Origin of the sequence: Promicromonospora sp. NPDC050249, assembly GCF_040656015.1 — a bacterium.
Taxonomy (GTDB): domain Bacteria; phylum Actinomycetota; class Actinomycetes; order Actinomycetales; family Cellulomonadaceae; genus Promicromonospora.
The window spans coordinates 1-115014 of the sequence record NZ_JBFAKY010000002.1 but is presented as its reverse complement, the minus strand read 5'-3'; the positions used below and the strand labels follow the sequence as shown (position 1 = coordinate 115014).

Here is a 115014-nt window from a genome sequence, read left to right as displayed (position 1 = left end):
CGACCGCCCGCAGCGGGCCGTGTGTCCCTGGTTGGGCGAAGTGCCGCACCACGGTGAGCGCGGTGCACTCCTTGTCGCCCTTTGCCTGCGCGTACAGGTCGTCGATCAGCCCGGGAACCCGCTCCGCGGCCCGCGTGCCCGGGTGCTCCTCAGCCGTCCGCAGATACGTCGTGTACGCGGTGTCGTAGGTCTTCCTGAACGCGCCGAAGGCTGAGCCAACGGATTCCAGGCTCTCCTCCGCCTGGTCCAGGTCGTACGCCAGGTACTGCTCCAGCACCTCCTGCTGCGTCACCACGTACGCGGTGCCCAGGAGGGGAACGATCGCGAGCGTGGCCCACGCGATACGGCCGGCGGCGCGCGGCGTCCACACGGCGTCTCGCGGCGTCTCGCGGCGCGCCCGGCGCCGGGCGAGGAGGGCGGCGTCCAGCGCGAACAGGCCGAGCGCGCCGAGGTAGCCGAGCGCCCACCAGACGGCGATCGGCTCGCGCCCGATCGGCAGCGCGACCCAGGCCAGGCCTGCTGTCGCGGCCAGCGCCACGACCAGGCGCAACCAGGCGCGCAGGTGCAGGTAGCCGAGACCGAGCCCGCTCAGGTTGAGCAGGGCCGCGGTCAGCGGGCGGGCCGGCGGGCGAGGGGCGCCGTCGGTGTCCTGGGGCGTCACGGGCGGCTCCGCTGCCTCGCTCGTGGCGTCGGTGGGCGCTGCGGCGGGCTCCTCGGGGAGGGTCGCCGTCGGCGCGGGTTCAGTGCTCATGAGCCGCGATGCTAGGCGCCCGTTCTGCCCCGAATTGGCAAAAGGGGGTGGTCGAGCCGGGTGAATTGCCCTGATGAGTCCGAACCGTAATGGGCGGCTGTCTTGTCCGCCGGGATGGGCGATGATCGGCGGGTGGACCTCGCCGTCGATCTGAGCCAGCGCACCGGTCGCACCGATGCCATCTACCGCGCGCTGCACACGGCGCTGACGACCGGCCGGATCCCCGCGGAGCAGCGGCTGCCCTCGACGCGGGACCTGGCCCGGGACCTCGGCGTCTCGCGCGCGAGCGTCGCGGAGGCCTACGAGCGGCTCGTCGCCGAGGGGTTCCTGGAGACGCGGCCCGGATCCGGCACGTTCGCGACCGCCGCGGCGGGCGACAGCCCCCGTGTGCGGCACCGCGCGGCGGGCGCCCTGCGCCCCCGGGCCGGCTGGCGCTGGACCCCGCACGCCACGAGCGGCGACGCGGCGGTCCCCGCGCACGACTTCCGGGTGGGCATCCCCGACGCGAGCCTCTTCCCGTTCGACACCTGGCGCCGCCTGCTCGCGGCCGAGTCGCGGTCCGGCGGACCGGCCGCGGGTGCGTACTCCGGCCCCGCCGGCCTGCCCCGGTTCCGGGAGGCGGTCGCCCGGTACGTGGCCGGTTCGCGCGGGGTGCACGCCGAGCCCGACGACGTCATCGCGACGACCGGGGCGCAGCAGGCCCTCGACCTGGTGGCGCGCGTGCTGCTCGAACCGGGGGACGTCGTCGCCATGGAGGACCCCGGCTACCCCGAGGCGCGTGAGCTCTTCGCGCTGCACGGCGTCCGGGTGGTGCCGGTGCCGGTCGACGCCGAGGGGCTCGTCGTGGACGACATCCCGCCCCGGGCCCGCCTGGTCTACACCACGCCCTCGCACCAGTTCCCCTTGGGTATGCCGCTGTCGCTGGCCCGGCGGCGGGCCCTGCTGGCGCACGCGGCGCGCCACGGGACGGCAGTGATCGAGGACGACTACGACAGCGAGTTCCGCCGTGTCCGCCGTCCGCTGGAGTCGTTGCAGGCCCTCGACCGCGACGGGCGCGTGGTGTACGTCGGCACCTTCTCGAAGTCGCTGCTGCCGGGTCTGCGCGTCGGCTATCTCGTGGCGCCCCCGTCGCTGCGGGATGCGCTGCTCGCGGCCCGTCAGCTCACCGACGGCCACGGCGCCGTGCACGTACAGGCGGCGCTCGCGCGCTTCATCGACGACGGCCTGCTCGCCCGGCACGTCCGGAAGGCCTCCGCGCACTACACCGAGCGGCACGAGATCCTGTTGGACGCGCTGGCCGGGCTGCCGGTCGAGCCGGTGCCCTCGGCGGCGGGCCTGCACGTCGCCGCCTACCTGTCCGCCGACGCCCCGCTGGGTTCGCAGGAGCTCGTGGCCCGTGCCCGACGCCGGTCGGTCGCCCTGGACTCGCTCGCCGCCTACGCCGTGGGTCCCCACCGCGACGGGGTGGTGCTCGGGATAGGCGGCGCGGTCACGGGCACTATCCGGCCAGGTATTCGGGTTCTGGAGCAGCTGCTGGCGTGACGGCGGCCGTGGCGCGCGTCCGCCGTCGGCGCCACGTCGCCCAGGCGAGCCCGCCGAGCGCGGCGAGCACCGGGCCGGTCATGTGCGGTCCGGTCATCACGAGGAGCCCGAGCGCGGCCACCAGCGACACCGCAGCGCACCACCAGGCCGCGCCCCGGCGCGGCAGGAGCCGCAGCGCCGCGGCGGTGCCCACCACGTAGAGCAGGGAGAACGTGGCGGTCGCCATGAGAAGGATCGCGTCGGTGGACTGGTGCAGGGCGGCGAGCAGCGCGGTCGTGCCGAGGGCGACAGCGGTGATGAGAGCCAGTGAGCGGCGGGGCGTGCGGCCCGGCGCGGACGCGAGCCACGCCGGGAGTGCGCCGTCGCGGGCCAGGGCGGCGCCCATCCGGCTGCCGCCGGCGAAGTAGACGTTGATGGCCCCGACGGTCAGCAGCACGGCCAGCACCGTGGTGACGGGCCGGGCGCTCTCGCCGAACCCGAGCACCAGCAGGTCCGAGAGCGGTGCCGGACCGGGTGTCGGCCCGAGCACCGCCACCGTCGCGAACGCGACACCCAGGTACAGCACACCCACTGCCGCGACGGCGATCGCGGTGGCCCGCGGGATGTCCCTGGCCGGGTTGCGGTACTCGGCGGACAGCGAGCCCAGGATCTCCCAGCCCGCGAACGCCCAGACCAGCAGGGCCGCGGCGGAGCCGACGGCGCCCCAGCCGTGCGGGGCGAACGGCGTGAGGTGCGCCAGCTGCGCGTGCGGCAGGGCCACGACCACGGCGACGGCCAGCAGGAGCGCGACCACCCCGGCGATGACGAGTTGCGCGGTGCCGGACACCCGCAGGTCGAACCAGTTCATCACCGCGCACACCGCGATGATGGCGACGGTGGTGACCAGCGCGGTCCCCGTGCCGCCGCCGGTGGCGTCGGCGACATAGGCCCCGGCGAAGCCCGCTGCGGCGGGTGCGCCAACGGGGATCGTCGCGTAGAACGCCCACCCGACCATGGTGGACGCCCGCTCGCCGAACGCGAGCCGGGCGTAGGTGGCCACACCGCCGCCGTCGGGGTGACGCGCGCCGAGCGCGGCGAAGGTCGTGGCGAGCGGGATGGACAGGAGCACGAGGGCCGCCCATGCGACCAGGGACGCCGGCCCCGCCACGCCGGCGGCCAGGGCGGGCAGGGAGATGACGCCGGTGCCGAGCATGGCGCCGAGGGTGAGTGCGGCGCCCTGGGGGACGCTGAGTCCGTTGTGCATGGCCCGAGGCTATGCGGCAGGTGGACCGCCGAACGGGCCGATTTCCGGCCGATCGTTCAGGCCAGTCACGGAGTGCGGGCGCGGAGCCGTGGTGCGGTCGCCAGATCACGCAGACGACGCAGGCCCGCGGTGGTCGCGATGACGACCAGCGTGTCGTCGGCGTGCAGGTACCAGCCCTCCGAGGGCTCGATCATGCGGCCGCCACCGCCGCTCGCCTGCGGTTTCGTGCGGATCGCGAGCAGTCGGCTCCGCACAACGCCCTCGGCGTCCTCCTCGTCGCCGTCGAGATCGACGTCGTCGGGATGCATGCGGGCGAGCCGGCTGCCCTCCATGATCACTATCTCGGCGAGCACCAGCACCCGGTCCCGGTACGGGATGGTCGCCTTGACCTCCTGGCCGATCATCGACGCGGCGAACCACGGCGCGGCGAGGAACGAGGAGCTGACCCCCACGGAGTCGGGGATCTCGCGGCGGATGCGCCGTGACAGGTCCTTGTCGTACACGCGCAGGACCGTGCGCAGCGGCGTCGGTGCGTCCTCGGGCCGCGGGATGGAGCGCGCCGCGAAGCCGACGCCGATGGTCGTCGCGCCGCCGCTCGTGACCACCACTATCGCCTGGGCGGTGTCGACGTAGGCCGCGCGCAGGGTCGTCGCCCGGCGGGCGTCGCCGATCACGACGGGGACGTCCCTGGCGCGGGCCACCGCGATACCGCGCGCCGACTCGTCGATGTCGACGGCGACCACGGGCACGCCTCGCCGGTCCAGGGACCTGACGATGCGTGTGCCGAGGTCACCGAGCCCGACGACGACCACGTGGTCCGACATGGCGTGCAGCGGGGAACCGGCGTCGAGCAGGCGCTGGGTCCGCACGACGCCGTCGACCACCACACCGGTGACCCAGGGGATGACGGCGACGCTCACGATCGTCAGGACCACCTGGGTGGCCTTGACGACGGGGTTGGCGTCGTGGTCGGGGTCGCTGCCCGCCAGCGCGGGCAGCACCGCCTCGTACAGCGCGCCGAAGAAGGACGAGCCGGTCGCGAGCTGCATGGTCATCGCACCGAGGAGCACGACCACGAGCAGGACCCCGGCGGCGAGCAGCAGGTTCCAGCCCGACGTGATCGCCAGGGTGCGCAGGTACTCGCCGAACCGGCGTCGCCGGTGCGGGTCCACCTCGTCCTCGTCCGGTTCGAGATCCGCCTTCAGCTCGGGCAGGACGTCGTGCTCCGCGGCGTCTGCCAGGAGCACCTTGGGGGCGAGCCCTGCCAGCTCCTCGTCGTTCGGGAGCGCCGTGACGGTGCCGTCCTCGTCCGTCGCGAACAGGACCATGCGGGTGGGCAGGGACGTCTCCGCGTCCGTCACGGCGACGAGGCGGCGGTGCTGCACCGGGAGCCGGACGAGGCGGCGCAGCGCCGCGGCGACGATCTCCGGCGCCGCGAACGACGACGCCGAGAGCACCGTGCAGCGGTCGCGCTGCAGGTGCCGCCCGAGCGACTCGTCGAAGATCCGGACCACCACGTGCAGCGCGGGCCAGGCCTCGCGGAGCAGGAGCGCCAGGGCGACGTTGCCGCCGTCGTCCTGGTCCACGAGCGCGGCGGCGTGAGCTCGGCCCGCGCCGGCCGCCGTCAGGGCCTTCTCGTCGACCCGGTCGGTCTCGACGAGGTCCACCCGGTCGAGGTCCGCCATCTCCTGGGCGTACCGGGAAGAACGGTCGGGCACGACCACCGTCACGGTGCCCCTGTAGCGCGTGCTGAGCGCTCTGGTCAGGCGAAACGCGAGCGGACCGTCGCCGACCACGACGTAGTGCGCGTGCGTTCCCGGTCCGGCTTCTGTCATGGTCGCAGAGCGTAGCGGGGCCCTCCGACAACGACGCACGAAAGTGTGCGCCGTCGTCGGAGGGCCCGGTTGTGGCTTTCAGGTGTTACATCCTCAGGAGGGGACGTTCGCCACGCCGTCGGGCAGGAACCGCTTGCCCAGGACCTTCTCGCTGTAGCCGGTGCGGTCCAGGTACGGCGTGATACCGCCCGTGTGGAAGCCCCAGCCGGCGCCGAGGATCATCGCGAGGTCGATCTGCTGCGGGCCGGGCACGACACCCTCGTCCAGCATCAGGCCGATCTCGGTGGTCAGGGCGCTGAGCACCGAGTCGAGCACGCCGTCGGCGTCGAGCACGCCGGGCTCACCCGGACGGGCGGGACCGAAGTACTCCTGGATGGCCGGGTCGACCGGCTTGGGGAGGCCCTTGGCCGGGGCATCCAGCACCACGCGGGTGCCCTCCTCGACGATCTTCGCGAGGCCCGGCGACGCCGGGATGCGGTCGCCGAGGTCCTCGCGCAGCGAGGTCAGCACGTGCTGTGCGACGGCCGGGCCCACCAGATCGGTGAGCGCGAAGGTCGGCATCGGGAAGCCGAGGGGTGCGAGCGCCCGGTCCGCCACCTCGACGGGGGTGCCGTTCTCGATCGCGGCCAGGACCTGGCCCATCACGAGCAGCAGCAGCCGGTTCACGATGAAGCCCGGCCGGTCGGCCGACATGATCGCCGTCTTGCGCAGCTTCTTCGTGATGGCGAACGCCGTGGCGAGGGCCTCGTCGGACGTCTTCTCGGCGTTGATCACCTCGACCAGCGGCATCTGGGCCACCGGGTTGAAGAAGTGGATGCCGACCACGCGCTCCGGGTGCTGCAGGTCCGCCGCCATCTCGGTGACGGACAGCGCGGAGGTGTTGGTCGCCAGCACCGTCTCCGGGGAGATGACGCCCTCCAGCTCTGCGAACACCTTCTTCTTGAGGCCCATCACCTCGGTGACGGCCTCGATCACGAAGTCGCACGAGGCGAACTCGCCGATGTCGGTGGTGCCGGACACCGACGCGACGATGCGCTGCGCGGCGTCGGGGGACAGGCGCCCGCGGCCGGCGAGCTTCTCCGCCGTCTCGCGGACGAAGGACAGGCCCTTGTCCACGCGCTCCTGGTCCAGGTCGCGCATGACCACGGGCACGCCGAGGCGCTGCGCGAAGAGGAACGCCATCTGGGCGGCCATCAGGCCGGCGCCCACGACGCCGACCTTGGTGACCGGCCTGGCGAGCTTGGGGTCCGGGGCACCCTGGGGCTTCTTGCCGCCGCCCACGAGGTTGAACGCGTAGATGCTGGCGCGCATCTCGTCGGACATGATCAGGTCCGCCAGCGCCTGGTCCTCGGCCGCGAAGGCCTCGGCCTTGGTGGCGTTCCGGGCTCCGGCGATCAGCTCCAGCGCGCGGTGCGGCGCGGGGCGTGAGGTGCCGACGACCGCGTCGAGCTGGGCCTTGGCAGCAGCGACGACGCCGTCCCACACCGGCTGCGGGTCGAGCTCGCGGCGGGGCACCTCGATCTCACCGGTGACGACCTTGGCCGCCCAGATGATGGACTGCTCCAGGAAGTCGGCCGCCTCGAACAGCTCGTCGACCAGGCCGATCTGCAGGGCCTCGGCCGGCTTGTACGGCTTGTTCGCCGCCGGCCGCGTGAGGATGACCTCGATGGCCTTCTCGACACCGACCAGGCGGGGTACGAGGTAGGCGCCGCCCCAGCCGGGGATGAGGCCGATCCCGGTCTCGGGCAGGCCGAGCGCGGCGGCGTCGGAGGCCACCGTGCGGTAGTCGCAGTTCAGCGCGACCTCGAGGCCGCCGCCCAGCGCGAGTCCGTTGACGAACGCGAAGGTCGGCACGCCGGTGGCCTCGCGCAGGTCGCCGAGGATCGTGTATGCGGCGTGGCCCATGCGGCCCAGCTCGACGGCCTCGGCGTGGTCGTGCACCGAGGTGATGCCCTTGAGGTCGGCGCCGGCGGCGACGAAGTAGGGCTTGCCGGTCACGCCGACGGCGACGATCTCGCCGGCCTCGGCACGGGTGCGGACGACCTCGAGCGCGGCCCTGAGCTCGGCCATGCCGGCCGGCCCGAACGTGTTCGGCTTGGTGTGGTCCAGGCCGTTGTCGAGGGTGACCAGCGCGAGGACGCCGGCGCCGCCGGGCAGCCGCACGTCCCGGACCAGCGAGTGGGTGACGCGCTCCGCGGGAGCGGTGGGGGTCTCAGGCACGGGTCAGTTCTCCTCGTCCGTGTGGCCGGAGTAGTCGGCGTGGTGGGGGTTCTCCCAGATGACGCTGCCGCCCTGGCCCAGACCCACGCACATGGCGGTGAGGCCGTACCGGACCTCGGGGTGCTGCTCGAACTGGCGGGCGAGCTGCGTCATCAGGCGGACGCCGGAGCTGGCCAGGGGGTGGCCCATGGCGAGCGCGCCGCCGTACTGGTTGACGCGGGCGTCGTCGTCGGCGATGCCGTAGTGGTCAAGGAAGGAGAGCACCTGCACCGCGAACGCCTCGTTGAGCTCGAACAGGCCGATGTCGTCGATCGTCAGGCCGGCCGACCTGAGGGCCTTGTCGGTCGAGGGCACGGGGCCGTAGCCCATGATCTCCGGCGGCACGCCGGCGTAGCCGTACGACACCAGGCGCATCTTCGCGGGCAGGCCCAGCTCGGCGGCGACGTCGCCCGAGGCGAGGATGGCGGCGGTCGCGCCGTCCGTCAGCGGGGACGACGTCGCGGGGGTGACCCGGCCGCCCGCGCGGAACGGCGTCTTGAGGCCCTGGATGGACTCGAACGTCGTCTCGGGGCGCGGCAGCTCGTCGGTGGTGGCCAGGCCCCAGCCCTGCTCGGTGGACCGGGTCGCGACCGGCACCAGGTCCGGGTCGATGTTGCCGTTGGCCACTGCCTTGGCGTACTTGGCCTGTGACTCGACGGCGAACCGGTCGGCACGCTCCTTGGTCAGCTGCGGGAACTTGTCGTGCAGGTTCTCCGCGGTGACGCCCATGTTCAGGGACTGGGGGTCCACGAGCTTCTCGGCCACGAAACGGGGGTTGACGTCGGCGTCGAAGCCCATCGGGTGGCGGCCCATGTGCTCGACGCCGCCCGCGATGACGACGTCGGCCGCGCCCATGGCGATGCCGGCCGCCGTGGTGGTCGCGGCCGTCATGGCACCGGCGCACATGCGGTCGATGGCGTAGCCCGGCACGGACTGGGGGAGACCGGCGAGCATGCCTACCGTGCGGCCGAGCGTGAGCCCCTGGTCGCCCTGCTGGGTGGTGGCGGCGATGGCCACCTCGTCGATCCGCTCCGGGGGGAGCTCGGGGTGGCGGCGCAGCAGCTCGCGCACCACCTTCACGATCAGGTCGTCGGCACGCGTCTCTGCGTAGATGCCGTCGGGCTTGGCCTTGCCGAAGGGCGTGCGGGCGCCGTCGACAAAGACGACGTCGCGTACCGCACGGCGGGCACGCGGTGTTTCCGGGGCTGCGGTCATCAGCAGAACTCCTGGGGGTTTTCGGGACGGCGACGTCCTATGAGCGACGCCGCTGGATCGAGATACACGCTACCGCGAGTACCGGTAAAAAGCACGTAAGACGTGAGACCGGGTCCGGGTGAGCGTGAAACCGAGTCTCGCACACCAAAAACCCCGCTGAGTGCTGGATATTTGCGGGCTCAGACGTGCATGAGCCACAAATACCCAGCACTCAGCGGGGGTGGGGTCGGGTGGGGCTGGGTCAGCCGTTGCCGCGGAGCTTGCGGACTACCTTCTTCGCCGTCGGCAGGGCGCTGTTCCAGGTGGTGTACCAGCGCGAGAACGCGACGTCGATCGAGCCGACCAGCTCGTCGGTGTGCTTGGCGAAGCTCTTCTTGAAGTCGCTGATGCCGTCGTTGAGCAGACCGTTCATGTCGTACCGCACGAGGCCCTGCTCGCGGGCGATCTCGATGGTGCGCCAGTAGGTCGGCGCGGTCGCCGTGGCCTTGCGGCCCGCGTCGGTGCCGCCGCCGTACAGCAGGAACGAGGTGCTCGCGGAGTTGACGCACCACGCGAAGCACGCCGGTACGTCGTCGACATAGGTGGCCACCAGCACCGACTTGTCGCCGAGCGACCGGTTGATGTCGAGGTAGTACTCGTCGGAGTGGATCGCGAAGCCCGCACGCTCGGCGGTCTCCTTGTAGACGTCGAGCACGCGCAGGACCTCCGCGTCCTCCGTCACCCGGCGGATGTCGAGGCCGAGGCGGGCACCCTTGCGGATCTCGTACCGCGTGGACTTGCGCATGTCGCCGAGCAGCTCGTCGGCAGGCCTGGTGAGGTCGAGGATCAGCGTGCTCGGGATCAGGATGTGGTTCGACGCGTGCCGCCGTCCGGCCAGGTCCAGCTGCGTACCCGCAGGCCAGTCCGGCTCGATGGTGATGCCCACGCCGCCCACGTTCTCGCGCGCCCACTCGACCACCGTGTTGGTCACGGCGTTGCGGGTGGCGGTGTCGCCGACCCCGAAGACTGCCTGCGCCGTCTCGCCGTCGTGGTGCGCCACGACGGGCCCGCGCGGCACGTAGGAGAGCGCCTTGAACTGGGCAGGCAAGGGCCGCACCAGCAGCTGCGCCAGGCCGACGGTGGTGCCGTCCTCGGTCACCCGGAGCCGGTGCGCGCGCCAGTTGCCGGCGGCCTTCACCTCGCCCCATCCCCACAGCTGGAGCGGGTGTCCGCCGAGGGCGAGCACCTCGCGGTCCCAGGTCGAAGGTTCGGTGACTACGTCGACGGCGAGCGTGATGGGCTCCGACAGGGCTGGCATGGGGACGACTCTACTGGGGAGAGGGTGACGCTTTCACACCCGGATCGCGTGCTGCCTCGGCGAATGCCCGCTCCAGGGCGCCGGCCAGCAGCCGGAGCTGCCACTCGCGGGCCCCTCGGCCGCGCAGGAACTCGGCGATGCCCGCTGCGTCGGCGGGTACCGGTGGCGTCCAGCACAGGCGGCGCAGCGCGTCGGGCTGCAGCAGGTTCTCGACCGGGACGTTCAGCTCCTCGGACAACGCGGTCATGAGCTCGCGCGCGGCCGTGAGGCGCCGGGCGGCGGTGGTGTCCCGGTCACCCCACGTGCGTGGCGGCGGAGGGCCGTCGGAACGCGGCCCGCGCACCGAGGGCAGCTCCGCGTCGGGCAGGGCGCGCGCCTCGTCGATCGCCTTCTGCCAGTACGCGGCCCGGCGCTTGGTGCCCTTGCCCGCGAACTCCGGCAGGGCGACGAGCTGGCCGGCGGTCTTCGGCATGGCCTTCGCCGCCGCGACGATCGCCCGGTCGGGCAGGACCCGGCCCGGCGAGATGTCGCGCGCCTGGGCGCTCGCGTCCCGCGCGATCCACATCGCCCGGACGGCGGCGACCTGGCGCGGGTTGCGCAGCACGTGCATGCCGGAGGTGCGGCGCCAGGGATCGACCCGCGGCGGCGGCGGGGGAGCCGTGCGCACCGCCTCGAACTCCTGTGCCGCCCACTCGGTCTTGCCCGCGGCCTCGAGCCGTTCGGCGAGGCGGTCGCGCAGCTCGACGAGCACCTCGACGTCGAGGGCTGCGTACCGCAGCCAGTCCTCCGGCAGCGGTCGGGTGGACCAGTCGACCGCCGAGTGCTCCTTGGCCAGCCCGAGGCCCAGCACCTCCGCGACGACGGCGGCGAGCCCCACGCGCTCCATCCCGAGCAGGCGCGCGGCGAGCTCGGTGTCGAAGACCCGCGCGGGACGCAGCCCGTGCTCGGCGAACCCCGGCAGGTCCTGCGAGGCGGCGTGCAGCACGAACTCGGCGTCGCCGACGGCCTCGCCGAGCGGCGAGAGGTCGGGGACGCCCACCGGGTCGATCAGCGCGGTGCCCGCACCCTCCCGCCGTACCTGGACGAGATAGGTGGCCTGGCCGTACCGGTACCCGGAGGCGCGCTCGGCGTCGGCCGCTACCGGCCCGGAGCCCGCGGCGAACGCCTCGACGACCCGTGCGAAAGCCCCCTGTGTCGCCACGACGTCCGGCAGCCCGTCGGCGGGCTCGGTCAGTGGGGTGACAGGTGCCGGAACGGGCGTCGATGTCTCCGCAGGGAGTCCTCGCTCCGTGGTGGTCATGGACCTACCGTATGGCGTTGCTTCGATCGGTCGGTAAAACGCCTGGTGAGCGCTGCGACACCCTCGGGGAGCGGAGGCACACCCGCTGCCATGGTGAGCAGCGTCGCCCACGCGCTCAGATGGGTGCCGAGCCGCGTGTCGAGCGGCGTCCACGACGCGCGGATCTCGAGGTCCACCGCGTCGGGAGTGCCCTCCAGCGCGCCGTAGCTGTGCGAGAGCACGCGGGTGACCGTGCCGCCGTCGGCCACCGTGTCCGTGCCGCGCACGAGCCCGGCGGACTCGAGGGCCTCGCCCACCCAGGACCAGGCGACGTCGGCCAGCATGGGGTCCGCCGCCATCTCCGGCTCGAGCGAGGCGCGCACCAGGGTCACCACCCGGAACGTGCCGTGCCAAGCCTCCTGGCCCGCCGGGTCGTGCAGCACGACGAAGCGGCCGGTGGCCAGTGGCTCCTCCGCGTGGTCGTGCTCGCCGGAACGGTCCCGGCCTGCGGGGACCGGCGGGGCGCCGGGCAGCAGGTCGCCCGAGAGCGCGACGCTGAACGGGGCGACCCGGCGCGGGGCCGGGATCTCCGTGAGGCGCACCTCTGAGCGCAAGGCCTGACGCCGCAGGTCGGCGAGAGCCGCTGCGAAGTCGACGGGGACGCCGGTGGGCGGGCCGCTGGTCACCACTTCACGGTACGTCCGTACCGCATTCTCCACGCGGAGGCGCGCGGCGGTCGCCGGAACGTGATCTGCCCGCCCGGCGGACGGCGCGGCGCTACCGGGACCCCGGCCCACTAGGCTGGACGCGGGTCGCGGCACGCCTCGCGCGTACGCCGGCCCGTACCCACTTCTTAAGGAGCAAGAACGTGTCAGGCACAGCACAGATCGGCGTCACCGGGCTGGCGGTGATGGGTCGCAACCTCGCGCGGAACTTCGCACGTCACGGCTACACGGTGGCGGTCCACAACCGCTCGTACGCCAAGACCGAGTCCCTGGTGGCGGAGCACGGCAGCGACGGCGAGTTCGTGCCGAGCGAGACGCTCGCCGACTTCGTCGCGTCGCTCGAGCGCCCGCGCAAGGTAGTCATCATGGTCAAGGCCGGCGGTCCCACGGACGCCGTCATCGACGAGCTGGTGCCCCTCCTGGAGGAGGGCGACATCGTGGTCGACGCCGGCAACGCGCACTTCCCGGACACGATCCGGCGTGAGGCGGCCCTCAAGGAGCACGGCCTGCACTTCGTGGGTACCGGTGTGTCCGGCGGCGAGGAGGGCGCGCTGAACGGCCCGTCCATCATGCCGGGCGGCACGCCCGAGTCGTACAAGTCGCTCGGCCCCATCCTGGAGGACATCTCCGCGAAGGTGGACGGCGTTCCCTGCTGCACCTACGTGGGCTCCGACGGCGCCGGCCACTTCGTCAAGATGGTGCACAACGGCATCGAGTACGCCGACATGCAGCTCATCGCCGAGGCATACGACCTGCTGCGCCAGGGGCTGGGTGCTTCAGCAGCCGAGATCGGCCAGATCTTCGCGCAGTGGAACACGGGCGACCTGGAGTCGTTCCTCATCGAGATCACCGCCGACGTCCTGCAGCACGTGGACGCCGAGACCGGCCAGGCGTTCGTCGACATCGTCCTGGACCAGGCCGAGCAGAAGGGCACCGGCCGCTGGACCGTGCAGAACGGCCTGGACCTGGGCGTGCCCATCACCGGCATCGCCGAGGCCACCTTCGCCCGCGCGCTGTCCGGGTCGGTGCCGCAGCGTGCCGCGGGTCGCGCGGCGCTGCCCGCCCACACCCAGGAGTGGGAGGTCAAGGACCGGGACGCGTTCATCGAGGACGTCCGCCAGGCCCTGTTCGCCTCCAAGGTCGTCGCCTACTCGCAGGGCTTCGACCAGATCGCGGCGGCCGCCGCCGAGTACGGCTGGGCGATCGACCGTGGCGCCATGGCCCGCATCTGGCGTGGCGGCTGCATCATCCGCGCCCGGTTCCTCAACCGGATCACCGAGGCCTACGAGCGCGAGGCGGACCTGCCGCTGCTGCTCGCCGACCCGTACTTCACCGACGCCGTCGCGAGCGGTCTGCCCGCCTGGCGCCGCGTGGTGGCCGGTGCGGCGCAGAACGGCGTGCCCACGCCGGCGTTCTCGTCCTCGCTCGCGTACTACGACGGCGTCCGCGCCGAGCGGCTGCCCGCAGCGCTCGTGCAGGCGCAGCGCGACTTCTTCGGCGCGCACACCTACAAGCGGGTCGACCGCGAGGGCACGTTCCACACCGAGTGGTCCGGCGACCGCACGGAGGCCGAGGCGTGAGGGGTTTCCCCGCGGACAAGGGGCTCGTGGGCGGCGGCGGGGAGGTTCCCGTCCCTGACCTGATGGTGGTGGGGATCGGCGGCGACGTCGGCATGTACGCCCTCGCTCGCGCGTTCCACGAGCAGTACGGCACCCATTCCGTGGTGCTGTCGAAGGTCGCCACCCGTGCCATGCAGGACTCGGCGATCGTCGACAACGTGGTGGTGCCGCACATCGACGACGTGGACGTGCTCCTGCCGACCCTCGAGGGCTTGGCGCAGCAGCACCGGGACAAGGTGCTGGTCCTGCTGACCAACGCGGACTGGCACGTGCGCACGCTCATCGTGCACCGGGAGCGCCTGGAGGCCGCCGGCTACGTGCTGGCGTACCCGTCGCTGCCGGTCCTGGAGCAGGTGAGCAGCAAGGAGGGCTTCGCGCAGGTCTGCGACCAGCTCGGCATCCCCACGCCGCGCACCGTCGCGGTCGACATCGCCAAGGTCGTGGCCGACGGCGGGCGGGCCGCCGTGGCCGCCCTCGAGGTGGACCTGCAGTACCCGGTGGTGGGCAAGCCGTCCAACAGCGCCGAGTGGTACTACGTGGACTTCCCCGGCAAGAAGAAGATCCACCACATCGACTCCCGCGCGGAGCTCGACGTGATCCTGGGTCACCTCGCCGACGCGAAGTTCCCCGGCACGTTCCTGGTGCAGGAGTTCATCCCGGGCGACGAGACGCAGATGCGGTCGCTGACCGCCTACCGCGACACGTCGGGCGAGGTGACGCTGCTGGCGACCGGCCGGGTGCTCCTGGAGGAGCACACGCCCGGCACGCTGGGTATCCCGGCCGCCATCCTGGTGGAGGCGTACGACGACGCGATGGAAGCGGCCACCCGGTTCCTGGACGCGACGAACTACGTGGGGTTCGCGAACTTCGACTACAAGCTGGACCCGCGCACGGGCCGGCACGTGTACTTCGAGGTGAACCCCCGCATCGGTCGGAACAACTACTACGTCACCGCGGGGGGCGCCAACGTGGCCCGCGTGCTCGTGGAGGACTGGGTGCTGCGCCGGCCGATCCGCCCCGTGCGGGCCGTGCGCGACGTGCTGTACACGGTCGTGCCGTTCGGCCTGCTGTCCAAGTACGTCCTCGACCCGGAGCTCAAGACCCGGATCAAGGCGCTCAAGGCCAGCGGCGACGTGATCAACCCCCTGAAGTACGACCGTGACTCCGGCCTCAAGCGCCGGCTCATCGTCGAGGCGATCACGCAGAACTACCGCCGCAAGTACGCGCAGTACTACCCGGAGCCGACGTCGACGGGGTACTGACCCCTCCGCTGTCGCGTCACCGTCTCGGACGCCCAGGCCACCCCGGTGGCCTGGGCGTCCGGCGTTTCCGGAGGCGCCGCCACCGATGGGTAGTTCTGCCCGGTTTCAACCTTGTGCGTTGCGCCAGACATCGGGACACTGTGTGCGCACTTGCCGGATATTTCTGGCATAAATCGTGAGAGAGGTTTCACCCCGATGTCGTTCATCGAGTCCATCAAGACCGTGCTGTCCAACTACGCGGTCTTCAACGGGCGCGCGCGTCGTTCCGAGTACTGGTGGTACACCCTGGCCGTGACGATCGTCTCGACGATCCTCTACGTCATCTTCATCGTGCCGGGCCTCAGCGAGTACACGGCCGCCACCATGGATGCCGCCATGGCCGGAAGCACCACCGTCCCGGCGATGCCCGGATCCCTGACCGCCGGCTACGCCGTGCTCTCCCTCTTCAACCTCGCCCTGCTGCTGCCGGGCCTCGGCGTCACCGTCCGGCGTCTGCACGACACGGACCGCTCCGGCTTCTGGATCTTCCTCGCCCTGGTCCCCATCGTCGGCGGGATCATCCTGATCGTGTGGGAGGCGACCGCCGGTACCCCGGGCCCGAACCGCTTCGGCCCGGACCCCAAGGCCGTGGCGCAGCCCGCCGCCGCCTGACACCGCCTCCTGAACTAGTCTGAACCGGTGAACAGCACCCGTCCCGTCCTCGTCGTCGGGGCGAGCGGATTCGTCGGCAGCCGGGTCGCACGCGGCCTGGCTGCCGACGGCCGCGCGGTGCTCGCCGTGGCGCGTCACGCGCTGCCCGAGCGGGTCACCGTCCAGCCCAGCGTGATCCCCGTGCTCGGCGCGGACCCGACCGCCCAGGCGGACGCCGTCCGCGAGGCCTGCGCCCGGGCCGGCGTCCCCCTGCCCGGCGCGGTGGTCGCCTCCATCGGCGGCTGGCAGAAGGGCCCCGACCTGCTCGACCTGGACCCGGCCGAGTGGTCCGCCACGCTGGCGTCCCACCTCACCGCGCACCTCGACGCCGCACGCGCGCTCGCGCCGCTGCTCGGACCGGGCGACCCGTACGTGGTGCTCAACGGCGCGGCCTCCCGCGAGGCCATGGCCGGGTCCGGTGCCGTCAGCGTCACCGGAGCCGGCCTCGCGATGCTGGTCCAGGTGCTGCGACTGGAGGCCCAGCGGGCCGACGCCGTCCCGCCCGTCCGCTTCCACGAGCTCGTCATCGACCACGCCGTCGCCGGCGACGACCGCAACGAGGACCCGGCCCAGACCAGGGCCCCCGCCCAGGTGGTGCGGGCCCTCGGTGAGCTGCTGGACGACCCCGGCGCACCCGCCGTCCTGCACGTGTGACGTTGCTCTCGCGGCACGCCCCACGTGCCGCCCCGCCGGTAATCTCTTGCTTCGTGACAACCACCGCCACCGTCAGCAGCCAGACCGCGACGACCGCCCTGTGCGCCGTCCGACCGCAGGTCCCTGTCGACAGGCTCGTCACAGATCTCGTGCCGCCGCGACACTTCGCGAACGCCCGCTTCGCGACCTACCGCGCCAACCCGGCGCACCCCAGCCAGGGCCGCGCGCTCGCCCGGCTCCAGGAGATCGCCGCGGAGATCACCGCTCCCCGGCGCGGCCTGTTCACCCGCCGCAAGGCGGCGGCGCCGGCGGTCTACCTCGACGGCGGCTTCGGCGTCGGCAAGACCCACCTGCTCACCTCGCTCGCCCACGCCGTCAGCGAGGCGCTCGGCGCCGACAAGGCCGCCTACGGCACCTTCGTCGAGTACACCAACCTCGTCGGCGCGCTCGGGTTCCTCCCGACCGTCGAGGCGCTCGCCGCCAAGAAGCTGGTCTGCATCGACGAGTTCGAGCTCGACGACGCCGGCGACACGACCATCATGTCCCGCCTCATGCGGGAGCTCGCGGACCGGGGCGTTGCGCTCGCCGCGACGTCGAACACGCTGCCCGACGCGCTCGGCGAGGGCCGGTTCGCCGCCCAGGACTTCCAGCGCGAGATCAAGGCGCTGTCCGACCGCTTCGAGACCCTGCGGGTCGACGGCCCGGACTACCGCCACCGCGAGGTCGTCACCGACTCGGAGCCGCTGACCGAGGCAGAGGTCGTCGGCGCGGCGGACCGGCCGGGCGGCACGCTCGACGCGTTCGACGACCTGCTGGCGCACCTCGCGACCGTGCACCCCAGCCGGTACGGCGCGCTGCTCGACGGCGTCTCCGTCGTCGCGCTGACCGGTGTGCACCCCGTGACGGCCCAGGAGGTGGCGCTGCGCCTCGTGGTGCTCGTGGACCGCCTCTACGACCGGGACGTGCCGGTGCTGCTCGGTGGGTCCGCGGACACCCGCGGCCTGTTCACCGAGGAGATGCTCGCCGGCGGGTACCGCAAGAAGTACTACCGGGCGCTGTCCCGCCTGGGCGCGCTGGCCGAAGAGGGACGCAAGCTCCTCTGACGCCTCGGGCTATTCGTCCGAGCGCAGCCGGCGGCCCGCGCGAAGCACCGTCGCCCGGGCCAGCTCGTCGAGGGAGTCCACGAGCACGACGCCGGGCAGGAGGTGCGGCGGGGTCGCCTCCGCCGCGACCGACAGCTCGGTGCACCCCAGCACCACCGCGGCGGCCCCGCGGCGGCGCAGGTCGGCGATGACGCCGTCCAGGGCCGTCAGGTCACCCCCGCGGCCCGCCTTGACACCGTCGTAGACCAGCGACGTCACGGCCGCCTGGCCCGCGACGTCCGGGACCAGGGTCTTGATACCGCGCGCGCCGAAGGCGTCGGCGTAGACACCCGACGCGACGGTCCCCTCCGTCGCGAGGAGGCCGACCGCCTCCGGTCGCGGCCCGCTGAACCGGCCGGTCCAGGTGTCGCGCGCGAGCACCGCGGACACCGTCACGTCCACCGCTGACAGCAGCGGGACCCGCGTCGCCGCGGCGATCGCGCCGGCGAACGCGTGCGCCGTGTTGCACGGCAGCACGAGGAAGCCTGCCCCCGCCCCGGCGAGCCGCCGCGCGTCGGCGGCGAGCACCGGCCCGGGATCGTCGGGCGACCGTCCCAGCACGAACGCCGTCCGGTCCGGGACGGTGGCGTGCTGCAGCACCATCATGTCCACGTGGTCCTGGTCGCGTGCGGCGTCGGTCAGCCGGACCACGCGCTCCATGTACAGGATCGTCGCGAGCGGGCCGACCCCGCCCAGCACGCCGACGAAGCCGGCGAAACCGCCGTCCCGCTCCGCTCCTGTGTCCATGTCTGTGTCTGTGTCTGTGTCCATGCCTGTGTCCATGCCTGTATCTGTGTCGAGGTAGCCGGCACCCGACATGCCGACGTCAGGCAACGTCCTGCTCCGCCGACGGGAACGTGTCCCCGAACCCGGGCTGCGCGGGCGCCCCGCCCGGCTCCTGCAGCGGGTGGTGCTGCGCGAACTTGCGCACCTGGTTCAGCTCGGCGAGGCGTACCCAGGTGTCGCGGCGCGGCGACAGGTCCCGCCGGTACTTGAGCGGGTGCACCACGCGGGCGCCGCGCACGGCGGCGCGCAGCGCGTCGTCCTGCACGTACCTGTCCAGCAGGAAGCCCGGGACTATCCGGTACAGCACCTCGAGAGGCTCCGCGACGTCCGGCCACTGCCCTCCGAGATGGTCCGCCACCCAGTAGGCGGCAGGGTTCAGCCCGCTCGCCGTCAGGTAGAAGTTGGACCGCCCCGTGCGCGGGTTCAGCTCCAGGAAGTGCCCGACGCCGGTACGCGGGTCCACCTTCACGTCGAAGTTCGCGAACCCCGTCCAGCCCAGGTGCTCCACGAGCCGGCGGGCGTCGGCCTCGACCTGCGGGAGCCGCCCGGTGAGGATCGCGGCAGGGTTCCCGAGCGTCCCCGGCGTGTGCTCCTCGAGCAGCACGTGACCACCCCAGGCCATGCGCACCGCGCCCGCACGGTCGGAGTAGGTGGTCATGATCCGCATCTGCGCGTCGTCGCCCGGCACGTACTCCTGGATGATCATCGGGCGGCGGTAGTCCGCGTCCCCTGCCGCCTGCAGGAGCGCACCCAGCTCGGCGCGGTCCTGCACCAGGTGCACCTTCGCCTTGCCGGGAAACGACACGTGGTGCCACGCGGCGTTGTCGCCGGGCTTGGCGATCACCGGGAAGCGCAGGTCGAGGTCGCCGACCGGCTCGCCGCCGGCCCGCACCTCGGTGCGCGGGTGGGGGATCCCGAGCTCGTGGCAGAGCGCGGAGAACCGCTGCTTGTCCATCACGTGGTCGAGCAGCTCGACCGACGGGTAGGGGACCAGCGCCACGTCCTCCAGGAGCGCGCGCTGCTGTGCGAGCGCCTGCACGTACCAGTCCACGCAGGTGAGCGCGATGACCGGCCCCTCGACCGTCGCGGCGACCCGGCGGATCACCTCGACCATGACGGCGGGGTCGTCGAGGCGCGGCTCCACGACGTTGTCGATGATTCCGGAGTGCGCGACGTTGGGCGTCGGGCGGATGGACACGACTGTCGACCTGACGCCGTAGCGCTCGTGAAAGGCGCGGGCGAGGCTGTAGGCGCCGGCGTCTCCACCGAGGATGACAGGGTGCACCGCTGCGTGGTTCCTCATGTCACGTAAAACGGGCGGCGAGCGGAGAAGGTTGTGGCCCGGAGCGGGTGAAGCGCAGGTCAGCTCGCCGCGAGGCGGGCCTTCTCGGCCTCGATGGAGAAGTCGGCCGGCGGCCAGCCCAGGTCCAGCGACCGCAGGGCGCCCGTCAGCAGCTCGGTGGCCGCGAGGCGTGCGTACCACTTCCGGTCCGCCGGCACGACGTACCACGGCGCCACCTCGGTGGAGGTGCGGTCGAGCATCTCCTGGTACGCCGCCAGATACTCCGGGAGCTTGGCGCGGACGTCGATGTCCCCCGGGTTGTACTTCCAGTGCTTGTCGGGCCGTTCGAGCCGCTCGGCCAGGCGCTCCTTCTGCTCGTCCGCCGACACCATGAGGGCCACCTTCACGATCAGGGTGCCCGACGCCGCCACCTCCGCCTCGAACTCGTTGAGCTCCTGGAAGTGCTTGCGCCAGGTCTCCGGTGGTTCGAGGTGGTTGACCCGGACCACGAGCACCTGCTCGTGGTGCGACCGGTCGAAGACCCCGAGATAGCCGGGGCGGGGGAGCGCCTTGCGGACCCGCCAGAGGTAGTCGTGCTGCTGCTCCTCCTCGGTCGGGACGCCGAACCCCCTGTGCTGCACGCCCTGCGGGTCCACCATGCCGACGACGTGGCGCACGATCCCGCCCTTGCCCGCGGTGTCGAGGCCCTGCAGGACCAGCAGCACCGACCGGTCGCCGTCGGTGCGGCCGTGCGCGAAGAGGCGTTCCTGCAGCTCGGCGAGCTCCGGCCCGCGCGCAGCCATCAGCTTCTCGCCGTCCGCCTTCTTGCCGGCCCAGCCGGGCGTGGCCGACGGGTCCAGGGCGGTCAGATCGGTCCCGCGCACCCAGCGCAGGGCGTCGTCCGCCGGGGTCTTCCACAGCTTCTCGGGCTTCTTCGCCATCGGTGCTGCCTCCTTCGCGGGACCGGCAGGCGCCGGTGCCAGGGGATCAGGCTCGCAGGTCAGCTCTCCGCACGCAGCACGGCGGTCATCCGGGGCGGCACCGTGAGGGTGTCGCCGACCAGACGCGTTGCACCCGGCTCCCAGGCCGCCGCGAGCTTGAACGCCCCGGGCAGCGGCGCCTTGCCCGCCCCCTCGGCGGGCCGCAGCAGGCTCCCCAGGCGCAGCGCGGCGAGGCCGTGGCCGGTGTTGAGCACGAACGCCAGGCTGCCGCGCAGCACCGCGATGACCGACCGGTCCGCGGTGGAGCGGATCTCCAGCGGCAGGTCCAGCTCCTCGCTGATGTCGTGCCGGATGGAGATCAGGTCGCGCGCCCAGCGCACCAGGCGCCGCTCGTTCTCGTTGCGGGGGACCACGGGCGCGTGCACGGTGTCGAGCACCAGCGGGTTGCCCGCGAGGATCACGGTGGCGAGCACGCTGGAGCGGATGTCGACGTCGTCCACCCCGAGGAGGGCCGTGGCGGGGCTCTCCTCGCCCGCCCACGGAACCGTGAGCTGCGCGGCGGGGAGCCGGGTGATGTCCTCGACCACGCTCGCGCCGGCCCGGACCCGGGTGCGGCGCCCGCTGCTCTGGCTGTTCTGGCGGGTGGCGCGGCGCACCGACGGGTGCACGAGGTCGGCGAGCATCTGCAGCGCCTGGATGTCCTCGGTCTTGCCCGGCCCGGACAGGATGCGCAGCAGGATGGTGGTCAGCCGGTCGCTCCGGCCGGGCCCGTCCACGAGCAGGCTGAAGCGCCGGTCGAGCTGTTCGCCCATCCCGACGACGTAGTCCGCGAGCTCCCCGAGGAACGGGGTGGGGGAGCGGTCGACCAGGGCGTCGACGTCGAGCACCAGGCCGTCCACGTGGTACTCGCGCAGCCAGTGCCGCGCGTCGTCGACGAGGAAGTCGCGCGGACCCCGGCTGCCGCTGCCGTCGAGGTTGATGCGGTCGCCCACGAAGTCGGTGCGGACCGTCGGCGCGGACGGGACCTTGCCCGCCCGCGTGCCGATGCTCGGCACCTGTCCCGTGCGGAGCTGGATGGGCCCCGTGCGCGGGCGGTCCAGGGGCACCTGGCCGGTCCGGGGGCGCATCGCCTGCAGGGCGTGCTCGCCCGCGTCGCCGACGTCGGAGCGCGGTGGTCGCGGCCGGCCGCCGCCGCTCAGGTACGGGCCGTAGGCCTCCAGCCCGAGCTCTTCCGCGACCGCCCAGCGGTAGGGGATGTCCAGCACGACGGCGAGGCCGACGGCGTGCGCGGCGTCGATGAAGCGCTGCAGCGCACGCGGGCCGCCGTAGGGCTCGTGCACCGAGTACAGGCGCACACCGCGCGTCGGCCCGACGGCGGGGTCGAACGCGGCGACCGGCGCGAGCTCCACGCCGTGCGCCCCGAGCTCGGCGACGGTGGGCAGCAGCGCAGCGGCGGCGTCGAGCGTGCCCTCCGGGGTGAACGTCTCGACGTCCACGTGCATGAGGATGCTCGTGGAGAGGTCGGGCGGCGACCACGAGCCGTCGGTCCACTCGAACGCCGGGTCGAAGACCCTGGTGGGCCCGTGGATGCCCTGCGGCAGCCACACGCTCCGCGGGTCGGGCAGCAGCGGGCCGCCGTCGACCGAGTAGCCGTAGTCGGTGCCGTGCCCGAGCACGCTGTCGGCACCCCAGTACCCGGGCTCGCCGGCGCCGACGAGGCGCAGCGGCATGTGCTCCGGCTCGTCCTGCGGGTCGTAGGGCACGAGCACTTCGATGACACGCGCACGCGGGGCCCACACCACCGGCCTCGGCCCGGGAACGGGCATGTCAGGCCCTGGTCGGGGCGGTGGTGTGGTTCCCCCGGTTCCACTCCTCGGTCCGGTCACGGCCGACAGCCTAGCCCGGTGTTCGGCTCGGGCGGGTCAGCACCACGACGCTGCGTCCCGTCACGGTCAGTCCGGTACCGGCGTCCAGCACGGTTCCGGGCTCCGCGCTGCCGTCGGTGTCCAGCACGACCGTCCAGGCCTTTCCGTAGGCACCGGGCGGCAGAGTGAAGTCCAGGGCCCCGGAATGGGCGTTGAGCAGCAGCAGGAACGAGTCGTCGACCACCCGCTCGCCGCGCCCGCCGGTCTCGGAGATCGCGTCGCCGTTCAGGAACACCGCGACCGTCCTGGCGTACGACTGGTGCCAGTCCGTGTCGTCCATCCGCGCGCCCGTGAGGTCGAGCCACTCGACGTCCCCGAGCGCGTCCGTGCCGCTGCCGTCGAAGAACCGGCGGCGGTGCAGGATCGGGTGGTCGCGGCGCAGCCGGACGGCCTTCCGGGCGAACTCCAGCAGCGCCGCACTCTCGTCGTCGAGCCCCTCGGGTCCGCCCCAGTCCATCCAGGAGAGCTCGTTGTCCTGGCAGTAGACGTTGTTGTTGCCCTGCTGGGTGCGACCGAGCTCGTCACCGTGCGCGATCATCGGCACGCCCTGGCTCAGCATGAGCGTGACCAGCAGGTTGCGGCGCTGCCGGGCGCGCAGCTCCCGGATCTCCGGGTCGTCGGTGGGTCCCTCGACGCCGCAGTTCCACGACCGGTTGTGGCTCTCGCCGTCCTGGTTGTCCTCCCCGTTGGCGTCGTTGTGCTTCTCGTTGTACGACGTGAGGTCGGCGAGCGTGAAGCCGTCATGGGCCGTGACGAAGTTGATGGACGCGCTGGGCATGCGGCCGCTGTGCTCGTACAGGTCGCTCGACCCCGTCAGGCGGGAGGCGAACTCCGGCAGCGTCGACGGCTCCCCGCGCCAGAAGTCGCGCACGGTGTCGCGGTAGCGGCCGTTCCACTCGGTCCACAGGGACGGGAACCCGCCCACCTGGTACCCGCCGTCGCCCAGGTCCCAGGGCTCGGCGATCAGCTTGACCTGGGAGATCACCGGGTCCTGGTGCACGATGTCGAAGAAGGCGCTCAGCCGGTCGACCTCGTGGAACTGGCGGGCCAGCGTGGCCGCCAGGTCGAAGCGGAACCCGTCGACGTGCATCTCCTCGACCCAGTAGCGCAGCGAGTCCATGATGAGCTGCAGCACGGCGGGGGAGCGCATGAGCAGCGAGTTGCCGGTGCCCGTGGTGTCGAAGTAGTGCGCCTCGTCGCCGTCGACCAGCCGGTAGTAGGCGGCGTTGTCGATGCCGCGGAAGCTCAGGGTCGGCCCCAGCTGGTTGCCCTCGGCGGTGTGGTTGTAGACGACGTCGAGCAGCACCTCGATGCCCGCCTGGTGCATCGCCTTGACCATGGCCTTGAACTCCATGACCTGCTCGCCACGCGAGCCGTAGGCCGCGAACCCGTTGTGCGGGGCGAAGAACCCGATGGTGTTGTAGCCCCAGTAGTTCGTCAGGCCCTTGGCCGCGAGCGACGGGTCGGTGACGAACTGGTGCACCGGCATCAGCTCGATCGCCGTGACGCCCAGCTTGGTCAGGTGCTCGATGACCGCGGGGTGGGCCAGCCCCGCGTACGTGCCGCGCAGCTCGTCGGGGACGTCGGGGTGGCGCATCGTGAGGCCCTTGACGTGCGCCTCGTAGATCACCGTCTCGTGGTACGGCGTGGCCGGCGGGCGGTCGTGGCCCCAGTCGAAGAACGGGTTGACCACCACCGAGACCATCGTGTGGCCCAGCGAGTCGGAAGCCTCCGGCGTGGTGCCCGTCGTGGTCTGCTCCACGTCGTCGAACGAGTACGAGAACAGGGACGGGTCGTCGTCGAGGTCGCCGTCCACCGCCTTGGCGTACGGGTCGAGCAGGAGCTTCGCCGGATTGCAGCGGTGGCCCGACGCAGGGTCGTACGGCCCGTGCACGCGGTACCCGTACCGCGTGCCGGGGCCGACGCCGGGCAGGTAGACGTGCCACACGTGCGCATCGGTCTCGGTGACGGCGACGCGGGTCTCGGTGTCGTCGTCGGCCAGGAGGCACAGCTCCACCTTCTCGGCGACCGACGAGTAGAGCGCGAAGTTGGTACCCGTACCGTCGAACGTCGCGCCGAGGGGGTAGGGGCGCCCAGGCCAGGTTTGCATCCGATGATCATCACACCCCGGCGGCGCAGGTGGGGGGAGATCTGCGTGCCGGGCGTGCCGTCGCGGTGGAGGCTTGGCAAGGATTGGAAATACTGTGCCAAGCGGATGTGCGACCGGACCGATTTCTGCGAGAATGTGTTCATGATCACGGGGGAACCCCAGCCCGCCACCGAGCCCGCCGACTCAGGTCCGACCGATCTGGTCGACGAGTCGAACGCCTTCTACGCACGTATCGCGCCGCCGGCCGTCCGCCGCGCCGCAACCCGCCGGGGCCTGCTCGGCGGAGGAGACGCCTCCAAGGCGCCGCGCAACCTGGCCGACTGCGCCCTCGACCCGATCTCCGGATCCTCGAGCGGCGTGTCCTGGGACGACCCGGAGGAGCTCTGACGGGCCCCGCCCACCGGTAGCCCCGTCAGCGGGGCAGCCGTCCAGGGCCCACGGGGATGAGGCGGGGCATGCCCGCCGGCGCTACCTGGCTCAGGGCCAGGTAGCGCGCCTCTGCCCTGTGCAGGCGGATGTGCTCGTCGAGCGACCACTGCGGCCCGTTGGTCAGCGTCATGCCGCAGGAGCAGTCGATCTCCTCGCGGTCGCCGGGCAGGTGCCGCACGAGACCCACGGTGACGTGGGAGGCGCGGGCATCTGCCTTGGCCCGGTGCATGGCAGCGCTGACGGGCGCGTGTTCGCTCACGCCCCCAGGCTAAGCGTTGAGTGCGTGGTATCTGCCCTCTCGAGCGCTCCGAGAGGGCAGGTACCCAGCACTCAACGGACGCGGTCGAGGGCCTGCAGGACGTCGTCCAGGAGGTCCGTCACGTCCTCCAGGCCGACCGACAGGCGCACGATCGACGGCGACACCTCGGCCTCGGTGCCGCGCACCGAGGCGTGCGTCATCTCGCTCGGGTAGTTGACCAGCGACTCGACGCCGCCGAGCGACTCGGCGAGCAGGAAGACCCGGGTCGATTCGGCGAACGTGCGTGCGGCGTGCTCCCCGCCCGCCAGCTCCAGCGAGATCATGCCGCCGAAGCGCGACATCTGGTGCGCGGCGGTCTTGTGGCCCGGGTGGTCGGGCAGGCCGGGGTAGAGCACGCGCGCCACCGCGGGGTGCTCGACCAGGCGCTCCGCGAGGGTCTGGGCGGTCTCGGAGTGGCGCTGCATCCGCACGGAGAGGGTCTTGATGCCCCGCGTGGTCAGGAACGCGTCGAACGGGCTGGACACCGCGCCCGCGGCGAACTGCACGTAGCGCACCTGCTCGGCGAGCTCCTCGCCCCCGTTCGCCACGACCACCGCCCCGCCGACGACGTCGGAGTGCCCGCCGAGGTACTTGGTCGTGGAGTGCACCACGACGTCGGCACCGAGGTCGAGCGGGCGCTGGAGGGCGGGCGACGCGAACGTGTTGTCGACGACCAGGAGCAGGCCCGCCTCCCGGGCGAGGCCGGCGAGCGCGGGGATGTCGCTGATCTTCATCAGCGGGTTCGACGGCGTCTCGACCCACAGCATCTTGGACTCGGGCCGGATCGCGGCACGTACGGCGTCGAGGTCGGCGGTGTCCACCGTCGTGTGCTGGATGCCTGCCTTGCCGTGGATGGTGCGGACGAGCCGGTGCGTGCCGCCGTAGACGTCGTTCGGCACGAGCACGTGGTCCCCGGGCGCGAGCACGGCCCGCAGCAGCGCGTCCTCGGCGGCGAGGCCGGACGCGAACGAGATGCCCTGGGCGCCGCCCTCGATGGCCGCGAGCTGCTCCTCCAGCGAGGTCCGGGTCGGGTTGCCCCCGCGGGAGTACTCGTACCCGCCGCGCAGCCCGCCGATGCCGTCCTGCACGTAGGTGGAGGTGACGTGGATCGCCGGGATCGCGTCGCCGGTCGTCGGGTCGGGGTGCTGTCCCGCGTGGATCGCGAGGGTGTCAAAGCGGTTGGGTCGGACGTCGGTCATGGTGCTCTCTCTTCGAAGGTTCACTGCTGCGAGCTGATGCAGGGGGAGGGGCGGGCCCTGGCGGGCGGCGCGGTGGGTCAGACGGCGAGGTAGTCGAGCAGGTCCGAGCGCGACACCACGCCGAGCGCCTTGCCGCCGTCGGTCACGAGCAGGGCGCCGTCGGTCGCGAGCGCCGTGCGCAGCGCCCCGACGGGCTCGTTGACGCCGACGAGCGGCAGCGGCCTGCCGATGAGCCCGCCCACCTCGTCGGAGAGGTTGACCTTGCCGGCGAACACGCCGTCGAGCAGGTCGTCCTCGTGCACGGCGCCGGCCACCTCGCCGAGCACGACCGGCGGTTCGGCGGCGAGCACGAGGAGCTGCGAGACGCCGGTGCGCGTCATCCGGTCGATGGCGTCCCGGACGGTGTCGGTCCGGTACACGTAGACCAGCGGCGGGGTGCGGTCCGCCTTCGCGGCCAGGACGTCGGCGACCGTGTGGTCCTCGATCGCGGGCGAGAACCCGTAGGACCGCATCCAGGTGTCGTCGAAGATCTTGGCGAGGTAGCCGCGGCCGCCGTCGGGCAGGAGAACCACCACGACGTCGTCCGGCCCGAGGTCGCGGGCGGCGCGCAGGGCCGCGACAACCGCCATACCGCTGGAACCGCCCACCAGGATGCCCTCCTCGCGCGCCAGGCGCCGGGTCATCGCGAACGACTCGGCGTCGTCCACGGCGATGATCTCGTGGGGCACGGTGGGGTCGTAGGCGGTCGGCCAGAAGTCCTCACCGACGCCCTCGACCAGGTACGGGCGGCCGGTGCCGCCCGAGTACACGGAGCCCTCGGGGTCGGCGCCGATGATGCGCACCGCGCCGTCGGACACCTCGCGCAGGTACCGGCCCGTGCCGGTGATCGTGCCGCCGGTGCCGACGCCCGCGACGAAGTGGGTCACCTTGCCCTCGGTGTCCCGCCAGATCTCGGGCCCGGTCGTCTCGTAGTGGGAGCGCGGGCCGTTCGGGTTGGAGTACTGGTCGGGCTTGAACGCGCCGGGGATCTCACGCACCAGCCGGTCGCTCACCGAGTAGTACGACTCGGGGCTGTCGGGTGCGACCGCCGTCGGCGTGACGACCACCTCGGCGCCGTACGCCGTGAGCACGTCGCGCTTGTCCTTGCCCACCTTGTCGGGCAGCACGAAGACGCACCGGTAACCGCGCTGCTGGGCGACCAGCGCGAGGCCCACCCCGGTGTTGCCGGAGGTCGGCTCGACGATGGTGCCGCCGGGCCGGAGCTTGCCCTCCCGCTCGGCCGCCTCGATGATGCGGCCGGCGATGCGGTCCTTGGACGACCCGCCGGGGTTGAGGTACTCGAGCTTGACCAGCACGGTCGCGCTGGTGACGCCCTCGGTCACCCGGTGGAGCCGGACGAGGGGCGTGTTGCCGACGAGGTCTACTACAGAATTGGCGTACTGCACCTGTTTTTCTTCCTGTTGCTGGGCGCGCGACGATACGCGCGGACGACGGATGGGTCCGGGGTCAGCGACAGCAACAGGTGAGCGGTGCAAGCACACGACAACTGTAGGGGTACGAGCCGCTCAGTGCGAGTGCGCGATGCCCAGCTCGTGCATGCGTTCGTGCTCCTCGCGCTCCTTGATGCGCTGCGCGATGCGCTCCTGGACCTCCGCGCGGCGCAGCGGAGGCACCGTCTTGGGCGGCTGACGGCGTTCCGGCAGCGCGTCGAGCAGGCGCGTCACGATCTCCGCGATCTCCTGCGTGGCCTGCTCGACCGGCTCTCGTGTGGCGTCACTCACCTTGGTCACGCCCGTGACCTTGCGCACGAACTGCAGCGCGGCGGCGGTGATCTCCTCGTCGGTGGCGGCCGGTTCGAGGCCGCGTAGCGTCGTGATGTTTCGGCACATGCTCCGACCGTACGCCGGGCGGCGTCCGCGGGGGAGGGGGCGGGATGGGTAAGCCTTGGCGGGACCGGCCGACCGTGCGGCAGGGTAGGGGCATGCAACCTTCTGCCGACACCGCGCCCGGTGCCACGCTCGGGGTCCGGCCCGCGACCACCGTGCGCGAGGCCGCCGCCGAGGACTGGCCGGACCTCTGGCCGATCGTGCGCGAGGTCGTGCGCGCCGCCGACACGTTCTCCTACGACCCCACCATGACCGAGGCGCAGGCCCGGGCGGCCTGGCTGGATGCCCCGGTGCGGGTGGTCGTCGCGGTGCGCGACGGCGTCGTGGTCGGCACCGCGAACATGTATCCCAACCGGCCGGGCCCGGGCAGCCACATCGCCTCGGGCAGCATCATGGTCGACCGGGCCGTGCGCGGCACCGGCGCAGGCCGGGCGCTCGTCGAGGACATGATCGCCTGGGCTCGCCGCGACGGGTATGCCGCCATCCAGTTCAACGCCGTGGTCGACACCAACGCGGGCGCCGTCCACCTGTACGAGAGCCTCGGCTTCGTGACCCTCGGCATCGCGCCCGGCGCGTTCCGGCACCCCGAGCTGGGCGATGTCGGGCTGCGGATCATGTGGCTCGAGCTGCGTGGACCGGCCGGCCGGGCCGCGACCGGGGAGGTCGGTGCGTGATGCGGTACTCCGTGAACATCCCGAACTTCGGCGACTTCGCCGATCCCCGCACCGTCGCGACCGTGGCACGTGCCGCCGAGGACGCCGGCTGGGACGGCCTGTTCGTCTGGGACCACGTGGTGCACAGCAAGGAGATGCGCCGCGGCCTGCCGTTCGGCGACCCGTGGATGCTCCTGACCGCCGCGGCGCTCGCGACGTCGCGACTCCGGCTGGGCACCCTCGTGACCCCGGTGGCCCGTCGACGCCCCGAACAGCTCGCCCGGCAGGTGGCGACGCTCGACGCCGTCAGCGGCGGCCGCGTCATCTTCGGCGCGGGCCTCGGCGGGCCGGTCGAGGACGAGTTCGGCAGCTTCGGCGACGAGACCGACCCGGTGGTGCTCGCCGAGAAGCTGGACGAGGGGCTCGACCTGCTCGCGCGCTACTGGGCGGGGGAGCGCGTCGACCACGCCGGTACGCACTACGTCGTGCGGGACGTGGAGCTGCTCCCCGCGACCGTCCAGCAGCCCCGGCCGCCGGTCTGGGTGGGCGGGTTCTGGCCCAACCGCCGCCCGTTCCGCCGGGCCGCGCAGTGGGACGGCGTGGTCCCGCTGTTCGCGTCCGGGCACGGTGTCCCGCCGACGCCGGACGAGGTCCGCGCGGTCGCGGCGTACGTCGCGGGGCACCGCACGTCGGAGGGCCCGTACGACGTCGTCACGGGTGGGCGTACGACGCCGGAGGCGGCGGCCGACGTCGTCGGGCCGCTGGCCGAGGCCGGGGCGACCTGGTGGGACGAGCGCGGGCTGTACGCGTCGCCCGACCTGTACTCGAGCGCCGCCGTGCTGCGGCGCGTGGAGGCCGGGCCGCCGCGGCCCTGAGCCTGGGCCCGGTCTCGGCCCCGGTCCCGGCCGGTCGTCAGCCGTTCGGCTGCGCGCCGCTGCTCCAGCGGGCGATGTCCTCGTCGGTCACCTCCACCGGACCGGTGCCCGGCTGGGTGACCCGGATGTGGTTGCCGAACGGGTCGCGCAGGGCGCAGTCGATCCCGTACGGCTGCTCGACCGGCTCCTCGGTGAACTCGACGCCCTTGGCACTGAGCTCGGCGTACGTGCGGTGGCAGTCGTCGGTGGTGAGGATGCACGCGACGCCGAGCGCGCCCTTGGTGACCAGGTCCCGGACCTGGGCCGTGACCTCCTCGCTCAGCGAGGGCGGCCCGGGCACCTCGAGGAGCAGGTGGCGGTCGGGGTCGGCCGGCAGGGCGATCGTCAGCCAGCGCATGAAGCCCATGTCGACGTCATTGGTGACCTCGAACCCGAGCTTGCCGACGTAGAAGTCGAGGGCTTCGTCCTGGTCGAGGACGTACACGGAGGTGATGGAGATGTTCTTGAACATGCCGGTCACGCTACGGCGCTCCCCGGGCGGCGCGCTTCTCCGAAACTGCTCGGCCTGAGACGGCCTGGTCAGAGGGGCGCAGCCAGCTCTTCGTGAAGCAGACGGGAGCCGCGACCGGTCGCGTCCGCCGCCGGTACTCCGTCGGCGAGACACCGACGATGTCGCTGAAGGTGCGGCTGAAGGTTCCGAGGCTGTTGAACCCGACCATGAGCGCGACGTCGGTCACGGGGTGCGCGGAATCGCGCAGCAGCGCCATCGCCCGCTCGATGCGCCGCCGCTGCAGGTAGCGGTGCGGCGTCTCGCCGAACGCGGCCCGGAAGCTGCGGCTGAAGTGCGACGGCGAGACGTGGGCGATGCGGGCCAGCGTCGGCACGTCGAGCGGCCGGCCGTAGTCGCGGTCGATGGCGTCCCGGGCACGCAGCAGCCGGCGGTTCTCCTGCTCGCGCGGGGACATCGCCTGGCCCGCGCGCGGGCGGCTCACCGTGCTGGACGTCACGCGGTCAGCCTACGGCGCGGACGGTGCGTCGCCCAGGAACACGGCGTACCCGTCCAGCAGGCGGGCCAGGCCGAACTCGAAGAGCGAGTCGAGGGTCAGGTCGATGTCGGTCGACGTCGCCGCCGAGATCTGGGGGAAGCGGCGCGGGTCCGCGACGGCACGGAGGTCCGGGAGGGCCCTGTCCGTCCATTCCTCGTCGGTCAGGCCTGAGTCCTGCTGGGCCAGCAAGGCCGGCTCGATGCTGACGCCGACCCCCCGCGCGAGCTGGACCACGGAGACCGCGAGGTGCATCCGGGTGTCGAGGTCGAGGGGCCGCCCGGGTATCGCGTCGAACGCCGCGAGCAGGGCCTCGGTGTGGGCCATGCCGTGCGGCAGCACCTGCGGGCGCGTCATGGACATCACGTGCGCGGCCCACGGGTGGCGCTGGAACGCGCTCCACATCGTGCGGGCGCACGTCTCGGCGCGGGCACGCCAGTGGCGGGGCAGCGGCTCAGGAAGGGGCGACTCGGCGTAGACGGCGTCGAGCATGCGGGTGAGCAGCTCGTCGCGGCTTCGGACATGGCGGTAGAGCGACATCGTCGGGATGCCGAGATCGGTCGCGATGCGCCGCATCGAGAGCCCGCCCAGCCCTTCGGTGTCGGCCACGGCCATGGCGGCGCGGACGACGTCGCCGCCCGTGGGTAGCCGTCGGGCGGGTGACCCGGCAGGTCTGCTCGTCCCCGCGTTCGCGCCCGCGGCGACCACCGTGCCGACGCCCCGTCGCACCTCCACCAGCCCGTCGCGGCGCAGGGCGCCGAGCACCCGGCTGGCGGTGGCCATGGCGACGCCGTGCTCGGCGACGATGCGCCGCGTGGACGGGACCAGGTCGCCCGCGGCGAGCGCGCCGGACCGGATCCGGGCCCGGATCTCGTCGGCGATCCGTTCGGAGGTGGTGGTCATCCCGGCTCCCTGTACTAGTGCACCTCGCGGGCGTCGGCGGTGCTCTGCCGGGCGCGGCACCGATGCCGCGACCGGTGCACTATCTGCTGCACTACCGGACGATTCACCAAGCATAGGGCGGCTCGTACGGTGTACGAGTCAGCAGCACGAACGACCCCTCAGGAGCAGCCATGACCCACGTACTCGTCTCCGGCGCCGGCGTCGCCGGACCTGCCCTCGCCTTCTGGCTCCGCCGGTACGGCTTCGACGTCACCGTCGTCGAGCGCGCCCCCGCACCCCGGCCGGGCGGCCAGGGTGTCGACGTGCGCGGCGCGGGCCGCACCGTCCTGGACCGGATGGGCCTCACCGGCCAGGTGCGGGGCGCGCACACAGGCGTGCGCGGGATCGCCTACCTCGATGCCCGGGGCCGGCGCACGGTGGAGATGTCCGCCGAGCAGTTCGGCCACTCGGGCGGCGTGATCGCCGACCTCGAGATCCTGCGCGGTGACCTCATGCGGATCCTCCTGGACGCCACCGAGGGCGTCGAGTACCTGTTCGACGACAGCATCACGGCGCTCGACCAGCTTCCCGACGCCGTGGCGGTCACCTTCGAGCGGTCCGCGCCGCGGCGCTTCGACGTCGTGGTCGGCGCGGACGGCGTCCACTCCGTGACGCGGCGCCTCGCCTTCGGCGGAAGGTGGCGGTCCGTCGACGGCGGGTACCACGGCGCGGTGTTCACCGTCGACGGCGGGCAGCAGCCCGGCCCGTGGGGGCTCGACGGCTGGGAGCTCCTGTACCCGATGCCGGCAGGCAACGGCGTCCAGGGCCGGAACATCCTGCTGTACCCGGCGCACGGCGGGGTGCGCGGCATGGTCAACTTCGCCGGCCCTCCGATCGGCTACGACCGGCGCGACATCGCCGCGCAGAAGCGGATCGTCGCCGACGTCCTGGCCGGTGCGGGCTGGGAGGTGCCGCGCCTCATGGACGCGATGTGGCGCGCGGAGGACTTCTACCTCGACCGGCACGTCCGGATCGAGATGCCGTCGTGGCACCAGGGCCGGGTGGCACTCCTGGGTGACGCCTGCACGGCGGGGTCGGTCGGGATGGGCACCTCGCTGGCGCTGGTCGGGGCCTACGTGCTGGCGGGCGAGCTCGCCCGGGCCGACGGCGACCCTGGGCCGGCCTTCGCCGCCTACGAGGCGCTGATGCGGCCGTACGCGCAGGCCAACATGAAGCAGCTCCCGGGCGGGACCAGGGCCTTCCTGCCGTCGACGGCGCTCGCGATCCGGACGCGCGCGGCGGTGATGGGGGCGCTGCTGAGGACCCCGCTCGCCGGCCTGATGATGGGGGGCATCGACAAGTCGGTGGACGCGATCGACCTCCCGGACTACGCGACGCTTGACCGCGGAGTCATCAAGTGATTTAGTCACTTCCATGACTCAAGGTAGAGCCTCGTTCTCGGAGCAGCTGGCGGACGACATCGTCGAGCTGATCCGCTCCGAGAGCCTCGGACCCGGCGACGTGCTGGAGCCCTCCCGCGACCTGGCCAAGCGGTTCTCCGTCACCACGCCCACCGTCCGGGAGGCCCTGCGGCGGCTCGAGGCCACCGGCGTGGTCGAGCTGCGGCACGGCTCCGGCACGTACATCGGGCCGGGCCTCGAACGGTCGGTCCTGGCCAACCCGCACCGCCCGCACATCACCAGGGCCTCGGTGATCGAGCTCGTCCAGGCCCGCCTGGTCATCGAGCCCGGCATCGCGGCGCTCGCCGCGAGCGCCCGCGACGCCGCGGGGCTGCAGCGCCTGGAGGCCGCCACGGCGACGGCGCTGCAGCCCCCGGTGCACGGGTTCCGCCCGGCGCTCAACTTCCACGTGGAGCTGGCGGCGGCGTCGGGCAACGGGCTGCTGCGCGAGACGGTGGAGGCGCTGCTGCACGTGCGGGCCCCCGAGCAGACGGAGATCCGGTTCCGGTACGACGACCGTCAGCGGGACCACACGGAGCACCTGGCGATCCTGGGGGCGGTGCGCGACGGCGACGGCGCGGCCGCCGAACGGCTCACCCGGGAGCACCTGACGACCATCCGGGAGTCGCTGGAGGCGGCGGACTTCGGCGGGGACGCGTCGTGAGGGCGCCGGTCCGCCTGGCGGAGATGACGACGCGGGAGGCCGCCGACGCCGCGGCGCTCGGCACGATCGTGCTGATCCCCGCCGGTGCGCTGGAGCAGCACGGGCCGGGCATGGCGCTCGGGACCGACCTGTTCCGCGCGGAGGCAGTGGTGGATCGGGTCGCCGCGAACCTGGCCGGCCGGGTGGTGGTGGGCCCGTCGCTCCCGCTGGGGGTGTCGCCGCACCACATGGCGTTCGCCGGCACGGTGACGCTGACGACGGGGACGTTCGCCGCCGTCGTGCGGGAGTACGTGACGAGCCTGCACACCCACGGCTGGACGCGGTTCCTGGTGGTGACCGGGCACGGCGGCAACAACGCGACGCTGACGACCGTGGCGCAGGACCTGCTGGTCTCGCACCCCGGGGTCCAGCTCGCCTGGTCGCCCCTGACCTCGCTGGCCGGCGACGCGGTGGCCGCGATGGACCCGAGCGCCGTCCACGGGCACTCCGGCGAGGCCGAGACGGCGCAGATGCTGCACATCGCACCGCACCTGGTGCACACCGACCGGCTGGTGCCGGGCACCACCACCCCGGACCAGCTCGATGCCGTCTCCCGGACTGCGCGCCACCACGCGCAGCCGGCGCTCACCCTCCCGTACGACCGGCTCAGCCCCAACGGCGTGCTCGGCGACCCGCGCCGCGCCACCGCCGAGGACGGCGCGGCGATCGTGAAGGCCATGGTCGGCCGCATCACGACGTTCCTCGAGGAGTGGCTGGCCGCATAGCCGGCCCCTCGCACCCGCTGAACCGAACCCCACGACGCACCTGGCCCGCCAGGTGTCCATCCCGTCATGCCCGGACACGGGCATCAAGAAAGGACTCGCATGTCAACGACGACAGCATCATCCGCCCCCGCAGGCGCCGGGGGAGCCCGACGGCGGTCAGGCCGGCGCGCCGCGCTCCTGGTCGCGCTGGGGCTCGCGGTCTCCGGCCTCGCCGGTTCGCTCGGGGCCACCACGGCCTCCGCCGTACCCGCGCTGCCCGACGCCGCGACGCCGCCGTCCGCCGTCGCGCACGTGGGCAGGGCGACCTCCGCCGGATGCGGGACCGACCCGGGCCAGGCGCCTGGCACCAGCGTGCTGCGCACGCTCACGAGCGACGGCCGCGAGCGGACCGTGCAGCTGCACCTGCCCGACGGGTACCGCAGCGACCGCGCCTGGCCGGTCGTGCTCGTGTTCCACGGTCGCGGCAACACCGGCGCGGGGACCGAGGCGTTCTCGGGGCTCGACGCCCTGCCGGCGATCGTGGCCTACGGCAACGGCGTGGTCGGCACGGGCGACGGCGACCGGCAGGCCTGGGAGGGCGCGCCCTACTCGGCGCCCGGGGTCGACGACATCGCCTACACGAACGACCTGCTGGACACCCTGGAGTCGGACCTGTGCGTCGACACGCGGCGCGTGTACGCGACCGGCAAGTCCAACGGCGCCGGCTTCACCGGGATCCTCGCCTGCGAGCTGTCGGACCGGATCGCGGCGATCGCGCCCGTGGCCGCCGCCTTCTACGGGACCGGCCACCCGACCTGCGTCCCGGAGCGTCCGGTCCCGGTGATCGAGTTCCACGGCACCGCTGACGCCACCATCCCGTACGACGGCGACGCCGACCGCGGCCTCCCGGCGATCCAGGACTGGGCAGGCGGCTGGGCCGAGCGGAACGGGTGCGCCACCAGGCCGCGCGTCGAGGAGACCGCCGCCGACGTGACGACCTACCGCTGGACCCGGTGCGACCGCGGCGCCGACGTCACGCACGTCGCGGTGCTCGGTGGCGGCCACACCTGGCCGGGGGAGGACAGCTACTCCGGCGGCGGCTACGCGACGCACAGCATCGAGGCCCACGAGGTCATGTGGGAGTTCCTGCACGACGAGCGCCTGCCGGTCCGGTTCCTGGCCGAGCGCGCCGGACAGGGGGCGGCATCGTGACCACCACGTCCACGCCCGGCACCGCCGGGACACCCGGAACCTCGGGTCCCGAGCCGGACCGCCTGCCCCGTGTGCTGCGCGCGCTCGCCGTCGTCGAGCGCCTCGGCAACGCCCTGCCGCACCCGTTCTGGCTGTTCTGGATCCTCGCGGCGATCCTCGGCGTGACCAGCGCCGCGCTCGCGGCAGCGGGCGTCTCCGTGGTCTCCCCGGCAGACGGCGAGGAGGTGGTGGTCCAGAACCTGCTCAGCGGCGAGGGCCTGGCCATGGCCGTCTCCACGGCCGTCGACAACTTCGCCACGTTCGGCCCGATGGGCACCATCGTCGCCGTGATCATGGGCGTCGCCATCGCGGAGCGCACCGGCTTCCTGTCGGCGGCCATGAAGGTCTCCGTCTCCCGCGTGCCCGTCGGGTGGGTCGTGTTCGCCGTCGCGTTCGCCGGCACCGTCTCGCACGTCGCGAGCGCCGCCGCCTACATCATCCTGGTGCCGCTCGGCGGGCTCGCGTTCCGGGCGGTCGGCAAGTCGCCGATCCTCGGCGTCGTCGTCGCCTACACGTCCATCGCCTCCGGGTACGACGCGAGCCCCGTACCGACGCCGAACGACGCCATCTTCGCGGGCATCACCACGGAGGCCGCGCGGATCATCGACCCGAACGCCTACGTCTCGCCGGTCAGCAACTGGTACTTCAACATCGCGTCGTCGCTGCTGCTCGCGATCGTGATTACGCTGGTCACCAACCTGGTGCTGGCCAAGCGGCCCGACCTGGACGCCGACCCCGACGCCGACCTGGACGACGTCGAGGGCCTGGAGCTGTCGCCGCGCGACCGGTCCGCGCTGCGCGCCGCGATGCTCAGCGGCCTCGTCGCCATGCTGGCGGTCGTCGCGGTGGTGCTGCCGCCGTCGTCCCCGCTGCGTGGCGAGGGCGGGAGCCTCACCGAGTCACCGCTCCTGGACGGGATCGCCGCGATCGTGGCCGTGCTGTTCGCGCTGGTCGGCATCGTGTACGGCTGGCGGTCCGGCGCGATCACCCAGGCAGCCGACGTGCCGCGGCTCATGGCCGAGGGCGTGCGCCAGATGGCACCAGTGCTGGTGCTGTTCTTCGCCATCGCGCAGTTCCTCGCGTACTTCGACTGGACGCACATCGGCGACGTCATCGCCGTCAACTCCGCGGAGGCCCTGGAGTCCACGGGCGTACCGATCTGGGCGGTGTTCCTCGCGATCCTCGCACTGCTGTCCCTGGTCAACGTGCTCGTGACCAGCGGCTCGGCGATGTGGGCGCTCGCGGCACCGATCGTGGTGCCGATGCTCATGCTGCTGGACGTGCCAGCGGAGACCACCCAGGCGCTGTTCCGCATCGCCGACTCCGGGTCGACGGCGATCACGCCCATGAGCCCGTACTTCATCATGGCGCTCGGCTTCCTCCAGCGATATCGCAAGAGCGCCGGGATCGGCACCCTCGCGTCCTACACGCTGCCGCTGGCCGTGTGCATGACGCTGGCATGGACTTGCCTGTTCTTCGCCTGGTGGGCGCTCGGCATCCCGCTGGGCCCGGGGGCGCCGGTGCGGTGACGCGGGCCGCGGCTCGCTCCTGTGGCCCCGTCGTCGAGCGCGACGGCGGGGCCACAGCCAGGATGAGTGGTGATGAACGCGATCCTGCTGCTGCCGCTCGGCATAGTCCTGCTCAACGTCTTCGCGCTCGCCCTGGTGCTCCTGCGCGCGCCCCTGTTCCGGCTGCCGGTGTACTGGCCGATGGTGCTCAACGTCGGGCTGTCCGTCGCGCCGGCGGTGGTGCTCGGGATCGGGCTGCTGCTGGTGCTGGCGGTCATCACGTTCGCCCCGAACCAGGCACTCATGCTCACCGTGATCGCGGTGGTGCTCGTGGTGTGGGTGCTGCTGCTGCCGAACGCGGCCTACCTGGTGACCGAGCTGAACTTCTCCCACCGGAGGCCCACCAACGATCCGGCACCGCTCTGGTACGACATCGTGATGGTGCTGTCCCTGGCGCTGTCCGGCGTGCTGAACATGCTGATGAACGTGCTGCTGGTGCAGTTCGCGTACGTGCTGATCATGCGGCCCAACGACGACGACCCGTACCGCCAGCCCGACTCCTGGGTGCTGGTGGCGGTCGCACTCGTGCTCGTGAGCGTCGGTATCTACCTGGGCCGCTACATCCGGTTCAACTCCTGGGACCTGCTGCACCCGGGGTCGTTCGTACGCAAGCTCGCTGAACACCTCCGGGTGCCGGCGCACCTGCGGACGCTGGCCGGCTTCGTCGTCGTGCACACGCTGTTCTTCGGGCTGACGTACCTGCTCGTGGTCGCACCCGTGGTGCTGATGGTGGCCGCCGTCAGCCGGTGAGCCGACGGCGGCCACGACCGGCCGCGTCAGCCGCAGTTGCGCCAGCCGGTCACGAAGCTGTCGTACAGGCTCCCGCTCGAGATCTCGCCCTTGACCTTGACGCAGTGCCCGTTCGTGTCGTTCCGGTACGACGCGCCGGCGTACGAGGCGTAGGTGCCGAAGTCGTAGGAGTTCCGGTCACCGCTGTCCAGCACCCTGTTGTTGTTGTCGTCCACCCACAGGGAGACCCCCGTGGGCACGCTGCCCGCCAGGTAGTTGTAGGTGACGACGCAGTTCTGACCGCCGCTCACCGACGAGTACCAGAGCTCGGTGCGCCCGAGGGACGTGCCGCCGTCGCTGAGGTACCAGGTCTCCAGCTTGGTGCCGGAGCACGACGACTTGATGGGACCGTAGGACTCGGCGCTCGCGGGCGTCGCCAGGAGCGTGACTGCGGCAAGGGCACTGATCACTACGGCTACGGGTCGTCTGAACCTCATGGTTGTCTCCTTTGAGCGGACCTGGTTCGGGCTTGCCACGGCGTGACGTGCCCCCTTGGGACAAGAAGAGCGAGCGCCACGCGGACCAGTACACGGAGCGCCGCCTACGATGCGAGACGTGACAGCGTCGCGCCGGAAGAACCACCAGATCGCCGTGCTGGTGCTGGAGGGCGCCAAGCCGCTCGACGTCGGCATCCCCGCGCAGGTGTTCTCGAACCGGCCGAGCATGCCCTACGAGGTGCGGGTCTGCGGTGCCGCGCCTGGGCTCGTCACCGGCGGCGACGGCCTCTCGTACCACGTGGCCGAGGGGCTCGACGCGCTCGAACGTGCCGACACCGTGTTCGTCCCGGGCTACCGGACGCCGGCTGCCGCCGACCCGCCGGCCGTCGTCGTCGACGCGCTCAAGGCCGCACACGCCCGCGGGGCCCGGCTCGCGGCGATCTCGACCGGGGCGTTCGCCCTGGCCGCGACCGGGCTGCTCGACGGCAAGCGGGCGACCACCCACTGGCACTACACGAGGGCGCTGCGCGAACGCCACCCCCGGGTGCAGGTCGACGAGAACGTGCTGTTCGTCGACGAGGGCGGCGTGCTCACCTCGGCGGGTGCGGCGTCCGGCATCGACCTGTGCCTGCACCTGGTGCGGCGCGACCACGGCGTCGGGCTGTCCAACCACGTCGCCCGCAGGCTGGTGGCCGCGCCGTACCGCAGCGGGGGACAGGCGCAGTACGTGCCGCGCAGCGTCCCCGAACCGCTCGGCGACCTGTTCGCGAGCACCCGCGAGTGGGTCCTGGAGCACCTGGCCGAACCGCTGACCCTGGAGGCGCTCGCACGCAACGCGCGGGTCTCGGCGCGCACGTTCTCGCGGCGGTTCGTGGAGGACACCGGGTATACGCCCATGCAGTGGGTGCTCCGGGCGCGGGTGGACCTGGCGCGCGAGCTGCTGGAGCGCAGCGACCTGAGCGTGGAGCAGATCGCGCACCGCGTGGGGCTGGGCACCGCGGCCAACCTGCGCCTGCACTTCCACCGCATCCTCGGCACGTCCCCGACGGAGTACCGGCACACGTTCTCGGCGTGAGCGAGCAGGTGGGTCGAGGAGTGGCGAGATCCTTGCGGGTGGTGGCGTTATGTCTGGCGTGATGCTTGCGCACCATGGCGTTCCAGCCGCTTTCGACGTCGTGCCGGCAGGCAGAGCATGGAGGCATGACACGCATCGCCATCAACGGCTTCGGCCGCATCGGACGTAACTCCCTCCGCGCCCTGCTCGAGCGCGACAGCGACCTCGAGGTGGTCGCGATCAACGACCTCACCGCCCCGGACGCGCTCGCCCACCTGCTCAAGTACGACAGCGCGCTCGGCCGTCTCGGCCGTTCCGTGGAGGTCGACGGCGACGAGCTCGTCGTCGACGGACGCCGCATCAAGGTGCTCGGCGAGCGCGAGCCCGCCAAGCTGCCGTGGGCGGAGCTCGGCGTCGACATCGTGCTGGAGGCCACGGGCCGGTTCACCTCCGCCGACGCCGCCCGCGCGCACCTCGACGCCGGTGCCCGGCGGGTGCTGGTCAGCGCCCCCTCGGCCGGTGCCGACGTCACGCTCGCCTACGGCGTGAACACCGATGTCTACGACCCGGCCAAGCATGTGATCGTCTCGAACGCCTCGTGCACCACGAACGCGCTGGCCCCGCTGGCCGCCGTCCTGGACGACCTGGCAGGCATCGAGCACGGCTTCATGACCACCGTGCACGCCTACACCCAGGAGCAGAACCTGCAGGACGGGCCGCACCGCGACCTGCGCAGGGCCCGCGCCGCCGCCGTCAACATCGCGCCCACGACGACGGGCGCGGCCAAGGCGATCGGCCTCGTGCTGCCGAACCTGAACGGCAAGCTGTCCGGCGACTCGATCCGCGTGCCCGTGCCGGTCGGCTCCCTGGTGGAGCTCAACACGACGGTCGAGCGCGAGGTCACCCGCGACGACGTCCTCGCGGCGTACCGCACCGCGGCCGACGGCAGGCTCAAGGGCATCCTCGACTACTCCGACGAGCCGCTGGTCTCCAGCGACATCACGGGGGAGGCGGCGTCCGCCATCTTCGACGCCGCGCTGGTCCGCGTCGACGGCAAGCACGTCAAGGTGGTGGCCTGGTACGACAACGAGTGGGGCTTCTCCAACCGCGTGATCGACACGCTGGAGCTGCTCGCACGCGCCTGACCGGCGTGATGAGGACGGTCGGTAGAACGTCAGGTGATCGGTAGCTCGGACAACCGATCACCTACGTTCTGCCGACCACCGTGCGCGCGTCACCGGGACGCGACCTCACCGATCCAGCGCTTCTGCCGCCGGGTCTCCACGGCGCGCGGGTGGTAGTGCGCGCGCACCCAGGCCACGGCGTCGTCGGCCGGGACACCGCTCATGACCGCGAGGACCGCGAGCGCGGTGCCCGTACGCCCGATCCCGCCGCCGCAGGCGATCTCCACGCGTTCGGACGCCGCCCGCGTGTGCGCCTCGCGCAGCGCGGTCACCGCCTGCTCGGTCGAGTCGGGCAGGCGGAAGTCGCGCCACCGGACCCACCGGTACTCCCAGCCGGGCACCTGCGGGTCGCGGCCGAGCACGTAGACGGCGAAGTCCGGGGCGGGCGAGTCCCGCCGCGGACGGCGCAGCCCCGTGCCCCGGACGCGGCGGCCGTCGGGCAGCTCGACGACGCCGTCGGTCAGGTCCCACTGGTTCATCGCCCCAGGTTAGTGAGCCGCCTACCGACGAGTGTCCGGCGCCGGTCCGGTTTCTGCTTGTAGCGTTGTCCGGCCGACGCCGCGGCGAAAGGAGCACCGGATGCTGAGCGGTCTGCCGTATCTCTCTGCTGGTAGCGGGCCGCCGTTGGTGGTCCTGCTCTTTACCCCGCAGGCGGCCAACCCGAGGGGTGTCGCGCGCTGGTCGACGATGCGGATGCTCCGGCGGTTCACGGAGCACTTCACCGTCTACGTCGTCAACCGTCCGCCGGGGCTGCCGTCGACGACGACGATGGCCGACCTCGCAGCCGTCTACGCGGCAGCGATCAGTGCCACCTTCGAGGACCGGGTGCACGTGCTGGCCATCTCGACGGGCGGATCGATCGCCCTCCAGCTGGCCGCCGACCATCCCGACCTGGTCGACCGCCTCGTCCTGGGCGGCACCGCCTGCACCCTCGGACCCGTCGGCAGACGAGCCCAGCGTGGCTACATCGAGCGCGCGCGCCAGGGCAGGCGGCCGAGCCCGGCGCTGGCCGAGGTCGTCACGGAGTCGGACGTCGGCCGGAGGCTGCTCGCGGGCCTGCTCTGGCTGTCGGACGGGGGCCGCGAGGACCACACCGACGCCGTCACCGTGCTCAACGCCGAGGACGGCTTCGACCTACGTGGACGACTGCACGACGTCAAGGCGCCCACGCTGCTGATCCAGGGCGAGAAGGACCTCGTCTACCCGGTGGAGCTCGCCCGGCAGACCGTCGACGGCCTCCCTGACGCCCGGCTCGTCGTCTACGCGGGCCGGAGTCACAGCGGCACGTTCAACGACAAGCGCTTCGCCCGCGACGCGCTCGTCTTCCTGATCTGATCGCGCCTCGCCGATGAGTCCGGGGCCGGCCCGGCGTCGGTCAGGTAACGGAATCAGGCAGTCGAATCCTTTGAGGGAGACAACGATGGGCAAGGTCCTCACGCACATGACGATGTCCCTGGACGGCTTCATCGCGGAGCCGGACGACCAGATCGGGGAGCTTTTCGAGTGGTACGACGGCGGTGACGTCAGCGTGCCGAGCGCGAACAAGGACGTCACGTTCAACGTCGACGAGGCCAGCGCTGCCATGCTGCGCGACCTGGTCACGGAGGCGGGTGCACTGATCTCGGGGCGGCGGCTGTTCGACATCACCGACGGCTGGGGTGACAACCACCCGGCCGGTGCTCCCGTCGTCGTGGTCACGCACCGCGCTCCGGAGGACGCGCACCGGTGGCCACGGACCACGTTCGTCGACGACGTCGGCGCGGCCGTCACGCGGGCGCGGGAGATCGCCGGCGACAAGAACGTGACCATAGCGAGCGCGAACGTGGCCCAGCAGGCACTCACGCTGGGCCTGGTGGACGAGGTGTGCGTCAGCCTCGTGCCCGTGCTGTTCGGCGAGGGCATCCCGTACTTCGCGAACCTGGGCGGGCACCACCTCCTGGAGGACCCGGTGGTGGTCCAGGGACGCCGTGCCCTGCACCTGCGGTACCCCGTGCGGCGCTGACGAGCCCGACCGTGCGTGCCAGGATGAGTGGCATGGCGACGAGCTCCCGCATCCAGGCAGTCGAGCGCGCGACCGGCAGAAGCTGGGACGATTGGCTCGAGTACATGGCGCGGATCGGCGCCCCTGAGCTGACCCACCACCAGATCGCCACCGCGGTCATCGGGGAGCTCGACGGCAAGGTCGACAACCTCGGGTGGTGGGCGCAGTCGACCGCGGTCGCGTACGAGCAGTACATCGGCCGGCGCATTCCCGGTCAGCGGCCCGACGGCACCTTCCAGACGAGCGTCAGCAAGTCGACGTCGCTCGGCATGGAGGCTCTCATGGAGGCCTGGACGCGGTTCGCCGCCGGCAACCCGGACGTGGACGCGCTCGTCGAGGGCGAGGTCCGGGTCAGCGGTACGGAGAACCGCATCACCTGGCGTGCCAAGGCCCGCGAGGGCGAGTCCGTCATCGTCATCAGCGAGCCCAAGAAGAACGGGACCGCCTCGCTCGTCGTGCAGCACCTCGGGTCGCTGACGCCCGAGCGCAACGAAGAGGCCAAGGAGCTCTGGCGGACCATCATCTCCGGGTTCGTGGCCGGTCTCTGAGCCACTGGCCGGTCGAGCTCATCTCGCCGGTCGAGCCGGGTCGTTGGTCGAGCTTGTCGGGACCCTGCCCCGACAAGCTCGACCAACGAATCCGCTCGACCAACGAGGTACCTAGAAGGTCCAGCGCTGCGTCTCCGCACCGGAGCAGGTGCGGATCTCGAGCCGCTGGCCGTCCCGCAGGGGAGCGCCACCGGCCGCCGTCAGGCACTTGCCCGACTGGGGGTTCACGACCGCCCGGGAGGCGGACTGATAGGTCCAGTTCTGCGCACCGGTCCCGTTGCAGGTCCACAGCTGCACGACGGCGCCGTCGGCCGTGCTGCCGCCCGAGATGTCCATGCACTTGCCGAGCGCGCTCAGCGTGGAGCCCGACCGGGCCCAGGTCTGGGCGGCGTTGCCGCTGCAGTTGACGATCTGGAGCGGGTTGCCGTCGGCAGGGTCGGCCCAGGGGACGTCGATGCACATGCCGTTGGCGGCCCGCACCGGCCCCGTGCCTGCAGGGAGGGCCGAGGAGCCGCCGTCGCCCCCGCCGCCGTCGGACCCGGCGATGGGCGTGGCCGCACCCTGGAACGGGTCGAGCTGGATGTAGGCGGCGGACGGGTTGCCGTCGTGCACCAGGGACTCCTGCGCCAGGACGTCGTCGAACGCGAAGCCGTAGGCCTTGCCGTTGGCCATCTGCTGGTGGATGTACTTGGAGTAGTAGTCGGTGACGGACTCCTGGTAGAAGCCCGAGGTGCTGGTGCCGGGCTGCGTGGTCGTCGTCAGCAGCGTCGAGCGGTGGAAGCCGGCGCACAGCGTGCGGGCGATGGCTCCGATGTCGTTGTTCGGGGCGGCCAGATCCTTGTAGCAGCCGAAGACGGAGTCGCTCGACGGCTTGCGGAACTCCGTGACGTACGCGCCCGAGGCGTTGGTGAACCGCATGACGCCGTTCACCACCCGGCCCGTGAACCGGGCAGCCGGGTCGTAGGAGTAGGGCGCGACGATCAGGTTCTCGCCTGAGTACTTGGCCCAGACCCGGTCGATGTAGCTGCCCAGGATGTTCGCGTCGATCTGCCCGGTCCCGATGGCGTGCCCGGGAGCGAGGACCCGGAGCAGGGAGCCGTCGGGGGCACGCTGCGCGAGGTTGTTCCAGCCGGGTGTGCCGGCCAGGGCGTTGACGACGTTCTGGTAGCCGTCGGGCTTGAGCATCCCGGTGCTGATCACCGTGCCGTCCGCCTTGCGCAGGCCCGTCTGGTACGGGGCCGACAGGAAGTCGACCTGGGTGCTGTTGATCCAGAGGCCGGAGTCGTTGAGCGTGAACTCGGTCCAGCTGAACAGCTTGTTGCGGTTCGGGTCGCTCGGGTTCTGAACTGCGGGCTGGACCAGGCGGCCGTCGTTCACGACCTTGAACGAGAGCTTGCTGCCGTAGGAGAAGTACACCCGGCCGGACATCTTGGGCAGCTGGATGGTCTTCGACTGCCCGTCTGCCGGGCCGGCGATGGAGGCGTCGGGTGCGTCGACCGGCGTCCCGCCCACGGTGGGCCAGGGGTGGAACGCGCCTCCGGCGTCGGACCAGCCGAGCCGGCCCGTGTGCGGGTCACCCAGGACGTAGATGAAGACCTGGTCGCCGCGGCCGGAGTCGTTGGTGATGGTCAGGGGGATCGTCGCGGGGACCGCAGTGGCGGCTACGGGCTGGGTGACCACGAGTGCGGTTGCGGTGATGGCGAGCACGCCGAACGCAGCTATCGCGTTCACCAGCCTGCGGAGGCTGGGCCTTCGAGTGCGTGACCGTGTTCGTGACATGGGTAGGTCTCCTTGTTCCGGTGGTACTTCGTTGTACTTACGGGACTGTCAGCAACAGAGCGGATATTAGTGAGGATTCCTGACTATGTCACTAGTCGGGCGCGATCTCGTGAGTCGACGGCGGTCCGGTTAGCCTCGATCGAAGTGGACTCCGGCCGATCGAGACCGGCTGGAGATGCATGTCTACGACGCCGGACACATGCTGCTGGAGACCCACTGGCCGGAGTGCGCGGCGGTGATGGCGGCGTTCGTCGACGGCGTGACGGCCGGAGCGTCTCGCGGCTGACGGCGGCGGGATGCGGACGCGACACCGACGAGCGGGGCGGGCGCCTGCCCGCCCCGCTCGAACTCGTTCAGTGGCCGGCGCCGAGCTCGACCAGGAGGACCCCGGCCGCGATCATGACGATTCCCGCGGCCATGACCTTCGTGAAGGGCTCCTCGAACAGGTACTTGCTCGCGACCGCGGTGAGCGCGACGCCGGAGGCGGCCCAGATGCCGTAGGCCACACCGATGCCCATCCCGAGGTTGAGGACCAGGGTGAGGGCGGTGAACGCCATCAGGTACCCGGCCACGACAACGACGTACCAGCGTTTGCGGCCTTCCATCGCGGCCTTCAGCGACAGCGCGGCCGACACCTCCGTGACGATGGCGACCGCCAGGAACACCCAGGCCATCACGCGCTCACCGCCTGCTGCTCGCGGGCGGCGGCTCGCTGGGACCCGAGCTCGATCGTGACGACGCCGCCCATGATCAGCGCGATGCCGACGCCCATGAGCGGCGTCAGCGGTTCACCGAAGAGGGCGGCTCCGAGGATTGCCGTGAGTGCCACCCCGAGGGCGCCCCAGATGCCGTAGGCGACGCCCAGCGCCATCCCTTCCCGCAGCGCCAGGGCCAGGAAGACGAAGGCGGCCAGGAAGCCGACCGCGACCAGGGCATACCAGGCGGGCTGGTCGATCGCGGCCTTGAGCGAGAGCGAGCCGGTGACTTCGCTGCCGATCGCTCCGGCGAGCAGCAGCCATGGTTTCAGGTTCATGCGATGCCTTCCAGGAGGTTCAGGGCGAGCTCGCGCATGTGGTCTCGCGATTCGCCTTCGGGTGGGAACGCGCAGAGCGCTTCGGCGAACCAGGTCCCCTCGGCGATGAGACGGACGGCGACGAGTCGTGCCCGCACATCCGGCGGAAGGTCGTCCGGCACCTCGAGCCAAGGGCGCATCCGCTCGACCCAGCGGGTGGTGAGCTGGTCGCGCAGCCGCGGGTCGGCGAACATGACGAGGTCGCTCTGGTCGACCTCGCAGGCCAGCGCCCAGTCGAGGTAGGCGCGGACGCGGGCACCGGGCGCGACCGTATCGACCGGCCCGGGCAGGCGCGTGGCCAGGTCGCGTTCCCACTCGTCGACCACCCGGTCGAGCAGGGCGACCATCAGGGCCTCCTTGGTGGGGAAGTGGTACATCACGCCCGGTTTGGTCAGCCCTGCCTTCCGTGCGGCCGACTCCAGGGAGACGGTGGAGCCGTCCTGGAGCATGGCCAGGGCGCCGTCGAGGATCTGCGTCTTCGAGCTCATGTCGCCACTTTACCAACCGGAAGGTTGGTGAGCGCAAGCGGGTTGGGGGAACCGGCTTGCGGTTCGAGCGCGGGTGGCAGGTGAGGGGTGCGGCAGGCAACGCGAAAGGCCCCCCGGTCAGCGTTTCCGCTGATCGGAGGGCCTTCTGTCACGGTGGGCGATACTGGGATCGAACCAGTGACCTCTTCGGTGTGAACGAAGCGCGCTACCCCTGCGCCAATCGCCCGTGCTGCTCACCCGCTAGGGCGTGCGTGGACGATATTAGCCTGGTTCGAGCGCGGATGCGAAATCCAATCGCCAGCTCGGGTCAGGGATCGAGCCGCTCCCGCATGTTCCGCTCGAACAGGTCGCGCGCGGCACTCGACAGCTCGCCGATCTGCAGGTCGACGCCGTCCAGCCACACCGTCGGCTGCACGTTCCGCACCGAACCGGTCAGCAGCATCTGCGCCTCGCCGGCCGCCACCCGGTCGAGCACCGCGAACGGCAGCTCGCCGTCCTTGGCCTCGCGCACGGGCAGCCCCGCCTCGGCACCCCACTCGAGCAGCAGCTCGCGCGTGATCCCGGCCAGGCAGCCCACGCTGAGCGGGGGCGTGACGAGCTCGCCGTCGATCTCCAGGAACACGTTCGAGCCGGTGCCCTCGCACAGCAGACCCTGCGTGTTCGCGAACACCGACTCGTCGGCGCCCTTCTTGATCGCGTCGGCGAGCGCTACGACGTTCTCCGCGTAGGACGTCGTCTTCAGGCCCGCGACCGCGCTGTTCTCGTTGCGGGTCCAGGGGGAGCGCGCGGCTCGCCCGGTCGGCACGACGACGGCGGGGGTCGCCGCGACGACCACCGTCTGCGGCCCGTCGGACCGCCCGGAGCCGAGCGGGCCGACGCCGTCGGTCACGGTGATGCGCAGGCGCCCGGCGTCGGGTGCGTCGGCGAGGACTGCGTCGACGCCGCTGCGCACCCAACGCAGGTCGAGGGGCGCCATGCCCATGCCCGCCGCCGAGCGTTCCAGCCGTGCGAGATGTCGCGTCAGTGCGAACGCGTGGCCGTCGAGTACCGCGCAGGTCTCGAAGACGCCGTCGCCGACAGTGATGCCGTGGTCCACCGCGCTGAGCGCGGCCTCGTCGGGCGCGACCATGCGCCCCTCTGCCCAGATGACCGTCATGACGCCCAGTCTGTCACCGGCGCAGGGTCACGTGCGTGACCTCGGGCGTGTGCCGCACGGAGGTGGAGCTGAACTCGATGGGCGGCACGCCGTCGAACACGCGGGTGCCCGAGCCGAGCGTGAACGGCACGACGTGCAGCCGCAGCTCGTCGACGTGGCCGGCGGCGAGGTACTCGTTGAGTGTCGTCGCGCCGCCGGTGATGGAGATGTCGCGGTCGCCGGCGGCGGCCCGGGCCTGCTCCAGGGCGCTCTGCACGCCGTCGGTGACGAAGTGGAACGTGGTGCCGCCCTCCATCGGGATCGGGTCGCGTGCGTGGTGGGTGAGGACGAAGACGGGTGCGTGGTACGGAGGGTTGTCGCCCCACCAGCCCTTCCAGTCCGGGTCCAGCGGCCCGCGGCCGGCGGTGAACATGTTGCGCCCCATGATGTACGCGCCGGCGCCCACGATGGCGTCCACCTCGGCCTTGTGCGCGTCCCCGTGCTCGAACATCCAGGTGTGCAGTCGTTCGCCCGCGAGCGGCCCGAACGGGTGCTCCAACGACTGGTCGTGCCCGGCGGAGTAGCCGTCGAGCGAAACTGCCCGGTCTGCTTTGACGATTCCCATGCCCGGTACGACGACGGACGCCCCGAGAACTCATCGGTCGGTGCGCCCCCGGTGTCCTACCGCCGGGCGAGCTGCTCGATCTCCGCTACCGCGTTGTCGCCGAGCCGGCTCAGCTCGTTGCCCATCGAGCCGGCGATGTGGGGCGTGAGCAGCACGTTCGGCAGGCTCCACAGCGGATGGTCCGCCGGCAGCGGTTCCGGCTCGGTGACGTCGAGGACCGCGTCGATCCGGCCGGTGGTCAGCTCGGCGACGAGCGCGTCCGTGTCCACCAGGGCCCCGCGTGCGGTGTTGATCAGCGTGGCGCCATCGGGCAGGAGAGCGAGCCGGCGCGCGTCGATCATCCGCCGGGTCTCCGGGACGTCGGGCGCGTGGACCGAGACCACCGTGCATGTGGCCATCAGCTCGTCGAGCTCGACCTTGCGCACGCCGAGGTCGCGGGCGTCGTCGTCGGTCAGGTAAGGGTCGAAGACCGACACGGCCAGGTCGAAGGGGCGCAGCAGCTCGATGGTCTGCCGGCCGATGCACGAGGCGCCCACGATGCCCACCCGGCGGCCGTGGTTACCCGCCTCCGGGAACGCCTGCTCCCGGTCGATGAACGCGCGCCGCTCGGCGTAGAGCCGGGCGGAGGGCAGCGTCTGCTTGCCCGCCATCAGGATGAGCGCGAGCGTGAGCTCGGCCACCGGCCGCCCGTTCGCGGCTCGGGCGTCGGTCAGCGTCATCCGGCGCTCGGGGGCCGCGGGGCCGAGCAGCCCGGCCGCGCTGCCGCCCGTGTGCACGACGGCGCGCAGCCGGGGCGCCGTCGCCATCACGGCGTCGGTGAGGTAGCCGGCGCCCCAGCCGGTGACGAGCACGTCGCAGTGCTCCAGCGCCTTCGCCCCGTCCGGCGTGGTGAGGTCCTCGAGCACCTCCGGCCACACCTGGGCCACCGCCGCGAGCCGGGCGTGGGCCGCGGCGTCGAAGAGCCGTTCCGCGAGCGCCGCGGGGCGCATGGTGAGCACGACGTTGAGTGGTTCCATCTCTACCTCCTGGTCCGACGAGCAGGATAACGTTGTCCCGTGACGCAGGGAAGGCCCGCGGCGCGGCAGTGCCGGAAATGAGACGGCTGCTTGACACCCGGGGGCAGGCCGCTAACCTGAGAACGTTTTCCTGTGTCGATCCCGACGCAGCTCAAGGACGAGTACTTCTCAAAGGGGAGAGCCATGACCAGAACACGCGCCCGCTGGGCGACCGCCGGGCTTGCCGTCACGGCACTGACCGGCCTGAGCGCCTGCTCGGCCGGCGACGCGCCCGGCACAGGCACGCCGGACGCGGCGGCCGGCCCGGTCACCATCGAGGTCTGGGGCTGGAACGCCGAGACCGGCCAGCAGATCGTCGACGCGTTCAACGAGGCGCAGGACGACGTCACGGTGGAGTATGTGCTGCAGGCCAGCAACGTCGCCACGCAGACGAACTTCCAGAACGCCATGGAGGCCGGCTCCGGCGTCCCGTGCCTTGTGCAGGGCTTCGCGCCGCTGACGACGATGGTCGTCAACGGGTGGGCGCAGGACATCACCGAGCAGGTGGAGGGCTCCGCCGACCTGTACAACGAGGGCGCGCTCGCCGCGGCCCAGGTCGACGGCAAGTACTACGGCCTGCCGTCCGGGTCGGACGGCCAGTTCTACATCGTGAACCAGGAGCCGTTCGAGAAGTACGACGTCGAGGTGCCGACCACCTGGGACGAGTTCGTCGAAGCAGGCCGCGAGCTGGGGGCCCACGGCGTCGACATCACGAACCTGGCCGGCGAGGACCCGAGCAGCCTGATGAACCTGGCCCAGCAGGCGGGCGCCGAGTGGTTCGCCATCGACGGCGACCAGTGGGTCGTCAACTTCACCGACGACGGCACGCTGGCCGCGGCCGACGTGTTCCAGCAGCTCATCGACGAGGACCTGGTCTCGAACCAGACCTACATGGACAAGCCGGCACTGCTCGAGTACTTCGACTCGGGCAAGATGGCGTCGGTGACCACGCAGTGGTGGTCGCTCAGCGGCTACCAGGTCGGCTTCACCGACTCGGCGGGCGACTGGGCGGCGCACCCGATCCCGCAGTTCGCGGACGCGGCGGAGCCGGTGACCCCCGGGCGCACGCTTCCCTCGTTCGTCCCGGAGGGTTGCGAGAACCCCGACGCGGTCATGGCCTACACGGACTGGCTCACGACCCCCGAGGCCGTCGAGGCCGGCCGGAACGAGGAGACGGGTGCCGTCAGCTTCCCGACGCAGATCCAGGACCCGTCCCCCTACGTGGAAGAGGTCATCCCGAAGGACTTCTTCGCCGACGAGAAGGCCGCGGGCGAAGAGATCGTCGCGGCCCAGGAGCAGGTGATCGGCAAGTTCGAGCTCGGCCCGAACTACGACGCCTGGTTCCCCGAGCTCCAGGACCAGTGGGGCAAGGCCGTCGCGGGCAAGATCACGCTCGAGGAGGCCCTGACCGCGGTCGAGGAGTTCGTCGCCTCGGACCTGGAGAGCAAGGACATCTCCTACACCGTCGCCGATTGAGCCACTGCTCCACGAGGGGAGGACGCCGATGTCCGTCAACACGCAAGACCACCACACCACCGCGCGCGAGCCGGTCCCCGGCTCGCCACCCGGCGGGCGTCCCAGGAGCGGCTCCTCTCCTCGTGGGCACACCCCGCCGGGGCGCGCCCCACGCTGGAACTGGCGCACCGCGCAGGCCGTCAAGGGCGCCTCGCTCACGTTTCCGTTCCTGGCGGGCTTCGCACTGTTCGTGCTCGTGCCGGTCGCGATGGCCCTGCGGGAGAGCGTCTACACCACGAAGTCCACGGGCGGCCTGGGCTTCGGCGGCCAGACCGTGTCCTTCGCCGGCCTGGACAACTTCGCCGCCGGCCTCGTCGACGGCTCCTTCTGGACTGGGATGCTCAGGGTGTTCCTGTACGCCCTGGTCGTGGTCCCGCTGACCCAGGTGCTCAGCCTTGCCCTGGCCCTCCTGCTCGACGCCGCGCGCCGCCGTGCCGCCGCCCGGTTCCGGATCGCGCTGCTGCTGCCCTACATGGTGCCGGGCGTCGTCGGCACGATGGTCTGGATCTTCCAGTACAGCCCGACGGTCGGGCCGCTGACCCCGGTCTTCGAGGCTGTCGGGCTCGACGTCAACTTCTTCTCCAGCTCGATGGTCTGGGTGTCGATGGGCAACCTCGCGGTCTGGGGCTCGCTCGGGTTCACGATGCTGATCCTCTACGGCGCGCTCCAGGCGGTGCCGCACGAGATCTTCGAGGCGGCACGGCTCGACGGCGCGTCCGAGCTGCGGATCGCCTGGTCCATCAAGGTCCCGTTCGTCCGCGGGTCGCTGGTGCTGACGTCGCTGCTCTCCATCATCGGCACGCTGCAGCTGTTCGACCAGCCGCTGCTGTTCCGGGCGGTCACCCCGGAGACCATCACGCGGGACTTCACCCCGGCCATGATGATCTACGACCAGGCGTTCAAGGTGGGCAACCTCAACTACGCCACGGCTCTGTCGGTCATCCTCGCCCTTGTCGTCGGCGTCGCCTCCGCGATCATCTACCGCTTCATCAACAGGGAAGAGCCATGAGCGACACGACACCGGTGCCCGACGCCGTCGTCGGCGAGACCGTGCGCAAGCCACGCCGCCGTCGTCGACGGGTCGACGAGAACTCTTCCGTGGCGGAAGCCCGCGGCTCCTCCCGCTGGGTGGTCCTCGGCGTGCTGGTCGCCCTCACGCTGTACGCCGTCGGGCCGCTGTGGTGGCTGCTCGTCGCGGCGACCAAGAACCAGCGCGACCTGTACACCACCAACGGGCTCTGGTTCAGCGAGTTCAACCTGTGGCAGAACCTGGGCGACCTGTTCACCTACCAGGACGGGATCTTCGTGCGGTGGGTGTGGAACACCATCGTGTACGCGGGGCTCGGTTCGCTCGGGCTGACGCTGGTCGCGCTCGCGGCCGGCTACGGCATCGCCAAGTACAAGTACCGCGGGCGTGGGCTGACGATGGGTCTGATCATCGCGTCGTTCCTGATCCCGGGCTCGCTGATGATCGTGCCGAGCTTCATCCTCTTCGTGAAGCTGGGCATGTACGACACCATCTGGGCGATGATCCTGCCCGGCATGTTCGGGTCGTTCTCCGTCTACCTGGCCAAGGTGTACGCGGAGGGCGCGGTGCCGTCCGAGCTCATGGAGGCCGCCCGCATCGACGGCGCGGGGGAGTACCGGATCTTCTTCTCCATGGGCCTGCGGATGCTGTCCACGGCAGGCGCGACGATCTTCCTGCTGCACTTCGTGGCCTCGTGGAACACGTTCATGTGGCCGCTGGTGTTCCTCAAGGGCGTCGAGAAGTGGCCCGTGATGCTCGGCATGTACTCCTGGCTGTCGCGGGGGACCGACAGCACCGTCGACCTCACCAGCCTGGTCCTGACGGGATCGCTCGTCTCGACGATCCCGATGGTGGTGCTCATGATCGCGATGCAGCGCTACTGGCGCTCGGGCGTCACGCTCGGGAGCCTCAAGTAGTGGCCGGGTCAGCCTTTCGGCGGGGCCGTCGACTCGCGCACCACCAGCTGTGGCGTGCTGACCGACGACGCCACACCCTCCTCGCCGTCGACCACCTGGGCCAGGAGGCCGAACGCCCGGGCGCCGAGATCCTCGAAGTCCTGGTCCACGGTGGTCAGGGACGGCCGCCACAGGGCCACCAGCGGCTGGTCGTCGAAGCCGACCACCGAGATGTCTCCGGGGACGTCGAGGCCCCGGTCGGACAGGGCCCGCATCAGGCCCAGCGCGATGTCGTCGTTGGCGCAGAAGACCGCCGTGACGTCGCTCATCCCGGCGATCCGCTCGCCCCACCGGTAGCCGGCGCTCGCGTCCCACTCCGCCCGCATGATCTGCGGGACCGGGACGCCGGCGGCGGCCAGGGCCGCGCGCCAGCCTTCGGTGCGGCCCGAGTGCTTGCCCTCGGTGGGACCGGCGATGTGGTGGACGGTCTTGTGGCCGAGGTGGAGCAGGTACTCGGTCGCCTGGCGGCCCGCCGTGCGCTCGTCGATCAGCGCCGCCGGGACGTGGCCGGTGCGGCGCGAGCCGCCGCCGGCGACCACCACGGGCAGCCCTTCGGGCAGCGCCCTGGCGGCGTTGATGCCCGCGCGGTCGAACTCGAGCACGATCACGCCCGCCGTCGGCTGCGCGAGCGTGAGGTCGATGGCGGCGCGCACGTGCTCGTCGTCGCCGGACTCCACGACAGTGATCGACACCGTCATGCCGGCCCGGCGGGCCGCCGTCTCGACGCCCTGCAGCGTGCGGGCGTAGCCGTAGTTGGCGGTCGCCCCCGCGAGCACGGAGACGAGCGTGCGCCGGCCGGAGCGCATCGAGCGGGCCGCGCCGTTCGGGCGGTACCCGAGCGTCTGGATCGCTTCGGTCACGCGCTGAGCGAGCTCTGGTGCCACGTACTTCGAGCCGTTGAGGACCCGGGAGACGGTGGGGACCGAGACCTCCGCCGCCTTGGCGACATCGGCGAGGACAGGGGCTCGGTACGACTTCGGACTGGCCATGAGCCGAGCATACGGCAGCTGATAACGTTTTCCCCACCTGAGGAGATCTGAGTGCCTACCCAGCCGCGCGCCCCACGGGGCGTCATCGCGCCAGGAAAGCTCTTCGTCGACGACCAGGGCGCCGTCGCCCAGCTGCACGGCGTCGGCATCCAGCGGTTCGGCGACCTGTTCTACGCCTGGGGCGAGGACAAGACGAACGCAGGCACGTTCGGGGGAGTGGCCTGCTACTCGTCGCCCGACCTCGCGACCTGGACCGCGCACGGGCACGCCCTGCCCGTCTCGCCCGACGTCCCCGACCTCGCCCCCGGGCGCGTGATCGAGCGCCCCAAGGTGCTGCGCAACCCCGCCGGGACGTACGTGATGTTCCTGCACGTCGAGTCCGCCGACTACGCCTACGCCCGCGTGGGCTGGGCCGTGGCCGACAAGCCCGAGGGTCCGTACACCTACCTGCGCAGCGAGCGCCCGCTCGGCCACATCAGCCGCGACATCGGCGTCTTCGCGGACGACGACGGCACCGGGTACCTGCTGTCCGAGGACCGGGAGCACGGCCTGCACGTCTACCGGCTCACTGCCGACTACCTGGCGGTTGAGGAGATCGTGTCGACCACGCTCACGCCGCCGAGCGACCACCCGGCGGGCCCGCACGGCTACGAGTCGCCTGCCCTGGTGAAGGTGGACGGCCTGTACTACCTGTTCGGGTCCGACCTGACGGGCTGGTCCACGAACGACAACAAGGTGGCGACGGCGCCGTCGCCCGCCGGGCCGTGGAGCGACTGGGCGGACTTCGCGCCCCCGGGCACTGCCACGTTCGACTCGCAGACCTCCACGATCGTCACCGTGCAGGGTTCCCTGACCACCAGCCACGTCTACGTGGGCGACCGGTGGGACCGGGACGACCTGTACCACTCCGCGCCCGTCTGGCTGCCCGTGCGGATCGCCGACGGCGCCGCCCGGCTCGAGTGGCGCGACACCTGGACCATCGACCCCACGACGGGAGTGATCGCATGACCGTGACCCTTCCGGGCCTCGAGGACGACACCGAGCAGCGGATCGAGTGGGGCAACGACGTCGTCCGCGTGGCGATAGCGCACGGCCCGCATACCGCGCCGCGGCTCGTGGCGCTGTGGCACGTGGACGAGGGGCGGCCGGACCTGACGGGACTGCGCCGCTCCGCGCTCCCCGTGCTGGAGGTCGCTGTGCTGGGTGACGGCCGCTCCGGCACGTCCGGCAAGCGGCACGTGGACGGCGCCGCGGCGCAGCGGATGCGGCTCGTCGGCACGGAGGAGGAGGCGGCCGAGGGTCCGGAGGGCGGACCCGTCCGGCGTCTCCTGCTGCACCTGGACGACGCCGAGTCGGGCCTGCGCGCCACCGTGCACTACGAGCTCGCCGACACGATCCCCGTGCTGCGGACCTGGGCGGAGCTGTCGGCCGACCGCGAGCTGGTGCTCGACCACGTCACCACCGGCGTCGTCTCCGGGCTCGGCCACGCGGCCCGCTGGGAGACCGAGCTTGCGGTGTGGGAGGCGGCCAACCCCTGGAGCGGCGAGTTCCGCTGGCGCCGGTCCACGCTCGCCGAACGCGGCCTGTACGACGTCGGCATGGTGCGGTTCGGCCAGGTCGGCTCGAAGAACCGGATCAGCCTCACCTCGACCGGTGCCTGGTCCACCTCCGAGCACCTGCCCATGGGTCTGGTCGAGGACACCCGCACCGGTCGACTGCTGGCCTGGCAGGTCGAGACCAGCGGCGCCTGGCACACCGAGCTCGGCGACCGGTACGACGACGTCTACCTCGCCGCCATGGGCCCGACCGCGCACGAGCACCAGTGGGCCGACCGGCTCGCACCAGGCTCGTCGTTCCTGAGCGTCCCGGTGAGTCTCGCGGTCGTCCCCGGTGCGGCGGCCGGAGTCGAGGCGACCCTGGATGCCATGGGCGCCGCGCTCACCGCGCACCGCCGTCGGACCCGGCGGCCCCACCCCGACCACGACACCCTGCCCGTCGTCTACAACGACTTCCTGAACACCCTGATGTCCGACCCGACCACCGACCGCGAGCTGCCGCTCATCGAGGCCGCCGCGGACCTCGGCGCCGAGTACTACGTGATCGACGCCGGCTGGTACGACGACGAGAACGGCGGCTGGTGGGACTCCGTCGGCCAGTGGGAACCCTCGACCACCCGGTTCCCCGACGGCGGTCTCGGCGGCCTCATCGACCGGATCCGCGATCACGGCATGCGGCCCGGCCTCTGGCTCGAACCCGAGGTCGTCGGCGTACGCAGCCCCGTCGCGCACACCCTCCCCGAGGAGGCGTTCTTCCAGCGCCACGGCCACCGCGTCGCGGAATGGGGGCGCTACCAGCTCGACCTGCGCCATCCCGCCGCACGCGAACACCTCGACTCGGTGGTCGACCGGCTTATCAGCACCTTCGGGCTCGCCTACCTCAAGCTCGACCACAACGTCGACATCGGCCCCGGGACCGACGCCGGCACCGGCGAGGCCCCCGGAACCGGGCTCCTGGAGCACGGCCGCGCCTTCCTCGACTGGGCGGGCGCCGTCATGGACCGCCACCCCGGCCTGGTCATCGAGGCCTGCGCGGCCGGCGGATCGCGCACCGACGCGGCCACCGGCAGCGTCTTCCCCGTCCAGTCCGTCACCGACCAGCAGGACTACCGGGCCACCCCGCCCATCGCAGCCGCCGCGCCCCTCGCCCTCCCGCCCGAGCAGGCAGGGGTCTGGGCCTGCGTCGACGGCACCATGGACCGCGAACAGCTCGCCTTCTCCCTGGTCACGGCACTGCTCGGTCGTGTGCACCTGACCGGCCGCGTCGACACGCTCGACGCCGACCAGCGCACCGTCGTCCGGGAGGCGCTCGCGGCCTACCGGGCGGTGCGCTCCGCCGTCGGCCGGTCGATGCCGGTGTGGCCGCTCGGCCTGCCGGGCTGGCGCGACCCCTGGATCGTCCAGGGTGCGCGCGACGGCGACCACCTCTACCTCGCGGTCTGGCGCCGGGGCGCCTCGGACGACGGTGCGCCGGACACCTTGCGGGTGCCGCTGCCCGGCCGGGCAGCGGACGAGGCGGTGGAGGTGCTGTACCCGCGCTGGGGCGGCGAGTCGGTGGTCGTGGCCGACGACGGGCAGGCGCTCGAGCTCAAGCTCCCTGGCCTGACCTCGGCGCGCCTGCTGCGCGTCCGGGTGGCCTCGTGAGCGGCGCGGTGGCTGGTCCGGTCCGGACGGCGGTCAATCCAGTGGTGCGCGGCTTCGCCCCGGACCCGTCGGTGATCCGCGTGGGGGACTGGTACTACCTCGCGACCAGCTCGTTCGAGTGGTTCCCCACCATTCCGCTGTACCGCTCGCGGAACCTCGCGGACTGGGAGCCCGCCGGGGCGGTCGACACCGCCGTCCCCGGCCGGTCGCTGCTCGGGGTGCCCGACTCGGGCGGGATCTGGGCGCCCGCCCTGAGCCACGCGGACGGGGTGTTCTGGGTCGTGTACTCGATCGTCCGCTCGGTCGGCACGCGGCACTTCGACCTGGAGACCTACCTCTGCACGGCGCCCGCGGTCGGCGGCCCGTGGTCGGAGCCCGTGCGCCTGCCCGGCCACGGGTTCGACCCGTCGCTGCTGCACCACGAGGGGCGGCACTACCTGCTGAACCTGCAGAACGACTCGCGCGTCGGCGGACGGCGGTTCGACGGGATAGTGCTCACCGAGCTGGAGGTCCCGCCGGCCGACGGCGGGCCGGACCTTTCTTCCGTGCGTGCCGTGGGCCCGGCTCGGCTGCTGCTGCAGCGGGACAACCTGGTCGAGGGACCCAAGATCACCGTCAAGGACGGCTGGTTCTACCTGCTGCTCGCCGAGGGCGGGACCGGCGTCGAACACGGGGTGCTGGTCGCGCGGAGCCGGTCGCTGACCGGGCCCTACGAGGTGGACGACGTTCCGCTGCTCACCTCTCGGGACGACCCGGCGGTCCCGCTGCAGAAGGCCGGGCACGGCGAGCTGGTCCAGGCGGCGTGGGGCGAGTGGTACCTGACGCACCTGGCATCCCGGCCGCTGCAGACACCGGCCGGGCCGCGGAACACGCTCGGCCGCGAGACGGCGGTGCAGCGGATCGTCTGGACGGACGGCTGGCCGCGGCTTGCGCAGGGCGGCTGGCACCCGGCGACCGAGGTGGAGGTGCCGGAGGTGGCTGCTGCTGGTCTCGAAACGCCCGGCCGGCGGGACGGCGTCGACCCACGGGGCGGTCTCGACGTCGCGCCCTTGTGGCCCTGGTCGACGCTGCGGGAGCCCGCGGGGGAGTGGGTGGAGCCCGTGCCAGGCCGGCCGGGCACGCTCCGGCTGCGCGGCCGGCAGTCCGCCGAGTCGCTGTGGGAGCAGTCGCTGCTGGCCCGGCGGCTGACCGAGCACCACGCCGAGGTCGAGGTCACGGTCGACGCCGACCCCACGACGTTCACCCGGTCCGCGGGGCTGGTGCTCTGGTACGGCACGACGTCGCACTACCAGCTCCACGTGACCTGGGCCGAACCCGAGGGCGAGCCCCAGGCAGGGCAGCAGTGGGCAGGGGGCCAGGGCCGGCGCGTGCTGGTCCTGACTCACGGCCACCCGGACGGCGCGCGGGTGCTGGACACCGTCGACGTAGCGGACGGCCCGGTCCGCTTGCGCGCCCAGATCGACGGTGCCACGGCGCGGCTGTGGTCGGCGAGCGTCGACGGGCCGTGGACGCGGGTCGGGCCGGACGTGGACTTCAGCGAGCTGTCCGACGACTTCGGCCCGCGCCTGCGGTTCACCGGCGCGCTGGTGGGGATCAGCGCGGTCGACCTCGTCGAGGGCGCCTTCACCGCAGACTTCTCGGACTGGGCCCTGCGGGCCTTCCCACGCCCGGAGTGGACCGGACCGGCTGGCCTGAGCTGACGTCTCGTCGAGCATGCAGTTGCTGCCAGTCCGACGCCGGATCTGGCAGCAACTGCATGCTGACGAACCTCGGTCCGATCGGCCGGCCCTGTGCCGACCCTCGTGGTGCCGGGTCGACGCACCAACCCCTTGTGCTGTCCGGTACGTCGGGATAACGTATTCCCGGGATAACGATATCCCGACTCACAACGAGGTGACGACGGTGCGGCCACGGGCCGCGCTCGGCCCGCAGAGCTGCGGCCGTGGAGGGAACACGATGAGGCAACGCACATCCAGGCTGCGCTCGAGAGCCACCGCACTCCTCGCCATGGCGGCCGTCGTGGTCGCCGGCCTGGTCCCGGCGTCCGCCGCGGTGGCCGACGACGTCGGCGGCGACGCTCCGCTCCCGGCCGGCTGGACCGCCGGCCAGCCGGTCGAGATCCGCAGGACGGTGAGCGACGCCGGGTTCGCCCACCCCGGCGTCGGCCTGACCGCGGACAATCTCGAGAACATGCGGACCCAGGTGCTCGCAGACGTCGAGCCGTGGGCCAGCTACTACGACGCGATGACGCAGACCAGGTACGCGGCGCTGGACTTCCGGGCCTCGATCCAGGGCCCGACCGACGACCAGCCGACCGCCACCGCGTACGACACCGCGAGCATGCGCAGCCGCCAGCACGCCGACAGCATCGGCGCGATGACGCAGGCCCTGATGTACGTCGTGACGGGCGACGAGAGGTATCGAGCCAACGCGCTGCACGTGATCCGCACGTGGTCCAGCCTCGACCCGGCCAGGTACAAGTACTTCCCCGACGCCCACATCCACACCGGCGTTCCGCTCTACCAGACCCTGGTCGCCGCCGAGATCATCCGTTCCACCGAGCCGGCACAGGACGAGCTCGACGGTTACGACCTGCGCTGGACCGAACGCGACCAGCAGCGGATCGAGGACAACCTCGTCCGCCCGGTGCTCGACACGTTCCTCTACTCCCAGAACCGCCTGTGGAACCAGCACCTGTACGGCGTGATCGGCATGGTGTCCGCGGCGATCTTCCTCGACGACGCCGAGCTGTATGCCGAACGCGTCGAGTGGTTCACCGTCAACGCGGGCTACGAGAGCGAGCACACGATCAACGGCGGCGACGTCAACGGCTCGCTGGCCTCGCTCTTCCGCGTCATCGACTCCGACGACCCGCTCAACCCGTACGGCAAGGACTTCGTCCAGCACCTGGAGATGGGCCGCGACCAGGCGCACGCCGAGGGCGACGTCGACCTCCTGGCAGCCCTCGCCCGGATCGTGCACAACCAGGGCACCGAGATCGACCCCGCCGACGGGACGGTCTCGACCGCGCCGGACGCCGTCAGCCCGTACGAGTTCCTGGACAACCGGATCCTCGAAGGAGGCGACGTCTTCGCCGCCTACATGATGGGCGAGGAGCCGCCGTACATCGACACCTCCGGCGGGTCGGGCAAGCTCTCCGAGGCCTACCGCGGCCGCCTGCGTGAGCCGCTCAACGAGCTGTACTACCAGTACGAGTACGTCGCGGGCGTGGACGTCGAGGCAGAAGCACCATTCGTCGCCGAGCTGCACGAGCACGGCGACGGGCCGCTGTACCGCTACGGCACCGGGGTCTCGAACTTCTGGAACGAGGCCGGCTCGGATTACACCGGCGCCGAGTACTGGGTGGCGTTCCCGCCGGAACTCGCTGAGGACAACGTGACCGTGCCGTCGGCCGGCGACGGTCCGGAGCTCCCGCTGGAGCGGTTCGGCCACACCCTCGGCAGGGGCGCCAAGCAGCGCATCGACGACGCCGGCGAGAGCTTCGTCCGGCTGGACGCCAGGAGGGACGACGCCGAGGTGGCCGTGCGCCGCGTGGTCTACCCCGACCGCAGCCGCACCGCGCTCGTCGGGGTGCGCCTCCGCACCCAGGGCACCGCGGCCCTCGAGGTCTCGAGGACCGCGCACGGCGAGCCGTTCACCACCGTCCGGCTCCCCGATACGCACGGGCGGTGGCGGTACGTCTGGTTCGACGTCGCCTCGGCCAAGGTGCCGAACGCCGGGGCCAACCTCGTGGTGCTCCGTGCGACCGGAGGCCGCACCCACGTCGACGTCGAGAGCCTGCTCGCCGACGCCAACGGGACGCTCGCCCCGCCCATCTTCGGCGACGGCGCGGCGCTGGACGCCGTTGCGGTGGCCGGGGAGCCCTACACCAGGGACCTTCGTGTGACGGATCCCGACGGCGGCTTCTCGCTGACGCTCCAGGATGCACCCCGCGGCGCGAAGGTCTCCGCGGACGGCACGTTCACGTGGACGCCGGACGGCAGGCGGCGCGGCGAGGACCTCGTCGTCGTCGCCTCCGACGACGAGGCAGACACCGCACTGCCCGTGTCGCTCACCGTCGCGCCGGACCGGGCGGGCGCGGTGGACGCGCTCCTGGACGGGCTGACGGAACCGGAGGCCTACACGACTGCGAGCTGGACGCCGGTCGCCTCGGCGCGAGCCGCTGCGCTGGACGCCGTCGACGGCTCTGGCCCAGCGGAGTTCGGCGCCCTGCTCGAGGACCTGCGGCTCGCTGTCGCCGACCTGGAGCTGCTCGGCCCGCGCCTGCCGGACGGCACGCTCGACTTCTCCCGCATCGTCACGTCGGCCCAGCTCACGCCGAACACCCTCCTGGCGCTGACTGACGGGGACAGCCAGTCCACCTGGGGCGACCTGCGGGTGCCGAGCGTCGTGCTCGACCTCGGTCCGGGCTACCGCGTCCGGGTCGACGGCTTCGGGTTCCTCGCCCGGGACACGTTCCCCAACCGGGCCGAGGGCACCAACGTCTACGGGTCGTCCGACGGCGAGGCCTGGACGCTGCTGACCGAGCACCCCAACGCGGGCGACGACACGAACATCGAGCAGGTCGCGGTGCGCGCGGCGGAGCGCGACAAGGAGTTCCGGTACCTCAAGCTCCAGATCGACGAGCCCGGCGCGCCGACCGACCCGGCGTACCCGGCCGTCATCTGGACCCTCGCGGACTTCCGGATCGACGGCGAACGGACCGAGGCGGACCTCGATCTGCTGCTCGCCGAGGCGGAGGCCGCCGACCTGTCGGGCTGGTCCCGTGGCTCGGCGGTCCTGTTCACCCGGGAGATCGAGGCGGTCCGCACCGCCGCGGTTCCGGGAGCGGACGACAAGGCGCTCGCGCAGCGGGTCCTCAAGGCCTGGGACCTGCTCGAACGGCCGACGCCGGAACTCGCCTCCGTCGCGCGTGAGTGGGTCACCGCGAGCACGCCGTCGTGGGACGGGCGCCTGGACGCGGCAGCCAACGGCTGGGCGATGTTCGACGGCGACCCGGCCACCTTCACCGACACGAAGCAGGCCAGCGGCTGGGTCCAGGTCGTTCCCGGCGACGGCACCGTCTTCCACGTCGAGTCCGTGCGGTACCTGCCCCGGTCCACCCACGTGAGCCGCGCCGAGGGGATCCAGCTCCAGGGATCCACCGACGGCGGCCGGACCTGGCAGACGTTCGCCACCATCAAGGGCGCGACGGCGGGCTGGAACCAGGTCGACCTGTCCGAGCCCGTCGACACGGGCGCGATCCGTGTCCTGGCCACCTCCGGCAGCACCAACCTGGCTGAGGTCGCGCTCGTCACCAGCACGGTGGACACCTCGGGGCTCGACCTGTACCTGGCTGAGACCGCGGACCTGGTCGCCGCAGACTGGACGGCGTCGTCCTGGGAGCGGCTCGACGCCGCCCGCGAGGCGGGGCTCGCGCTCCGCTCGGCAGGCGCTGCCCCCGACCAGGAGGAGGTGGACGCCACCACCGACGAGCTCGCCGCGGCCGTTGCCGCGCTCGAGGCGGGCTGAGCTCCGGCCAGCCGGCACCTATGTCCGTTGTCAATGACGACAGAACGGAAACCACGATGACCGCACGTGAAGAACACCCGAACACCGGGGCGGACGGCGCCTCGCGCCGGGCCTTCCTCGCCGGATCCTCCCTGGCGGTGCTGGCCGGCCTCTCCGGCAGCGCGCTGGCGGCGACGTCGGCGTCCGCCGCACCGGCGAGCCCCGCCGTCGTGCTCGCCACCCACCCGGGCATGCAGCACTCGGCGGCCCAGCTGACCGCCGCCCGTAACCGCGTCGCCGCAGGCGCCCAGCCGTGGACCGCGGGGTGGGGCCGCCTCGTCGCGAACGGGCGGTCCGCCGCGACGTGGCAGCCGCGCCCGCTCGCCGACGTGATCCGGGGCGGGACCGGCGAGAACTACGCGCAGATGTACCCCGACATCCACGCGGCCTACCAGAACGCGCTGCGGTGGCACGTCTCGGGCTCCGATGCGCACGGCGCGGCGGCGTCGCGGATCCTCAACGCCTGGTCCGGCACCATGCGGACGCTGGGCGGCAACGCGGACCGGTACCTGGCCGCCGGCCTCTACGGGTACCAGTTCGCCAATGCGGCCGAACTCGTACGCAACCGTTCGGACTTCGACCGCGGGCGGTTCGCGAACATGCTGCTGGGCATCTTCCACCCGATGAACGAGCAGTTCCTCACCAGCCACAACAACGCGGTGATCACCAACTACTGGGCCAACTGGGACCTGTGCACCATGAACTCGGTGCTGGCGATCGGGATCTTCACCGACCGTGCGGACCTGGTCCAGCGCGCGGTGGACTACTTCGAGGACGGTGCAGGGAACGGCTCGATCCGGCACGCGGTGCCCTTCGTGCATGACGTCGACGGCGGACTTGGGCAGTGGCAGGAGGCGGGCCGCGACCAGGGGCACACCATGATGGGCATCGGCCAGATGGGCGCCTTCTGCGAGATGGCCTGGAACCAGGGCATCGACTGCTACGGGTACGACAACAACCGGTTCCTCAAGGGCGCGCAGTACGTCGCCAAGTACAACCTCGGGAACGACGTCCCGTTCACCGACTACACGTGGCAGTCCGGGCCGAACACGACCCCGCCGCACGTCGGCTGGTCGACCCACACCCAGGTCAGCTCCGCCAGCCGGGGGCAGCTGCGGCCCGTGTGGGCGTCGGTCCTCGCGCACTACAGCGGGCGGAAGGGCCTGGAGGCGGGCTGGGTGCGTCAGATGGCGGAGCGCGTGCGTCCCGAGGGCGGTGGCGGCGACTACGGCTCGACGTCGGGCGGGTACGACCAGCTCGGGTTCGGCACGCTGATGTACTGATCCGCCGCCGTCACCGGGGCTCCGACGCCAGCGCGACCAGCCGCTCCGCCTTGAGCTCGGTCTCGTGCCACTCCGCGGTCGGGTCGGAGCCCCAGGTGATGCCGGCGCCGGTGCCGAAGCGGAGCACGCCGCCGCTCCCGTCGTCGGCCCACCAGAACGTGCGGATGCCGACGGCGAGGGAGGCCTCGCCGTCGGCCACCCAGCCCACCGCGCCGCAGTACGGGCCGCGGGGGACGGGCTCCAGCTCGCGGATGATCCGCAGCGCGCTCGACTTCGGCGCGCCCGAGACCGAGCCGGGCGGGAACGTGCCGGCCAGCAGGCGGCGCCACAGCGCGCCGGAGCGGACGACGTCGTCCGACAGCGTGCCGCGCACGCGCGAGACCAGGTGCACCAGGCCCGGATGCTCCTCGACCTCCAGCAGCGAGGTGACCGCGACGGTGCCGGGGCGGCACACGGTCTGCAGGTCGTTGCGCACGAGGTCCGTGATCATGACGTTCTCGGCGCGGTCCTTCTCGGTGAGCCCGTCGGGAGTGCGGGCGGTGCCCTTGATCGGGCCGGACTCGACGACGGTCCCGGTCCCTGGCTCGTGCCGCACGGACAGGTAGAGCTCGGGGGAGGCGCTCACCACCCACACCGGATCCAGGCCGGTGGCAGCGGGCACGTGGACGGCAGCGGCATGCGGCGCCGGGTTCCCCGCGGCGAGCCGGGCGGCGAGCGCCCGGGCGTCGGGTTCGTCGCCCGCCTGCCCGACGGCGAGGGGTGCGGACAGCACCCGGCAGATGTTGGCCTGGTAGACGTCGCCTTCGCGGACGTGCTCGCGCACCCGGGAGACGGCGGCCTCGTAGCCGGCCTGGTCCATCGAGGAGGTCCAGGCGTCGGCCGGGGGACCGGTCCAGGTGGTGGCGGGTGGTGCTCCGGCGTCGTGCACGGTGGCGAACCGCCAGGCGCGGGCCTGTCCCGCTGGCCGGGCTCCTGATTCTGAGGCTGCCTCGAAGTCGGCGACGACGAACCAGGTGCCCGTCGCGAGCCGTTCGGGCTCGGCCAGGATGTCGATGCACTCGACCGCGTCCGTCGCGACGCGTCCGGCGAAGCTTGCCCATCCGGTGTCTCCGGTCACGTCGGACAGCGGCGCTGGGGAAGTTCGGCGGGACGGAACCGGGCGAATCGTGCGGTTTGCGGGCGGATGGGCCGGGCTGGGGGACACGGGACAACCGTACGGCGGTGCGACCGATTGGACGGTTAGCCCTCCGGTCGATTAATGTTCAGAACGCCGGAACACCGGGGGAAACCCCAGGATGCCCGGCATCGCGGATGTAGCTCAGTGGTAGAGCATCACCTTGCCAAGGTGAGGGTCGCGGGTTCAAGTCCCGTCATCCGCTCGGAAAAACGCCGCTCTCGTAGATCTTCGGCTGATGAGAGCACGCCAAGGTTGTAGTTTTGGCCGGGCGGTGGGTTGGCCGAGTGGCGAGGCAGCGGTCTGCAAAGCCGTATACACGGGTTCGAATCCCGTACCCACCTCGCACAGCAGCATGGGCGATTGGCGCAGCGGTAGCGCGCTTCCCTGACACGGAAGAGGTCACTGGTTCGATCCCAGTATCGCCCACCATGCACGACAGGCCCTCTGGCTGGCGGAGACGCTGACCAGAGGGCCTTCGCATGTCACCTATTCGTGTCGAACCGGTCTGTGGCGGCCAGTACGGGGTCCGCTGATGTCCATGCGCCCGTGGGTGAGCGCACCAGGAATGCCCGCGAGGCCAGGGCTCCAGGAGCCGCCGAGGACCATTCCCTGCTCGATGGCGAGGTGCCCACCGACGCCCGGGAGCCGAGGTTCCCCAGGCTGTGCCCTCAAAGGGGGCGCGACCTCGCCCACAGCTCTTCCGCCACGCTTCCCGGTCTGAACCCGAAGTGCTCCAGCAACGCCGTGGCCTCGGGAAAGTTCGCCGCGATCGCGTCAGGGGTGTGCGCGTCGCTGCCGAAACTGACCGTCTTACCGCCTTCTTCGACCCACCACTGCGGGATCCACGGCCAGAGTCGTCGCGTGTTCATCTCGAGGGCTCGTCCGCTCTCGGCGATCGACCGCATCGCGGCTCTGAACCCTTCCTCGAACGGGCGCGGATCGAACGGCCCGACAGCTTCGGTAGGCCAGGACCGGGCCGCGTAGTCGATGTGCGTGAAGACCTCGAACACGTCCGACCCGCGCACCATGACGGGGATCTGCTCCAGATAGGCACGCATGACGACCGCCGGGTCGTGCTCGCGGAAGAGCGTCCTCGGTTCCGCGACACCTCCGCCGAGGTCGAGGGTGTGCAGCGAGCCGAGGACACGGTCGATCAGGCTCAGGTCGATGATCCCCGCGGCCTGAGCGTCGAACAGGTGCGGCTGCCCGAACTCCACTCCGGTGCAGATCCGGAGATCGGGGAAGTCGTGGCGCATGCGGTCGATGGCGTCGAAGTAGCCATCCGCGTCGAGCGGGGCGAAGTCGACGCGGCCCGCATCGTTGAGGAGGCCCTGCTGGTGCGGCATCAGGTCCTCGGGCTCGGCGCGCCACGTATCCGGAATGTCGAGGTGCTCGGTGAAGAAGAGCGCCGGCAGCCCGATCTTCACGGCCTGGGCGCAGGTGGCGCGCATGCGTCCGACGGCGTGAGACTGCGGGCCGCCGGTGTCCCACGACCACTCACTGTGAACGTGGCTGTCAGCCGGCAATGTCATGAGCCGATGCTGCCATCGAGCGTCCCGGCATCAGAAGAGGACGTCAGGCTGGGCCTCCGGCGTGGGCCCGGGTCTTGTGACCGGCGCCGTCCGCGCTGTAAGTAGCGCATCATCTTCGGCGCGGTTCAGGGCCCAGCCCTGGAGCAGACCGGTGTCCAGCAAGACGATCCCACCAGGCGTGGACAGGTACATGTCGCGTCCGATCCGGCACACGACTTCACCGTTGATCGTGGCTCCGGCCTGCAAGGGGCCGATCTCGTGGTCGGCGGCGATTCCGCCGTCGGGCAACCCGTACGCGGGGGTGTGATCCACCGGGCCGGCGGTGCTGCGGCTCTGACCGGGCGGCCAATCCAGACCTGCGGCTCGTTCGGCGACGGCGGCAAGCGCTGCCGCGCGGGCCGACGCCGTTCCAGGGGCCAGCCGGGCGCCACGCTTGCGGGCGGTGTGGACCTGCTGGGGTACGCCGAGCGCGGTGGTAAGCAGTGCCTCGCAGCGTCTGGCGGACAGCAGCGTCCCGGCCGACAGGATCATCGAGGACAGCGCGCCCTGTTCCAGCAGCCGGGCTGGGCCGCGCTCGGTCGCGCTGATCCCGACCTTGACCACGCTCCCGTGGTGGGCGAGATAGACGCAGAACTCGCGCGGGTCGTCCAGGACGGTGTCGGTCGCCACCGACCGGGTGCGGGCTATCGCTGCGCAGGAGTCGCACTGCCCCGACTTCGCACCCGGGTCGATCGGTGCGCGGGCGGTGCAGGGCACTCGACGACCGTCCCACCACAGCCCGGTACAGCGCCGGTCCGGTCCGACCGTGAACGACAGGCGTGCTCCGAGATCAACAGCACTGGCCCGTACGTCGCCGGTCGGCGAGAACCACTCCAGTGCCGCACCGGCCTCGGTCCAGGCGAGCCCGGTAGGCCGCCACGCGGGGGCGGGGGTGTCGGTCACGAGGGCCTCCGATCAGTACGTGCCGGCCCAGAGCTTCCTTGCGCGGTTGGCGAGCGTCTTGGGAGTCAGCTGTTCTCGTACTCCGAGGAGGTAGCCGACCTCGGACTCCGTGCGGAGGTTCTTTCGATCGAGTCGTACCCCCGTCCACCATGCAGTGCCGACCACCGCCACGGTCTCGAGGCTCGCTGCGATCACCGGCTGGTCCAGCAAGTTGGTGGCGGCCGTGACGCCAGCCGGAGCCGCGAAGGAGCTCGCCGTCAGCATGGTTCGGGTCGTGGGTAAGCGGAGCAGCGCCAACCCGCGCTCGAGGTCCTGCAGGGGCTTCTTGATGTGCTTCTCGACATGCTCGTTGAACGTCTCGAGCCGACGGTGGTCTACCGGAAGCGATGCGATCTGAGCGAGTTCATCGGCCTGCTTGGCAACGTGGGCACGGAAGGTCTCCAACTCACCCTGCAGCTTTTCCCGGCATTCCAAGATCTTGTCGGGCGAAACCAGTGACAGGTCTGCAGGGGCAGCTGCTTGTACGGAGAGCGCGACGTAGCGGTCGAGACCTTCTCGCGACTGCGGCCGAGACGCCGTTCCCATCAGGAGCTGGAGGGCCTCCGTGACGTCGCGATGCGGTACACCGGACCGCAGATCGTCCTGGTCGGTGATCGGCTGAAAGTTGCCGTGCTCGCTGAACCGGCCAACGAGCGCTGTCATGTACGCGCCGGCCACGGCGGGGTGCAAGCCGATCCACGTCTCGGCCGCAACATGGTTGTACCCGAGCTCCGACCAGGTTGGGTCGTGCTCGCTGTGGATCGCCAGCCTGTCCTTCCGGCCGCGTACCGCCAGCCCATGGTCCACCAGCATCTCCACGGCCCCATGGGGGAACTTGTCGAGGTGCACCCATCCCAGATGTTGGTGCTCCGGCGTGACGAGCAAGCCGCGCCCGGTGTCGTGGTCCACGTGCGCCGGGCCGTCGCCGGGGACGACACGGTAGCGAGTGGCCAGCTCGTCTGCATTGGCCCAAAGGGCCTGGAGGAGGTCGAGCCCGGCGGTCGCGAGGAGGGCCTGTGGGTTCTCGCTGCGCAGTACTTCAGCCTGAGCGAAGGCGCGCGCCGTCGGGGAATCATGGGTCTGATGGCCTCGGGGCACCAGCCGCCCCACAGTCGGCCAGTAGAGCGCCGCCGTCTTGAGCCAGTTGTCGTCGCGGATGTGGATGTAGGGGAAGTACAAGCCGTGCGCCTGCACGATGTCTCCTCGATGCTTGAGTCGGTCCTGGCCAGGTGGCTTGCAAGATCGATGTCCCGAGTCTGCCGCGTAGGATCTCCAACGATATGACCAGGCGCAACGGTGAGGGTGAAGGCGTGGCCGACGGGGCCGTTCCCGCGGTGACAAAGGGCCGCTTCGAGAGCATCGAAGAGGCCTGGTCGGTCCTGGAACCGGTCATGCGCGCCATCGCGTCCGCCGTCGGCGACCATTGCGAGGTCGTGCTGCACGATCTGAGCCAGCGCGACCTGAACCACACGATCTACGCGATCGTCAACGGTCATGTCACCGGGCGGAAGGTCGGCGGGCCGTCCACGAACCTCGGCCTCGAGGTGATGCGCGACGAGGACGCCGAGCACGATGAGTTCGGTTACCCGGGTCGGACGGCGGACGGGCGCGAGCTGCACTCGTCGTCCGTCTACTACCGCGACGCGTCGGGACGGATCATCGCCGCGCTGTGCATCAACATCGACCTGACGCCGTTGCAGACGGCGCAGAACGTCATCAGCGCCCTGCTGCCGTCGGCCGCACCGGAGAAACGTGACCGCGAGCTCCATACGCACGACATCGCGAGCCTGCTCGACACGATGATCGCCGACGCCGTCTCGGCGGTCGGCCGTCCGGTGGCGATGATGGACAAGTCCGACCGGATCGCCGTGCTGCGCACCCTCGACGAGCTGGGCGCCTTCCATGTCAAGCGTTCGGTCGAGACGGTGGCGAAGCGCCTGGGGATCTCCAAGGTCACCGCCTACGCCTACCTCGACCAGATGCGGTCGGAGCGGGGCTGACCTCGCCGGCTCCGCGCCGGCCGCTCAGACTTTTACCTTAACGAAACGTTCGCGGCATAGACGTTGTGTTCAGAAGTCGACATCATCGTCCGATGACGACAACGCCGCTGACCCGCACGCAGAAGCGCACCATCGCCGGTGGCGCGATCGGCACGCTCATGGAGTACTACGACTACTACCTGTACGGCCTGGCCTCGGCCGCGATCTTTCCCGCGGTGTTCTTCACCGGTGAGGACCCGATCGTCGCGCAGCTCTCGTCGTTCGCGACGTTCGCCGTCGGCTTCTTCCTCCGCCCTGTCGGCGGCCTGGTGTTCGGCCACATCGGTGACCGCGTCGGTCGCAAGACCACGCTGATGATCACCGTCGTCGGCATGGGCATCGCCACCGCCGGCATCGGGCTCATCCCGCCGGAGGCGTCGATCGGCATCGTGGCGCCGCTGCTGCTGATCTTCTTCCGCATGTGCCAGGGCTTCTTCGTCGGTGGCGAGATGGGCGGCGCGGCGACGATGGTCGTCGAGCACGCCCCGGTCGGCAGGCGCGGTATGTACGGCGCGTTCCTGATCAGCGGCGCGGGCATCGCGAACGTGGCGTCCGCCGGCCTGATGGCCGGCCTGGGCCTCGGCCCGGAGTCCTGGTTCATGACCTGGGGCTGGCGTATCCCGTTCGTCCTCGGCCTCGTGCTCGCCATCATCGCGATCGTGCTGCGCAGCAAGCTCGAGGAGTCGGAGGAGTTCAAGGACACCAAGCAGGCTCAGGCGAGTGCGGGCGTGAAGAGCAACCCGATCGCCGAGGTCTTCCGGCACCCGAAGAACGCGATCATGGGCATCCTCATCGGCCTGCCGCAGAGCATCGCGGGGTACGTGGTCCTCACGTTCGGCATCGCCTACATGGTGAACCAGAACGACATCCCGGCCTGGCAGGGCTTCGCGGGAACGATGATCGTCGGCCTCCTGCAGATCGTCGTCGCCCCGGCGTACGGCGCGCTGTCCGACCGGATCGGCCGCCGGAAGGTGTACATCGCGGGCTGCGTCGGCTTCGCGGTGCTGGTCTGGCCGACGTTCCTGCTGTTCGACACGAGCAACCTGCTCCTGATCTGGGCCGGCATGATCCTCGGCTTCGTGATCCCCGGCGTGGCCATGCAGGCGACGCTGCAGACCATGCTGGCCGAGATGTTCGACCCGGAGGCCCGCACCACCGGCGTGAACATCGGGTACCAGATCTCCAACACCCTCGGCGGCGGGCTCGCACCCTTCATCTGCACCGCGCTCGTCGCGTTGGTGGGCGGCCAGATCTGGCCCGTGATTGTGTACTGCGCAGTGATCTGCCTGATCGGCGCGATCGCGACCGCCACCGCGACCATCAGTACCGACGGCTCGCGCCTGCACGAGCTGAGGACCGCACCGGTCGCGGCCGACGCGTGACGTCCGGGGGAACCGGGCCCAGCCCCGAAGTTGGCTCAGCCATCGGCCCCCGGCGGCGCGTCCAGCACCGTGGGGATGTACTCCAGCAGCTGGAGCTGCCCGTCGAACAGGTGGTTGTTGACCAGCTCGAGCCTGACGTCCGGGTACCCGTCGAAGATGCGTTCCTTGCCGTTGGCGCCCGTGATGACGGGGAAGACCACCACCCGGAACCGGTCGACGAGGCCGGCCCTGAGCAGCGACCGGCTCAGGCTGAGGCTGCCGATGGTGCGCAGGGGGCGCGGGGAGGTGCGCTTCAGCTCGCGGACGACCTCTACCGCGTCGCCGTCGACCAGCTCGGCGTTGGCCCACGAGAGCGGCGCCTTCAGGGTCGACGAGAACACCACCTTGGGCATGGTGGTCAGGGGATCGTCGGGCATCTTGGCGGCGAACCCGGACATGACCCGGTACGTCGTCGCGCCCATGAGTGTCGTGTGCGACGTCTCGGAGTCCGAGGTGATCCAGTCCAGGTACTCGGGCCCGCCCATGCCCCACAGGCCGGGCCAGTCCTCCGCCGCCGCATAACCGTCGAGCGAGATGATGAAGTCCACCATCAGGTTCGGCATCGGTCTCTCCTTCGTCGGGGAATCTTCCGTACCAGGAGAGACCTGCCGTGTGCGGAGAACTCATCGCTCCGCGCCGTTGACGGCTACTTCGATGCGACGTGCTCGATGCTCATCACCAGGATGACGCGGTCGGCGCTGTCCGGCGGCGGCTGCTGGTCCGGGTTGCCGTAGCGCTTGCCCAGGTGGACGTAGAAGTCGCCCGTCGGGTCCGGGATGACCTCGATCAGCTTGCCGCGGAGCTCGACGTAGCCGAACACGTCCTCGTGGTTGATGATCGCGAGGCTCATCGACGGGTTGTGCTGCAGGTTGCGGTACTTGGCGCGCTTCGTGGTGTGCGTGAAGCGCAGCGTCTCGCCGTCGAAGTCGAACCACATCGGGTTGACCTGGACGGTGTCGTCCGGGCGGATGGTGCCGAGGAACCCGTAGTTCGGCGCCTCCAGGATCGGTAACAGGTGGGCGGGGACGATGTCGGTCGCACTCATACGGCAGAACATAGCCCGCACCTGGGCCCGGAGGCTCCGGAAGACGCGTCGCAGGTGGCGAGCCCATTTCGATTGGACCGGCACACCGTTTGTGAACTACTCTTCCGGAGCGTCACCAACAGGGGCCTGAAAGGGTCCGAGCTGGTGCAACGCGGATGTAGCTCAGTGGTAGAGCATCACCTTGCCAAGGTGAGGGTCGCGGGTTCAAGTCCCGTCATCCGCTCGAACCCATTTTGGTGGGAGAGCACGGTGGGTTGGCCGAGAGGCGAGGCAGCGGCCTGCAAAGCCGTACACACGGGTTCGAATCCCGTACCCACCTCGGGCGATTGGCGCAGCGGTAGCGCGCTTCCCTGACACGGAAGAGGTCACTGGTTCGATCCCAGTATCGCCCACCAGCAAGACGAGGCCCTCTGGCCGGCGGAAACGCCGGCCAGAGGGCCTTCTGCATGTCTGGTGCAGCGGGCGGTCCGGCCCTTCCCGCGACCGTCAGCGGGAAGCCTCGGGCGACGCGATCCCGTCGAACACCATTGCGGTCAGCCTGCGTCCTTGAGCCACGCCGAGCGCGTCGGGTGCCACTCGCCAGAGAAAGCTCATCAGGAGCAGCACGTCGCCGGCGCCCAGGCCGGGGCGGACCGAGCCCTGCTCGACACAGGCGTCCAGCAGCTTGCCGATGGCGGCGGTGACCGGGGCGTAGGTCCGGTTGATGGCGTCCTGGATCGCGGCGTGGTGCAGCGCCTCGCCCAGGCCGTGCTTGACGCGGATGTACGCGGCCAGCATCTCGAACCACTCGATGAAGGCCTCCTTCGCGGGGCGGTCCGCCAGGAGCTCGTCGACCGAGCCGACCAGCTTCTCCACGTCGTGCTGGTACACCGCCAGGATCAGCGCCTCCCGGGTGGGGAAGTGGCGATACAGCGTCCCTGCACCGACGCCCGCCCGCTTCGCCACCTCGTTCAGCGAGGCCGCCGGGTTCGTGGCGAACAGGTCGTGGGCGACCTCAAGGATCGCGGCGCGGTTGCGCTCGGCGGCCTTGCGCTGGGTCCCGTAGGTCGTCGTCTCCTCAGGCACAGACCTCTCCTCCCGTTGACATCCGGAGAACTCTCCGTTAGTTTCGAACTATTGCGGAGAGTTCTCCGCGAGTTGCTACTCTAGCAGGAGGCACCACGTGCGTTACGTGAAGCTCGGCACCACCGGCCTGGACGTGTCCCCGGTCGCGATCGGCGCCATGACCTACGGCGAGCCCGACCGGGGACACCCCGTCTGGTCGCTCGGCGAGGAGCGGGCCCGTCCCCTCATCCGGCACGCGCTCGAAGCCGGCATCAACTTCTTCGACACCGCGAACCTGTACTCCAACGGTTCCAGCGAGGAGATCCTCGGCCGGGCACTGGCCGACTTCGCCGACCGCGACGACGTCGTCATCGCGACCAAGCTGCGTCACCCCATGCGGCCCGGCCCGAACGGCAAGGGCCTGTCGCGCAAGGCGATCATGACCGAGGTCGACCACTCGCTACGCCGCCTGGGCACCGACTACATCGACCTGTACCAGGTCCACCGCAACGACCCCACAACCCCGCTGGAGGAGACGCTCGAAGCGCTGAGCGACCTCGTCAAGGCGGGCAAGGTGCGCTACCTGGGCGCGTCCTCGATGCACGCCTGGGAGCTCGCCAAGGCTCTGCACCTGCAGAAGCAGCACGGCTGGGCCCGGTTCGTCTCGATGCAGGACCACTACAACCTCCTGGCGCGTGAGGAGGAACGCGAGATGATCCCGCTGTGCCTGGACGAGGGTGTCGGCACCGTCATCTGGAGCCCGCTCGGCCGCGGTCGCCTCGCCCGGCCCTGGGACCAGGCCAACGCCACCCACCGGGCCGAGACCGACGGCGCCTACGCCGACCTGCTCTACACGCCCGCACAGGAGGCATCCAACCGCGCGATCATCGACGCCGTGGGGTCCGTCGCCGACGCCCGCGGCGTGAGCCGTGCACAGGTCGCCCTGGCCTGGCTGCACCGCCAGCCGGTGGTCACCGCACCCCTGGTGGGCGCCGGAAGCGTGGGGCAGATCGACGACGCCGTGGCATCCCTCGACCTCGACCTCACCGACGACGAGGTCCGCGCGCTCGAGGGACCGTACACACCCCGGTACGACTTCCAGGGCATCTCCGACGAAGCCGAGCTCGACGCCATCCGCGCTCGCATCCCCGGCATGGCACTGAAGGCGTGAGCACCATGACCTCGATCCTGCGTACCGGACCGGCCGCTCGCCTCGGCGCCGTCCTGCTGCTCGTCGGCCCGCTGGTCAGCTGGGCCGCCGAGCTAGTCACCGCCGCCGCATGGACCAACCCCCGCTACGCGCCCCTGTACAACTGGGTCAGCCACCTGGGTCTGCCCGAACGCGAGACCGCGTTCGGGCAGGCCGCGGACTCCCCGCTGGCCTGGGTCATGAACACCGGCTGGGTGTTCTACGGCGTCGTCCTGATCCTTGGTGCCGCACTGCTCCTGGACCAGCGCAAGGGCTGGCGGCCGATCGCCCTGACGGCGCTCGCGGTGCTCTCCGGCGTCGGGGTGTCGCTCGTCGGCGTCGTGCACGGCTCCACCGAGAACCTCGCCAACGGTCTCGCCGTGTTCCACTTCCTCGGCGCGCAGAGCGTCATCGTCAGCGGCAACGTCTTCGCGTTGGTCGCCGGCGTGTCCGCTCGGCACCTCGGCCTGGACCGCTCCCGCGGGAGAGCCCTCATCGCCCTCGGCGTTCTCGGTCTGATCGGCTTCGTCCTGTTCATGGTGGACGTCCGTGCCGGCATCGAGTGGAACATCGGCCTGTTCGAACGCTGGGCGATCTACCCCATCATGGTCGGGCACGCACTGCTCGGCGCCACCATGCTGACCCGGCAAGCAGCGCGCGTGGTCGACGCGCACGAAGGTGCGGTCCTCGTGCGCTGAAGCGCTGGTGGTCCGATCCCGCCAGGAACCGGGCCATCGGGCACGAGGTCTGCGCCTCCTCGATCAGACGCGGACGAGCATCTTGCCGGTGTTGGCGCCGCGCATCATGTCGAGGAACGCGTCGACCGTGTTCTCGATGCCGTCGGCGATGGTCTCGTCGTAGGAGATCTCTCCGGCGGCGAACCAGGCCGTCATCCGCTCCTGGAACTCGGGGGCGAGGTGGAGGTAGGCGCCGAGGGTGAACCCCTGCAGGGTGAGCCCCCGCGTGATGATGTTGGCCATGTTGTCGGGCCCGGGGGTCTTCCCGGTGGTGTTGTAGACGGCGATGGCCCCGCAGAGCGCGGCACGTCCGCCGTCGTTGAACGCGTCGAGGGCAGCCTCGAGGTGGTCGCCGCCGACGTTGTCGAAGTACACGTCGATCCCGTCGGGCGCGGCTTCGGCGAGCTGGGCGCGCACGTCGCCGTCCTTGTAGTTGAAGGCGGCGTCGTAGCCGTACTTCTCGGTCAGCAGGGCGACCTTCTCGGGTGATCCTGCCGATCCGATGACTCGCTTGGCTCCGAGCAGCTTGGCGATCTGGCCGGCGGCGGTGCCGACGGCGCCGGCCGCGCCGGAGACGAAGACCGTGTCACCCTCCCGCATCCCGGCGATGGCCGTGAGCCCCACGTACGCGGTGAGCCCGGTCATGCCGAGGACGTGCAGGCGCAGCGACAGCGGCACGCCGGGCACGTCGGGGACGACGCGGAAGGTCGAGGCGTCGTCCTGCACCGTGTCGGACCAGCCGTGCTGGTGCAGCACGACGGCCCCGACGGGGACGCCGTCGGCGGCGGACTCGACGACGCGGCCGATCGCACCACCAGGGATGGTCTCGCCGAGCGCGAACGGGGCGACGTAACTGCGCGCGTCGTTCATCCGTCCGCGCATGTACGGGTCGACCGAGACGAACTCGTTGCGCACGCGTACCTGGCCGGGCCGGAGGGCGTCGTGGGCGATGGCGACGGTGCGGAAGCTCTCGTGCGTCGGCCATCCGGTCGGGCGGGAGACGAGCTGGATCTGCGTGCTCATGAACTCGGACATCGACATGCTCCCTCGGGGTGGATCTATTCTGTAACGACTCTTCCAATATATACTGGACCGAGCGTTTCAGAACAACTGGAGGCAGGGATGGCTCGGACGCAGGGCTTCGACCGCGATGTGGTGGTGCGTGCGGCGCGCACCCTGTTCTGGCGTGCCGGGTTCGAGGGCGCCTCGGTCCCGGCCCTGGAAGAGGCGACGGGGCTGAGCCGGTCGAGCATCTACAACACGTTCGGCTCGAAGCGAGGGCTGTTCGACGTCGCAGTGCAGAGCTACCTCGACGAGGTCATCCGGCCGAGGCTGCGCCCTCTGAAGGCTGACGCCGTCGCTCCGGAGGCGGTGCTCACGTACCTGGACGGCCTGCGGGAGGCGTTCACGCGGACCGACTCGATGTCGGCGACCAGCGGCTGCCTGCTCATCAACACCGCCACCGCGCCGGTCGTGCACGACGGCGAGGTGGCGCGCGTCGTCGCCGACTACCGTGACGAGCTGCGCGCGGCGATCGGTCGTGGGGTCGCCGCCTACCTGACCGCTGCCACGCCGGAGGAGCAGGAACGCCTCGCCGACGCGGTCACCGGGCTCTCGATCGGCGCGTTCGCGCTCGTGCGGATCACCCCGGCCGAAGCCGACCGCACGCTCGCCGCCGCTCGGGGCCTGCTCACCGCGGCGCACGACCGGGCGGCGCGCGACCACTGACGCGCCGCCGTCGCGGCGAAGTGATCAATACCGAACAATATCTTGGCGCTTTTCGCCGCTCCCTATAACGTGGCGCCCAGTAGCTGATCTTGAACGATCAGAAACGAACATCGACGTCGATGGCCACCGCGTGCGGTTCGAGGAAGACCTGCACCGCCTCCGCCGTGAGCCCGGCGTCGATCGAACACTTCAACGTGGAAGGGGAGCGCCATGAGACGTAGACGAATGTCGTCAGCCACCATCGCCGGGATGCTCGTGTGCGGCGTGATCGGGTCGTCGCTCGTCGCGGGAGCTGGAGCATCGGCCGCGGAGGCGCCTCGCGCGCCGGAGGTCACCGAGATCACCGTCGACGGGGACGACGTCGCCGCGGACAACGTCAACGGCCTGACCTTCAAGGGCTTCGGCGTGCTCAGCGCCAACAGCACCAGCGCCCTCCTGATGGACTACAAGTCCGAGCAGCCGCGGAAGTACGCGGAGCTGCTGCAGATCCTGTTCGGCGGCGAGCACCCGATCATGCAGCACGTCAAGATCGAGATGGGCGACGACCGCAACAACTCGACCGGTTCGGACGTGGCGACGATGCGCACCGCGGACGAGCCCGCGAACGTGCGCCGCCACCCCGGCTTCCAGCTCGCCGCCGACGCCAAGAAGGTCAACCCCGACCTCAGGGTGTCGATCCTGCGCTGGAACGCCGTGCCCTGGGCGAACACGAACGACAAGATCTACGACTGGTACAAGAACACGATCCTGGCCGCGTACCGCGAGTACGGGTTCATGGTCGACTACGTCAACCCCGGCGTGAACGAGCACACCGCCGACCTGGAGTGGACCAGGGAGTACGCCCAGCGCGTCCGCACCGACGACACGGGTTACGTGAGCGACGACCCGCGGCTCGCCGGCTTCCGCCGCGGTGAGGCGAACCTGTTCCACCGGATCCAGGTGGTCATCTCCGACGAGGTCGGCACCGGCACCTTCGGCGACGAGATGGTCGCCGACGCATCGCTGCGTGACGTCGTGGGCGCCTCCGGCTTCCACTACAACACCGACGACGACGCCGCCGGGAACTTCAAGCGCCTGGCCGACGAGCTCGACGAGGAGGTCTGGAACAGCGAGGCGCAGGCCACGTTCAGCAACTCCTCGTTCCGGCCGAACAACAACACGGCCGACCCGACGGTCGAGGGCACCGGCCTCGGCGGGAGCGGAAGCTCCCTGGAGATGGCGAACACCATCGTCAAGGGCTTCGCCAACTCCCGGCGCACGCACTTCATCTACCAGCCCGCGATCGGCTCGTTCTACGAGGGCGGGCAGTACTCGTACAAGGAGCTCGTGAGCGCTCGCGACCCGTGGTCCGGGTGGATCCACTACGACGCCGGCCTGGCCGCGCTGCAGCACTTCTCGAACTTCGCGGTGACCGGCTGGGAGGACCCGCGCAACCGGTCCGGGATCTGGCGTGCGGTGCCTCAGGCCTCCGCCACCACCGCGACCGGCACCAACCCGGTCAACGGCCGCAACGGCGGCCCGAACTACCTGACGCTCGCGGCCCCCGACCGCTCGGACTTCTCGACGGTGGTCGTCAACGACTCCGAGACGCCGCGGACCTACCGGATCACCCCGGAGGACCTGCACCTCGGGTACAAGCCCCGCCTCGCGGTGTGGGAGACCCGTGCCGCGGAGGACGGCGAGGCCTTCGACGCCCGGTACAAGCAGCACGTCGGCAACGTCTCCGCGGATGCCGACGGCGCCTACAGCGTCACCGTGCAGCCGTACTCGATCACCACCGTGACCTCGCTCGACGTCCGCCGCGACAAGGGCTGGACCACGCCGCTCCCCGTCGAGGGCGAGCGCACGGTGCTCGACGCCGGCGCCACCCGCGAGGCACCGCGGAACGTGCTCTGGTCCGACGACTTCGACTACTCGGACAAGCGCGTGCCCGTCGTCCGCACCGGCGGCGGACTGACCGGCCGGACCGAGGACTTCACCGACTCCCGCGGCGGGGACACCGGCGCGATCCCGCTGTACACGTGGGACCGCAACGGCTCCTTCGAGGCTTATCGGGCCGACGACGGCGAGCGGGTCCTGCGCCAGCAGGTCGACCGCGAGGGCACCGGCGTCGGCGGCGCGTGGAACAACGGCGAGCCGATCACCGCCGTCGGCGACCGGCGCTGGAGCAACTACCGCGCGACCGTCGACGTCCGCTTCGAGCGCGACACCGTGAGCGGCAACTACGCCGCCCTCGGCGCCCGCTCCAGCGGCGGCGACACCTCCCACGACCTCCGTGGCACGCCGTACGCGCTCAAGCTGGCCGTGGACGGCGGCTGGCAGCTCACCCGGCGGGGGACCACCGTCGAGAGCGGCTCCGTCGCGGGCGACGGCTGGGACGGAGCCGCATGGCACGAGCTGTCCGTGCAGGTCGCGGGCGACCGGGTCACCGGCTGGATCGACGGCGCGCAGGTGTTCGCCTGGACGGACGCCACCCCGATCCTGTCGGGCTGGGTGGACCTCGCCAGCGGGTTCCACTGGACGCAGTTCGACAACCTCAAGGTCGAGCGCGTGGCCTCCGATGTGCCGTACTACGGCGAGTACCTCGACGGCCACGAGATGACCGACCTCGACGACCCGGCGGCGACCAAGCTCGTCTATGACGGCAAGTGGGCGCACGCCAACGGCAAGGGCATGTTCGAGTACGGCCGCACGTCGTCGATCAACCAGGCCGACGGCGCCTCCGTGAGCTACACCTTCACGGGCTCCGGGCTGGACGTGCTCGGCCCGAACGACGGGTCCGCACGCCTGGACGTCACGGTCGACGGCGGGCCGGTGGAGCTCAATGCCCGCACCCGCGCGTCCGGCCAGTACCAGCAGGCGTTCGAGCTGCGGGGCCTCGGCTGGGGCGAGCACACGGTGACGCTCACCGTCGCGTCGGGCAAGCTCAACGTCGACGCCGTCGGCGTGGTCTCGGCACCGGCTACCCGGGCGGCCGATGTCCGGGCGCTCGCCGCCGCGCTGGCCGTCGCTGAGGACGTCGAGCGCACCGGCGACTTCACCGACGTCGAGTGGACGGTGCTCCAGAACGGCATCGCGGACGCTCGCGCCGCGGTCGCCGACCCGAGGCGCTACCGGCTCGACGGGCAGGGCGCGGCGGACCTCGCGGCCCGGCTCCGGACGGCGTCCGCGCCGGTCGCGAACCGGATAGCCGACCTCGAGGAGCCCACCGTGGCGACCTACGTCGGCGAGGCTCCCGCCCTGCCCGACACACTCACGGCGGAGCTCACCGACGGCACCGCCCGCGAGGTCCCGGTCGACTGGACCGTCGACCCGGCGGCGTTCGACGAGGCCTGGGCGACGGTCGCCGTCAAGGGTTCCTACGGGCAGGCGTCCGCTACCGCGCACGTCGAGGTGGTGCCGCGGGGGACCGTCGCGTTCGCCGACGTCAACGCGACCAGCGGCGGCGCACTGGGGTACGACTCGCCCGCCTACGCGGCCGTCTCCGGCCTCGTCGGCGACGCGCTCGTGAACAACGCACCCGACCGCGTGCGAGAGAACGGCGCGGCGTGGGGGCACTGGGCGCAGAGCGCTTCGGGGAGCCGGTCGATCAGCTACAAGGGCGTCGTCGCCGGTGCGTACGACAAGACGACGACCACCGGGATGTACACGGCGAACCAGGTGGGGGCCGAGGTGTCCTACACCTTCACGCTGCCCGCCGGCTCGTACACGCTCGCTGCCGGATCGCACTCGTGGTGGCCCGACAGCAGCAGGAGCGCCGACGTCGTGCTCGACCACGACGGCGCGAGCCACCCCGTCGGGACGGTGACCCTGAACTCGGGGAACCCGAGCGAGGTGCTCAGCTACGACGTCGAGCTGGCCGAGCCGGGCCCGGTGACGATCCGCCTCAGGGCGACGAACAACCAGTCGCCGATGCTCTCGTGGGCAGCGGCGGCCACCCGCCCCTGACCGTTGAGTGCTGGATATTCGCCCTCTGATCGCTGTCGGAAGGGCGAATATCCAGCACTCACCGAGAAGAGGGGGCGATCAGGCGTGCGCGCAGGGCTCGGACGTGGCCCGGGGTGAGCCCGCTGCGGGTGAGGTAGGCCTCCACCGAACCGTGCCGCGTCCGCAGGTGCTCCAGGGCGCCGAGGATGACGTGCCGGGTCGGCGGGATCTCCCGCCCGGGGACGGCCTCGTCCGCCACCTCGAAGCGCTCGGCGTACCGCGGGGCGAGCCGCTCGTTGGTGAGCTCGTAGTCGTCGGCCAGCGCGTCGAGGTCCGCCCCGACGAGCGAGAGCGCGAGCGCCACCACCAGCCCGGTGCGGTCCTTGCCCGCGGCGCAGTGCACCAGCACCGGTCCCTCTGGCGCGTCCGCGATGGCGGCGACGACGCGCGCGAACAGCTCGGGGCGCCGGTCCAGCAGCCCCGTGTAGAGGGGGACCCACGGCCCTTCGATCGGGTCGTCCACCACCTGCACGGGGAGGTGCAGGTGGGACGGGAGGTCGGCCAGCCTGCTCGGCCACTCCTCGATCTCGGCCGGTCGGCGCAGATCGATGATCCGCGAGAGGCCGTACGCGGTGGCGGCGGCGACGCCGTCGTCCGTCAGGAAGCTGGGGGACTCCGAGCGGACCAGCGCCCGTTCGCGGACGGTGCCGCCACCGATGAGGGGGAGTCCGCCCAGGTCACGCACGTTGAGACAGCCGGGCCAGTCGAGATGGAGCGGTGTGTAGTCCGTCACAGGGTGAGGCTAGCGGTCCGAATCGTCCGAATGTATCGGCAGCTTGCCCTTGCGCATCTCGACGGCGATCTGCTCGGCGTCCAGCAGGTCCAGGGCGTCGCCGAGCTGGGCCGAGTCGTAGGTGCCGGCGGCCCGGGCCGCGAGCAGCTCCTCGCGCTGGGCTGCGATGGCGGCCAGCCGCAGCTCCCGGTACTGGACGAACCGCTCCCTGGTGAGCTCCGCGTCCTCGTCCTGCGACTCGTGCTCCCGGAACATGTCCTTGCGCACCCGGGCGACCACGCCGTCGTCGTACGGCGTGCCGTCCGGGCGGCGGGGGTCGGCGAGGAAGTCGCGCGCGGCCCGTACGGTCTCGCGGCGCAGGGCAGGGAGGTCGCCCGTCGTGTCCTGCCCGATCAGGCCCAGCCGGCGGGTCACCCACGGCAGGGTGCTGCCCTGGACCAGCAGGGTGCCGAACGCGACGCCGAACGCGACGAGGACCAGGAAGGACCGGCCGGGAGTCTCCGCCGGCAGCGTCTGCGCGGCGGCGAGCGTCACCACGCCACGCATGCCCGCCCACACCAGCAGGGTGCCCTCGCGCCAGCCGAGCGGCTTGGCGAGGACGTAGTCGATGTCGGCGGTGCGGCGGCGCAGCGTGCCCTGGATCCGTTCCAGCCGGGCGGCGGTCGAGCGCCGGCCCTTGACCGCTGTGTTCCCGGCGGCCGGGGGCGGGGTGGCGGCGACCCGGAGGTCTATGCGGTCCTGGAAGCCTGACAGGGTCTCCCGGACGGCTTCGCCGCGGCGGGCCCTGCGCGCCTGGATGCCGATCAGCGGCGTGACGAAGGCAGCCCGCACCACGAGCACCACGGCGCCCGCGATCGCGGCGACGCCCGCCGCCTGCAGGACCGAGCCGTTGCCGCGCTCCACGTCCTCGATCAGGTCGAACAGCTGGATGCCCATCGCCAGGAAGACCGCGCCCTCGAGCAGCAGCTCGACGGTGTGCCAGTTGGACCGCTCGGCGATCCGGTCCTGCGGCCGCAGGTGCCGCGCGGACCCGTTGCCGGTTACCAGGCCCGCCGCCACCACGGCGACCAGGCCCGACGCGTGCAGCTCCTCCGCCGGCAGGTACGCCGCGAACGGGACGACGAACGACATGGCCGTGCTCAGCGCGGCGTGCCCCAGCCGCCTGCGGATGCGCAGGCCCACCCAGCCGATGGGGACGCCGATGAGGACCGCCACGCCCGCTGCGTACGCGAAGTCGCCGACGACCTCCCACAGGCTGACGGTCGCCGCCGTCGCCGCGATCGCCGACCGGAGCAGCACCAGCGCCGACGCGTCGTTGAGCAGGGACTCGCCCTCGAGCATCGTGACGCTGCGCGGGGACGCCCCGAGCCGTTTGACGATGGTGGTCGCCACGGCGTCGGTCGGGCTGACGATGGCGCCAAGGGCGATGGCGGTGGCCAGGTCGATGTCCGGGATCAGCCACCGGAACAGCAGGCCGAGCAGCACCGAGCTGATCACCACGAGGGTGACGGACAGCCCGCCGATGGCCGCGAAGTCGCGCCGGAAGTCCATCGACGGCAGGCCGACCGCCGCCGAGTACAGGAGCGGGGGCAGCACGCCGCCGAGGATCAGCTCTGGCGGCACCTCGATCGCCGGGACGAACGGCAGCAAGCTCACGCCGGCGCCGAGCACCACGAGCACGAGGGGCGACGCGACGCCGGCCCGGGGCGCGAGCGCGGTGACGGCGATGATGACGGCGGCCGCTGTGACGGCGATGGTCAGGTACTCGACGTACTCCACGGCCTGACGGTACGAGACGCGGAGCCCGCCTGCCGACTCCTGGGTCCGGAATGCTCCGATCTGCCCAGCCCAGCAGTGCGCGAGCGGCAGGGTGCGCGTAGGTTCTCGACTGGTGGCGGGACCCCGTCGCCGAGCAGGGGGCGCACAGCCGTGTGCCTGTGTCGAGAGGATTCGAACATGGGGCTTTTTGACAAGGCCAAGGAGTTCGTGACGGACCCGGACAACATCGAGAAGGCGAAGGAGCAGCTCAACGACGGGAACGTCGACGCTGCCACCGACAAGCTCAAGGAGGTCGCGCCCGACAAGGCGGACGGCCTCATCGACTCGCTGGGCGAGAAGGCCAAGGAGTGGGGCGGCGACGAGCAGCCCCGCGAGCGCTAGACCGGCGACGAGGGACGCGGGCGCCTGGCTGTCGGCGCTCGCGACCGACGGTCGGTACGATCGAGGGGCACCGTCGGAGACGACGGTGCCCCTCGATCCGTTTTCTCGTGACCTTTTTCTAGGAGCACAGTCGTGTCCGACGTCGTATCGCCGCCCGCCCCTGCCGACCACACCCCGGCTGAGAACCTCACGGAGGCGACGACGACCACCGCGACGACCACCGGTATCGAGCTGTACGGCACGCGCCGCGACGTCGTGGTGGTCCGGGTGGATGGTGAGCTGTGGGACCTCGACCGGGAGATCCCGGCGGGCCACAAGGTCGAGCCCGTGACCGTCGGCGAGCCGGACGGCCTGGCCGTGCTGCGGCACAGCGCCGCGCACGTGCTCGCGCAGGCCGTGCAGCAGGTCAACCCGGACGCGAAGCTGGGCATCGGCCCGCCCGTGACCGACGGCTTCTACTACGACTTCGACGTCGAGACGCCGTTCACGCCCGAGGACCTCAAGAACCTCGACAAGATCATGGCCCGCATCATCAAGGAGGGCCAGACGTTCCGCCGTCGGGTCGTCACAGAGGACGAGGCGCGCGCCGAGCTGGCGAACGAGCCGTACAAGCTGGAGCTGATCGGCCTCAAGGGCGGCTCCGACACCGACGAGAACGGCGAAAATGTCGAGGTGGGCGGCGCCGAGCTGACCATCTACGACAACGTCCGGGGCGCAGGCCGCGAGAGCGAGACCGTGGTCTGGAGCGACCTGTGCCGTGGGCCGCACCTGCCGAGCACCCGCCTGATCGGCAACGGCGTGCAGCTCATGCGCTCGGCGGCCGCCTACTGGCGCGGCAGCGAGAAGAACCCGATGCTGCAGCGCGTCTACGGAACGGCCTGGCCCTCCAAGGACGAGCTCAGGGCGCACCTGGAGCGGCTGGCCGAGGCCGAGCGCCGCGACCACCGTCGTATCGGCGCCGAGATGGACCTGTTCAGCTTCCACGACGAGGTCGGTTCCGGCCTGCCGCTGTTCCACCCCAAGGGCGGCGTCATCAAGCGGGTCATGGAGGACTACGTCCGCCAGCGGCACATCGAGGAGGGCTTCTCCTACGTCGGCACGCCGCACATCACCAAGGACGGGCTGTTCCACACCTCGGGGCACCTGCCGTACTACTCGGACACCATGTTCCCGGAGATGGACCTCGAGGGGTCCAAGTACCGGCTCAAGGCCATGAACTGCCCGATGCACAACCTGATCTTCGCCTCGCGCGGGCGCTCGTACCGTGAGCTGCCGCTGCGGCTGTTCGAGTTCGGTTCGGTGTACCGGTACGAGAAGTCCGGTGTGGTGCAGGGCCTGACGCGCGTGCGCGGCCTGACCCAGGACGACTCGCACTCCTACGTGACGCCCGAGCAGGCGCCGTCGGAGGTCAAGCACCTCCTGGACTTCATGCTGAGCGTGCTGCGCGACTTCGGCCTGGACGACTTCTACCTGGAGCTGTCCACGCGGGACGACTCCAAGCCGGACAAGTTCGTCGGCTCCGACGAGGACTGGGCCGCGGCCACGAAGATCCTCGAGGAGGTCGGTCGGGAGACCGGCCTGGAGCTCGTCGCCGACCCGGGCGGCGCCGCGTTCTACGGCCCGAAGATCTCCGTGCAGGCCAAGGACGCCATCGGCCGGACCTGGCAGATGGGCACCGTGCAGTACGACTTCAACCAGCCCAAGGGCTTCGGGCTGGAGTACACGGCTGCCGACGGCACGCGCCAGCAGCCGGTCATGATCCACTCGGCCAAGTTCGGCTCTATCGAGCGGTTCATGGGCGTGCTCATCGAGCACTACGCGGGCGCCTTCCCGGCGTGGCTCGCCCCCGTGCAGGTCAAGCTCGTCCCGGTCGCCGAGGCGTTCGACGACTACGTCAAGGACGTCGCCGCGCAGCTCACGGCCCGCGGTGTCCGCGTCGAGATCGACCTGTCGGACGACCGGTTCGCCAAGAAGATCCGCAACGCGTCCAAGGAGAAGGTGCCCTTCACCCTCATCGCCGGTGGCGAGGACGCCGAGGCCGGCGCCGTCTCGTTCCGGTTCCGCGACGGCGCGCAGGAGAACGGCGTGCCCGTGGCGGACGCCGTCGAGCGCATCGTGGCGGCCGTGGCCGAGCGGTCGCAGCAGGCCTGATGGAACCCACCGTCCAGGACGCCGCGGACTTCGGCCCGTCCGACGACGGGTACGAACGGCTGTGGACGCCGCACCGCATGGTCTACATCGGCGGCCAGGACAAGCCGGCCGACTCGACGGCCGGGCAGTGCCCGTTCTGCCGCATCCCGCAGGGCGACGACGAGCAGGGTCTCGTCGTCGCCCGCGGGGAGCGGTGCTACGTGGTGCTGAATCTCTACCCGTACAACTCGGGGCACCTGATGGTGCTGCCGTACCGGCACGTCTCGGACTACACGGACCTCTCCGCTGCCGAGACCGTCGAGCTGGCGCAGATGACTCAGCAGGCCATGCGCGTGTCGCGCGCCGTGTACGCGCCGGCAGGCTTCAATCTTGGTATCAACCAGGGCGAGGTCGCGGGCGCGGGCATCGCGGCGCACCTGCACCAGCACGTGGTGCCTCGCTGGCTGGGTGACGCGAACTTCCTGCCCGTGGTGGGACAGACCAAGGCGTTGCCCGAGCTGCTGGGAGAGACTCGCCGCCGGCTCGCGGAGGCGTGGGTGACCGCAGGGGGCGGCAACCAAGAGGAGAACTGAATGTTACGGAGCCTGCGCTCCCTCATGACCACGGTGTTCACGCCCCTGGCCCGGCTGCTGCTCGCGCTGCGGGTCTCACCGGACGCCGTGACCATCGCCGGCACGCTGATCGTCTCGGCGATCTCACTGACGCTGTTCCCCCTGGGGTACACGCTCGTGGGTGGCCTCCTGGTCGGGTTCTTCGTCCTGTTCGACTCGCTCGACGGCGTGATGGCGCGCATGTCCGGGCGGTCCGGACCGTGGGGCGCGTTCCTCGACTCCACGCTGGACCGCGTGGCCGACGGCGCCGTGTTCGGCGGCATCATGCTCTGGTTCGTGCTGCACCCCGACGAGCACAACGGCGTCTGGGGCATCGCCGTCGCGCTGGCCTGCCTGGTGCTGGGGAGCGTCGTGCCCTATGCCAGGGCGCGGGCCGAGAGCGTCGGCGCCACCGCCCAGGTCGGCATCGCCGAGCGCGCCGACCGGCTCCTGCTGGCCCTCGTCCCGTTCACGTTCATCCAGGTGGGCCTGCCCGTGGTGGTGCTGGAGGTGGTCCTGACGCTGCTGGCGCTCGCGAGCCTCGTCACCGTCTTCCAGCGCATGGCGACCGTGCGGGCGCAGCTCACCAGCAGGGCCGGGCAGGAGGCCTGATGAACGTCGCGGCGGCGCACACGTTCGCGTGGCGGAACGCGACGAAGATCCCGGAGCCGGTCCTGCGGGGTCTGTTCACCGTGGTGGCCGACGTCACCTGGCTGCGGCACGGCAAGAGCGTGCGCCGCATGGAGGCCAACTACGCCCGCGTCCGGCCCGACCTCGACGCCGCCGCGATTCGCCGCCTGTCCCGCGCCGGGATGCGCAGCTACATGCGCTACTTCCGCGAGGCGTTCACCCTGCAGGGCATCACGCCGGAGCAGCTCCGGGCGCGCGTGCGCGTGGAGGGCTACGACGAGCACGTGCGGCCGGTGGTCGACGGCGGGGGAGCGGCCTCCCTGGCGCTGGGCCACCTCGGCAACTGGGACCTGGCCGGGGCCTACGGCTCCCAGTACCTCGCGAGCGTGCTCACCGTCGCCGAACGGCTCAAGCCCGACGAGCTGTTCGACGAGTTCGTCCGGTTCCGCGGCTCCCTCGGCATCAACGTGCTGGCCCTGGGCAGCGGCGACGTGCTCGGCGCGCTGGTCCGCGGCGCGAAGGAGGGCAGCAAGCTCATCCCGCTGCTCAGCGACCGTGACCTCACCTCGACGGGCATCGAGGTGGATCTCGCAGGGCACCGGGCGCGGGTCGCCGCCGGGCCGGCCCTGCTCGGCCTGGAGGCCGGGGTCCCCGTGCACGCGGTGAGCATCACCTACGAGCGGCTGCGTGGCGAGCGACGTCGGGCCGCCCGCACACCGTGGGGGATCGTCATCACCTTCCACCCGCCGCTACCCGTACCGGACGCCGGGCTGCCGCGCGACGAGCGGGCCCGCCTGCTCACGCAGGGCTGGGTGGACCTGCTCGCGCGGACGATCGTCGAGCACACACAGGACTGGCACATGCTGCAGCGCGTGTTCGTCGACGACCTCGGCCCCGCTCGCCGGAACGTCGCCCGCCGCGCGCGGGAGACCGGATGAGAGGCGTCCGACGCCGCAGCCCTCGCGTGCTGCGGATAGGCATCGTCTGCCCCTACTCCTTCGACGCCCCGGGCGGCGTCCAGTTCCACGTGCGCGACCTGGCCGAGGCGCTGCAGGCCGCCGGCCACGAGGTGTCGGTGCTCGCCCCGTCCAGCGACGACACGGAGCTGCCCGACGTCGTCACCGCCGCCGGCCGCGCCGTCCCCGTGCCCTACAACGGGTCGGTCGCACGGCTCACCTTCGGGCCGCTGACCGCCACCCGGGTCCGCCGCTGGCTCGAGGGTGGCATCGGCGGCCACGCCTTCGACATCGTCCACCTGCACGAGCCGATGGTGCCGTCGCTGTCGATGCTCGCGCTGTGGCAGACGACCGAGCCCGTGGTCGCGACCTTCCACACCTCGCAGGTGCGCTCGCGGGCGCTCCAGGTCGCCTACCCGCTGGTCCGACAGTCCCTGGAGAAGGTCGCCGCCCGGATCGCCGTCTCCGAGGACGCACGCCGCACCCTGGTGGACCACCTCGGCGGCGACGCCGTCGTCATCCCGAACGGGGTGTACACGCAAGTGTTCGCGAGCAGCCCCCGGCGCCCCGAGTGGACCGGGACACCCTCCGCCCCGACGGTCGCGTTCCTCGGCCGGCTCGACGAGCCGCGCAAGGGCCTGAACCTCCTCGTGCAGGCCGTGCCCACGATCCTCGCCGGGAAACCCGGGACCCGGTTCCTGGTGGCGGGCCGCGGGGACGGCATCGTCGCCGAGACCCGTGAGCTGCTGGGCGAGCAGGCCTCGTCCGTCGAGTTCCTCGGCGGCGTCACCGACGCCGAGAAGGCCGAGCTCCTGGCCTCCGCCGACCTGTACGTGGCGCCCCAGACCGGCGGGGAGAGCTTCGGCATAGTGCTCGTCGAGGCCATGGCCGCCGGGGCCGTCGTGGTGGCCAGCGACCTCGGCGCCTTCCAGCGCGTCCTGGACGACGGCGCCGCGGGCGCCCTCTTCCGCACCGGTGACCCCGACGACCTCGCCGCCACGGTGCTGGCGCTGCTCGCCGACCCCGCCCGGCGCGACGCCTACCGCGCCCACGCCACGCAGTGGGTCCAGCGGTTCGACTGGTCCGGCGTCACCGAGCAGGTGCTCGCCGTCTACGACATGACGCTCGCTGCCGACAACGCGATCGGCGGCGACGTCGTCGGACGCGTCATGGGACTCTTCCCGCGCCGGGTCGGAGGCGACGCATGACCTGGTCGGAGATCGCGCTCGTGGCGCTCGGGGTCCTCGCGGTCGGCCTCCTGCTCGCCTGGCGGGCCGCCTATCGCGTGGACCGGCTGCACCGCAAGGTCGCCGCGTCGCGGATCGCGCTCGACGCGCAGCTCGTGCGCAGGGCGTCGACGGCGGTCGAGCTCGCGGCGTCGGGCGCGCTGGACCCCGCGAGCGCCATCCTCGTGGCGGACGCCGCGTACACGGCGTCGGACGCCGGACCCGTCACCTCGCCCGCCGCCGCACTCAAGATGGACGGGCTGGGCCCGGACCGGGAGCGGGCGGAGTCGGGGCTCACGGCGACCCTGCGGGAGGCGATGGGGGAGCCGGAGTCGATACAGCTCCTGCTCGCGGGGCCGTCGAGCGAGATCGTGGCGGCGCTCGCCGCGGCCTGGTACCGCGCGACGCTGGCGCGCCGGTTCCACAACGAGGCGGTCGCGCAGACGCGGCGGGTGCGCAGGCTCTGGTACGTCCGGCTGTTCCACCTGGCGGGCCGGGCGCCGATGCCGCGAACCGTCGAGCTGGACGACGCCCTGCCGCACGCCCTGGAGCCCAACGGCGGATGACCGCCCTGTGAACGGCGGACTGGGCGGGTCGGGGCGGACGATAGAATTCGGTCAGGGCGCCGACCGCGCCCGGAACGACCGGCGTCGATCTCATCGGCGAGAACTTTGCGAGGTAACCGTGACTGAATCCGTGACCGGCGAGAACACCGTGGGTACGGTCGGCACCGCGCGCGTGAAGCGCGGTATGGCCGAGATGCTCAAGGGCGGCGTCATCATGGACGTCGTCACCCCCGACCAGGCGAAGATCGCCGAGGACGCGGGCGCGGTGGCCGTCATGGCGCTGGAGCGGGTGCCTGCGGACATCCGTGCGCAGGGCGGCGTGTCGCGCATGAGCGACCCCGACATGGTCGACGGCATCATCGAGGCCGTCTCGATCCCCGTGATGGCGAAGGCGCGCATCGGGCACTTCGTCGAGGCGCAGGTGCTGCAGTCGCTCGGCGTCGACTACATCGACGAGTCCGAGGTGCTGACCCCGGCGGACTACGCGAACCACATCGAGAAGTGGAACTTCACCGTTCCCTTCGTGTGCGGTGCGACGAACCTGGGTGAGGCGCTGCGTCGCATCACCGAGGGCGCGGCGATGATCCGCTCGAAGGGCGAGGCCGGCACGGGTGACGTGTCGAACGCGACCACGCACATGCGTCAGATCCGCCAGCAGATCCGCCGCCTGACCTCGCTTCCGGAGGACGAGCTGTTCGTCGCCGCCAAGGAGCTGCAGGCGCCGTACGAGCTGGTCAAGGAGGTCGCGACCACCGGGAAGCTGCCGGTCGTGCTGTTCACCGCGGGCGGCATCGCCACCCCGGCGGACGCCGCGATGATGATGCAGCTCGGCGCCGAGGGCGTGTTCGTCGGCTCGGGCATCTTCAAGTCGGGCAACCCCGAGCAGCGCGCGAAGGCGATCGTCCAGGCCACCACGTTCTTCGACGACGCCGACGTGATCGCCAAGGTCTCGCGCGGTCTCGGCGAGGCGATGGTCGGCATCAACGTCGACGAGATCCCCGAGCCGCACCGGCTGGCCGAGCGCGGCTGGTGATCTAGGCCTTCGACAGAGAGGCCCCGCGGACGTCGAGTCCGCGGGGCCTCTCTGCTTCCTTGCCTAAGGTGGGTCACCATGACGACCACGACCGCCCACGCTGCCCGCACCCTGCGCGAGCTCCTCGCCGACGTCGACCGGCGGCCGGCCCTCGTCGGCATCGACGGCCAGGGAGGCGCCGGGAAGTCGACGTTCGCCCGTGCCGTCGCCGGTGAGCTCGGCCACGCCGTCGTCGTCGAGGGCGACGACTTCTACCGTGACCTCCCCGACGACGAGCGCGCGGCCCTCGACCCGGCCGCGGGCGCCGAGCAGTACTTCGACTGGCAGCGGCTGCGCCGTGAGGTGCTCGAGCCGGTGCGGCGCGGCGACGCCGTCCTGCGCTACCAGCGTTACGACTGGGGTCGGGCCACGATGGGGGACTGGGTCGAGCAGCCGATGCCCGACGTCGTCGTGGTCGAGGGGGTCTACACGCTGCGGCCGCAGCTCCTCGACCTCATCGACGTCGCGGTGTGGGTCGAGACGTCGGAGGAGACCCGCCTGCGGCGGCAGGTGGAGCGGGGCGAGAACGACGACGTGTGGATCCGGCGCTGGGTCGCCGCGGAGGACCACTACGTCGCCACGCACGACCCGCGCTCGGCGGCAGCGCTGCACGTTCAGGGAACCTGACGTGCGGCCGTCGCGGGCCCGCGGACACCGAGCTGTCGGGATGGTTCGCCCCGGCCTTGACCGGGGCGAACCGGGTGTCAGTCGCAGCTGTTGTAGTTGTACCCAGCTGCTCGCTTGACACCATTGCCGTCGTAGAACTCGTACTGGCCCTCGGTGTTGCGGGTCATGGTGGTGTTGTGTGCCGACCCGTCGTACCTGAGCGTCAGCGTTCTTCCGCGGTCATCACTGCCGCTGGTGCGCTCGAGCTGGTTGTCGGCGCGGTTGAACAGATCACCCTGGACATCGACCCTCTTGTCGAGCCACCCGAACCACCTCTCCGACAGGTCCTCGGTCGCATGCCGGGTGTTGTCACCGAAGTGCCCGTCGATGTCCGACTGGTCGAATGCCGAACCGTTCGACTCCTCCGCGCCTTCCGCCCAGAGGATCTTCTGCCACAGGCAGACCGCGTTGGAGTTCCCGTTGCTGGCAATATGCATTCCCAGCGTTCCTTCGTCGCTCCAGTCGCCGCTGAACTCGTCGTATCCACGGACGTAACCGTCAGACATCTTGGCGGAGGCAGGCGCGGCGCTGAATCCCAGGGCAGCCACCGTCAGCACGCCGACCACTGCAGCGGCGATGCGCTTTCGCGTTGTGCGGGCGTTCATGTTTCTCCTTCGTCTACAACGAATGGTTGATGAACAGGCACCGATACCGGAAGCGGCCAGGACATCGACAGAGGACCGGACCAGGCGGAATCGGCGCCTGGCGTTCAACCTAGGTCGGCGTTCTTGCGCATTGCTTGCAGGTTGCTTGCACGCCACTTGTGCGCCACCGGTGCCGCGTGGCACCGGTGTCGCTCTCAACCACACAGGGTCAGCGCAGCCCTACCAGGGCGACGGCTCGTAGTCCTTGAGGAAGCAGCCGTACAGGTCGGTCCCGGCCTCGCCCTGGACGATCGGGTCGTAGACGCGGGCGGCGCCGTCGACCAGGTCGAGGGGTGCGTGCCAGCCCTCGGCGGCGATCCGCAGCTTCTCCTGGTGCGGGCGCTCGTCCGTGATCCATCCGGTGTCCACCGCGGTCATCAGGACCCGGTCCTTCTCGAACATCTCCGCCGCGGAGGTCCGGGTCAGCATGTTGAGGGCGGCCTTGGCCATGTTGGTGTGCGGGTGCCCGGCGGACTTGTACCGGCGGGAGAACTGCCCCTCCATCGCCGAGACGTTGACGACGTACCCGCGTCGTGCCTTGGACGTCGCGGCCCGCATCGCCGGCCGCAGCCGGGAGATGAGCAGGAACGGCGCGATCGCGTTGCAGAGCTGGACCTCCAGGAGCTCCAGCGGGTCGACCTCGTCCACGACCTGGGTCCACGAGTTGGTCGTCTGCAGGTCGGGCAGCAGCCCGCCGGCGTCGACGGCGGTGCCGGCGAGGTGGGCGTCCAGGGAGGCCGAGCCCGCGCGGAGCGCCAGCGCCGTCAGGGACGCCGCACTGTGCATCGCGACGGCGTCGTCCTGCGACTGCCCCTCGTGGTGGGCGACCGACAGGGCGGTCAGCGCGCCCGCGATCGCGGCGGGGTGCGCCTCCGAGATGCGGTCGAACGTGACCATCTCCGGCGCCACCAGCCCGTGGGGGAGCGGGGCGACCGGCGTCGACTCGCCCGTGACGAGCTGCGAGTAGGACCCCGGGGACCGGCGGACCGTCTGGCAGGCGTTGTTGACCAGGATGTCGAGCGGGCCCGCCGCTGCGACGTCGTCGGCGAGCGCGATCACCTGGGTGGGATCACGCAGGTCGATCCCGACGATCTTGAGCCGGTGCAGCCAGTCGGCGGCGTCGGGCATCGCCGAGAAGCGGCGCACCGCGTCCTTCGGGAAGCGCGTGGTGATGGTGAGGTGGGCGCCGTCACGCAGCAGGCGCAGCGCGATGTACATGCCGATCTTCGCCCGGCCCCCGGTGAGCAGGGCGCGGCGGCCGGTCAGGTCCGTGCGCTGGTCGCGCCGCGCGTGGCTCTTCGCGGCACAGTCCGGGCACAGCCCGTGGTAGAACGAGTCGACCAGCGTGTAGTCCGACTTGCAGATGTAGCAGGCGCGGGCGGTGCGCAGCTCCCCGGCGAACGCCCCCGGCGCGGTCGAGACCAGCGGGATGCCGGCGGTCTCGTCGTCGATCCGCGCTGCCGAACCGGTCGCCGTCTTCTCGATGACGCTGCGGTCGTGCGCCTGGATCTCCTCGCGGACCGCGGCCTTACGGGACTTCTTGAGCAGCTTCCACATATATCCGGTCGCCCGTTTGACCGTCTGGACGTCGGGATGGTTGGGGTCGAGGTCCTTGAGGCTGCCGAGCACCCGAAGGGTGGTGGCGAGCTCGTCCGGGTCGATCCCCGCGTTCGTTGGCACGCCGTAGGGTACCCGCCGCCCGGGCCGGAACCCCAGTCGGGGCACCGTCGCCGCCTGCCCGACGGCGTCCCGCGCGGCCCGCGACGGCGCCACGTTAATCCTTTAGGTTCGTTGCCCCGCGCCGCCCTCCGACCGGACAGTCATGACGCGCCCCGGCCCGCCGAGGCGTCGGCCATGTGCACCGACCAAGGAAGGCGGCCCGCCATGCACGGGATGCACGGGATGCACCGAGACCCAGCGGCTCCGACGAGTTCGAGGAGTCCGAGACGACGGCGGCGAATAGCCGCGACGACCGCGACGCTCACCGTCGCGGCCCTGGCGACGATCGGCATGATGGCGCCCGCGAGCGCCGGCCTGCCGGGCGGCGCCCCGGAGGACGACGGCGGTGGGGCGACCACGGCGGCACCGTTGGCGGTGGCCGGTGAGTACACCGACCGGTTCCTCGAGATGTACGAGAAGCTCCACGACCCGGCGAACGGCTACTTCTCACCCCAGGGGATCCCGTACCACGCAGCAGAGACGCTGATGGTCGAGGCCCCGGACTACGGGCACGAGACGACGTCGGAGGCGTACAGCTTCTGGCTCTGGCTGGAGGCGTCGTACGGGCAGGTCACGGGCGACTGGGACCCGTTCAACCAGGCCTGGGACACGCTCGAGGACAACATGATCCCGACCACGGAGAACCAGCCGACGAACGGCGCGTACAACCCGGCCGACCCGGCGACGTACGCCCCCGAGCACGACCACCCGAGCCAGTACCCGTCCCAGCTCGACACCGGTGTGTCCGTCGGCTCGGACCCGATCGGCTCCGAGCTGCGGCAGACCTACGGCACGTCCGAGGTCTACGGCATGCACTGGCTCTCCGACGTCGACAACATCTACGGCTTCGGCGCGGCCCCTGGCTCGTCGACCCTGCAGGGTCCGGACCACCCCGGCCCCTCGTACATCAACACGTTCCAGCGCGGTCCGCAGGAGTCGGTGTGGGAGACCATCCCGCAGCCGTCGATCGACGACTTCTCCTACGGCGGGCCCAACGGGTACCTCGACCTGTTCACGGGCGACGCGAGCTACGCGAAGCAGTGGAAGTACACCAACGCCCCGGACGCCGACGCCCGCGCCATCGAGGCCGTGTACTGGGCCAAGCAGTTCGCCGAGGCGCAGGGCGCCGGCGACGAGATCGCCGGCACTGTCGACAAGGCGTCCAAGATGGGCGACTACCTGCGCTACGCGCTGTTCGACAAGTACTTCAAGGAGCCCGGCTGCGAGTCGACGTCGTGCCCGGCGGGCAGCGGCCGGAGCTCGGCGCACTACCTGCTGTCCTGGTACTACGCGTGGGGCGGCGCGCTGGACACGTCCGGTCCGTGGGCCTGGCGCATCGGGTCGTCGCACGCGCACTTCGGCTACCAGAACCCGCTCGCGGCGCACGCGCTGTCGACGGACCCGGACCTGGTCCCGGCGTCACCGACCGCGCAGGACGACTGGTCGGAGAGCCTGGACCGGCAGATCGAGTTCTTCCAGTGGCTGCAGTCCGACGAGGGTGGGATCGCCGGTGGCGCGACCAACAGCGTCGGCGGCCGCTACGCCGCTCACCCGGCAGGCTCCAGCACGTTCTACGGCATGGTCTACGACGAGGACCCGGTCTACGAGGACCCGCCGTCGAACCAGTGGATCGGTATGCAGGGCTGGGGCATGGAACGGATCGCGCAGCTCTACCACGAGACGGGCGACGCGCGGGCCGAGGCCATCCTGGAGAAGTGGGTGCCGTGGGTGCTGTCGGAGATCACCGTCACCGACACCTCCTGGGAGGTGCCGTCCACGCTGTCGTGGTCCGGCCAGCCCGACACGTGGAACCCGGGTAACCCGGGCAGCAACGCGGGGCTGCACGTCGAGGTGACGGACCACGGGCAGGACGTCGGCGTCGCGGGGGCTCTGGCCCGCACGCTGATCTACTACGCGGCGGCCTCGGGCGACCAGGCCGCTGACGACAAGGCCAAGGCCCTGCTCGACGCCATGTGGACCCAGGACAGTGACGACATGGGTGTCGCCACCGTGGAGACCCGCACGGACTACGGCCGGTTCGACGACGAGATCACCCCGGGCGGCAACGGCACCTACGTTCCGCCGGGCTGGTCGGGGACGAACCCGAACGGCGACGTGGTCGAGCCCGGGGTGTCGTTCCTCGACATCCGGTCGTTCTACCAGGACGACCCGATGTTCCCCGAGGTGCAGGAGTACCTGGACGGCGGCCCCGCGCCGCAGTTCACGTACCACCGGTTCTGGGCCCAGGTCGCCGTCGCGACGGCGATGGCCGACTACGACCGGCTCCTGGGCGACGGCGTCGGCGAGCCGGACACGCAGGCGCCGACGGCGCCGACCGGCCTCCGGGTGACCGGCACGACGGCGTCCTCCGTCTCCCTGACGTGGGCCGCCGCGACGGACGACGTGGGCGTGACGGGTTACGAGGTGCTGCGGGGCGGCGAGGTCGTGGGCCGTTCGAGCACGACGTCGTACACCGAGACGGGCCTGGACCCGGAGACCGCGTACGGGTACACGGTGCGGGCGTACGACGCCGCGCGCAACGTGTCGCCACCGTCCGGCGCGGTCACGGCGACGACCGACGACGGCCCGGTCGTCGAACCGGGTGGCTGCACGGGCGCGCTGACCGTCGTGAACCAGTGGGGCGGCGGCTTCCAGGCGGCCGTCCGGATCACCGCGGGCAGTGCCGCGATCGGCGGCTGGACCGCGAGGTTCAACCTGGCACCGGCGTCGTTCGTGCAGGGCTGGAACGGGCGGTTCAGCACGTCGGGCTCGGCGGTGACGGTGTCCGACGTCGACTGGAACGGGCCACTGGCCGCCGGGGCGTCCACCGAGGTCGGGTTCACCGGCAACGGCACCGCGCCGTCGTCGGTGCCGGTGACCTGCACGGCTGACTAGGTGCGGTGCACTCCAGGGCGGAGCGCGCCCTGACCAGGTGGGTGGCCCTGCGGACTCTTGTCCGCAGGGCCGTCCCTTTGTCTCGTCCCATGGTCCGGGGTATGCCCAGCACTACCTCCGAATGGCCCTGTGCTGTCCATGACCGCGGCCATGCCCGGGTGGTGTGGTTGGCGGCATGAATCTGATGAAGACCCGCACGAGCGGGCTGCTCGCCTTTCTCGTCCTCGCGTTCGGCTTCGCCTGGCTGGGCATGGTCGGCGCCTGGGCGCTCGGCCACTCGCTGGTGAACCCGCTGGTGCAGCTGCCGTTCGCGTTCGCGCCCGCGCTGGCCGCGTTCGTCGTGCGGCGGTGGGTGGCCGGCGAGGGGTTCGCGGACGCCGGGCTGCGGTTGCGGCTGCGCGAGGCGTGGCCGCAGTACCTCATGGCGTGGCTGGGCCCGGCGGCTCTCGTCGCGGCCACCGCTGCCGTGGCCGCGCTGTTCGGCGTGCGCCTCGCCTCGTTGGACGGCCAGCTCGGCGGCCTGCCCGGCTGGGCGCTGGTCGCGGTACTCCTGCTTGTCGTGCCCCTGCTGACGCCGATCTACTGGGGCGAGGAGTTCGGCTGGACCGGCTACCTACGGCAACGGGTGTTCGTCGGCCGGCCCGTGGCGGCGACCCTGGCCACCGGTCTGATCTGGGCGGTCTGGCACTACCCGCTCGCGTTCGTCGGATACATCGAGTTCGACAACGTCGTGGTGGGCCTCGCGGTGTGGACGGTGTCGTTCGTCTGCCAGGAGATCGTCCTGAGCTGGCTCCGGGTGCGCAGCGGCAGCGTGTGGACGGCGAGCCTCGCCCACGCCGGCAACAACATGGTGCTGGCCCTGCTGGTCGGGTTCCTGCTGGTGGACGTCGACATCACGATGGTCACGGTGTACATCACGATCCCGATCGCGGGGCTTGCCGCCTGGGTGCTGGCGACGGGACGGCTTGCTCCGCTGGCGGACGTGGACCGCGGCGTCGGTCTCGAGGAAGTGGCAGCGTCGACCAGCTCGCTGGGCTGATCAGCGCAGCGGAACGAACCCCGTCCGACCCTCCCAGGTGCCGTGCTCCGAGAGCGGGCGGAACCGGAACGTCGCGAACTCGTGGTGGAAGTCACGGCGCCGACGTTCCACCATGGCGTCCGCGTGCCGCCGGTCCGCGGGGGCGCCGGAGCGGCCGTGCACCATCCCCTCCATCTCGCGCACGGTGCGCCACACGGAGAACGTCGAGATCGTGTGCGGCGGCCGGAAGGCGGCCAGGGCGAGCGTGGTGCCGGGGTGGTCGCGCACCTGCCGTTCGACGGGTTTACCCCACCGCAGGAACCGGGGCACCTCGAGCAGCCGCATCCGCGCGACGGTCACCGCGACCACCGGTTCGTCCTGGTCCCAGTCGCCGGCGCGGGCGGGCAGCCCGGGCAGGGCCGCCAGCTTGGACCAGCGGCGCAGGTACTCCATGCGCACATGCCAGCCGGTCGCCAGGTGGCGGCCGAGGGCGTCATCCGACAGGAAGCGGTCCACGGCGTCCTCGTCGCGCCACTGCGCGAAGACCGCGATCCGTCGCAGCTGCAGCCGGTCCAGGGAGACGGTGGGCGCCCCCAGGCGCATGAGGGCCAGGCACTCGGCGTGGTCCAGTCCGGGGGTGGTGGTGCCCGACGGCGGCCGCAGCAGCGCGCGCGCCGTCACGGCGGCCGGCAGCTCGGCGAGGTGGAACGTATGGATCATCGGGTGTGCTCCATCTTGTAGTGGAGACGCATCATCCAGGTGCGCCACATCCGCAGCTCGTGGTCGGTGCGGAGCACCCCGTACGGGTCGCAGTACAGCCGGAAGGTCTCGTGGAGCGGGACGCGCGCCGCGAAGTCGCGCCCGCCGTCGTGGACGACGACGTACGCGCCGTCCTCCCCGAACCGTCCCGGGGGCGACTCCAGGACAAGCCAGCCCTCCTCGGTGACCGCTGGGCGCAGGAACACCTGGACGTTGCCGGACTCGAGCGGGAACGCGACGTGGACGCTCGGCCGCTCCGCGCCCGGCAGCCGACGAGCCGAGTAGCAGCCGCTGAACACGTACCGGCCCGACGGCCGGAGCGTCCGCAGCCAGGCGGCGCCCACCTGCTCGCCGTCCCCGTCACGGATCACGCGGACCTTGCTGTCCATGCCGTGCGCGACGTCGAGCGGGCGCATCGGGAGCGACAGCTGCTCCACCCGGCGGGCGAACACTCGCGCGATCAGCTCACCCGCCGGCCAGAACAGCGGCGACCAGCCGGTCCACACCTCCATGTGCCAGGCGGCGGTGTGCTCGTAGAAGTCCCGGACCCGCGGATCCAGCCGGGAGGCGTCGAACCCGGGACCGTCGAGGATCGTCATCGACGGGAGCAGGCCGGGTGCCGGGCCTGCCGACGGCTCGGTGGGTGCGACGTCGTCGTCCACCGTGCCGCCGTGGTGCGCGGCCTCGGCGGCGAGCCAGCCGTCCCCGACGGTGGAGGAGCGGCTCATCGGGGCGCGCAACCAGGAGTGGTCCGAGGCGAGATCGACAGGCTTGCCGACCAGTCGCCAGAACTTCCGGGACCCGAGGTCCAGCAGATGGCTCACGATGACGCATTCTCGCAGGGTTCTAGCGGCGTATCGCCGGTGGTCGGTTACGGTCGGGGCGTGCTGCTGCCTGAATCGTCGGTGCCCGGGGCGGATCTGCCCGTCCGGGCCGTGCTGCCCGCCACGGTCGACGCGGTGCGGTCGCGCGGCACCGCGGTGCTCGTCGCGCCGCCCGGGTCGGGGAAGACCTCGCTGCTGCCGCTCGCGCTGGCCGACGCGCTCGAGGGCACGATCATCGTCGCCGAGCCGCGCAGGATGGCGACCCGCGCGGCCGCGACCCGGCTGGCGACGCTGGTCGGCGAACCGCTCGGGCAGCGGATCGGCTACGCGATGCGCGGCGAACGCAGCGGCGGCAAGGGGCTCCGGGTCGAGGTGGTGACGACAGGGCTCCTCGTCCGGCGTCTGCAGCGGGACCCGGAGCTGCCGGGGGTCGCGGCGATAGTGATCGACGAGTGCCACGAGCGGCACCTCGACGCCGATCTGCTGCTCGCGCTCTGCGTCGACGTCCGGGCGAACCTCCGGGAGGACCTGGCGATCGTCGCGACGTCGGCCACGGCGGACACGGTCCGGCTGAGCCGCGCACTGGGCACCGACGTCCCGGCGCCCGTGATCACCGCGTCCGCCGCGCTGTTCGACGTCGCTGTCGAGTGGGCCCCACCGCCCGTCCCCGTGCCGCTCCTGCCCGGCGGGCGGGTGGATCCCCGCCTGCTGGACCACGTCGCCGCCGTCGTGCGACGGGCGCTGACCGAGAACGAGGGCGACATCCTCGTGTTCGTCCCGGGGGAGGGGGAGATCAACGGCGTGACCCGCCGGCTGGCCGGTGAGAACGTCCTGCCGCTGTTCGGCCGCCAGTCACGGGCCGAGCAGGACCGCGCCCTGGCGCCGTCCGCCACGCGCCGGATCGTGGTGACGACCTCGGTCGCGGAGAGCTCGCTGACCGTGCCCGGGGTCCGGGTCGTGGTCGACGCGGGTCTCGCCCGGGAGCCGCGGACCGACCAGTCCCGTGGCCTCGGTGCGCTGGTCACCTGCCGGGTCTCGAAGTCCTCGGCCGACCAGCGGGCGGGGCGCGCCGGGCGTGAGGCGCCCGGCCGGGTCTACCGGTGCTGGTCAACGACCGACCACGCGCGTCTCGACGACCACGCGGCGCCCGAGATCGCGATCGCCGACCTGGCGGGCTTCGCCCTCGATCTCGCGGCATGGGGTGCGCCCGCCGGCGCCGGTCTGACCCTGCTCGACGCGCCGCCGGCGCCGGCGATGACGACGGCCATCAACCTGCTGCGCCGCATCGACGCCACCGACGACGACGGCCGGATCACCGAGCGGGGCCGGCGGATGACGGCGATCGGCGCGCATCCCCGCCTTGCTCGCGCGCTGCTGGACGGGACGCCGCGGGTCGGCGCCGACCGGGCGCACGAGATCGTCGCGATGCTCTCGGACGACTCCGGCCGTAGCTTCGGCGACGATCTGCCGGCCCGGTGGCGGGCCCTGCGCCGTGGCGAGGACCGCGGAGCGACGGCCCGCTGGCGAGAGGAGGCGAAGCGGCTCGGCCGGGGCACGACGGGCGGCGACCCGCAGGCCGCTCGCGGGACACACCGAGTACCCGATGATCTCGCCGTGGGGATCGTGGTGGGGCTGGCCTATCCGGACCGGATCGCGCGCGCCCGGGGGACCGACTCGGCGACGTACCAGATGTCCGGTGGCACGGGCGCCGCGCTGGATCCGCAGTCGCCGTTACGGACCACCACCTGGCTCGCGATCGCGGTCGCCGACCGGTCACCCGGGCGCGCCGACGCCAGGATCCGTTCCGCGGCGCCCATCGACGAGCCCACGGCGCGCGACGTCGCAGGCGACCTTCTCTCGACCACCGACCAGATCCGCTGGGACGACGGCAGGATCGTGACGCGGCGCGTCGAGGCGCTCGGCGCGATAGTGCTGGGCGACGTCCCGCTGGCGAAGCCCGACCCCCTGCTCGTCCAGGCGGCCGTCCGCGACGGCATCCGGCGCAGCGGTCTGTCCGTGCTGCGCTGGTCGGAGGCCGCACTCGCCCTGCGGGAGCGGCTCGCGTTCTGCCACGCGCACCTCGGCGCCCCGTGGCCCGCCGTCGACGACGAAGCGCTGCTGGCCGACCTCGACGGCTGGCTGGGTACCGAGCTCGCCTCGGTGCGCGGCGCGCGCGACCTCGCCCGCATCGACGTGGCCTCGGCGCTCCGCCGGCTGATGCCGTGGCCCGCTGCGGCCCGGTTCGGCGAGCTTGCGCCGGAACGGCTCCGGGTCCCGTCGGGCTCGGAGGTCCGGCTCGCGTACGACGGCGTCGAGCCGCCGGTCCTGGCCGTGAAGCTGCAGGAGGTGTTCGGCTGGACCGCTACCCCGGCCGTCGCGGACGGTCGCGTCCCGGTCGTCCTGCACCTGCTGTCGCCCGCCCAGCGCCCGGTCGCGATCACCAGCGATCTCGCCTCCTTCTGGAGGCAGGGCTATCCCCAGGTCCGCGCCGACCTGCGAGCCCGCTACCCCCGCCATCCGTGGCCGGAGGACCCGCTCACCGCCGTCCCGACCAGACGGGTCAAGCCGCGCCAGTGAACGGTCGGGACCCCTCCCCGAGGCCGACCTGTACAACTGACCACAGGATCCATGAGCCGAAGGAGGGGTGTCCATGAGGCGCCGACATGCAGCGCTCGCGGTCGTGGTGCTCGGGCTGGCGGCCTGCGGCGGGCCCGGCCCGGAGCCGGGCGGCCCGGCCGGGGCGACCGGCCAGTCCCCGGGAACGGCGTCCGCGGTGCCCGACGACGAGCCGGTCGCCGCGGCGGACGGCACCAGCTACGACGCCTGCTTCGACGCCACCTGTGAGGTCGTCGTCGAGGCGGGGACCGAGATCGCGCTGGACGAGGAGCTGGGCTGGGAGATGCCGGCAGGCCTGGCGCTCGGCGGCTGGAGCCTGCTGACCGTCGACGACGTCGCAGACGGATCCGTCGGCCTGACGCTCTCGGCACAGGGCGAGTCGAGCGGGGGCAGCACGGCCACGATCATCACCGCGGACGGCACCCAGTTCTCCCTGAACGGGATGCTGGTCGAAGCCGTCGAGGCACCCGACGGCCGGGCCGTGCTCAGCCTGGCGTGGGGCTGACGGCGCTCCGGTTATCCTGACCCGCATGTCCATCACCTCCGCCCTCGGGGACGACTGGGTCCCGGCACCGGACGGTATCCGGGAGCGTTCGGCGGCTCGCGTCATCCTGCTGGACGCCGAGGGCCGGGTCCTGGTGGTGCGTTCGCACGACGTGAACCAGCCCGAGCGGTCCTGGTGGTTCACGGTGGGTGGCGGCATCGACGCGGGGGAGACCTCCGAGCAGGCGGCGCTGCGGGAGCTCCACGAGGAGGTGGGCATCACGCTCGACGCGGGCGACCTGGTGGGTCCCGTGCTCACGCGGACGGGCATCTTCGAGTTCTTCGCCGAGACGTGCCGCCAGCACGAGGTCTTCTACCTCGCGCGGACGCCTGAGGCGGTCGAGATGACGGACGTCGGCTGGACCCCTGCCGAGCGCGAGCTGCTCGACGAGCTGGCCTGGCTGACGGCGGCGGAGCTGCGCGACCAGCCGCTGGAGGTGTTCCCGCCCGAGCTGCCCGACGTCGTCGACCACCTGGTGGCGGGTTGGGACGGACAGGTCCGGCACCTGGGCGAGCAGTTCGACGACTGAGCCGCACGTAGAATGGTCAGTTGTGAGTACACCGACCATCGGCGTCCTCGCCCTGCAGGGCGACGTCCGTGAGCACCTGACCGCCCTGGAGTCCGTGGGCGCGCACGCCGTGTCCGTCCGGCGCCCGGCCGAGCTGGCCGCCGTCGACGGCCTCGTGCTCCCCGGCGGGGAGTCCACGACCATCGACAAGCTGCTGCGCATCTTCGAGCTGCGCGACCTGCTGCAGGCCCGGATCAAGGAGGGCCTGCCGGTGTACGGCTCGTGCGCCGGGATGATCCTGCTCGCCGACCGGATCCTGGACGGCACCGCCGACCAGCAGACCGTCGGCGGCATGGACGTCGTCGTGCGGCGCAACGCGTTCGGGCGGCAGGTCGACTCCTTCGAGACCGACCTCGACCTCGTCGGCATCACCGACGGCGGTCCGGTACGCACCGCGTTCATCCGCGCACCCTGGATCGAGGAGGCCGGGCGCGACGTCGAGGTGTTGGCGCGTATCCCCGCTGTGGATACACAGGGCCGTCCTGTGGCGGCCGCCGGTAGGATCGTCGCAGCACGGCAGGGTCCGCTGCTCGCCACCGCATTCCACCCCGAGATCACGGGGGACACACGAGTGCACGGGTTGTTCGTCGGCATGGTTGCGGGCGGCTGAGCGCTTTCCCCGGTACGGTTCGACCCCGTATCGAAGCCCCGAAGTCAATAGAGCCATCGGAAATGCAAGGAGTCAGGTAGAGGCATGTCAGGTCACTCAAAGTGGGCCACGACCAAGCACAAGAAGGCCGCGATCGACGCCAAGCGCGGCAAGCTCTTCGCGAAGCTGATCAAGAACATCGAGGTCGCGGCGCGCACGGGCGGCGGCGACCTCGCCGGTAACCCGACGCTGTTCGACGCGGTGCAGAAGGCGAAGAAGTCGTCGGTGCCGAACGACAACATCGAGCGCGCACTGAAGCGCGGTTCCGGCGAGGGCGCCGACGCCGTCGACTACCAGACGATCATGTACGAGGGCTACGGCACCAACGGCATCGCCGTGCTGGTGGAGTGCCTCACCGACAACAAGAACCGCGCGGCCTCCGAGGTGCGCCTCGCGTTCAGCCGGAACGGCGGCAACCTCGCCGACCCGGGCTCGGTGTCGTACCTGTTCTCCCGCAAGGGCCTGATCGTGGTCCCGAAGGCCGACGGCGTGGGCGAGGACGAGGTCATGCTCGCCGCGCTCGACGCCGGCGCCGAGGACGTGACGGACCAGGGCGAGGTCATCGAGGTCCTGACCGAGGCCACCGACCTGGTGTCGGTACGTACGGCCATCCAGGAGGCGGGCATCGAGTACGACTCCGCCGACGTGATCTTCCACCCCTCCATGCAGGTCGAGGTGGACGTCGAGGGTGCTCGCAAGATCATGCGCCTCATCGACGCGCTCGAGGACAGCGACGACGTGCAGAGCGTCTTCGCGAACTTCGACGCGAGCGACGAGGTCATGGCCGCCCTCGACGAAGAGGAGTGACGTAGCCGCTGGTCGGGCCCGCCCCGTTGGTCGAGCCTGTCGAGACCCCGCCCGGCGTCATGAGAACCTGACGCCATGCGCGTACTAGGGGTCGACCCCGGCCTGACCAGGTGCGGAATCGGTGTGGTCGACTCGCTGCCCGGGCGCCGGGCGCGGATGGTCGCGGTCGGGGTGATCCGCTCCGAGCCGGACCTGTCCACCGACCTGCGGCTGCTCAAGATCGCCGAGGGCCTGGACCTGTGGCTCGACGAGCACGTGCCCGACGTCGTCGCGGTCGAGCGGGTGTTCGCGCAGCACAACGTCGGCACGGTGATGGGGACAGCCCAGGCGGCGGGCCTGGCCATGGTGGCAGCGGCCCGCCGGGGCGTGCCCGTCGCCCTGCACACACCGTCGGAGGTGAAGGCGGCGGTGACCGGGTCCGGCCGCGCCGACAAGGCTCAGGTGACGACGATGATCACCCGCATCCTCGACCTCGACGAGGCGCCGCGGCCGGCCGACGCCGCCGACGCACTGGCTCTCGCCGTCTGCCACCTGTGGCGCCCCGCCGGCGCGCTGCAGGGCGGCGACCGGCACGAGCTCACCCCGGCCCAGCGCGCCTGGGCCGCCGCGGAGCAGGCAGCGAAGCAGCGCCCCCGCCGCTAGCAGTGCCGGCCCGCGCTCAGGTAGGGGCGCGGTCGGAGGGTGGTGGCGGCGTGGTGCGAGGGACCGGGTGGTCCGGCTTGTTAGGGTCGTCGCACGACTGTTCGAGTGGGTCTCGCCGGAACTGGATCATCGAGACCCCCATCCACGACCCGAGAAGGGGGACCCCGTGATCGCCTCGCTGACGGGAACCGTGGCCCATGTGGGCCTGGACCGCGCGGTGGTCGACGTCGGCGGCGTCGGCTATCTCGTGCACGCCACGCCCACCACGCTGGCCACGCTGCGCGTCGGCGAGACGGCCGGCGTCTCGACGAGCATGGTGGTCCGCGAGGACTCGATGACGCTGTACGGGTTCGGCGACCCCGACGAGCGCGACGTGTTCGAGGTGGTGCAGACCGTGTCCGGCGTCGGGCCGCGCCTGGCGCTCGCGATGCTCGCCGTGCATACCCCGGACGCGCTGCGCCGGGCGGTCGCGGGGGAGGACCTCGCCGCGCTGACCCGTGTCCCGGGCATCGGCAGGAAGGGCGCGCAGCGCATAGTCCTCGAGCTGGGGGACCGGCTCGGGCCGCCGTCGGGGGCGCTCACGGGCGCGGGCTCGGCGACCGAGCCCGCCGCGAACGTGGGCGACCACTCCGAGCGTGTGGTCGAGGCCCTGGCGGGTCTCGGCTGGCCCGCCAAACAGGCCGACGACGCCGTGGCGAAGGTGCTCGCCGACGCCGGGACCGACGCGATAACGGCCGACGAGGTCGCGACCACGCTCCGGGCCGCGCTCCGCCTGCTGGGGGGACACCGTGGCTGAGTTCTCGGCGGGCTCGTCCACCGGGACAGGTACGACCGGGGAGCGGGACCGTATCGTCGCGCCGAGCGCCGACGAGATCGAGCGGGCCGCCGAGGCTGCGCTGAGGCCCAAGGGTCTGGACGAGTTCGTGGGCCAGCGGGTGGTGCGCGACCAGCTCTCCCTGGTGCTGCAGGCCGCCATCGCCCGCGGTAATCCGCCCGACCACGTCCTCCTGTCCGGGCCGCCAGGGCTCGGCAAGACCACGCTGGCGATGATCATCGCGGCCGAGCTCGCCGCGCACATGCGGCTCACCAGCGGCCCCGCGATCCAGCACGCCGGCGACCTGGCCGCCGTCCTGTCCTCGCTGGAGGAGGGGGACGTGCTGTTCATCGACGAGATCCACCGCCTGGCCCGCCCTGCCGAGGAGCTCCTGTACGTCGCGATGGAGGACTTCCGGGTCGACGTCATCGTCGGCAAGGGTGCGGGCGCCTCGGCGATCCCGCTGGCACTGCCGCGGTTCACCGTCGTCGGCGCCACCACGCGCTCCGGACTGCTGCCCGCCCCGCTGCGGGACCGCTTCGGCTTCACCGGCCACATGGACTACTACTCGGCCGAGGAGCTGGAGCGCGTCATCCTGCGCTCCTCCGGGCTGCTCGGCGTACACCTGGAACACGCGGCGGCGCACGAGATCGCCGGCCGCTCCCGCGGCACCCCCCGCATCGCCAACCGCCTGCTGCGCCGCGTGCGCGACTGGGCGCAGGTACGCGGCGACGGACGTCTCGACCTGCACGCCGCGCGGTCCGCGCTCGAGGTCTACGAGGTCGACCCCATCGGCCTCGACCGCCTCGACCGTGCGGTGCTCACAGCGCTGTGCACCAGGTTCGGCGGCGGGCCCGTGGGCCTGTCCACGCTGGCCATGACCGTGGGCGAGGAGGCAGAGACGGTGGAGACCGTCGCCGAGCCCTACCTCGTGCGCGAGGGCCTGATCGGACGCACCCCGCGCGGCCGCGTGGCGACCCCCGCGGCCTGGGAGCACCTGGGGCTCACCCCACCTGAGCTCAGCCAAAGTTAATGATTGTAGCCTCGGTGGGTAAAAGAATGTCCCTTGAACAGTAAATGAACACTCGCAAGTTTCCAACTCTTTCCTTGCAGGGTAAAGGCGAGCTGCATACAGTCCTGATATCTGGCGTCGGACAGGCTGGCGTTGATGATGGGGGAGGGTTTGTGAGAACAAGATCTGTTTCAGTCATGTTGGTTGCTCTGGTCCTGGGCTTCTCTGCTTTGGCGATCCCAGCTCCTGCTGTTGCGGACGACAGCTACAAGAACTTGCCGGTCGCGAAGGCCAACCCGCACATCTCGCGCGAGGTGATCGAGTCGCTGCCCGAGGTGATGCAGAAGTCGGACGTCAAGATCGCCGATGACATTCGGCCGGGCACGCTGTTCCGCTACCCGGACGGGAAGCTGGTGGAAGGGCAGGAGCGGAGGGTCCTAGAGCTTGCTGCGGAGTGTCACGGCATCACGATCTCAGCTCTTCCGGGCGGCCGTTGGACCGGTGAGTCGCGCTGCTCGACTGCTCTCTTGGGGCGTCCGGGGTTGCAGGCCCCTTATGAGTGGAACACCAACGCGGCCTCCGAGGGTGGTGCTTGCCTCCAGGTCCGCGGCTTTGTCTATGAGACGAGGCCGGTCTCGACGTGGTTCGACGCCGGCTGTGGGACGGATGGTGACAGGACGGTCAACTGGGGGAACGTGGCCGCGTATCCCGCTGCGAGGGCGAAGACCTACCCCATCACCATCGGCTGGACGGGGTTCTGGTCTGGTCCCATCTGATCTGTTGGAACGTGTGTGCCCGTGCGCTGCGCGGGCACACACGTTCCACGCCTCCGCTGCGCCTCGATGTCATGCGGCCCGGGAACTTTGCCAGAGCCCTGACGTTGATCACGTGGCACCCCTCGCGGGGCACCCGAGGATCCAGCCCCGGCACTACACTGGGTTGGATCCTCGTCGTACGCGCGCGACATACGAGCGCTGCTCATCCGACACCGCAATCGAACAAGGACCCTTACCGTGGAAATGCTCATTCTCGTCGCGATCCTCCTCGTGGTGATGTTCTTCATGTCCTCCCGTACGCGCAAGCAGCAGCGCGAGGCAGCGGAGTTCCGAAACAACCTCACGGTCGGGACCAAGGTCATGACCGCGTCCGGCATGATCGGTACCGTCATCGACGTCGACGACGAGACCGACCAGGTGACCATCGAGTCCTTCCCGGGCAGCCCCACGACGTGGCTCCGCGCCGCCATCTCGAAGAAGATCGAGGAGCCCCTCGCCGACGAGGCGGACACCGACGACGCGTCCGATGAGTCCGAAGTCACAACGGATGGCGAAACGGCAAGTACGATCAGCCCCGACACGAAGGACGTTCCCGACGACCTGTCTGAGCTGGACACCGCCAAGCGCGAGTACCAGGAGCAGCAGCGGCGGGACGCCGAAGCAGACGGTAAGTGACGGCCGCGCCGTCCGGTAACCCCGGACGGCGCCGAACCCGCACCGGACGTACCCCGGTGCGCACACGAGAAGAGACAGACGTTGGCGACTGACACCCGGCGCTCGCGGCCGGTTCGCACGATCGTGCTCCTGACGATCCTGACGATCCTGCTGCCCTTCGGCGCCCTCTTGGCTGGTTGGCAGTTCGACGGAAAGTCGAGCGACAATCCGGACGGAGCGAGCCTGGCCCCTGGCCTGGCCCTTGACCTGCAGGGCGGTACCCAGGTCATCCTGAGGGCCAGCACCTCCGACGGATCCGAGATCAGCCCGGAGGCCATGGAAGAGGCCATCGGTGTCATCCGGCAGCGTGTCGACGCCAACGGCGTCACCGAGGCCGAGATCGCCAGCCAGGGCGAGCGGCAGATCGTCGTCGAGATCCCCGGTGAGGTGGACGACGAGACGGTCGCCCTGATCTCGCAGGCGGCGCAGATGAAGTTCCGCCCGGTCCTGACCATCGGCAGCCCTCTCGCGACCCCGCAGCCCTCGGCGAGCCCCTCCGCGTCCGGCGACGGTGCCGACGCGGCCGCGGGCGACGATGCCGCTGCCGATGACGCCGCAGCCGCCGAGCCGACCAAGAAGGAGATCGCCGAGCAGGAGAAGGCGATCGACTCGGCGACGGACCCGTCCGACCTGGCGCAGATCACGCCGTCGGTCCAGGCCGCGTACGACGCGCTCGACTGCACCGACCCGAAGAACCGTGAGGGTGGCGGCGGCGACAACCCGGACCTGCTGCTCGTCACGTGTGACGCCACCGGTGCCGCCAAGTACATCCTCGGTCCGGTCGAGGTGGACGGGACCAGCATCACGACCGCGAGTTCGGGTCTGCGGGCCGGGTCGAACGGCACCGTCACGAACGAGTGGGCGGTGCAGCTCGAGCTCAACAACGAGGGAACCGAGGCCTTCCGCGAGACCACCTCGCGCCTGAACACTCTTGAGGCCCCCCGGAACCAGTTCGCGATCACGCTGGACGGGATGGTGATCTCTGCTCCGTCGCTGAGCCCCGGCGTCGTCATCACGGACGGCCGTCCGGAGATCTCCGGCTCCTTCACCCGCGACTCGGCCGCCACGCTGGCCAACCAGCTGAGCTTCGGTTCGCTCCCGCTCACCTTCGAGGTCGAGGGAGAGAACACGATCTCGGCCACGCTGGGCTCCGAGCAGCTGCAGCGCGGTCTGTTCGCCGGTCTGATCGGTCTGGCGCTGGTCGTCGTCTACTCGCTGTTCCAGTACCGCACGCTCGGTCTGCTGACCGTCCTGTCGCTGGTCGTGGCCGGTGCGATGACCTATGTGGTGATCGCGCTCCTGAGCTGGGGGATGGGCTACCGCCTCTCCCTGCCGGGTATCGCTGGTCTGATCGTGGCCATCGGCTTCACGGCGGACTCGTTCATCGTGTACTTCGAACGTATCCGTGACGAGCTGCGTGACGGGCGCACGCTGCGGCTCGCCGTCCAGCGTGGCTGGCTCCGTGCGCGCCGCACCATCTACGCGGCCAAGGCAGTGAACCTGCTCTCCGCGGTGATCCTGTACTTCATGACTGTCGGCGGGGTGCGCGGCTTCGCGTTCACGCTCGGTCTGACCACGATCATCGACGTCATGGTCGTCATCTGGTTCACCCACCCGGTCATGGAGCTCCTGGCCAAGGTCCCGTTCTTCCGTGACGGCCACAAGGCGTCGGGCCTCTCGGCCGACCGCCTGGACGTCGCGCCGCGGTACCGGGGAGCGGGCCAGTTCTCGGGCCCCGAGTCCGCCGTCGCCGACGCCCCCGTCGCCGACGCACCGGGTCCGGAGCGTGAGCTGGTCTCGGCACAGTCCGTGAGCAAGGCGCCACGTGTCGCCGAGGACGGTCGCAGGATGACTATCGCGGAGCGGCGTGCCGCCGAGCGCAAGGCTGCCGCCGAAGCGGCTCAGAACGAGGAGAAGCACTGATGGCTCGCGGCGGCTTCGCCCAGTGGGGCAACGACCTCTACACGGGGCGTCGGTCCTACCCCATCATCCAGAAGAGGCGCGTCTGGTTCTCGATCGTCGGCCTCTTCTCGGTCGCGTCGATCCTGGTGCTCGTCTTCCAGGGCCTGAACCTCGGTATCGACTTCCGCGGTGGTTCCGAGTTCACCGTCTCGGGTGTGTCGAACACGGACGAGGACCTCGCGCTCGACGCCGTCGCCGAGGTGGCGCCCGGCCACGAGCCGCACGTCACCCAGGTCGGCCCGAACGGCGTCCGGGTACAGGTCTCGCAGCTGGACAACGACCAGACCAACCAGCTCCAGAACGCGCTGGGCGAGGCCTACGGCGTGGAAGCGTCGGAGGTCACGGCGAACTTCATCGGCCCGACCTGGGGTCAGTCGGTGAGCATGCGGGCCCTCTGGGGCACCGTCGTGTTCGTCATCGCCGCTGCGGTCTTCATGGCCATCTACTTCCGGGCGTGGCGCATGTCGGTGGCCGCCATCGTCGCGATGCTGCTGGACGTCCTGGTCTCGGCCGGCGTGTACGCGCTGATCGGCTGGGAGGTCACGCCGTCGACGATCATCGGCTTCCTGACCATCCTCGGCTTCTCGCTCTACGACAAGATGGTCGTCTTCGACAAGGTCCGCGAGAACTCCGTGGCCCTGACCGAGCAGACGCGCAGCACCTACGCCGAGCGGGCCAACCTCGCGGTGAACCAGACCCTGGTCCGGTCCATCAACACGTCGGTGGTGGCGCTGCTGCCGGTCGCGGGCATCCTCTTCGTCGGTGGCTTCCTGCTGGGTGCCGGCACGCTGAAGGACATCTCGCTGTCGCTGTTCGTCGGTATCGCGGTGGGCGCGACGTCGTCCATCTTCCTCGCCACGCCGCTCGACGTGGCGCTGCGCGAGGGCGAGCCCAAGATCGCCGCGCACACCAAGAAGGTCATGGACCTGCGTGCGGGTCTCGTGGCGGAGGGCGCCGACGAGAGCATGCTGGCCGCCGCTGCGTCCGGGTCCGCGCAGCTCGTCCCCGGTCATCACCAGGGACATACCGCTCAGCCCAAGCGTCGCCGGTAGGCTCCGCTTCGTGGCAGACGACATGACCGACGTCGCCCTCTCCGGCCTGCTGCCGGAGAGGGCGACGCGCGTTCGCGACCTGATCGTGGACGTCCCTGACTTTCCCTCGCCGGGCATCCTCTTCAAGGACATCACCCCGCTCCTGGCCGACGCCGAAGGGCTGGCCGACGTCGTCGAGGCGTTCACCCGTCTGGCCCTGGCCGACGGGGTGGACGTGGTGGCCGGCATGGAGGCGCGCGGCTTCCTGCTCGGCGCGCCGGTGGCCCACGCGCTCGGCCTGGGGTTCCTGCCCCTGCGGAAGGCCGGCAAGCTTCCGCCGCCCACGGAGAGCGTGTCGTACGACCTGGAGTACGGCTCGGCGACCATCGAGCTGCGCTCGGGAACACTGACCCCCGGTGCGCGTGTTCTCATCATCGACGACGTCCTCGCCACCGGTGGTACCGCGGCGGCGGCCGCACAGCTGGTGGAGCAGTGCGGGGGAGTGGTGGCAGGACTGGCGTTCCTGCTCGAGCTGGAAGCACTCCACGGCCGGGACAGGCTTCAGGGCCATAACGTCGATACTCTCCTGCGGGTAGGCACGACGTTTCGGTGACTGAGCCGTACGGACGGGGAATAGAGGTCCAGGGCTAGACTGGCGACTCCGGGTTCTACCCGGGGAAGGAGGCGCGTACATGGCTGAGAACACGGTGTCACGCGCTCCCGTGCCCGAGAAGAATCCGCCGACGCCGCCCGGTGGCAACCGGATGCGGAACCGGCTGGTGCGTCTCGGTGTGCGCAGCGTGGGCGGTGGTGGTTCACCCGCGGCGATCGAGCCGCTGCTGCAGGCCATCCGCAGCAATCATCCCAGGGCCGACGTCGCGCTGATCGAGCGCGCGTACGTGGTCGCCGAGAAGGCGCACCGCGGCCAGATGCGCAAGAGCGGCGACCCGTACATCACGCACCCCGTCGCCGTCTCCACGATCCTCGCGGAGCTCGGTTTCGAGGGCACGACGATCGCCGCCGCGCTGCTGCACGACACGGTGGAGGACACCGACTACTCGCTGGACTCGTTGCGCAGCGACTTCGGGGACGACGTCGCGCTGCTGGTGGACGGCGTCACCAAGCTGGACAAGGTGAAGTACGGCGACGCGGCGCAGGCCGAGACCGTGCGCAAGATGGTCGTGGCGATGGCCAAGGACATCCGCGTGCTGGTCATCAAGCTGGCCGACCGCCTGCACAACGCCCGCACCTGGAAGTACGTGCCGTCGAAGTCGGCGGAGCGCAAGGCGCGCGAGACCGTCGAGATCTACGCGCCCCTCGCCCACCGGCTGGGCATGAACACGATCAAGTGGGAGCTGGAGGACCTGTCCTTCCAGGCCCTGTACCCCAAGGTGTACGACGAGATCGTCCACCTCGTCGCCGAACGGGCCCCCGCGCGCGAGGAGTACCTCGGCGTGGTGCGCGGCCAGATCGAGTCGGACCTGCGCAGCGCCAAGATCAAGGCGACCGTGACGGGCCGGCCGAAGCACTACTACTCGATCTACCAGAAGATGATCGTGCGCGGTCACGACTTCGCGGAGATCTACGACCTCGTCGGCACCCGCGTCCTCGTGGACACCGTGCGCGACTGTTATGCGGCGCTCGGCGCCATGCACGCGCGGTGGAACCCGGTCCCCGGCCGGTTCAAGGACTACATTGCGATGCCGAAGTTCAACATGTACCAGTCGCTGCACACGACGGTGATCGGGCCGGGCGGCAAGCCCGTCGAGATCCAGATCCGCACGCACGACATGCACCGGCGCGCCGAGTACGGCGTCGCGGCGCACTGGAAGTACAAGGAGAAGACGCCGGCCGGCGTGGCGAACGGCGACCCGAAGAACCAGGACATGGCCTGGCTGCGCCAGCTCGTGGACTGGCAGCGCGAGACCGCCGACCCGGCGGAGTTCCTCGACTCGCTGCGGTTCGAGATCGGCGGCGACGAGGTCTACGTCTTCACGCCCAAGGGCATGGCGATGGCGCTGCCGGGCGGCGCCACGCCCGTCGACTTCGCGTACGCCGTGCACACCGAGGTCGGCCACCGCACCATGGGCGCCCGCGTGAACGGGCGCCTGGTGCCGCTCGACTCACCGCTGGAGAACGGCGACGTCGTCGACGTCCTCACCTCGAAGTCGGAGACGGCGGGACCGAGCCGGGACTGGCTCGGGTTCGTGAAGTCGCCGCGGGCGCGGAACAAGATCCGCCAGTGGTTCACCAAGGAGCGCCGCGAGGAGGCCGTCGAGACCGGCAAGGACTCGATAGCGAAGGCGATGCGCAAGCAGGGCCTGCCGATCCAGCGCCTCATGTCGCACGAGACCCTGCTCGGGGTCGCGGACGAGATGAACTACCAGGACGTCACCGGTCTGTACGCGGCTGTCGGCGAGGGGCTGATCTCCGCGAACAACGTGGTGGACAAGCTCGTCAAGGCGCTCGGTGGCGCGGACGGTGCCGAGGAGGACATGGCCGAGGCGGCCCGGCCCGGTGGGCTGACCGCACGGCGGGTCCGCTCCGGCGACCCGGGCGTCATGCTCAAGGGCTCCGACTCCGCCGACGTGTGGGTCAAGCTCGCCAAGTGCTGCACGCCGGTGCCGGGCGACGACATCGTCGGCTTCGTCACCCGCGGCCAGGGCGTGAGCGTGCACCGTTCGGACTGCGTGAACCTCGACGGCCTGCGCAAGCAGCCGGAACGTCTCGTCGAGGTCGAGTGGACGCAGGGCGCCAACACGATGTTCCTGGTCCAGATCCAGGTCGAGGCGCTCGACCGGTCGCGGCTCCTGTCGGACGTGACCCGCGTGCTGTCCGAGAACCACGTGAACATCCTGTCGGCGTTCGTCTCGACGTCGGACGACCGGCTCGCGGTCTCCCGGTTCATCTTCGAGATGGCGGAGCCCGCGCACCTCGCTACGGTGCTCGCGGCGGTCCGGAAGGTCGAGGGCGTGTTCGACGTGCACCGCATCACCGGCACCAAGCCGGTGGAGCGGCCGCAGCTGCCGGTCTGACGGCGTTCGCTGGTCGAGCCTGTCGAGACCGGGGGCCGGCTCGGCAGGGGCGGCCCGCGGGGGTGCCCGGAGCGCACGCGCGCCCCCGACCACCCGGGG

103 protein-coding genes and 7 tRNA genes (1 of these 110 only partly in view) are annotated in these 115014 nt (G+C 71.3%); 65 read left to right on the top strand and 45 right to left on the bottom strand.

The window, feature by feature from the left end; all coding sequences use genetic code 11:
- Window positions 1-751 carry the 5' portion of a hypothetical protein gene (locus AB0I32_RS02130; RefSeq protein WP_357502354.1) on the bottom strand. It extends 800 nt beyond the left edge of the window, so 751 of the gene's 1551 nt are visible here — the first part of the coding sequence; it begins with the start codon at window positions 749-751; the stop codon falls past the left edge of the window.
- 132 nt (window positions 752-883) lie between these two features.
- Between AB0I32_RS02130 and AB0I32_RS02125 the strand changes: the two genes are divergently transcribed.
- Window positions 884-2293 carry a PLP-dependent aminotransferase family protein gene (locus AB0I32_RS02125; protein ID WP_357502352.1) on the top strand — a complete coding sequence of 470 codons (1410 nt, stop codon included), beginning with the start codon at window positions 884-886 and terminating at the stop codon, window positions 2291-2293.
- Here AB0I32_RS02125 and AB0I32_RS02120 read toward each other — a convergent pair.
- The 7 genes from AB0I32_RS02120 to AB0I32_RS02090 all read right to left on the bottom strand — a co-directional run bounded on the left by AB0I32_RS02120 (window position 2250) and on the right by AB0I32_RS02090 (window position 12107).
- On the bottom strand, window positions 2250-3536 hold the full coding sequence (locus AB0I32_RS02120; protein WP_357502350.1) for an amino acid permease: 1287 nt from the start codon (window positions 3534-3536) through the stop codon (window positions 2250-2252). The two genes, AB0I32_RS02125 and AB0I32_RS02120, sit on opposite strands and share 44 nt — an antisense overlap.
- Before the next feature lie 65 nt (window positions 3537-3601).
- Window positions 3602-5371, bottom strand: a complete 1770-nt coding sequence (locus AB0I32_RS02115; protein ID WP_357502347.1) for an NAD-binding protein — start codon at window positions 5369-5371, stop codon at window positions 3602-3604.
- A 93-nt stretch (window positions 5372-5464) separates the two neighbouring features.
- A complete protein-coding gene (locus AB0I32_RS02110) occupies window positions 5465-7591 on the bottom strand; it encodes a 3-hydroxyacyl-CoA dehydrogenase NAD-binding domain-containing protein (protein ID WP_357502345.1) in 2127 nt (708 codons plus the stop codon).
- Window positions 7592-7594: 3 nt separating this feature from the next.
- Window positions 7595-8845, bottom strand: a complete 1251-nt coding sequence (locus AB0I32_RS02105) for a thiolase family protein (protein WP_357502343.1) — start codon at window positions 8843-8845, stop codon at window positions 7595-7597.
- Between the two features lie 241 nt (window positions 8846-9086).
- Window positions 9087-10142 carry a peptidoglycan bridge formation glycyltransferase FemA/FemB family protein gene (locus AB0I32_RS02100; RefSeq protein WP_357502341.1) on the bottom strand — a complete coding sequence of 352 codons (1056 nt, stop codon included), beginning with the start codon at window positions 10140-10142 and terminating at the stop codon, window positions 9087-9089.
- Between the two features lie 10 nt (window positions 10143-10152).
- Window positions 10153-11442 carry a ribonuclease D gene (locus AB0I32_RS02095; RefSeq protein WP_357502339.1) on the bottom strand — a complete coding sequence of 430 codons (1290 nt, stop codon included), beginning with the start codon at window positions 11440-11442 and terminating at the stop codon, window positions 10153-10155.
- On the bottom strand, window positions 11439-12107 hold the full coding sequence (locus AB0I32_RS02090) for a DUF3000 domain-containing protein (RefSeq protein ID WP_357502337.1): 669 nt from the start codon (window positions 12105-12107) through the stop codon (window positions 11439-11441). The genes AB0I32_RS02095 and AB0I32_RS02090 overlap by 4 nt, the downstream gene beginning before the upstream one ends.
- A gap of 182 nt (window positions 12108-12289) precedes the next feature.
- Between AB0I32_RS02090 and gndA the strand changes: the two genes are divergently transcribed.
- From gndA to zapE, 5 genes are all read left to right on the top strand, one after another.
- Window positions 12290-13726, top strand: a complete 1437-nt coding sequence (gene gndA / locus AB0I32_RS02085) for an NADP-dependent phosphogluconate dehydrogenase (RefSeq protein ID WP_357502335.1) — start codon at window positions 12290-12292, stop codon at window positions 13724-13726.
- A complete protein-coding gene (locus AB0I32_RS02080; RefSeq protein ID WP_357502333.1) occupies window positions 13723-15027 on the top strand; it encodes a carboxylate--amine ligase in 1305 nt (434 codons plus the stop codon). The genes gndA and AB0I32_RS02080 overlap by 4 nt, the downstream gene beginning before the upstream one ends.
- A 195-nt stretch (window positions 15028-15222) precedes the next feature.
- Window positions 15223-15678 carry a DUF805 domain-containing protein gene (locus AB0I32_RS02075; protein ID WP_357502331.1) on the top strand — a complete coding sequence of 152 codons (456 nt, stop codon included), beginning with the start codon at window positions 15223-15225 and terminating at the stop codon, window positions 15676-15678.
- Between the two features lie 27 nt (window positions 15679-15705).
- On the top strand, window positions 15706-16371 hold the full coding sequence (locus tag AB0I32_RS02070) for an NAD-dependent epimerase/dehydratase family protein (protein ID WP_357502329.1): 666 nt from the start codon (window positions 15706-15708) through the stop codon (window positions 16369-16371).
- 53 nt (window positions 16372-16424) lie between these two features.
- Window positions 16425-17474 carry a cell division protein ZapE gene (gene zapE, locus AB0I32_RS02065; protein ID WP_357502327.1) on the top strand — a complete coding sequence of 350 codons (1050 nt, stop codon included), beginning with the start codon at window positions 16425-16427 and terminating at the stop codon, window positions 17472-17474.
- Between the two features lie 9 nt (window positions 17475-17483).
- Here zapE and AB0I32_RS02060 read toward each other — a convergent pair whose 3' ends face one another.
- The 5 genes from AB0I32_RS02060 to glgX all read right to left on the bottom strand — a co-directional run bounded on the left by AB0I32_RS02060 (window position 17484) and on the right by glgX (window position 24557).
- Window positions 17484-18284 (bottom strand): amino acid racemase, encoded by an 801-nt coding sequence (locus AB0I32_RS02060; RefSeq protein WP_357502325.1) that lies wholly within the window; start codon window positions 18282-18284, stop codon window positions 17484-17486.
- 55 nt (window positions 18285-18339) lie between these two features.
- Entirely contained in the window at window positions 18340-19584 is a 1245-nt protein-coding gene (locus AB0I32_RS02055; protein ID WP_357502324.1) for a carboxylate--amine ligase, read from the bottom strand.
- Window positions 19585-19661: 77 nt separating this feature from the next.
- Window positions 19662-20522 carry a PPK2 family polyphosphate kinase gene (locus AB0I32_RS02050; RefSeq protein WP_357502323.1) on the bottom strand — a complete coding sequence of 287 codons (861 nt, stop codon included), beginning with the start codon at window positions 20520-20522 and terminating at the stop codon, window positions 19662-19664.
- Window positions 20523-20581: 59 nt separating this feature from the next.
- Window positions 20582-22348, bottom strand: a complete 1767-nt coding sequence (locus AB0I32_RS02045) for a hypothetical protein (protein WP_357502322.1) — start codon at window positions 22346-22348, stop codon at window positions 20582-20584.
- A 70-nt stretch (window positions 22349-22418) separates the two neighbouring features.
- Entirely contained in the window at window positions 22419-24557 is a 2139-nt protein-coding gene (glgX, locus tag AB0I32_RS02040; RefSeq protein ID WP_357502321.1) for a glycogen debranching protein GlgX, read from the bottom strand.
- A 141-nt stretch (window positions 24558-24698) separates the two neighbouring features.
- Here glgX and AB0I32_RS02035 point away from each other — a divergent pair, with 141 nt between their 5' ends.
- On the top strand, window positions 24699-24944 hold the full coding sequence (locus tag AB0I32_RS02035) for a hypothetical protein (RefSeq protein ID WP_133249715.1): 246 nt from the start codon (window positions 24699-24701) through the stop codon (window positions 24942-24944).
- A 25-nt stretch (window positions 24945-24969) separates the two neighbouring features.
- Here AB0I32_RS02035 and AB0I32_RS02030 read toward each other — a convergent pair whose 3' ends face one another.
- From AB0I32_RS02030 to AB0I32_RS02015, 4 genes are all read right to left on the bottom strand, one after another.
- Window positions 24970-25245, bottom strand: coding sequence for a hypothetical protein (locus AB0I32_RS02030; protein ID WP_275001270.1), 276 nt, complete (start codon window positions 25243-25245; stop codon window positions 24970-24972).
- 71 nt (window positions 25246-25316) lie between these two features.
- Window positions 25317-26483 (bottom strand): cystathionine gamma-synthase, encoded by a 1167-nt coding sequence (locus tag AB0I32_RS02025; protein ID WP_357502318.1) that lies wholly within the window; start codon window positions 26481-26483, stop codon window positions 25317-25319.
- Between the two features lie 77 nt (window positions 26484-26560).
- Window positions 26561-27928 (bottom strand): cystathionine beta-synthase, encoded by a 1368-nt coding sequence (locus tag AB0I32_RS02020; protein ID WP_357502316.1) that lies wholly within the window; start codon window positions 27926-27928, stop codon window positions 26561-26563.
- A gap of 120 nt (window positions 27929-28048) precedes the next feature.
- Entirely contained in the window at window positions 28049-28372 is a 324-nt protein-coding gene (locus AB0I32_RS02015; RefSeq protein ID WP_357502314.1) for a DUF2277 domain-containing protein, read from the bottom strand.
- Window positions 28373-28464: 92 nt separating this feature from the next.
- Here AB0I32_RS02015 and AB0I32_RS02010 point away from each other — a divergent pair, with 92 nt between their 5' ends.
- Window positions 28465-29043 (top strand): GNAT family N-acetyltransferase, encoded by a 579-nt coding sequence (locus tag AB0I32_RS02010; RefSeq protein ID WP_357502313.1) that lies wholly within the window; start codon window positions 28465-28467, stop codon window positions 29041-29043.
- A complete protein-coding gene (locus tag AB0I32_RS02005) occupies window positions 29043-29897 on the top strand; it encodes an LLM class flavin-dependent oxidoreductase (protein ID WP_357502691.1) in 855 nt (284 codons plus the stop codon). The genes AB0I32_RS02010 and AB0I32_RS02005 overlap by 1 nt, the downstream gene beginning before the upstream one ends.
- Window positions 29898-29934: 37 nt before the next feature.
- On the opposite strand, the gene AB0I32_RS02000 is transcribed toward AB0I32_RS02005, so the two are convergent.
- The 3 genes from AB0I32_RS02000 to AB0I32_RS01990 are packed head-to-tail and all read right to left on the bottom strand — an operon-like array spanning window position 29935 to window position 31843.
- The gene (locus tag AB0I32_RS02000; protein WP_357502311.1) at window positions 29935-30408 is read right to left on the bottom strand and encodes a VOC family protein; all 474 of its coding nucleotides are present in this window, start codon (window positions 30406-30408) and stop codon (window positions 29935-29937) included.
- Window positions 30409-30418: 10 nt separating this feature from the next.
- A complete protein-coding gene (locus tag AB0I32_RS01995; RefSeq protein WP_357502689.1) occupies window positions 30419-30862 on the bottom strand; it encodes an AraC family transcriptional regulator in 444 nt (147 codons plus the stop codon).
- A gap of 51 nt (window positions 30863-30913) precedes the next feature.
- On the bottom strand, window positions 30914-31843 hold the full coding sequence (locus AB0I32_RS01990; RefSeq protein WP_357502309.1) for a GntR family transcriptional regulator: 930 nt from the start codon (window positions 31841-31843) through the stop codon (window positions 30914-30916).
- Between the two features lie 170 nt (window positions 31844-32013).
- Between AB0I32_RS01990 and AB0I32_RS01985 the strand changes: the two genes are divergently transcribed.
- The 6 genes from AB0I32_RS01985 to AB0I32_RS01960 all read left to right on the top strand — a co-directional run bounded on the left by AB0I32_RS01985 (window position 32014) and on the right by AB0I32_RS01960 (window position 38258).
- Window positions 32014-33243 carry an FAD-dependent monooxygenase gene (locus AB0I32_RS01985; RefSeq protein WP_357502307.1) on the top strand — a complete coding sequence of 410 codons (1230 nt, stop codon included), beginning with the start codon at window positions 32014-32016 and terminating at the stop codon, window positions 33241-33243.
- A 13-nt stretch (window positions 33244-33256) separates the two neighbouring features.
- Window positions 33257-33946: an FCD domain-containing protein gene (locus AB0I32_RS01980; RefSeq protein WP_357502305.1), complete on the top strand. Its 690-nt coding sequence runs from the start codon at window positions 33257-33259 to the stop codon at window positions 33944-33946.
- The gene (locus tag AB0I32_RS01975) at window positions 33943-34710 is read left to right on the top strand and encodes a creatininase family protein (RefSeq protein ID WP_357502303.1); all 768 of its coding nucleotides are present in this window, start codon (window positions 33943-33945) and stop codon (window positions 34708-34710) included. The genes AB0I32_RS01980 and AB0I32_RS01975 overlap by 4 nt, the downstream gene beginning before the upstream one ends.
- 99 nt (window positions 34711-34809) lie before the next feature.
- On the top strand, window positions 34810-35901 hold the full coding sequence (locus AB0I32_RS01970; protein ID WP_357502301.1) for a poly(3-hydroxybutyrate) depolymerase: 1092 nt from the start codon (window positions 34810-34812) through the stop codon (window positions 35899-35901).
- Window positions 35898-37469: an AbgT family transporter gene (locus AB0I32_RS01965; RefSeq protein ID WP_357502298.1), complete on the top strand. Its 1572-nt coding sequence runs from the start codon at window positions 35898-35900 to the stop codon at window positions 37467-37469. The genes AB0I32_RS01970 and AB0I32_RS01965 overlap by 4 nt, the downstream gene beginning before the upstream one ends.
- Window positions 37470-37541: 72 nt before the next feature.
- A complete protein-coding gene (locus AB0I32_RS01960) occupies window positions 37542-38258 on the top strand; it encodes a DUF1361 domain-containing protein (RefSeq protein ID WP_357502296.1) in 717 nt (238 codons plus the stop codon).
- A gap of 26 nt (window positions 38259-38284) precedes the next feature.
- Here AB0I32_RS01960 and AB0I32_RS01955 read toward each other — a convergent pair whose 3' ends face one another.
- Entirely contained in the window at window positions 38285-38734 is a 450-nt protein-coding gene (locus tag AB0I32_RS01955; protein WP_357502294.1) for a hypothetical protein, read from the bottom strand.
- Window positions 38735-38852: 118 nt separating this feature from the next.
- On the opposite strand from AB0I32_RS01955, the gene AB0I32_RS01950 reads away from it, so the two are divergent.
- The gene (locus AB0I32_RS01950) at window positions 38853-39809 is read left to right on the top strand and encodes a helix-turn-helix domain-containing protein (protein ID WP_357502292.1); all 957 of its coding nucleotides are present in this window, start codon (window positions 38853-38855) and stop codon (window positions 39807-39809) included.
- Between the two features lie 125 nt (window positions 39810-39934).
- On the top strand, window positions 39935-40933 hold the full coding sequence (gap, locus tag AB0I32_RS01945; protein ID WP_357502289.1) for a type I glyceraldehyde-3-phosphate dehydrogenase: 999 nt from the start codon (window positions 39935-39937) through the stop codon (window positions 40931-40933).
- Between the two features lie 89 nt (window positions 40934-41022).
- On the opposite strand, the gene AB0I32_RS01940 is transcribed toward gap, so the two are convergent.
- Entirely contained in the window at window positions 41023-41451 is a 429-nt protein-coding gene (locus AB0I32_RS01940; protein WP_357502287.1) for a protein-tyrosine phosphatase family protein, read from the bottom strand.
- A gap of 100 nt (window positions 41452-41551) precedes the next feature.
- Between AB0I32_RS01940 and AB0I32_RS01935 the strand changes: the two genes are divergently transcribed.
- From AB0I32_RS01935 to AB0I32_RS01925, 3 genes are all read left to right on the top strand, one after another.
- Complete coding sequence (locus AB0I32_RS01935; protein ID WP_357502285.1) at window positions 41552-42307, top strand: alpha/beta hydrolase; 756 nt, start codon at window positions 41552-41554, stop codon at window positions 42305-42307.
- 85 nt (window positions 42308-42392) lie between these two features.
- A complete protein-coding gene (locus tag AB0I32_RS01930; RefSeq protein WP_357502283.1) occupies window positions 42393-42974 on the top strand; it encodes a dihydrofolate reductase family protein in 582 nt (193 codons plus the stop codon).
- A gap of 32 nt (window positions 42975-43006) precedes the next feature.
- A complete protein-coding gene (locus AB0I32_RS01925; protein WP_357502281.1) occupies window positions 43007-43561 on the top strand; it encodes a hypothetical protein in 555 nt (184 codons plus the stop codon).
- A gap of 111 nt (window positions 43562-43672) precedes the next feature.
- On the opposite strand, the gene AB0I32_RS01920 is transcribed toward AB0I32_RS01925, so the two are convergent.
- From AB0I32_RS01920 to AB0I32_RS01885, 8 genes are all read right to left on the bottom strand, one after another.
- Window positions 43673-45292 carry a beta-1,3-glucanase family protein gene (locus tag AB0I32_RS01920; protein ID WP_357502280.1) on the bottom strand — a complete coding sequence of 540 codons (1620 nt, stop codon included), beginning with the start codon at window positions 45290-45292 and terminating at the stop codon, window positions 43673-43675.
- A gap of 401 nt (window positions 45293-45693) precedes the next feature.
- Window positions 45694-46014 carry an SMR family transporter gene (locus AB0I32_RS01915; protein ID WP_357502277.1) on the bottom strand — a complete coding sequence of 107 codons (321 nt, stop codon included), beginning with the start codon at window positions 46012-46014 and terminating at the stop codon, window positions 45694-45696.
- Entirely contained in the window at window positions 46014-46367 is a 354-nt protein-coding gene (locus AB0I32_RS01910; RefSeq protein ID WP_357502687.1) for a multidrug efflux SMR transporter, read from the bottom strand. The genes AB0I32_RS01915 and AB0I32_RS01910 overlap by 1 nt, the downstream gene beginning before the upstream one ends.
- Window positions 46368-46369: 2 nt before the next feature.
- A complete protein-coding gene (locus AB0I32_RS01905; protein ID WP_357502275.1) occupies window positions 46370-46900 on the bottom strand; it encodes a TetR family transcriptional regulator in 531 nt (176 codons plus the stop codon).
- Window positions 46901-47054: 154 nt separating this feature from the next.
- A tRNA-Val gene (locus tag AB0I32_RS01900) sits at window positions 47055-47126 on the bottom strand.
- Between the two features lie 81 nt (window positions 47127-47207).
- A complete protein-coding gene (locus AB0I32_RS01895; protein ID WP_357502273.1) occupies window positions 47208-48056 on the bottom strand; it encodes an aminotransferase class IV in 849 nt (282 codons plus the stop codon).
- A 13-nt stretch (window positions 48057-48069) separates the two neighbouring features.
- Window positions 48070-48660: a dihydrofolate reductase family protein gene (locus AB0I32_RS01890; protein WP_357502271.1), complete on the bottom strand. Its 591-nt coding sequence runs from the start codon at window positions 48658-48660 to the stop codon at window positions 48070-48072.
- A gap of 56 nt (window positions 48661-48716) precedes the next feature.
- Window positions 48717-49676 carry a hydroxyacid dehydrogenase gene (locus AB0I32_RS01885; protein WP_357502269.1) on the bottom strand — a complete coding sequence of 320 codons (960 nt, stop codon included), beginning with the start codon at window positions 49674-49676 and terminating at the stop codon, window positions 48717-48719.
- A gap of 183 nt (window positions 49677-49859) precedes the next feature.
- On the opposite strand from AB0I32_RS01885, the gene AB0I32_RS01880 reads away from it, so the two are divergent.
- The 3 genes from AB0I32_RS01880 to AB0I32_RS01870 are packed head-to-tail and all read left to right on the top strand — an operon-like array spanning window position 49860 to window position 53174.
- Window positions 49860-51191: an extracellular solute-binding protein gene (locus tag AB0I32_RS01880; protein WP_357502267.1), complete on the top strand. Its 1332-nt coding sequence runs from the start codon at window positions 49860-49862 to the stop codon at window positions 51189-51191.
- Between the two features lie 28 nt (window positions 51192-51219).
- Entirely contained in the window at window positions 51220-52239 is a 1020-nt protein-coding gene (locus AB0I32_RS01875; RefSeq protein WP_357502265.1) for a sugar ABC transporter permease, read from the top strand.
- Window positions 52236-53174, top strand: coding sequence for a carbohydrate ABC transporter permease (locus AB0I32_RS01870; RefSeq protein WP_357502263.1), 939 nt, complete (start codon window positions 52236-52238; stop codon window positions 53172-53174). The genes AB0I32_RS01875 and AB0I32_RS01870 overlap by 4 nt, the downstream gene beginning before the upstream one ends.
- 8 nt (window positions 53175-53182) lie before the next feature.
- Here the strand turns inward: AB0I32_RS01870 and AB0I32_RS01865 are convergent, their stop codons facing one another.
- Window positions 53183-54202 carry a substrate-binding domain-containing protein gene (locus tag AB0I32_RS01865; protein ID WP_357502261.1) on the bottom strand — a complete coding sequence of 340 codons (1020 nt, stop codon included), beginning with the start codon at window positions 54200-54202 and terminating at the stop codon, window positions 53183-53185.
- 51 nt (window positions 54203-54253) lie between these two features.
- Here AB0I32_RS01865 and AB0I32_RS01860 point away from each other — a divergent pair, with 51 nt between their 5' ends.
- From AB0I32_RS01860 to AB0I32_RS01840, 5 genes are all read left to right on the top strand, one after another.
- Complete coding sequence (locus AB0I32_RS01860; RefSeq protein ID WP_357502260.1) at window positions 54254-55210, top strand: family 43 glycosylhydrolase; 957 nt, start codon at window positions 54254-54256, stop codon at window positions 55208-55210.
- On the top strand, window positions 55207-57402 hold the full coding sequence (locus AB0I32_RS01855; RefSeq protein WP_357502258.1) for a glycoside hydrolase family 36 protein: 2196 nt from the start codon (window positions 55207-55209) through the stop codon (window positions 57400-57402). The genes AB0I32_RS01860 and AB0I32_RS01855 overlap by 4 nt, the downstream gene beginning before the upstream one ends.
- A complete protein-coding gene (locus AB0I32_RS01850; protein WP_357502256.1) occupies window positions 57399-59102 on the top strand; it encodes a family 43 glycosylhydrolase in 1704 nt (567 codons plus the stop codon). The genes AB0I32_RS01855 and AB0I32_RS01850 overlap by 4 nt, the downstream gene beginning before the upstream one ends.
- A gap of 256 nt (window positions 59103-59358) precedes the next feature.
- Window positions 59359-62934, top strand: a complete 3576-nt coding sequence (locus AB0I32_RS01845) for a discoidin domain-containing protein (RefSeq protein ID WP_357502254.1) — start codon at window positions 59359-59361, stop codon at window positions 62932-62934.
- A gap of 56 nt (window positions 62935-62990) precedes the next feature.
- On the top strand, window positions 62991-64256 hold the full coding sequence (locus AB0I32_RS01840; RefSeq protein ID WP_357502252.1) for an alginate lyase family protein: 1266 nt from the start codon (window positions 62991-62993) through the stop codon (window positions 64254-64256).
- Window positions 64257-64266: 10 nt separating this feature from the next.
- Here the strand turns inward: AB0I32_RS01840 and AB0I32_RS01835 are convergent, their stop codons facing one another.
- Complete coding sequence (locus AB0I32_RS01835) at window positions 64267-65373, bottom strand: chorismate-binding protein (RefSeq protein WP_357502250.1); 1107 nt, start codon at window positions 65371-65373, stop codon at window positions 64267-64269.
- Window positions 65374-65563: 190 nt separating this feature from the next.
- Between AB0I32_RS01835 and AB0I32_RS01830 the strand changes: the two genes are divergently transcribed.
- The 3 genes from AB0I32_RS01830 (at window position 65564) to AB0I32_RS01820 (ending at window position 65862) form a co-directional block, all read left to right on the top strand.
- Window positions 65564-65635, top strand: a tRNA-Gly gene (locus tag AB0I32_RS01830).
- A 68-nt stretch (window positions 65636-65703) separates the two neighbouring features.
- Window positions 65704-65774 (top strand) — tRNA-Cys (locus AB0I32_RS01825).
- A 13-nt stretch (window positions 65775-65787) separates the two neighbouring features.
- Window positions 65788-65862: transfer RNA gene (locus tag AB0I32_RS01820), tRNA-Val, on the top strand.
- 239 nt (window positions 65863-66101) lie between these two features.
- Here the strand turns inward: AB0I32_RS01820 and AB0I32_RS01815 are convergent.
- Genes AB0I32_RS01815 through AB0I32_RS01805 form a run of 3 tightly spaced genes read right to left on the bottom strand, consistent with a single transcriptional unit; the run spans window position 66102 to window position 69140 of the window.
- Window positions 66102-66965, bottom strand: coding sequence for a PHP domain-containing protein (locus AB0I32_RS01815; RefSeq protein WP_357502248.1), 864 nt, complete (start codon window positions 66963-66965; stop codon window positions 66102-66104).
- A 30-nt stretch (window positions 66966-66995) separates the two neighbouring features.
- Window positions 66996-67907 (bottom strand): DUF2797 domain-containing protein, encoded by a 912-nt coding sequence (locus tag AB0I32_RS01810; RefSeq protein WP_357502245.1) that lies wholly within the window; start codon window positions 67905-67907, stop codon window positions 66996-66998.
- 12 nt (window positions 67908-67919) lie between these two features.
- Window positions 67920-69140 (bottom strand): DUF6236 family protein, encoded by a 1221-nt coding sequence (locus tag AB0I32_RS01805; RefSeq protein ID WP_357502243.1) that lies wholly within the window; start codon window positions 69138-69140, stop codon window positions 67920-67922.
- Between the two features lie 86 nt (window positions 69141-69226).
- On the opposite strand from AB0I32_RS01805, the gene AB0I32_RS01800 reads away from it, so the two are divergent.
- Both AB0I32_RS01800 and AB0I32_RS01795 read left to right on the top strand, forming a co-directional pair.
- Window positions 69227-69946, top strand: coding sequence for a helix-turn-helix transcriptional regulator (locus tag AB0I32_RS01800; protein ID WP_357502241.1), 720 nt, complete (start codon window positions 69227-69229; stop codon window positions 69944-69946).
- Between the two features lie 92 nt (window positions 69947-70038).
- Window positions 70039-71367: an MFS transporter gene (locus AB0I32_RS01795; protein WP_357502239.1), complete on the top strand. Its 1329-nt coding sequence runs from the start codon at window positions 70039-70041 to the stop codon at window positions 71365-71367.
- 35 nt (window positions 71368-71402) lie between these two features.
- Here the strand turns inward: AB0I32_RS01795 and AB0I32_RS01790 are convergent, their stop codons facing one another.
- Entirely contained in the window at window positions 71403-71969 is a 567-nt protein-coding gene (locus AB0I32_RS01790) for a dihydrofolate reductase family protein (protein WP_357502237.1), read from the bottom strand.
- A gap of 83 nt (window positions 71970-72052) precedes the next feature.
- Window positions 72053-72451, bottom strand: coding sequence for a PPOX class F420-dependent oxidoreductase (locus AB0I32_RS01785; RefSeq protein WP_357502235.1), 399 nt, complete (start codon window positions 72449-72451; stop codon window positions 72053-72055).
- A gap of 151 nt (window positions 72452-72602) precedes the next feature.
- Between AB0I32_RS01785 and AB0I32_RS01780 the strand changes: the two genes are divergently transcribed.
- The 3 genes from AB0I32_RS01780 (at window position 72603) to AB0I32_RS01770 (ending at window position 72846) form a co-directional block, all read left to right on the top strand.
- Window positions 72603-72674 (top strand) — tRNA-Gly (locus AB0I32_RS01780).
- Window positions 72675-72699: 25 nt separating this feature from the next.
- A tRNA-Cys gene (locus tag AB0I32_RS01775) sits at window positions 72700-72770 on the top strand.
- 1 nt (window position 72771) lies between these two features.
- Window positions 72772-72846 (top strand) — tRNA-Val (locus tag AB0I32_RS01770).
- 91 nt (window positions 72847-72937) lie between these two features.
- Here the strand turns inward: AB0I32_RS01770 and AB0I32_RS01765 are convergent.
- Window positions 72938-73516 carry a TetR/AcrR family transcriptional regulator gene (locus tag AB0I32_RS01765; protein ID WP_357502233.1) on the bottom strand — a complete coding sequence of 193 codons (579 nt, stop codon included), beginning with the start codon at window positions 73514-73516 and terminating at the stop codon, window positions 72938-72940.
- 97 nt (window positions 73517-73613) lie between these two features.
- Here AB0I32_RS01765 and AB0I32_RS01760 point away from each other — a divergent pair, with 97 nt between their 5' ends.
- Both AB0I32_RS01760 and AB0I32_RS01755 read left to right on the top strand, forming a co-directional pair.
- The gene (locus AB0I32_RS01760) at window positions 73614-74666 is read left to right on the top strand and encodes an aldo/keto reductase (protein WP_357502231.1); all 1053 of its coding nucleotides are present in this window, start codon (window positions 73614-73616) and stop codon (window positions 74664-74666) included.
- Window positions 74667-74671: 5 nt separating this feature from the next.
- On the top strand, window positions 74672-75382 hold the full coding sequence (locus AB0I32_RS01755; RefSeq protein WP_357502684.1) for a DUF998 domain-containing protein: 711 nt from the start codon (window positions 74672-74674) through the stop codon (window positions 75380-75382).
- A gap of 63 nt (window positions 75383-75445) precedes the next feature.
- On the opposite strand, the gene AB0I32_RS01750 is transcribed toward AB0I32_RS01755, so the two are convergent.
- The gene (locus AB0I32_RS01750; RefSeq protein ID WP_357502229.1) at window positions 75446-76456 is read right to left on the bottom strand and encodes an NADP-dependent oxidoreductase; all 1011 of its coding nucleotides are present in this window, start codon (window positions 76454-76456) and stop codon (window positions 75446-75448) included.
- A gap of 87 nt (window positions 76457-76543) precedes the next feature.
- Here AB0I32_RS01750 and AB0I32_RS01745 point away from each other — a divergent pair, with 87 nt between their 5' ends.
- Together AB0I32_RS01745 and AB0I32_RS01740 are read left to right on the top strand one after the other, a co-directional pair.
- Entirely contained in the window at window positions 76544-77149 is a 606-nt protein-coding gene (locus tag AB0I32_RS01745) for a TetR/AcrR family transcriptional regulator (RefSeq protein WP_357502227.1), read from the top strand.
- Window positions 77150-77359: 210 nt separating this feature from the next.
- Entirely contained in the window at window positions 77360-81097 is a 3738-nt protein-coding gene (locus AB0I32_RS01740) for an Ig-like domain-containing protein (protein WP_357502225.1), read from the top strand.
- A 58-nt stretch (window positions 81098-81155) separates the two neighbouring features.
- Here the strand turns inward: AB0I32_RS01740 and AB0I32_RS01735 are convergent, their stop codons facing one another.
- Window positions 81156-81869, bottom strand: coding sequence for a tyrosine-protein phosphatase (locus tag AB0I32_RS01735; RefSeq protein ID WP_357502223.1), 714 nt, complete (start codon window positions 81867-81869; stop codon window positions 81156-81158).
- Between the two features lie 9 nt (window positions 81870-81878).
- Window positions 81879-83648 carry a sodium:proton antiporter gene (locus tag AB0I32_RS01730; RefSeq protein WP_357502221.1) on the bottom strand — a complete coding sequence of 590 codons (1770 nt, stop codon included), beginning with the start codon at window positions 83646-83648 and terminating at the stop codon, window positions 81879-81881.
- Window positions 83649-83825: 177 nt separating this feature from the next.
- On the opposite strand from AB0I32_RS01730, the gene AB0I32_RS01725 reads away from it, so the two are divergent.
- The 9 genes from AB0I32_RS01725 (at window position 83826) to AB0I32_RS01685 (ending at window position 91847) form a co-directional block, all read left to right on the top strand.
- Window positions 83826-84029, top strand: coding sequence for a hypothetical protein (locus AB0I32_RS01725; RefSeq protein WP_357502219.1), 204 nt, complete (start codon window positions 83826-83828; stop codon window positions 84027-84029).
- A gap of 132 nt (window positions 84030-84161) precedes the next feature.
- Window positions 84162-86180 carry a threonine--tRNA ligase gene (thrS, locus tag AB0I32_RS01720; protein WP_357502217.1) on the top strand — a complete coding sequence of 673 codons (2019 nt, stop codon included), beginning with the start codon at window positions 84162-84164 and terminating at the stop codon, window positions 86178-86180.
- On the top strand, window positions 86180-86752 hold the full coding sequence (locus AB0I32_RS01715; protein ID WP_357502215.1) for an HIT domain-containing protein: 573 nt from the start codon (window positions 86180-86182) through the stop codon (window positions 86750-86752). The genes thrS and AB0I32_RS01715 overlap by 1 nt, the downstream gene beginning before the upstream one ends.
- Window positions 86753-87382, top strand: coding sequence for a phosphatidylinositol phosphate synthase (gene pgsA / locus AB0I32_RS01710; RefSeq protein WP_357502213.1), 630 nt, complete (start codon window positions 86753-86755; stop codon window positions 87380-87382).
- Window positions 87382-88338 carry a phosphatidylinositol mannoside acyltransferase gene (locus tag AB0I32_RS01705; protein ID WP_357502211.1) on the top strand — a complete coding sequence of 319 codons (957 nt, stop codon included), beginning with the start codon at window positions 87382-87384 and terminating at the stop codon, window positions 88336-88338. Before pgsA ends, AB0I32_RS01705 begins: the two co-directional genes overlap by 1 nt.
- A 29-nt stretch (window positions 88339-88367) precedes the next feature.
- Window positions 88368-89564: a glycosyltransferase family 4 protein gene (locus tag AB0I32_RS01700; RefSeq protein ID WP_357502682.1), complete on the top strand. Its 1197-nt coding sequence runs from the start codon at window positions 88368-88370 to the stop codon at window positions 89562-89564.
- On the top strand, window positions 89561-90148 hold the full coding sequence (locus tag AB0I32_RS01695) for a hypothetical protein (RefSeq protein ID WP_357502209.1): 588 nt from the start codon (window positions 89561-89563) through the stop codon (window positions 90146-90148). Before AB0I32_RS01700 ends, AB0I32_RS01695 begins: the two co-directional genes overlap by 4 nt.
- Window positions 90149-90278: 130 nt before the next feature.
- Window positions 90279-91181 carry a pyridoxal 5'-phosphate synthase lyase subunit PdxS gene (gene pdxS / locus AB0I32_RS01690; protein WP_357502680.1) on the top strand — a complete coding sequence of 301 codons (903 nt, stop codon included), beginning with the start codon at window positions 90279-90281 and terminating at the stop codon, window positions 91179-91181.
- Window positions 91182-91259: 78 nt separating this feature from the next.
- The gene (locus tag AB0I32_RS01685) at window positions 91260-91847 is read left to right on the top strand and encodes a zeta toxin family protein (protein WP_357502207.1); all 588 of its coding nucleotides are present in this window, start codon (window positions 91260-91262) and stop codon (window positions 91845-91847) included.
- A 77-nt stretch (window positions 91848-91924) separates the two neighbouring features.
- On the opposite strand, the gene AB0I32_RS01680 is transcribed toward AB0I32_RS01685, so the two are convergent.
- Window positions 91925-92491, bottom strand: a complete 567-nt coding sequence (locus AB0I32_RS01680) for a hypothetical protein (protein WP_357502205.1) — start codon at window positions 92489-92491, stop codon at window positions 91925-91927.
- 219 nt (window positions 92492-92710) lie between these two features.
- Window positions 92711-94246 carry an SDR family NAD(P)-dependent oxidoreductase gene (locus tag AB0I32_RS01675; protein WP_357502678.1) on the bottom strand — a complete coding sequence of 512 codons (1536 nt, stop codon included), beginning with the start codon at window positions 94244-94246 and terminating at the stop codon, window positions 92711-92713.
- 297 nt (window positions 94247-94543) lie between these two features.
- Between AB0I32_RS01675 and AB0I32_RS01670 the strand changes: the two genes are divergently transcribed.
- Window positions 94544-97144 (top strand): glycoside hydrolase family 48 protein, encoded by a 2601-nt coding sequence (locus AB0I32_RS01670; RefSeq protein WP_357502203.1) that lies wholly within the window; start codon window positions 94544-94546, stop codon window positions 97142-97144.
- Between the two features lie 175 nt (window positions 97145-97319).
- The gene (locus AB0I32_RS01665) at window positions 97320-98183 is read left to right on the top strand and encodes a CPBP family intramembrane glutamic endopeptidase (RefSeq protein WP_357502201.1); all 864 of its coding nucleotides are present in this window, start codon (window positions 97320-97322) and stop codon (window positions 98181-98183) included.
- Here the strand turns inward: AB0I32_RS01665 and AB0I32_RS01660 are convergent, their stop codons facing one another.
- Entirely contained in the window at window positions 98184-98882 is a 699-nt protein-coding gene (locus AB0I32_RS01660) for a hypothetical protein (RefSeq protein ID WP_357502199.1), read from the bottom strand.
- Window positions 98879-99745 (bottom strand): hypothetical protein, encoded by an 867-nt coding sequence (locus AB0I32_RS01655; RefSeq protein WP_357502196.1) that lies wholly within the window; start codon window positions 99743-99745, stop codon window positions 98879-98881. The genes AB0I32_RS01660 and AB0I32_RS01655 overlap by 4 nt, the downstream gene beginning before the upstream one ends.
- Window positions 99746-99805: 60 nt before the next feature.
- Between AB0I32_RS01655 and hrpB the strand changes: the two genes are divergently transcribed.
- The 14 genes from hrpB to AB0I32_RS01585 all read left to right on the top strand — a co-directional run bounded on the left by hrpB (window position 99806) and on the right by AB0I32_RS01585 (window position 114915).
- Window positions 99806-102322 (top strand): ATP-dependent helicase HrpB, encoded by a 2517-nt coding sequence (gene hrpB / locus AB0I32_RS01650; protein ID WP_357502194.1) that lies wholly within the window; start codon window positions 99806-99808, stop codon window positions 102320-102322.
- Window positions 102323-102395: 73 nt separating this feature from the next.
- Complete coding sequence (locus AB0I32_RS01645) at window positions 102396-102866, top strand: hypothetical protein (protein WP_357502192.1); 471 nt, start codon at window positions 102396-102398, stop codon at window positions 102864-102866.
- A 25-nt stretch (window positions 102867-102891) separates the two neighbouring features.
- On the top strand, window positions 102892-103434 hold the full coding sequence (locus tag AB0I32_RS01640) for an NUDIX domain-containing protein (RefSeq protein WP_357502190.1): 543 nt from the start codon (window positions 102892-102894) through the stop codon (window positions 103432-103434).
- Between the two features lie 22 nt (window positions 103435-103456).
- A complete protein-coding gene (gene pdxT, locus AB0I32_RS01635) occupies window positions 103457-104083 on the top strand; it encodes a pyridoxal 5'-phosphate synthase glutaminase subunit PdxT (protein WP_357502188.1) in 627 nt (208 codons plus the stop codon).
- Between the two features lie 84 nt (window positions 104084-104167).
- Window positions 104168-104929 (top strand): YebC/PmpR family DNA-binding transcriptional regulator, encoded by a 762-nt coding sequence (locus AB0I32_RS01630; protein ID WP_357442707.1) that lies wholly within the window; start codon window positions 104168-104170, stop codon window positions 104927-104929.
- 75 nt (window positions 104930-105004) lie between these two features.
- Window positions 105005-105571 carry a crossover junction endodeoxyribonuclease RuvC gene (gene ruvC, locus AB0I32_RS01625; protein ID WP_357502186.1) on the top strand — a complete coding sequence of 189 codons (567 nt, stop codon included), beginning with the start codon at window positions 105005-105007 and terminating at the stop codon, window positions 105569-105571.
- Between the two features lie 166 nt (window positions 105572-105737).
- The gene (gene ruvA / locus AB0I32_RS01620; protein WP_357502184.1) at window positions 105738-106367 is read left to right on the top strand and encodes a Holliday junction branch migration protein RuvA; all 630 of its coding nucleotides are present in this window, start codon (window positions 105738-105740) and stop codon (window positions 106365-106367) included.
- A 52-nt stretch (window positions 106368-106419) separates the two neighbouring features.
- Window positions 106420-107418 carry a Holliday junction branch migration DNA helicase RuvB gene (gene ruvB / locus AB0I32_RS01615; RefSeq protein ID WP_357502676.1) on the top strand — a complete coding sequence of 333 codons (999 nt, stop codon included), beginning with the start codon at window positions 106420-106422 and terminating at the stop codon, window positions 107416-107418.
- Between the two features lie 176 nt (window positions 107419-107594).
- On the top strand, window positions 107595-108173 hold the full coding sequence (locus AB0I32_RS01610; protein WP_357502182.1) for a hypothetical protein: 579 nt from the start codon (window positions 107595-107597) through the stop codon (window positions 108171-108173).
- Window positions 108174-108416: 243 nt separating this feature from the next.
- Window positions 108417-108848, top strand: a complete 432-nt coding sequence (yajC, locus tag AB0I32_RS01605) for a preprotein translocase subunit YajC (RefSeq protein WP_357502674.1) — start codon at window positions 108417-108419, stop codon at window positions 108846-108848.
- Window positions 108849-108929: 81 nt separating this feature from the next.
- A complete protein-coding gene (gene secD, locus AB0I32_RS01600) occupies window positions 108930-110810 on the top strand; it encodes a protein translocase subunit SecD (RefSeq protein WP_357502180.1) in 1881 nt (626 codons plus the stop codon).
- A complete protein-coding gene (gene secF, locus AB0I32_RS01595) occupies window positions 110810-111901 on the top strand; it encodes a protein translocase subunit SecF (protein WP_357502178.1) in 1092 nt (363 codons plus the stop codon). Before secD ends, secF begins: the two co-directional genes overlap by 1 nt.
- A gap of 22 nt (window positions 111902-111923) precedes the next feature.
- Window positions 111924-112493 (top strand): adenine phosphoribosyltransferase, encoded by a 570-nt coding sequence (locus AB0I32_RS01590; protein WP_357502672.1) that lies wholly within the window; start codon window positions 111924-111926, stop codon window positions 112491-112493.
- Between the two features lie 79 nt (window positions 112494-112572).
- Window positions 112573-114915 (top strand): bifunctional (p)ppGpp synthetase/guanosine-3',5'-bis(diphosphate) 3'-pyrophosphohydrolase, encoded by a 2343-nt coding sequence (locus AB0I32_RS01585; RefSeq protein ID WP_357502176.1) that lies wholly within the window; start codon window positions 112573-112575, stop codon window positions 114913-114915.
- Window positions 114916-115014: the final 99 nt, after the last annotated feature.

Coding starts and splice junctions, on each gene's coding strand:
- AB0I32_RS01980 (WP_357502305.1), top strand. CDS start 33,257: ATGACTCAAGGTAGAGCCTCGTTCTCGGAGCAGCTGGCGGACGACATC.
- AB0I32_RS01670 (WP_357502203.1), top strand. CDS start 94,544: ATGGCGCCCGCGAGCGCCGGCCTGCCGGGCGGCGCCCCGGAGGACGAC.
- AB0I32_RS02015 (WP_357502314.1), bottom strand. CDS start 28,372: ATGTGCCGAAACATCACGACGCTACGCGGCCTCGAACCGGCCGCCACC.
- AB0I32_RS01665 (WP_357502201.1), top strand. CDS start 97,320: ATGAATCTGATGAAGACCCGCACGAGCGGGCTGCTCGCCTTTCTCGTC.
- AB0I32_RS02010 (WP_357502313.1), top strand. CDS start 28,465: ATGCAACCTTCTGCCGACACCGCGCCCGGTGCCACGCTCGGGGTCCGG.
- AB0I32_RS01955 (WP_357502294.1), bottom strand. CDS start 38,734: ATGAGGTTCAGACGACCCGTAGCCGTAGTGATCAGTGCCCTTGCCGCA.
- AB0I32_RS01855 (WP_357502258.1), top strand. CDS start 55,207: ATGACCGTGACCCTTCCGGGCCTCGAGGACGACACCGAGCAGCGGATC.
- AB0I32_RS01800 (WP_357502241.1), top strand. CDS start 69,227: ATGACCAGGCGCAACGGTGAGGGTGAAGGCGTGGCCGACGGGGCCGTT.
- AB0I32_RS02120 (WP_357502350.1), bottom strand. CDS start 3,536: ATGCACAACGGACTCAGCGTCCCCCAGGGCGCCGCACTCACCCTCGGC.
- AB0I32_RS02100 (WP_357502341.1), bottom strand. CDS start 10,142: ATGCCAGCCCTGTCGGAGCCCATCACGCTCGCCGTCGACGTAGTCACC.
- pgsA (WP_357502213.1), top strand. CDS start 86,753: ATGTTACGGAGCCTGCGCTCCCTCATGACCACGGTGTTCACGCCCCTG.
- AB0I32_RS01610 (WP_357502182.1), top strand. CDS start 107,595: ATGTTGGTTGCTCTGGTCCTGGGCTTCTCTGCTTTGGCGATCCCAGCT.
- AB0I32_RS01985 (WP_357502307.1), top strand. CDS start 32,014: ATGACCCACGTACTCGTCTCCGGCGCCGGCGTCGCCGGACCTGCCCTC.
- AB0I32_RS01795 (WP_357502239.1), top strand. CDS start 70,039: ATGACGACAACGCCGCTGACCCGCACGCAGAAGCGCACCATCGCCGGT.
- AB0I32_RS01890 (WP_357502271.1), bottom strand. CDS start 48,660: ATGGGAATCGTCAAAGCAGACCGGGCAGTTTCGCTCGACGGCTACTCC.
- AB0I32_RS01755 (WP_357502684.1), top strand. CDS start 74,672: ATGACCTCGATCCTGCGTACCGGACCGGCCGCTCGCCTCGGCGCCGTC.
- AB0I32_RS02045 (WP_357502322.1), bottom strand. CDS start 22,348: ATGCCCGTTCCCGGGCCGAGGCCGGTGGTGTGGGCCCCGCGTGCGCGT.
- AB0I32_RS01790 (WP_357502237.1), bottom strand. CDS start 71,969: ATGCCGAACCTGATGGTGGACTTCATCATCTCGCTCGACGGTTATGCG.
- AB0I32_RS01740 (WP_357502225.1), top strand. CDS start 77,360: ATGAGACGTAGACGAATGTCGTCAGCCACCATCGCCGGGATGCTCGTG.
- AB0I32_RS01895 (WP_357502273.1), bottom strand. CDS start 48,056: ATGACGGTCATCTGGGCAGAGGGGCGCATGGTCGCGCCCGACGAGGCC.
- AB0I32_RS02115 (WP_357502347.1), bottom strand. CDS start 5,371: ATGACAGAAGCCGGACCGGGAACGCACGCGCACTACGTCGTGGTCGGC.
- AB0I32_RS02035 (WP_133249715.1), top strand. CDS start 24,699: ATGATCACGGGGGAACCCCAGCCCGCCACCGAGCCCGCCGACTCAGGT.
- AB0I32_RS01925 (WP_357502281.1), top strand. CDS start 43,007: ATGGCGACGAGCTCCCGCATCCAGGCAGTCGAGCGCGCGACCGGCAGA.
- AB0I32_RS01990 (WP_357502309.1), bottom strand. CDS start 31,843: ATGACCACCACCTCCGAACGGATCGCCGACGAGATCCGGGCCCGGATC.
- secF (WP_357502178.1), top strand. CDS start 110,810: ATGGCTCGCGGCGGCTTCGCCCAGTGGGGCAACGACCTCTACACGGGG.
- AB0I32_RS01865 (WP_357502261.1), bottom strand. CDS start 54,202: ATGGCCAGTCCGAAGTCGTACCGAGCCCCTGTCCTCGCCGATGTCGCC.
- AB0I32_RS01725 (WP_357502219.1), top strand. CDS start 83,826: ATGGGGCTTTTTGACAAGGCCAAGGAGTTCGTGACGGACCCGGACAAC.
- AB0I32_RS01970 (WP_357502301.1), top strand. CDS start 34,810: ATGTCAACGACGACAGCATCATCCGCCCCCGCAGGCGCCGGGGGAGCC.
- AB0I32_RS01590 (WP_357502672.1), top strand. CDS start 111,924: ATGACCGACGTCGCCCTCTCCGGCCTGCTGCCGGAGAGGGCGACGCGC.
- AB0I32_RS01885 (WP_357502269.1), bottom strand. CDS start 49,676: ATGGAACCACTCAACGTCGTGCTCACCATGCGCCCCGCGGCGCTCGCG.
- AB0I32_RS01750 (WP_357502229.1), bottom strand. CDS start 76,456: ATGTCCGAGTTCATGAGCACGCAGATCCAGCTCGTCTCCCGCCCGACC.
- AB0I32_RS01645 (WP_357502192.1), top strand. CDS start 102,396: ATGAGGCGCCGACATGCAGCGCTCGCGGTCGTGGTGCTCGGGCTGGCG.
- AB0I32_RS01705 (WP_357502211.1), top strand. CDS start 87,382: ATGAACGTCGCGGCGGCGCACACGTTCGCGTGGCGGAACGCGACGAAG.
- yajC (WP_357502674.1), top strand. CDS start 108,417: ATGCTCATTCTCGTCGCGATCCTCCTCGTGGTGATGTTCTTCATGTCC.
- AB0I32_RS01630 (WP_357442707.1), top strand. CDS start 104,168: ATGTCAGGTCACTCAAAGTGGGCCACGACCAAGCACAAGAAGGCCGCG.
- AB0I32_RS01815 (WP_357502248.1), bottom strand. CDS start 66,965: ATGACATTGCCGGCTGACAGCCACGTTCACAGTGAGTGGTCGTGGGAC.
- AB0I32_RS01960 (WP_357502296.1), top strand. CDS start 37,542: ATGAACGCGATCCTGCTGCTGCCGCTCGGCATAGTCCTGCTCAACGTC.
- AB0I32_RS01695 (WP_357502209.1), top strand. CDS start 89,561: ATGACCTGGTCGGAGATCGCGCTCGTGGCGCTCGGGGTCCTCGCGGTC.
- AB0I32_RS01870 (WP_357502263.1), top strand. CDS start 52,236: ATGAGCGACACGACACCGGTGCCCGACGCCGTCGTCGGCGAGACCGTG.
- AB0I32_RS01640 (WP_357502190.1), top strand. CDS start 102,892: ATGTCCATCACCTCCGCCCTCGGGGACGACTGGGTCCCGGCACCGGAC.
- AB0I32_RS01875 (WP_357502265.1), top strand. CDS start 51,220: ATGTCCGTCAACACGCAAGACCACCACACCACCGCGCGCGAGCCGGTC.
- AB0I32_RS01745 (WP_357502227.1), top strand. CDS start 76,544: ATGGCTCGGACGCAGGGCTTCGACCGCGATGTGGTGGTGCGTGCGGCG.
- glgX (WP_357502321.1), bottom strand. CDS start 24,557: ATGCAAACCTGGCCTGGGCGCCCCTACCCCCTCGGCGCGACGTTCGAC.
- AB0I32_RS01930 (WP_357502283.1), top strand. CDS start 42,393: ATGGGCAAGGTCCTCACGCACATGACGATGTCCCTGGACGGCTTCATC.
- AB0I32_RS01685 (WP_357502207.1), top strand. CDS start 91,260: ATGACGACCACGACCGCCCACGCTGCCCGCACCCTGCGCGAGCTCCTC.
- AB0I32_RS01915 (WP_357502277.1), bottom strand. CDS start 46,014: ATGGCCTGGGTGTTCCTGGCGGTCGCCATCGTCACGGAGGTGTCGGCC.
- AB0I32_RS01785 (WP_357502235.1), bottom strand. CDS start 72,451: ATGAGTGCGACCGACATCGTCCCCGCCCACCTGTTACCGATCCTGGAG.
- AB0I32_RS01660 (WP_357502199.1), bottom strand. CDS start 98,882: ATGATCCATACGTTCCACCTCGCCGAGCTGCCGGCCGCCGTGACGGCG.
- AB0I32_RS01680 (WP_357502205.1), bottom strand. CDS start 92,491: ATGAACGCCCGCACAACGCGAAAGCGCATCGCCGCTGCAGTGGTCGGC.
- AB0I32_RS01715 (WP_357502215.1), top strand. CDS start 86,180: ATGGAACCCACCGTCCAGGACGCCGCGGACTTCGGCCCGTCCGACGAC.
- AB0I32_RS02050 (WP_357502323.1), bottom strand. CDS start 20,522: ATGGCGAAGAAGCCCGAGAAGCTGTGGAAGACCCCGGCGGACGACGCC.
- AB0I32_RS02105 (WP_357502343.1), bottom strand. CDS start 8,845: ATGACCGCAGCCCCGGAAACACCGCGTGCCCGCCGTGCGGTACGCGAC.
- AB0I32_RS02000 (WP_357502311.1), bottom strand. CDS start 30,408: ATGTTCAAGAACATCTCCATCACCTCCGTGTACGTCCTCGACCAGGAC.
- AB0I32_RS02025 (WP_357502318.1), bottom strand. CDS start 26,483: ATGACCGACGTCCGACCCAACCGCTTTGACACCCTCGCGATCCACGCG.
- AB0I32_RS02095 (WP_357502339.1), bottom strand. CDS start 11,442: ATGACCACCACGGAGCGAGGACTCCCTGCGGAGACATCGACGCCCGTT.
- AB0I32_RS01935 (WP_357502285.1), top strand. CDS start 41,552: ATGCTGAGCGGTCTGCCGTATCTCTCTGCTGGTAGCGGGCCGCCGTTG.
- AB0I32_RS01840 (WP_357502252.1), top strand. CDS start 62,991: ATGACCGCACGTGAAGAACACCCGAACACCGGGGCGGACGGCGCCTCG.
- AB0I32_RS02075 (WP_357502331.1), top strand. CDS start 15,223: ATGTCGTTCATCGAGTCCATCAAGACCGTGCTGTCCAACTACGCGGTC.
- AB0I32_RS01905 (WP_357502275.1), bottom strand. CDS start 46,900: ATGAGCTCGAAGACGCAGATCCTCGACGGCGCCCTGGCCATGCTCCAG.
- gap (WP_357502289.1), top strand. CDS start 39,935: ATGACACGCATCGCCATCAACGGCTTCGGCCGCATCGGACGTAACTCC.
- ruvC (WP_357502186.1), top strand. CDS start 105,005: ATGCGCGTACTAGGGGTCGACCCCGGCCTGACCAGGTGCGGAATCGGT.
- AB0I32_RS02005 (WP_357502691.1), top strand. CDS start 29,043: ATGCGGTACTCCGTGAACATCCCGAACTTCGGCGACTTCGCCGATCCC.
- AB0I32_RS02060 (WP_357502325.1), bottom strand. CDS start 18,284: ATGGACACAGACACAGACACAGACATGGACACAGGAGCGGAGCGGGAC.
- AB0I32_RS01845 (WP_357502254.1), top strand. CDS start 59,359: ATGAGGCAACGCACATCCAGGCTGCGCTCGAGAGCCACCGCACTCCTC.
- AB0I32_RS01585 (WP_357502176.1), top strand. CDS start 112,573: ATGGCTGAGAACACGGTGTCACGCGCTCCCGTGCCCGAGAAGAATCCG.
- AB0I32_RS01940 (WP_357502287.1), bottom strand. CDS start 41,451: ATGAACCAGTGGGACCTGACCGACGGCGTCGTCGAGCTGCCCGACGGC.
- AB0I32_RS01880 (WP_357502267.1), top strand. CDS start 49,860: ATGACCAGAACACGCGCCCGCTGGGCGACCGCCGGGCTTGCCGTCACG.
- AB0I32_RS01995 (WP_357502689.1), bottom strand. CDS start 30,862: ATGTCCCCGCGCGAGCAGGAGAACCGCCGGCTGCTGCGTGCCCGGGAC.